The sequence below is a fragment of the Nitrosomonas sp. Nm58 genome (genome assembly GCF_900107335.1).
Lineage (GTDB): Bacteria > Pseudomonadota > Gammaproteobacteria > Burkholderiales > Nitrosomonadaceae > Nitrosomonas.
Window position 1 is genome coordinate 1 of the sequence record NZ_FNPQ01000008.1, and the last position, 86,709, is coordinate 86,709.

96 protein-coding genes, 1 tRNA gene, 1 other RNA gene and 3 pseudogenes are annotated in these 86,709 nt (G+C 46.9%); 70 read left to right on the forward strand and 31 right to left on the reverse strand.

Features of this window, described 5'->3' with window-relative positions:
* Positions 1-63 precede the first annotated feature (63 nt).
* Positions 64-228, reverse strand: a complete 165-nt coding sequence (locus BLW34_RS16045) for a hypothetical protein (RefSeq protein WP_177165956.1) — start codon at positions 226-228, stop codon at positions 64-66.
* A 205-nt stretch (positions 229-433) separates the two neighbouring features.
* Positions 434-1,621 (reverse strand): DNA polymerase IV, encoded by a 1,188-nt coding sequence (gene dinB, locus BLW34_RS04735; RefSeq protein ID WP_090576306.1) that lies wholly within the window; start codon positions 1,619-1,621, stop codon positions 434-436.
* A 290-nt stretch (positions 1,622-1,911) separates the two neighbouring features.
* On the opposite strand from dinB, the gene BLW34_RS04740 reads away from it, so the two are divergent.
* Positions 1,912-2,271 carry a YajD family HNH nuclease gene (locus BLW34_RS04740; protein WP_177165957.1) on the forward strand — a complete coding sequence of 120 codons (360 nt, stop codon included), beginning with the start codon at positions 1,912-1,914 and terminating at the stop codon, positions 2,269-2,271.
* Positions 2,272-2,356: 85 nt separating this feature from the next.
* Here BLW34_RS04740 and BLW34_RS16050 read toward each other — a convergent pair whose 3' ends face one another.
* The gene (locus tag BLW34_RS16050) at positions 2,357-2,704 is read right to left on the reverse strand and encodes a hypothetical protein (protein ID WP_090576309.1); all 348 of its coding nucleotides are present in this window, start codon (positions 2,702-2,704) and stop codon (positions 2,357-2,359) included.
* Between the two features lie 3 nt (positions 2,705-2,707).
* On the opposite strand from BLW34_RS16050, the gene BLW34_RS04750 reads away from it, so the two are divergent.
* Complete coding sequence (locus BLW34_RS04750; protein ID WP_090576311.1) at positions 2,708-2,968, forward strand: hypothetical protein; 261 nt, start codon at positions 2,708-2,710, stop codon at positions 2,966-2,968.
* A gap of 254 nt (positions 2,969-3,222) precedes the next feature.
* Here BLW34_RS04750 and BLW34_RS16775 read toward each other — a convergent pair.
* From BLW34_RS16775 to BLW34_RS04765, 3 genes and pseudogenes are all read right to left on the reverse strand, one after another.
* Positions 3,223-3,462 (reverse strand): annotated as a pseudogene (locus BLW34_RS16775) (IS3 family transposase); the annotation flags it as partial.
* A gap of 286 nt (positions 3,463-3,748) precedes the next feature.
* A non-coding RNA gene (ssrS, locus tag BLW34_RS04760) (6S RNA) lies at positions 3,749-3,927 on the reverse strand.
* A 290-nt stretch (positions 3,928-4,217) separates the two neighbouring features.
* Positions 4,218-4,646 (reverse strand): transposase, encoded by a 429-nt coding sequence (locus BLW34_RS04765; RefSeq protein ID WP_090576317.1) that lies wholly within the window; start codon positions 4,644-4,646, stop codon positions 4,218-4,220.
* Here BLW34_RS04765 and BLW34_RS16780 point away from each other — a divergent pair.
* Both BLW34_RS16780 and BLW34_RS04775 read left to right on the forward strand, forming a co-directional pair.
* Positions 4,631-4,780, forward strand: a pseudogene (locus BLW34_RS16780) (transposase); the annotation flags it as partial. The gene BLW34_RS04765 and the pseudogene BLW34_RS16780 overlap by 16 nt on opposite strands.
* 121 nt (positions 4,781-4,901) lie before the next feature.
* Positions 4,902-4,994: transfer RNA gene (locus BLW34_RS04775), tRNA-Ser, on the forward strand.
* A 101-nt stretch (positions 4,995-5,095) separates the two neighbouring features.
* Here BLW34_RS04775 and BLW34_RS04780 read toward each other — a convergent pair.
* From BLW34_RS04780 to BLW34_RS04850, 15 genes are all read right to left on the reverse strand, one after another.
* Positions 5,096-6,277: a site-specific integrase gene (locus BLW34_RS04780; RefSeq protein ID WP_090576319.1), complete on the reverse strand. Its 1,182-nt coding sequence runs from the start codon at positions 6,275-6,277 to the stop codon at positions 5,096-5,098.
* 204 nt (positions 6,278-6,481) lie between these two features.
* Positions 6,482-7,102 (reverse strand): ASCH domain-containing protein, encoded by a 621-nt coding sequence (locus BLW34_RS04785; protein ID WP_218138774.1) that lies wholly within the window; start codon positions 7,100-7,102, stop codon positions 6,482-6,484.
* Complete coding sequence (rdgC, locus tag BLW34_RS04790) at positions 7,099-8,004, reverse strand: recombination-associated protein RdgC (protein WP_090576324.1); 906 nt, start codon at positions 8,002-8,004, stop codon at positions 7,099-7,101. The genes BLW34_RS04785 and rdgC overlap by 4 nt, the downstream gene beginning before the upstream one ends.
* Positions 8,004-8,660, reverse strand: a complete 657-nt coding sequence (locus BLW34_RS04795) for a hypothetical protein (RefSeq protein ID WP_090576327.1) — start codon at positions 8,658-8,660, stop codon at positions 8,004-8,006. The genes rdgC and BLW34_RS04795 overlap by 1 nt, the downstream gene beginning before the upstream one ends.
* Positions 8,661-10,415 (reverse strand): AAA family ATPase, encoded by a 1,755-nt coding sequence (locus BLW34_RS04800; protein WP_090576330.1) that lies wholly within the window; start codon positions 10,413-10,415, stop codon positions 8,661-8,663. It abuts the gene before it with no gap.
* Entirely contained in the window at positions 10,412-10,744 is a 333-nt protein-coding gene (locus BLW34_RS04805; protein WP_090576333.1) for a hypothetical protein, read from the reverse strand. The genes BLW34_RS04800 and BLW34_RS04805 overlap by 4 nt, the downstream gene beginning before the upstream one ends.
* A gap of 187 nt (positions 10,745-10,931) precedes the next feature.
* Entirely contained in the window at positions 10,932-11,933 is a 1,002-nt protein-coding gene (locus tag BLW34_RS04815; protein ID WP_090576339.1) for a hypothetical protein, read from the reverse strand.
* Between the two features lie 68 nt (positions 11,934-12,001).
* Complete coding sequence (locus BLW34_RS04820) at positions 12,002-12,376, reverse strand: helix-turn-helix domain-containing protein (RefSeq protein ID WP_090576341.1); 375 nt, start codon at positions 12,374-12,376, stop codon at positions 12,002-12,004.
* Between the two features lie 2 nt (positions 12,377-12,378).
* Positions 12,379-13,212, reverse strand: coding sequence for a RecB family exonuclease (locus BLW34_RS04825; protein ID WP_090576344.1), 834 nt, complete (start codon positions 13,210-13,212; stop codon positions 12,379-12,381).
* 114 nt (positions 13,213-13,326) lie between these two features.
* Positions 13,327-13,560, reverse strand: coding sequence for a hypothetical protein (locus BLW34_RS04830; protein WP_090576347.1), 234 nt, complete (start codon positions 13,558-13,560; stop codon positions 13,327-13,329).
* 15 nt (positions 13,561-13,575) lie between these two features.
* A complete protein-coding gene (locus tag BLW34_RS04835) occupies positions 13,576-13,755 on the reverse strand; it encodes a hypothetical protein (RefSeq protein ID WP_090576350.1) in 180 nt (59 codons plus the stop codon).
* An 18-nt stretch (positions 13,756-13,773) separates the two neighbouring features.
* On the reverse strand, positions 13,774-14,208 hold the full coding sequence (locus tag BLW34_RS04840; protein ID WP_090576353.1) for a hypothetical protein: 435 nt from the start codon (positions 14,206-14,208) through the stop codon (positions 13,774-13,776).
* Between the two features lie 22 nt (positions 14,209-14,230).
* On the reverse strand, positions 14,231-14,404 hold the full coding sequence (locus tag BLW34_RS16055; RefSeq protein ID WP_177165959.1) for a hypothetical protein: 174 nt from the start codon (positions 14,402-14,404) through the stop codon (positions 14,231-14,233).
* Positions 14,401-14,667, reverse strand: coding sequence for a helix-turn-helix domain-containing protein (locus BLW34_RS04845; RefSeq protein ID WP_090576356.1), 267 nt, complete (start codon positions 14,665-14,667; stop codon positions 14,401-14,403). The genes BLW34_RS16055 and BLW34_RS04845 overlap by 4 nt, the downstream gene beginning before the upstream one ends.
* An 8-nt stretch (positions 14,668-14,675) precedes the next feature.
* Positions 14,676-14,942, reverse strand: a complete 267-nt coding sequence (locus BLW34_RS04850; protein WP_090576359.1) for a hypothetical protein — start codon at positions 14,940-14,942, stop codon at positions 14,676-14,678.
* Positions 14,943-15,158: 216 nt separating this feature from the next.
* On the opposite strand from BLW34_RS04850, the gene BLW34_RS04855 reads away from it, so the two are divergent.
* The 3 genes from BLW34_RS04855 to BLW34_RS04865 all read left to right on the forward strand — a co-directional run bounded on the left by BLW34_RS04855 (position 15,159) and on the right by BLW34_RS04865 (position 16,253).
* Positions 15,159-15,488 (forward strand): type II toxin-antitoxin system RelE/ParE family toxin, encoded by a 330-nt coding sequence (locus BLW34_RS04855; RefSeq protein WP_090576362.1) that lies wholly within the window; start codon positions 15,159-15,161, stop codon positions 15,486-15,488.
* A complete protein-coding gene (locus tag BLW34_RS04860) occupies positions 15,485-15,763 on the forward strand; it encodes a helix-turn-helix domain-containing protein (RefSeq protein WP_090576364.1) in 279 nt (92 codons plus the stop codon). The genes BLW34_RS04855 and BLW34_RS04860 overlap by 4 nt, the downstream gene beginning before the upstream one ends.
* Positions 15,764-15,953: 190 nt before the next feature.
* Complete coding sequence (locus BLW34_RS04865) at positions 15,954-16,253, forward strand: hypothetical protein (protein ID WP_090540871.1); 300 nt, start codon at positions 15,954-15,956, stop codon at positions 16,251-16,253.
* 859 nt (positions 16,254-17,112) lie between these two features.
* Here the strand turns inward: BLW34_RS04865 and BLW34_RS04870 are convergent.
* From BLW34_RS04870 to BLW34_RS04885, 4 genes are all read right to left on the reverse strand, one after another.
* Positions 17,113-18,063 carry a hypothetical protein gene (locus BLW34_RS04870; RefSeq protein WP_090576367.1) on the reverse strand — a complete coding sequence of 317 codons (951 nt, stop codon included), beginning with the start codon at positions 18,061-18,063 and terminating at the stop codon, positions 17,113-17,115.
* 92 nt (positions 18,064-18,155) lie between these two features.
* Positions 18,156-19,319 carry a hypothetical protein gene (locus tag BLW34_RS04875; RefSeq protein ID WP_090576370.1) on the reverse strand — a complete coding sequence of 388 codons (1,164 nt, stop codon included), beginning with the start codon at positions 19,317-19,319 and terminating at the stop codon, positions 18,156-18,158.
* Between the two features lie 288 nt (positions 19,320-19,607).
* Entirely contained in the window at positions 19,608-20,093 is a 486-nt protein-coding gene (locus BLW34_RS04880; RefSeq protein WP_177165960.1) for a thermonuclease family protein, read from the reverse strand.
* Positions 20,094-20,849: a LexA family transcriptional regulator gene (locus BLW34_RS04885; protein WP_090576373.1), complete on the reverse strand. Its 756-nt coding sequence runs from the start codon at positions 20,847-20,849 to the stop codon at positions 20,094-20,096.
* 106 nt (positions 20,850-20,955) lie between these two features.
* On the opposite strand from BLW34_RS04885, the gene BLW34_RS04890 reads away from it, so the two are divergent.
* The 18 genes from BLW34_RS04890 (at position 20,956) to terL (ending at position 30,912) form a co-directional block, all read left to right on the forward strand.
* A complete protein-coding gene (locus BLW34_RS04890) occupies positions 20,956-21,420 on the forward strand; it encodes a helix-turn-helix domain-containing protein (RefSeq protein WP_090576376.1) in 465 nt (154 codons plus the stop codon).
* 206 nt (positions 21,421-21,626) lie between these two features.
* Positions 21,627-22,736, forward strand: coding sequence for a DUF1376 domain-containing protein (locus BLW34_RS04895; RefSeq protein ID WP_090576379.1), 1,110 nt, complete (start codon positions 21,627-21,629; stop codon positions 22,734-22,736).
* Positions 22,723-23,361 (forward strand): hypothetical protein, encoded by a 639-nt coding sequence (locus BLW34_RS04900; RefSeq protein ID WP_090576382.1) that lies wholly within the window; start codon positions 22,723-22,725, stop codon positions 23,359-23,361. The genes BLW34_RS04895 and BLW34_RS04900 overlap by 14 nt, the downstream gene beginning before the upstream one ends.
* Before the next feature lie 46 nt (positions 23,362-23,407).
* A complete protein-coding gene (locus BLW34_RS04905) occupies positions 23,408-23,596 on the forward strand; it encodes a DUF1737 domain-containing protein (protein WP_143037865.1) in 189 nt (62 codons plus the stop codon).
* Complete coding sequence (locus BLW34_RS04910; RefSeq protein ID WP_090540896.1) at positions 23,593-23,781, forward strand: hypothetical protein; 189 nt, start codon at positions 23,593-23,595, stop codon at positions 23,779-23,781. Before BLW34_RS04905 ends, BLW34_RS04910 begins: the two co-directional genes overlap by 4 nt.
* A 6-nt stretch (positions 23,782-23,787) precedes the next feature.
* On the forward strand, positions 23,788-24,267 hold the full coding sequence (locus BLW34_RS04915; protein WP_090576388.1) for a hypothetical protein: 480 nt from the start codon (positions 23,788-23,790) through the stop codon (positions 24,265-24,267).
* Positions 24,264-25,262, forward strand: a complete 999-nt coding sequence (locus tag BLW34_RS04920; RefSeq protein WP_090576391.1) for a DNA cytosine methyltransferase — start codon at positions 24,264-24,266, stop codon at positions 25,260-25,262. The genes BLW34_RS04915 and BLW34_RS04920 overlap by 4 nt, the downstream gene beginning before the upstream one ends.
* A gap of 16 nt (positions 25,263-25,278) precedes the next feature.
* Complete coding sequence (locus BLW34_RS17335; RefSeq protein WP_371263912.1) at positions 25,279-25,545, forward strand: hypothetical protein; 267 nt, start codon at positions 25,279-25,281, stop codon at positions 25,543-25,545.
* The gene (locus tag BLW34_RS04930; protein ID WP_090576398.1) at positions 25,546-25,746 is read left to right on the forward strand and encodes a DUF7696 family protein; all 201 of its coding nucleotides are present in this window, start codon (positions 25,546-25,548) and stop codon (positions 25,744-25,746) included.
* Positions 25,747-25,835: 89 nt separating this feature from the next.
* Positions 25,836-26,273 carry a hypothetical protein gene (locus BLW34_RS04935; RefSeq protein ID WP_218138776.1) on the forward strand — a complete coding sequence of 146 codons (438 nt, stop codon included), beginning with the start codon at positions 25,836-25,838 and terminating at the stop codon, positions 26,271-26,273.
* On the forward strand, positions 26,270-26,473 hold the full coding sequence (locus BLW34_RS04940; protein ID WP_090576402.1) for a hypothetical protein: 204 nt from the start codon (positions 26,270-26,272) through the stop codon (positions 26,471-26,473). The genes BLW34_RS04935 and BLW34_RS04940 overlap by 4 nt, the downstream gene beginning before the upstream one ends.
* Before the next feature lie 39 nt (positions 26,474-26,512).
* Positions 26,513-27,046 (forward strand): hypothetical protein, encoded by a 534-nt coding sequence (locus tag BLW34_RS04945; RefSeq protein WP_090576405.1) that lies wholly within the window; start codon positions 26,513-26,515, stop codon positions 27,044-27,046.
* Between the two features lie 34 nt (positions 27,047-27,080).
* On the forward strand, positions 27,081-27,380 hold the full coding sequence (locus BLW34_RS04950) for a hypothetical protein (RefSeq protein WP_090576408.1): 300 nt from the start codon (positions 27,081-27,083) through the stop codon (positions 27,378-27,380).
* A 16-nt stretch (positions 27,381-27,396) separates the two neighbouring features.
* Positions 27,397-27,681, forward strand: a complete 285-nt coding sequence (locus BLW34_RS04955; protein WP_090540919.1) for a hypothetical protein — start codon at positions 27,397-27,399, stop codon at positions 27,679-27,681.
* Between the two features lie 77 nt (positions 27,682-27,758).
* Positions 27,759-27,968, forward strand: a complete 210-nt coding sequence (locus tag BLW34_RS15505) for a hypothetical protein (protein ID WP_143037866.1) — start codon at positions 27,759-27,761, stop codon at positions 27,966-27,968.
* The gene (locus BLW34_RS04960) at positions 27,949-28,467 is read left to right on the forward strand and encodes a hypothetical protein (protein WP_090576412.1); all 519 of its coding nucleotides are present in this window, start codon (positions 27,949-27,951) and stop codon (positions 28,465-28,467) included. Before BLW34_RS15505 ends, BLW34_RS04960 begins: the two co-directional genes overlap by 20 nt.
* 10 nt (positions 28,468-28,477) lie before the next feature.
* Positions 28,478-29,389 (forward strand): HNH endonuclease, encoded by a 912-nt coding sequence (locus BLW34_RS04965; protein WP_090576415.1) that lies wholly within the window; start codon positions 28,478-28,480, stop codon positions 29,387-29,389.
* Complete coding sequence (gene terL / locus BLW34_RS04970; RefSeq protein ID WP_090576418.1) at positions 29,389-30,912, forward strand: phage terminase large subunit; 1,524 nt, start codon at positions 29,389-29,391, stop codon at positions 30,910-30,912. Before BLW34_RS04965 ends, terL begins: the two co-directional genes overlap by 1 nt.
* An 89-nt stretch (positions 30,913-31,001) precedes the next feature.
* Here the strand turns inward: terL and BLW34_RS04975 are convergent, their stop codons facing one another.
* The gene (locus BLW34_RS04975) at positions 31,002-31,472 is read right to left on the reverse strand and encodes a YkvA family protein (RefSeq protein WP_177165961.1); all 471 of its coding nucleotides are present in this window, start codon (positions 31,470-31,472) and stop codon (positions 31,002-31,004) included.
* Positions 31,473-31,582: 110 nt separating this feature from the next.
* Complete coding sequence (locus BLW34_RS16375; protein WP_218138777.1) at positions 31,583-32,047, reverse strand: HNH endonuclease; 465 nt, start codon at positions 32,045-32,047, stop codon at positions 31,583-31,585.
* A 177-nt stretch (positions 32,048-32,224) separates the two neighbouring features.
* Between BLW34_RS16375 and BLW34_RS04985 the strand changes: the two genes are divergently transcribed.
* The 14 genes from BLW34_RS04985 to BLW34_RS05050 all read left to right on the forward strand — a co-directional run bounded on the left by BLW34_RS04985 (position 32,225) and on the right by BLW34_RS05050 (position 48,370).
* Positions 32,225-32,557: a hypothetical protein gene (locus tag BLW34_RS04985; protein WP_090576421.1), complete on the forward strand. Its 333-nt coding sequence runs from the start codon at positions 32,225-32,227 to the stop codon at positions 32,555-32,557.
* A 248-nt stretch (positions 32,558-32,805) separates the two neighbouring features.
* Positions 32,806-33,630 (forward strand): BRO family protein, encoded by an 825-nt coding sequence (locus tag BLW34_RS04990; RefSeq protein WP_090576424.1) that lies wholly within the window; start codon positions 32,806-32,808, stop codon positions 33,628-33,630.
* A 26-nt stretch (positions 33,631-33,656) separates the two neighbouring features.
* Entirely contained in the window at positions 33,657-34,775 is a 1,119-nt protein-coding gene (locus BLW34_RS04995; RefSeq protein WP_090576428.1) for a tetratricopeptide repeat protein, read from the forward strand.
* 95 nt (positions 34,776-34,870) lie between these two features.
* Complete coding sequence (locus BLW34_RS05000) at positions 34,871-35,182, forward strand: DUF4258 domain-containing protein (RefSeq protein WP_090576431.1); 312 nt, start codon at positions 34,871-34,873, stop codon at positions 35,180-35,182.
* A gap of 13 nt (positions 35,183-35,195) precedes the next feature.
* Positions 35,196-35,636, forward strand: a complete 441-nt coding sequence (locus BLW34_RS05005; RefSeq protein ID WP_090576435.1) for a helix-turn-helix domain-containing protein — start codon at positions 35,196-35,198, stop codon at positions 35,634-35,636.
* A 53-nt stretch (positions 35,637-35,689) separates the two neighbouring features.
* Positions 35,690-37,429 (forward strand): phage portal protein, encoded by a 1,740-nt coding sequence (locus tag BLW34_RS05010; RefSeq protein ID WP_090576438.1) that lies wholly within the window; start codon positions 35,690-35,692, stop codon positions 37,427-37,429.
* 11 nt (positions 37,430-37,440) lie between these two features.
* Complete coding sequence (locus BLW34_RS05015) at positions 37,441-37,734, forward strand: hypothetical protein (RefSeq protein ID WP_090576441.1); 294 nt, start codon at positions 37,441-37,443, stop codon at positions 37,732-37,734.
* Positions 37,731-39,221, forward strand: coding sequence for a hypothetical protein (locus BLW34_RS05020; protein ID WP_090576444.1), 1,491 nt, complete (start codon positions 37,731-37,733; stop codon positions 39,219-39,221). Before BLW34_RS05015 ends, BLW34_RS05020 begins: the two co-directional genes overlap by 4 nt.
* Positions 39,202-39,432 carry a hypothetical protein gene (locus BLW34_RS05025; protein WP_090576447.1) on the forward strand — a complete coding sequence of 77 codons (231 nt, stop codon included), beginning with the start codon at positions 39,202-39,204 and terminating at the stop codon, positions 39,430-39,432. The genes BLW34_RS05020 and BLW34_RS05025 overlap by 20 nt, the downstream gene beginning before the upstream one ends.
* On the forward strand, positions 39,395-39,976 hold the full coding sequence (locus BLW34_RS05030) for an HD domain-containing protein (protein WP_090576449.1): 582 nt from the start codon (positions 39,395-39,397) through the stop codon (positions 39,974-39,976). Before BLW34_RS05025 ends, BLW34_RS05030 begins: the two co-directional genes overlap by 38 nt.
* A gap of 288 nt (positions 39,977-40,264) precedes the next feature.
* A complete protein-coding gene (locus BLW34_RS05035; protein WP_090576453.1) occupies positions 40,265-41,425 on the forward strand; it encodes a hypothetical protein in 1,161 nt (386 codons plus the stop codon).
* Positions 41,422-42,000 (forward strand): hypothetical protein, encoded by a 579-nt coding sequence (locus BLW34_RS05040; RefSeq protein ID WP_090576456.1) that lies wholly within the window; start codon positions 41,422-41,424, stop codon positions 41,998-42,000. The genes BLW34_RS05035 and BLW34_RS05040 overlap by 4 nt, the downstream gene beginning before the upstream one ends.
* Positions 42,001-42,108: 108 nt before the next feature.
* On the forward strand, positions 42,109-48,051 hold the full coding sequence (locus tag BLW34_RS05045; protein WP_090576457.1) for an SNF2-related protein: 5,943 nt from the start codon (positions 42,109-42,111) through the stop codon (positions 48,049-48,051).
* Positions 48,044-48,370, forward strand: a complete 327-nt coding sequence (locus tag BLW34_RS05050; protein WP_090576459.1) for a hypothetical protein — start codon at positions 48,044-48,046, stop codon at positions 48,368-48,370. Before BLW34_RS05045 ends, BLW34_RS05050 begins: the two co-directional genes overlap by 8 nt.
* A 578-nt stretch (positions 48,371-48,948) precedes the next feature.
* Here the strand turns inward: BLW34_RS05050 and BLW34_RS05055 are convergent.
* A complete protein-coding gene (locus BLW34_RS05055; RefSeq protein WP_177165962.1) occupies positions 48,949-50,307 on the reverse strand; it encodes a lipase family protein in 1,359 nt (452 codons plus the stop codon).
* 303 nt (positions 50,308-50,610) lie between these two features.
* On the opposite strand from BLW34_RS05055, the gene BLW34_RS05060 reads away from it, so the two are divergent.
* The 10 genes from BLW34_RS05060 (at position 50,611) to BLW34_RS16060 (ending at position 62,495) form a co-directional block, all read left to right on the forward strand.
* Positions 50,611-55,884 carry a helicase-related protein gene (locus BLW34_RS05060; RefSeq protein ID WP_090576465.1) on the forward strand — a complete coding sequence of 1,758 codons (5,274 nt, stop codon included), beginning with the start codon at positions 50,611-50,613 and terminating at the stop codon, positions 55,882-55,884.
* Positions 55,885-55,960: 76 nt separating this feature from the next.
* Positions 55,961-56,209: a hypothetical protein gene (locus BLW34_RS05065; protein WP_090540962.1), complete on the forward strand. Its 249-nt coding sequence runs from the start codon at positions 55,961-55,963 to the stop codon at positions 56,207-56,209.
* 146 nt (positions 56,210-56,355) lie between these two features.
* Positions 56,356-57,276 (forward strand): hypothetical protein, encoded by a 921-nt coding sequence (locus BLW34_RS05070; protein WP_090576468.1) that lies wholly within the window; start codon positions 56,356-56,358, stop codon positions 57,274-57,276.
* A 23-nt stretch (positions 57,277-57,299) separates the two neighbouring features.
* Complete coding sequence (locus tag BLW34_RS05075) at positions 57,300-57,938, forward strand: hypothetical protein (RefSeq protein WP_090576471.1); 639 nt, start codon at positions 57,300-57,302, stop codon at positions 57,936-57,938.
* A 45-nt stretch (positions 57,939-57,983) separates the two neighbouring features.
* Positions 57,984-59,444, forward strand: coding sequence for a hypothetical protein (locus BLW34_RS05080; RefSeq protein ID WP_090576475.1), 1,461 nt, complete (start codon positions 57,984-57,986; stop codon positions 59,442-59,444).
* A 70-nt stretch (positions 59,445-59,514) separates the two neighbouring features.
* Positions 59,515-59,838 (forward strand): hypothetical protein, encoded by a 324-nt coding sequence (locus tag BLW34_RS05085; RefSeq protein WP_090576478.1) that lies wholly within the window; start codon positions 59,515-59,517, stop codon positions 59,836-59,838.
* Complete coding sequence (locus BLW34_RS05090; RefSeq protein WP_090576481.1) at positions 59,831-60,046, forward strand: hypothetical protein; 216 nt, start codon at positions 59,831-59,833, stop codon at positions 60,044-60,046. The genes BLW34_RS05085 and BLW34_RS05090 overlap by 8 nt, the downstream gene beginning before the upstream one ends.
* 269 nt (positions 60,047-60,315) lie before the next feature.
* On the forward strand, positions 60,316-61,098 hold the full coding sequence (locus BLW34_RS05100; RefSeq protein ID WP_090576486.1) for a hypothetical protein: 783 nt from the start codon (positions 60,316-60,318) through the stop codon (positions 61,096-61,098).
* Between the two features lie 2 nt (positions 61,099-61,100).
* Positions 61,101-61,730, forward strand: coding sequence for a hypothetical protein (locus BLW34_RS05105; RefSeq protein WP_090576489.1), 630 nt, complete (start codon positions 61,101-61,103; stop codon positions 61,728-61,730).
* 402 nt (positions 61,731-62,132) lie between these two features.
* Positions 62,133-62,495, forward strand: coding sequence for a hypothetical protein (locus tag BLW34_RS16060; RefSeq protein ID WP_090576491.1), 363 nt, complete (start codon positions 62,133-62,135; stop codon positions 62,493-62,495).
* Positions 62,496-63,136: 641 nt separating this feature from the next.
* Here the strand turns inward: BLW34_RS16060 and BLW34_RS05115 are convergent.
* Positions 63,137-63,913, reverse strand: coding sequence for a hypothetical protein (locus BLW34_RS05115; RefSeq protein ID WP_090576493.1), 777 nt, complete (start codon positions 63,911-63,913; stop codon positions 63,137-63,139).
* Between the two features lie 196 nt (positions 63,914-64,109).
* On the opposite strand from BLW34_RS05115, the gene BLW34_RS05120 reads away from it, so the two are divergent.
* The 9 genes from BLW34_RS05120 to BLW34_RS05160 all read left to right on the forward strand — a co-directional run bounded on the left by BLW34_RS05120 (position 64,110) and on the right by BLW34_RS05160 (position 72,926).
* On the forward strand, positions 64,110-64,943 hold the full coding sequence (locus tag BLW34_RS05120) for a hypothetical protein (protein WP_090576496.1): 834 nt from the start codon (positions 64,110-64,112) through the stop codon (positions 64,941-64,943).
* Between the two features lie 6 nt (positions 64,944-64,949).
* The gene (locus BLW34_RS05125) at positions 64,950-65,162 is read left to right on the forward strand and encodes a hypothetical protein (protein WP_090576499.1); all 213 of its coding nucleotides are present in this window, start codon (positions 64,950-64,952) and stop codon (positions 65,160-65,162) included.
* Positions 65,163-65,172: 10 nt separating this feature from the next.
* On the forward strand, positions 65,173-66,885 hold the full coding sequence (locus tag BLW34_RS05130) for a hypothetical protein (RefSeq protein WP_090576501.1): 1,713 nt from the start codon (positions 65,173-65,175) through the stop codon (positions 66,883-66,885).
* 16 nt (positions 66,886-66,901) lie between these two features.
* The gene (locus tag BLW34_RS05135; protein ID WP_090576504.1) at positions 66,902-67,324 is read left to right on the forward strand and encodes a hypothetical protein; all 423 of its coding nucleotides are present in this window, start codon (positions 66,902-66,904) and stop codon (positions 67,322-67,324) included.
* Positions 67,325-67,401: 77 nt separating this feature from the next.
* Entirely contained in the window at positions 67,402-67,830 is a 429-nt protein-coding gene (locus BLW34_RS05140; protein ID WP_090576507.1) for a hypothetical protein, read from the forward strand.
* Entirely contained in the window at positions 67,787-67,987 is a 201-nt protein-coding gene (locus BLW34_RS05145; RefSeq protein WP_090576509.1) for a hypothetical protein, read from the forward strand. Before BLW34_RS05140 ends, BLW34_RS05145 begins: the two co-directional genes overlap by 44 nt.
* Positions 67,988-70,693 (forward strand): lytic transglycosylase domain-containing protein, encoded by a 2,706-nt coding sequence (locus BLW34_RS15515; protein ID WP_143037868.1) that lies wholly within the window; start codon positions 67,988-67,990, stop codon positions 70,691-70,693.
* A complete protein-coding gene (locus BLW34_RS05155) occupies positions 70,690-72,153 on the forward strand; it encodes a hypothetical protein (RefSeq protein WP_090576512.1) in 1,464 nt (487 codons plus the stop codon). Before BLW34_RS15515 ends, BLW34_RS05155 begins: the two co-directional genes overlap by 4 nt.
* Positions 72,154-72,155: 2 nt before the next feature.
* Positions 72,156-72,926: a hypothetical protein gene (locus BLW34_RS05160; protein WP_143037869.1), complete on the forward strand. Its 771-nt coding sequence runs from the start codon at positions 72,156-72,158 to the stop codon at positions 72,924-72,926.
* A 40-nt stretch (positions 72,927-72,966) separates the two neighbouring features.
* On the opposite strand, the gene BLW34_RS05165 is transcribed toward BLW34_RS05160, so the two are convergent.
* Both BLW34_RS05165 and BLW34_RS05170 read right to left on the reverse strand, forming a co-directional pair.
* A complete protein-coding gene (locus BLW34_RS05165) occupies positions 72,967-73,245 on the reverse strand; it encodes a helix-turn-helix domain-containing protein (protein ID WP_090576517.1) in 279 nt (92 codons plus the stop codon).
* A complete protein-coding gene (locus BLW34_RS05170) occupies positions 73,242-73,565 on the reverse strand; it encodes a type II toxin-antitoxin system RelE/ParE family toxin (protein WP_090576520.1) in 324 nt (107 codons plus the stop codon). Before BLW34_RS05170 ends, BLW34_RS05165 begins: the two co-directional genes overlap by 4 nt.
* A 113-nt stretch (positions 73,566-73,678) precedes the next feature.
* Here BLW34_RS05170 and BLW34_RS05175 point away from each other — a divergent pair, with 113 nt between their 5' ends.
* The 12 genes and pseudogenes from BLW34_RS05175 (at position 73,679) to BLW34_RS05235 (ending at position 86,585) form a co-directional block, all read left to right on the forward strand.
* Positions 73,679-74,827, forward strand: a complete 1,149-nt coding sequence (locus BLW34_RS05175) for a hypothetical protein (protein ID WP_143037870.1) — start codon at positions 73,679-73,681, stop codon at positions 74,825-74,827.
* Positions 74,827-75,444 (forward strand): GPW/gp25 family protein, encoded by a 618-nt coding sequence (locus tag BLW34_RS05180; protein WP_090576529.1) that lies wholly within the window; start codon positions 74,827-74,829, stop codon positions 75,442-75,444. The genes BLW34_RS05175 and BLW34_RS05180 overlap by 1 nt, the downstream gene beginning before the upstream one ends.
* 1 nt (position 75,445) lies before the next feature.
* Positions 75,446-76,540, forward strand: coding sequence for a baseplate J/gp47 family protein (locus BLW34_RS05185; RefSeq protein WP_090576532.1), 1,095 nt, complete (start codon positions 75,446-75,448; stop codon positions 76,538-76,540).
* Complete coding sequence (locus BLW34_RS05190; RefSeq protein ID WP_143037871.1) at positions 76,524-79,142, forward strand: hypothetical protein; 2,619 nt, start codon at positions 76,524-76,526, stop codon at positions 79,140-79,142. The genes BLW34_RS05185 and BLW34_RS05190 overlap by 17 nt, the downstream gene beginning before the upstream one ends.
* Before the next feature lie 48 nt (positions 79,143-79,190).
* Complete coding sequence (locus BLW34_RS05195) at positions 79,191-79,673, forward strand: hypothetical protein (protein WP_090576537.1); 483 nt, start codon at positions 79,191-79,193, stop codon at positions 79,671-79,673.
* A 12-nt stretch (positions 79,674-79,685) separates the two neighbouring features.
* A pseudogene (locus tag BLW34_RS16785) lies at positions 79,686-81,623 on the forward strand (DUF4815 domain-containing protein).
* 9 nt (positions 81,624-81,632) lie between these two features.
* Positions 81,633-82,847: a hypothetical protein gene (locus BLW34_RS05210; protein WP_090576546.1), complete on the forward strand. Its 1,215-nt coding sequence runs from the start codon at positions 81,633-81,635 to the stop codon at positions 82,845-82,847.
* A 12-nt stretch (positions 82,848-82,859) separates the two neighbouring features.
* Positions 82,860-84,668 (forward strand): hypothetical protein, encoded by a 1,809-nt coding sequence (locus BLW34_RS05215; RefSeq protein WP_090576550.1) that lies wholly within the window; start codon positions 82,860-82,862, stop codon positions 84,666-84,668.
* Complete coding sequence (locus tag BLW34_RS05220) at positions 84,665-85,081, forward strand: hypothetical protein (RefSeq protein WP_090576553.1); 417 nt, start codon at positions 84,665-84,667, stop codon at positions 85,079-85,081. Before BLW34_RS05215 ends, BLW34_RS05220 begins: the two co-directional genes overlap by 4 nt.
* A gap of 108 nt (positions 85,082-85,189) precedes the next feature.
* Positions 85,190-85,675, forward strand: coding sequence for a D-Ala-D-Ala carboxypeptidase family metallohydrolase (locus tag BLW34_RS05225; protein WP_090576556.1), 486 nt, complete (start codon positions 85,190-85,192; stop codon positions 85,673-85,675).
* 11 nt (positions 85,676-85,686) lie between these two features.
* Positions 85,687-86,022, forward strand: coding sequence for a hypothetical protein (locus BLW34_RS05230; protein WP_090576559.1), 336 nt, complete (start codon positions 85,687-85,689; stop codon positions 86,020-86,022).
* On the forward strand, positions 86,022-86,585 hold the full coding sequence (locus tag BLW34_RS05235; RefSeq protein ID WP_177165963.1) for a sigma-70 family RNA polymerase sigma factor: 564 nt from the start codon (positions 86,022-86,024) through the stop codon (positions 86,583-86,585). The genes BLW34_RS05230 and BLW34_RS05235 overlap by 1 nt, the downstream gene beginning before the upstream one ends.
* Positions 86,586-86,709: the final 124 nt, after the last annotated feature.

Genomic DNA, 86,709 nt, shown 5'->3' on the forward strand with positions numbered 1-86,709 from the left:
AACACTTCCTTTGCCAGATCAATTCCAATTGTCGTAATTTTCATGTCGGACGCTCCTCTCTAGTTACAGGGTTTTAAACAACACTACTTTGGCACCTCGTTGCCATTTAGGGTAGTGGGCGTCCATTCCATTACGATTAACCTCCCGCGCCGAGTGCAATCCTTTCGCACGGTACGATTCAATCAATTGGCGATCCTCGTCGGTGAGATGCAATTCGGTTTGGCGCATGATCAACTCCTCGTGGCAGGGTGGATGTGCGTCAGTATAATGATGTTTTGTTGTTTATGTGTTGTGATACTAGTGTTCCGAGTATAGTGATTTGAAATAAAATAGGAACCATCATGGCCCCCCATATTCTTTCTGTCAGCTTTCTTGAAAATAATTACTGGCAAGTGAGTGTGTGATGAAAATAACTTCAATTGGCGTGGATGAATTATCCCATTGATTCTGCTGACTGTTGTTCCTGGAACACAAGTGGCAATTCTCCTTGAGATAAAATATTAGTCCCTTGCGGGGAATGTATGGTGGTTAACTTGGTGACGCGTATTCCGAGTAATCGCAGTTTCTTTTCCAGTGGCACACGCCGCAAACATTCTCTCGCAGCATGGCGTATGGATGAGTGATCAGCAGTGAATGTAGTCAAGGTGATATCTCGTGTGACAGTATGGAAATCCTCGAAGCGCAGCTTGATGCCAATGGTGCGCCCGAGGTAGCCTTTGCGCTGGAGATCCTCTGCGATGCGTATGCACAGGACAGTGAGTATTTCTGATAAAACGGCGCGATCATGACGTGGATGAAGATTGCGCTCAAAGGTGGTCTCCCGACTAATCGATTTGGGCTCGGAGCTAGTGATGACAGGGCGGTCATCAATTCCATGAGAAGCTTCGTATAACCAGGTTGAGTAGCTGCGACCAAAGTGAGTCTGAAGGAAGCCCAACTCGGCCTGTGCCAGCTCAGCAATCGTCGAAATACCAAGCGATGCAAGTTTCTTTTCTGTTTTAGGGCCAATTCCATTGATTTTACGCACTGGTAATGGCCAAATTCGATTTGGAATCTCGAACATGTCAAGAATGGTGATGCCATCGGGTTTCTCAAGACTTGAGCAAATCTTCGACAGCAGTTTGTTTGGTGTAATACCAATGGAGCAGGTGAGGCCAGTGGCGTCGAATACCGCTTGCTTGATCCGTTTTGCAAGCGTCAGGCTATCGTCGGGCAGGCCACTTAGATCAATATAAATTTCATCTATGCCAGAGTCTTCGATCTGTGAAGCAATGCTTGCCACGGCCGCCTTGAACAGCCGCGAATAATGACGGTACGCATCAAAATCAACCGGCAGCAGAATGGCATCGGGAGCAAGCTGCGCTGCCTTCATCATGCCCATAGCAGAGAAGATGCCAATCGCCCGCGCTTCATAGGTAGCTGTTGTAATCACACCACGACCGATATATTCACGCAGTCGTGAAAAGTGGAGACTTCCATCTGCCTGTATCGTCGGTTTATGATCAGATTTCCCACCAATCACGACTGGCAAACCACGTAATTGCGGGTAACGGAGAAGTTCGACCGATGCATAGAAAGCGTCCATATCAAGATGGGCGATACGACGTGATAAGATGTTCATTGCTTACAAGCTATTTAATTCTGAGTTATTGTCAATTTGACGATCAGTATTTGAAAATGAATTGCATCTTACGTCAACCCATGATTGAGTGTAAATTCTGAATCAACGTAGAGAGGTTGTTTGGGGAACTGTACTCGTCGCACTTCAAAATTCGGTTTTTATAATCCCTCATCCGGCCTTCTCCCAGCGGGAGAAGATATAGTTGCCGAATTTTGAAGTGCGATGAGTATAGAAATATATCTTGATACGATAGAATGCTTTTTTTCGGATCTTTTTTGAGTGAAATGCTAATGACGAAGGATACCAGCAAACTTGATAAAGTAGTACTGCAAGCACGCCTGAATGCGGAAAAACGTGCGAAAGGTTATCGAGAGCAGGCACTTAAGCTCTTTCCATGGATTTGTGGTCGTTGTGCACGCGCTTTCGACCATAAAACTGTTCAACTGCTAGAAGTGCATCATAAGAATCATAATCATGACGACAACCCCGCTGACGGTAGTAATTGGGAATTATTGTGCACTTATTGTCATGAGAATGAGCACGCCAAAGTGAGGGATTCGGCAGGGCGGACCGATCGTGATAATGCCATGGCGAGTGCTACCTTTAATCCTTTTGCTGATCTCAAAGAAAGATTTAAAAATAAAACCTGAATTGTGATTGTTGGGACACTCAGTTTAATATGCCTTGGTGAGCACCGGAGTTATTCCACCAAAATCCGCGATTAGTTTCTTAATCTCATCCTTTAGTACGCTGGGATACGCTCGCGGGGGGGAGAAACAAAGAAGAATCAGTAAATTTGATGGCAGTCACGCGCATGATACCGCTATTTTCGGTATTATTAGCACATTTTGGTTTTCCAAGAACATGTTTGTTCCTGCCGTGGGGGAGCAGAACCAAGAAAGGAAAGCGCTGGTCGGCTAGGGAGTGAGAGATTGTGCCAATTGGTAGCTTTTGGTACGGATGTTTCGGAACAACTCGGCGGCGGTTCGAGGCAAATGCCGCCTTTTTTGTATCGGCGTAATCGCTCATAACCTGTTCGTTCTGTTCAAGCGTTCTGCCTTGGATGGCAATTAGCAGCACCATCGGGTGGCAACAGTACGCTGGCGACTGTTTCATCTGCCAGGAAAAGTAGTGCGTCACGCCCGTACGGCTGGTGCTCAAGATCGCCCGCAAGGCATGCGTTCCATACCAAAGCCAATTTTCAATTCTTTTATACCATTCGCACTGCCTGGTCAATCCTTTGCTGGAACGGTGCGCCGTATTGCGCCATATGTCACAGAAATTTCAGAGACTTCGCCACGTTGGCGATACCAAACCAAGGTGGTCGAAAAACCACCTGGGCACTAGTTGCAACTGGCCGGTAGCAGATAAAAATAAGCGGAATGAACGATTGTGTTAGAGAAGACCGACACATCACTGGTGCTAATCCGCCCGCTTTTTTAGCGTGGTCATGGGTCACGTCGGCGACATTGGTGAATCCGTGGTAACGGACATCCCGTTTGAAAGAGTGAGTACAACGACAAACCCGAACCAGCGCGGCATTCCGATAGAGATGATGGAGGACGGTAGGTGTCAACGTACTTTTCACCTGAGTACATCATTTAAGCTACTTTTTTCATCGTAGTTTCTGGTTGCGCATTACCGGGATTAAGCCTGACTATTGACTCGTGCAACCAGTTTCTGGTTTTTCCCGGCCAACGTTCCGGATGTTTCTTTTTTGCATTCTCATAGAGGCGTTTTCGCTGTTCAAGAATAGTCACATCATCACCATGATGACGCTGTGCCGACGTCACATATTTTATGCCGCTATGGCGATGACAGTTGTTATACCAGTCAACAAAAGTTTGACCGTGTGATACGGTCACCCTGTTGGTATGTGATGCCACCTTTAGGTGGCGCCAATTCTTGCTCCTTTGAGGGGCTAACAGAAATAAGCCTCCGGCTTTGCCGGAGGTAATTTAACTCGACTCTTGAGAAAAAGAGAAGAAATATTGAAAATACAAAATTATCTAAATTACTTTAGATGCATACCAAAATTCTTTCTACATGAAGCATATCGCAGCATAAAACCCGGCTTTCTCAACAAACCAAACCGTTGAAACTAATGCAACTTCATACATACAAAATAGCTTCCCCGCAAATGCCGTCAGACTGTCATCTTGAACCTTAAGGTTCAAGGTGGTTGCTAACCGTATGCATCAGGTACTTCTTTTTTAAGAAGCGCACAACAGCATCACTTTGGTTTACAACCAGATACTAGGAATTGGTTCAAAGAATATGAGCCTTAACAAACACTGCAGGGAAAATTTTTACTCGCTTTTTTGAGTTATAACACTCAAAAAGCCAATTTACTTAATAATCAATTCTATTAATTTTTTCGCTCTAGCAATATCTCGTTCAACTTGCCTTCCAAGGTTTTAATTTTACGCTTAAACTCATTCATGTCAAAACTTTTAATTAGATACATTCGCAATTTGTTGAGCCTCAATTTTTAATTAGCGTTGGGGATCGTATGGTGACCATGATCCAGTTCTAATCCAGCGTCGTGCTCTTTTCAATTTTTGAGATATACTCATCGCACATGAAATTTCGGCACTCAGGTGCTACCGATGATTTGGAAATTATCAGTTAATAAAGTACGTAATTCTGCTTTGTAATGATCCAATGTTGTGAAAAAAGCTTCGCAAGTGCTTTTGAAAAATGAAAAAATTTCATAGTAGCGACCATAGAAAATTTTCTTCTTGAAAAACTTCCAATAACGCTCAATCAAGTTTAGGTTAGGTGCATATGGCAGCAAAAATATGAGTTTTATTTTTGAATCATTGAGATAATCATTGACCAGTTGGGATCGATAATAACGCGCATTGTCACAAATAATGTAAATATGTGCTGCTATTGGATGGTGTGCCTCGATCTGCTGAAACAATTGGATAGTCGATTGCGCGTTGATGTAGCTAATTTTGCTATAATTTGTTGTTTTCCCGGCTGCGAAAAAAATGTGGGCGCCACAAACACCCGACAGCAGGCTGTCTGGATAGTCAAAGCGTCAAATGTACTGCGGTTCCTGGGCAACATGGTTTTGATACTGGCAAGAAGGTTAATGGCCATAAACGTCACATTCTGGTGGACACACTGGGGTTATTGTTGACGGTTGTAGTGACTATGCTTCCAAACAGCTTCTTAGAAAGAATCAGCGCAAAAGTTGCTCCAAAGCATGAACTAGTTTATCCTTTCCACCCTATTATTTCTTGGCTGAAAAATCATTTAGCAGGAGCAAAAAGGAGAAGTGACCGAGTGGCTTAAGGTGCACGCCTGGAAAGCGTGTGTATGGTTTATCGCCGTACCGCGGGTTCGAATCCCGCCTTCTCCGCCATAGAACCATTAAAAATTAAATACTTACAGATAAACGGTTGACTGTTTTTGATCATATTTGGTCATGTTTTTGCATAGCGTGGTCAACATTTTGGTCAACATTTAAGGGTTACGATCAATTACTTTGTGATTCTGAGGATTGAATAAATACTCCCCAAACATATCAAGCGCCTTGCCGCCTTGCTGCGTATTTGAAGGTATCCAGCGAGCGTAAGTGCGTGCAGTAATTAACACGCTCGAGTGCCCCATCTGCTTAGATACCCAAGCCAAATTTTCTCCTGCTGATAGCATCATTGAAGCGAATGTGTGCCTAGTTTGGTAAGGGTTTCTATAGCGAACATTTGCTCGTTTCAATAATGGAATCCAAAGCGATTTCCTGATTTGCTGATCACCGGTCCATTGCACGCCTTTAATCGGGTTAAGAAATATTTTGCCGCCTTGCAATAAAGTGTGCTGCTTTTGATTAATCAACGCTTGCTCAACAGGTGGCAGCATATCTATTTCGCGCGTCCCTGTTTTTGTTTTGGTTGTCTCATCAGCGTCAGAGAATTGAGTTTTTGCCTTGCTGATATTGATCTTCTTTCTATTGAAATCGATGTCTGACCACTCCAACGCAATCAATTCTGATGTACGCATACCAGTCCAAAAGAACACAATGCATTGATTTTTGATTTGCCCGACTGCGGCCTTAATGATTGCTTGCTGCTCTTCCTGGGTAAACGGGTCCACATAATCTTTTGTGGCGGGCGCTTCATTGCGCTGATATGTCCAGCCAAGCAAAGGATTCAATTGAATCAGATCATCGTGAAGCGCGTCCTGTAGTGATGCACGTAGCGGACTTAGAATATTAGATATGCGCTTATTAGAGCAATTGAGATTGGCCGCCCACGTTCTCACATCATTTCGGCTCAAGCATGTTAATAATTTCGATCCAAATTGAGGTATTACCAGATTCTCAATTATCTTTCTGTAGTCGTTGTATGTACTGGCTTTGATGGTCGGCTTTTTATTAGCAAGCCATTCTATTAAATATGATTTGACAGTGTATTGAGATGGCGCGAACTTAAGCGCATTCTTTGAATTTGGAAACGTATATGAATAATCAAATGTGCCCGCATCAATCGCGCTTAGTATTGCCGCTCTATGCTGGGCCGCCTTCTTTAAGTTAGTGGGCGTGGGCTTGAGTCTGATACGCTCCTTGCAGCGCTTTCCTTTGTAGTAGAAGTCGATCTCAATCGACGAATCGCTTGACTCTCTGACTCCCGGATACTTGCCTCCACCCATGAATGATACCCCTCAACGTTGATTAGAATTCTTCCGTCAGGCGCTTTAGTGTACTCCCGCCCCCTGATCCAGTCACCACGCGAAATTTTTGATCTGATTGCGTCCGGTGTATAGCCTGTTACTTGGCAGAATTTATCAATTGTTACGTAGTTTGCAATCATAATTCACCTAGCCATACGCTTTCTTCAGATGTTTTCTGTTCCATCAAGCCCTCCTAAACTCAATCTTCCAAACGTATGGATCTTCATTCCACGATCCTTTCCCGTTTATTGATTCCCACAGGTATTGATAGCCAGCTCTATATTGTATATGCTCAAGATTTCTGCCAACTCCGGATGGATCAGCACCCTCAGAAATCGCATCCTCTTCACTGATGTCATTGAGCCTCTCTGCTCTGATATTTGTGATCTCCAGGGTGATTCTTGACGCTGATCGCGGCATAAAAATTGACGGCCTTAATTTTCCAGGGTTGATCATTTTTTTACCGGAGATTAGGTTGCTGCTTTCATCTGCTTCGTAATGTATTCCAGCGCCTAAAACCAGACATCTTGGCGGTACACCATCCAATGCTTCAGATGTGCGCCAAGTTTCCCTCACCCAAAGTACATCCCCAATTTTTCCGAACGGGCAATGAATCACAATGTCTTGCAGCTTTGGCAGTAGTAATCCATCAAGAGGCTTATTTAGCCACTCGCCAGATAGATTGCCGTGCTCATTAACTTCTGGCTGCGGCTTGATGATCCGCCTTGTTTGTGTCTTCCTTCCATCTAGCAAAGCTTTTACCATTGGCGCAGACATTAATATTGGGCGTTCTTTAACCATCACGCAGTCTCAGATTCTTCAAGCTTTACTGCGCCACCCAATACAGAATTTATGCCCGAGAAAGCATCGCGCACTGCGTTGGCATTAAGGATGATTTCAGCATCAATCCTTTCTTCCTTCAGCATATCCATGTGGTCTGGGTCACGTTCTTCTATACCTATGTGATTGATATTTTTTAATACCAGCTTTCCAGTCAGGACAAAAGAAAGCTTGTCGTTGTGTGTTAAAGCCAGTTCGATGCAATTTCTTGCGCGAAGAAGATCTCGAAACTCATCTTCACAGATATTTTCTTTAGTAATTCTTACTTTCCCGCCATCTGGATTGGTTAGAACTGCACGATCATCAATGGTAAAACCATGTGGGCAATCATCGTTACCCAGCCAGTTTGTAAAGTTTGCTGATGGGTTTTGGTTAGTTCTCCATTTAATGATTTCAACATCCCAATCCGCATGTTTTAACAATGCGCTAATCAACCAGTCAGCTTTAGACTGGTTGGATGTGTTAACGACTAACAGATTGGTATTAAAATCTACCCAAGCCCGAACATACTCGGTTTTAACAAATGCCTTGGCCAGTAATTCAATAATTACCGCATCTTTAATCTCTCTTTCTTGTTTGCGGCCAACAGGACAGCCCTGTATTTCTTCAAATTTTTTGGCACGTAATTTGGTTTCTTCTTTCACCAAGCTGGCAGGTATTATCTTTTGATCAACCCTGAGCATGATGGCCGCAATATTTCCAATATTGCGCTCCAGTTCATCTTTGCCCTCGATTGGTGGAACAAAGCCAACGCTAGAAAAATCAGCCTGAGTGCAAGGAATGAATGTCCGCATACTAATAGCAGCATTGAGTTTTTCTGGTGTTAATCCGCTAAATGTAAAAATGGTTGCGTTTTTTGCGAGCATTATGATGACTCCTTGTTTGTCGCTTTTGCTTCGTCATATTTGCTGATGCCATAAACAATTGCGTACAAGCACCAGGTGTAATCGAATGTGTAAGATTTACAATCAACACCATCAAAAAAATCTATGAACTCTATACCTTTATAGTTAAATGAATTGATAGCATCACAAGCGGCATGCTCACCATCCCGTGAACGGGATAGGACTTGATCTTCTATCTTCTCCCAGATTTCCGCCTCAAAGTCGTCATCGCCTTCCTCTAGTTCGTGAGCGATGTAGTTATCGAAATGATGTCGAACTGCGTTCTCGAATAGCTCTATGTTAAATTCTTTATAGCCTGCATTTGTTCCTATGCTCAGTAACTTTTCACCCCAGTATGATGGGTTTATAAATAAGCCTTTTTTACCTTCCGGTCTCTCAGGTCTTGTTCTTAAAAAATCGAACATATCTGAAACTCTACTAAAAACATACGTCCCGAAGTCACCGTCAATACACAGTCTTCCAGGCCATGTAATAAGATCAAGCCGATAAACAGAACTTCCATTTCTTGAGAATTTGATATGCCGATGAACCCCATCATCTCTAATTATTTCCATTGAATGATCTTTAACATCATTCAGGAATCTTTCCTCTGTGCATGCGTGATCTTTGTTTGACATTTAAGCTACCGCCTCCTCTTGTGCTTCAACACGCTCAAGTACCCCATCTTGCATCCAGTGCACCTGGGTATTGTTAAATGATTTCGCAACATTCTCAGCGTGTTGCTTTTGTAGAGTTCCATTGATAATGCAGGTATCAATTTCATTCCTGATCGCAAGCTCTTCGAGAAAAATGAATACGCTTCCTCGTGATGAACTTTCCAGAATATCCATTCCGTCGATGATGAACAGCTTCAGACCGGACACATGACTGACAGCCTCCGCCAGAAGAACATCTGCGCGCCACTGGAATGACTTTGAGCTCAGGCAATACGGCCTGCCTTCAACCATGACGTTCATATCACTATCAAGCGTTACTGGAGGCCATCCGGTGATATCTGCAGTAAATTCCAATCTCTTTAGGAATGGCGCAATTGCTTCTTTTAAAAATTCTCCTGGGATACCATCTGGCGCGAGAGCATCAGCCACTTTTAGCCACTTCATTACTTGAGTGTGATGCTCAAGTGCTTTTGCCGTTTTTTGGTCTGCCTCCATTAAAGCTTTCACTTGTTCAGACAGACTTTTTATTTCATCCTCAAGAGATTTTTTTTGAGACTTCAATTCATCGCGCTTGGCGGTGATCGCAAGAAACGCTGCATCGTCAATTTGTGATGTAGTTGAATTGATAGCATCAAGCTGTGCTTTTGCTTTTTCTGAATTAGCCAGATCTCGCTTATCGTTTTCAATCGAGTTGAGAATGATGTTTAGACTATTTTCAAATGTTGTCAGGTTGGCGGCTGCATCCTCATCACCACTCATATCGCCATGTTCTATTAGTTTTTTATCTCTGCCTAAGAATATAACCTCGGTCCCACATGATGGACAGTGACACACCGTATCATCGGAAGTTATGTTACTGGCCAGCCGCCTAGTGTTTTCAATTAACGCCTCTGTGTCTTTGGCTTGCTGCAAATCGAATTCTAATTTTTTCTGGATCCTTGGTATTTTTGCTGCTTCTTCTTGCAGAGTTGCAATCTCTGATGCTCTGGCATCAGACTTGCTTTTCTCAGCGTCCATAGCTCCATATTGTTGAGTAACCTGATCATATTCAACATTAATGGTTGCAAGTAATTGCTCTTTTTCCATCACTGCATTTTGCATTTGAGTGAGGTCTCCCTCTGCTTTGGCTTTCCATTCAGGGGCCTTTTTATCACCGTAAGCCTCTCCAGTGACGCCTTTCCACAAAACCTTTTCATCTCTGGCTTTTGTTTGAGCCTCAGCTTGCGCGTCTGGAAATCCTGCGCGTAGGAGCGGAATGACATGATCAGCCATTTGCCCATCAATACCCTTGGCAAGCATGCGCTCTTTGACCTTTTCGCTTGTTATCTTTGTGCCCGAGATGTTAAGAACAAGTTTGCGTATCTCATCCGATTTGGATGCTGCAAATCTGGATGCAGTGAGCACGTAGGGGAGGGCGGGCGCAGGATCAATGCCTTGCCCCTTGACCGTTCCGTTTTTCAGAATCCGATGGTAAAAATAGCTATCTCCGATCGTGACTTCTGCCATGCCATCCTCGTTGCCATTAATGAGCCAAGGAGCTTCTTGTTTGAGTTTGACGCGACAAAGACCGCCGGTTAACGCCATAGACACAGCATCTGCAATACAGGTTTTGCCCGATGCGTTATTGCCAGCAACAAAAATAATCGGCTTTTCTGTTTCAATCTCTGCGCTTTTAACTGCGAGGATATTTTTTATTGATATCTTGTTGAGTTTCATTTTTTATCCTGTCCTATCTTTTGCAGTAGCTCCACGCACTCTTCTTGAGCATCTTTTGCTGCATCGATCAAGTCTCGCCGCATTAATTCCCTTGCAGTCGCAATCACACTTTCAATATGATGCTGCGTTGCCTCACGTAAATATGCATTCAATTCTCTTACTGAACCGGAATATTTGCTTGCATGCTGTTGGTATGTGACCAGATCGGCTGATAGGGTACTTATTACTAATCTAGCCTTCCCAAATTCTTGATCTTGTCCGACGACGGATAAAAATTCTTCAATTTCATTTAATTCGGACTTCAATTTCTTGTATGCCTCAATTTTCATAGTCACCCCAAATCCATTTTACGTTGTTGCAACTGATGTTTAATTTCCTGTCGTTTAACCATGTGGTGCTGATAGTCTTCGTATGCGTGATGCTTGTTACCGACCCATCCGCATGAGCAAGATGGTTGAATCCACGACATTGGCCCACTACCTCCGTATGTTCGTTTTAGCTCGTGCTTCACACTCATCACCCCAAATCCACTTTTTTACGTTGTCTTGTCTGCTGCTGTGTTGGCTGCTCTAATACTGTTCCGCCAGACTCGCCTGGCGTTTCGTCTCTTAATCCATCAGAGACTGCTTGCTCGGTGTTTTGACTTGCCTGGGATATCTCGCCTGTTTCCGGATCAACAGATTCGCGTGTTGATGGAATATCCCCAACATCAGGTGTCGATTTCAGGTCTTGTAGATTGACATTGGCTGAATAAGAGCCGTCCGATTGAGGCGTTACGTCAATAATGTCACGCGCCTCTTCGCTGCTCCTGCCCATGCCCATAATTACATCCGGCGCATAAATGGAGGCAAAAAAGGAAGCTGCGCGATACTGAAGCATCTGTAAACGCATGTCTCCTTGCCATTTTGAGCCATCCTTGGCATACCAGCCTTCCTCCACCGCCATCTGCATCGTTACTGGGATGGACTGAACAATCTCTTTCGTTGGCCGCATGTTTTCATCAACTTCATATGCCCAGGCAATGCATTCCAAATTTTCAATTTCAACTTCATGCTCAACATAGTTGAACTTCCTTAGCTGATTATTCCAATCCGTTTTCTCTTTATACTTTGCCTTGATGTAGCCGAGGTTTCTACGCTTGAACTTGAGCGGGGTGAACCGTCTGGACGCATTAACTGCGGCAATCTGGTATTTTGCCGACCAGCGCAATTGACCTTGGATCACGTCAGCATTCTGCATGACGCTTATTACAGATAGTCCTACAGAATTAGCTACTTCCATTGCAACGAGGCAATTGCCGATTGCAGATGGATTCTCGACTAAAGTAATGTTTCCTTGTTTGTCTTTTTTCTCATTGAATTGTCGAAATGGTTCTGGTACCGCATTGGAAGTGGCAAATGCTCTTGATATTCTGCATGCCAGCTCAAAACCGCTTTTGGAGAAGAAATCAACCTTTACATCAGGCGTACTCACCAGTTGGTTATTTTTCAATGCTGTTAGTTGCGTTGTTTGTTGCATGATTTTTTCCTTTTAAAAATTTAAATACTGTGGTGAATGCATTAATCTAGGCTGGCTTTCTGCCGCATTTAAACCCTCTTATTTATATTCAACCCGCCTTTATATTTCGGGCTGTTTGCCCCCGCTGAGCCGAACATTGATTCCCTAAGTTTTATTCCATTTCTAATAAGAATTCCTCTAATGTGTGTTTTGGAGACACCAAACATATTCCCAATAAATCTTGTTGATTTACCTTCTAAATAAAGCTTACAGGCTTTGTCATAATCGAATTTTCTATACTCTTTTGCGCTCCTATCCCTGGTGACCATGGAATGCTTCTTCATCCTGTAATAAACAGTTGACTTTCCGCATCCAATTTCTTTTGCTATCTGTTCCTGTGTCATTCCTTTTTTATAAAGCTCTTCCATTTTTTCGTAGGAATAATTTGTGTTTAAAGCAGGCATAATTAAGCTCCCTCCCTAAATGAGCAGGTATTCCACCTGGGGCAATATTTCTCGTTACATAACAAAGATCTCGGATTCGGTGGGAAAAGACCTGCTTTGAATAATTTTGCTGCGTACTCTAAAAGACCCGGGTTATTTTCATCCCCAACAATTATTCTTTTCGCGTTTTTAATGGTTCCGGTAGCAATCCTTGCAGTGCTGCTAGTTGATAAACCAAGAATTTCAGCATCAGCGTTTATTTCTTGCCCTGTAGTATGAGAGTAGAGCAATTCGTACGTCCCAATTTGAGCTCCATGCCCAATGGTACTGGCCTTGTGAATGCCGGTTTTTTTATCTTCAATAACCGCTCTTGATCCTGTTTTCAGATCAGTAATACCAGTACTGTCATCACGTTTATAAATACGAGCTCTGTCCAGTGTTCCGGTCAAGCGGATTACTGTTCCATCGCCGCAGTCGATATCGAGCGGATTGACTGACATTTCCACCGCCACATAATCAAATTTAGGAGCCCACTCATGGCAGTATTTACTAATCAGTTTTAAGCCTATTAGCTCTGCCTCTCTGCCTGTTAAGTTGTCTTTGTTAGGATCGAACTCGTTATCCGGGTCGTACAGGGTATCTATTAATACTCCAGCCGCATCATCAGCTGATATCGTCGATCCATTCAGCTTGGCGCTATCAAAAGCTGCTGTTCCAGCGTGTATAGCGGTGCCAAGGACTGCTCTTCTGCCGACCACATTTCGCATGCCTAGAAGGTAAATACCCTCCGCTCTGTACGCACAATCGAACCACGATCCGAATGCACTTGCCCTAATCGTGAGTGACGGCTCACTCATAACCCACTCCTCCTGATAACCCATCTTGCATACATCAGCCGATACGTAAACTCAATAGCGATAATCAGAGATTTCCAAGTTGGCAGACCTGATTTGCGGATAAACACCACACGATTAATAAAATTGCGCATCTTTCACTTCCACAAAATCAGGGCTATCAAGCTCGCTTGCTCCACACTCATTAAGATCAATCGTCAGGATCATTGGCTCGTCATCAAAGCTGTGGCGATCTGCCATATTGCCCATCACCGCCAGAGCAAGCATTGCCAGCATCATCACCACTGATAGTCTGAAAGTACGTAGCTTCTCTTCGTGCTTACGAACCCTTGATTCTTCGTTATTTTCCATAGCTCTCTCTCCCTTTTAAGCCGCTTCCTTGTCACCCACATCTGCTACCCTGAACTCCCCGCACCAATCATCCTCATGGATGATGGGGAAAGTGTTTGTGTCGCCGCCTGGCGGAAACCGTCTGCACAGCGTGTGCCCCTTAACGGAAAATCTCGTTTTGTCAGAGAACATGCAGTTCTTGCATACCTTTTCCATATCAAATCTCCCCGATCACTATCCAAGCAAGGCGCTGATTACCCATTTAAAGAGCAGTGCGCCTGTTGTCTCTTTTTGATCCTTTTCCGGAAATATGTTGTGCAGCTTGCTTATAGGTATGACGCGATGTTCGCCAAACCAATCTTCCACGTGCATGTCGTTCCCGACTTGCCAATAGCAGTTATGGCGATAATCACCACTCTGGCGGTTGAATTCCTTGCCGCCACATGCATGTGGGATCTCCACAACAATGCTCTCTATTCCGCATGGCATGTTCTTATAAAGCTCAAGAAATGATGCTGGGAGACTCGTGCCCAAGCCTATCGGAGTGCTCAGATGAATTCTTTCCTGTTCTTGTTTTATCTGATGCTCGTCAATCCCTTTGCCAATAAAATACGAGATCGGGAGAATGCTTATCATCAGTGCGGTATATATTTTTAAATTAAGTGTCATCTCTTCTTTTCCTTTGGTAAATCTAGGCAGCCCTCGCGTCAACTTTCACTATTCCGTATTTCTCAAGAGCATCCATGACTGCCTCTGAAGTAGACTTGAACAATCCGTTATAGGTAAATGATCGTCCATCTTTCATGGTTACCTGTACCTTGCACTTAACTGGCTGCTTGTAATGTTTCATCCTCATTGTTTTCATGATGAGTGGGTTCCTGTTTTTTTGGGCACGACTCTTCCTCGGATGTAAGCCCAGTCGATGTTTGGGTGAAGTTCCTCACACACCACCTTGCCATCAGTCAGTCTCTCTATATTTGGGCAATGAGCAGCTGGGATGGGTCTGTGTCCAGTTGTCCATTGATTAATGGTCGCAATTGTCACCTTAAGCAAGAGAGCCATTTGTGCTTGACCGCCCACAATTTGGCACGCCTTTTTTATAGCTGTGATTTGTATATTTGTTCTCATCTTTCTCTCTAAATCTCCGGTCTTAAATAATCAAATTCGTCCATCGGCGGATCGAGACTTGCTTCGTACTGCTCAACCCATCCCTCAAATTCGTCCTCGGTCTCTTCTCTCATTTGCTGGAAAGTCACGGGGAAATATTCTTCCAATTGCGTAGCTACCAGATAAGCAGAGTCACAGTTGAATTCCCTTTCGATCAGGGCGTAAGTTTCTGGATACGCAAACTTGAACCGTTCTCCGATCAGCTCCAGCTCTCGTTTTTGTTTCTCGTCCCTCATGGCCGTCTCGCTGGTGTGTTGTCGATGATTAAATTTAGCGTAACGCTAAACACATGTCAATAGCGAAATGCTAATATATTTTGCTAAAATACCCCTGATGTTTTTATGGAGTTTCTCTGGGAGGGGAATTAAATGAGACTAGAGAGGGTGAAGGGAGGGGGAGGGGGGGTGAGAAGTGAGGATTGCTAGCTATACAAAAACTTGTATAATAATACTATGATTAAACAAATTGAATTCATTTCTGATTCTCTCAGTGAATTACGTATGTTTCCTATAAGTGCAAGGCGTGAAGCAGGTTTTCAGCTAGATAGAGTGCAAAAAGGATTTGATCCGGATGACTGGAAGCCAATGAAAACGATTGGTTCAGGAGTTAATGAGATTCGTGTGAGAGATGCAGATGGAGTTTATAGGGTAATTTACATTGCTAAATTTGATGAGACTGTATTTGTGCTCCATTGCTTCAAAAAGAAAACTGAAAAGACTGCCAAAACGAATATTGATCTAGCAAAATCGAGGTATAAGGAATTAATGAGGAGATTTAAATGAACGATAAATTTAATAGCGTGTGGGATGCTATTGAGGATACGCCGCATCAAGCAGCAAGCATGAAGATACGCTCTAAATTGCTAATAGCGCTGCAGGAGCGCTTGAGAAACAGTGGCTTGACACAAGTCAAAGCGGCAAAGCTGCTTGGTGTTACTCAACCGCGTGTTTCTGATTTGATGCGTGGAAGGATTGACTTGTTTTCGCTGGAATCACTGGTGGATATGATCACTAGCATTGGTTTGGAAGTGGAAATAAGCATTAAAGATGCTGCTTAGAATGTGCTAAAGAAAACGAATAGCCTGCCGATAACAATCTTTCACGGCTTTATCGTGAACACTAAGTAAGAAAAGTGAGAAACCCCATCAGATTTACACGAGTCTGGTGGGGTTTTAATTGTATGGACCTTAATCTATCCAAGCATTTCTTTAAAGAGAAATTGACTTTAATATTTAGGAGATATGAATTATGACCAATTTTGCGTCTGTTGCTTCCGAGTCTGCACCTTTACAAGGGCAAGATCATCGTTCTAGCTACAATTTTCAATTACTACCTAATAATGATCCCCAATCTGGATTTACTATAAGCAGCGCACAGGGCGTCGTTTTTGATATTAAGCAAGATGTTACTGGTTCAGATCCAACTCCGGTGAAATCAGTGACTAACGGTTCTACTATCCAGGCGGGTGTGTTAAAAAACGGAAATAACTATTACATTGCCAATCCACAACATGCTAATGGTAATTTCGTTGTCACATTAAATCAGTAAATTGTCGAAGAGATTTTCGTGATTTTCCCTCGTTGAAAAAGGGAAACCCCGCTAGATAATGCTGCGATCTGGTGGGGTTTTGCTGAACCTCCCATGCAAAATCGTCTTGAAAAGATTTTACCAACATGGAATAGCCTCGTTCCGTAATGACGGTAATTCCTCTCGGAGGTATATTAATTCCAGAACAACGGAATTCGTTGTTTTGAGAAAATCAATTAGATAGTAATGCCTTCCTTCTTCAAATCTGTTGTGAATCGTCAAGTTAATAGGTCTTGAGCCTAGTAAGCGAACGAGTAAGTAAAGAAGTAATGGAAACAAAACGGAAAAGCTCTACGCCGCATTCCAAATATGAACCCTCAAGTAAGAATCTAAAACTAAACTATGTTTTACGCATATTATAAAATCGGTTAATGAATTTAATTCAAATTTCGCGACTAGATTTTTGTTTTCTCTCTTGGGTATAGTGGAATGTGCTAGCAGAAATCGGTAGGTTGCGATGGATGATGATGGATGAGATATATTAGATGTTTAGTCCCATGCATTTATTCTAATTTGCGTGGCAAGTTTGATGCTCTTTAGGGGAGGGAGGCAGTCAACACAATCCTTTCCAGGGGTAGGTAGTTCAGCAAATGCGTTATAAAGATTGAGAGCAGACCAGATTAGAAAAGCTTATGAGTAGTGATTCAGTAATCAAAGGAATAAATAATTGTTCTAGTCCTTCATGGCTCACCACAACGGATAAAACTGGTAACTGGATTATTAAGATTTCAGTTTGATATCTATGCAATTAAAGCCCGCAGCACGGGCAAAATTGAAGCGCAGCGAAAATTTTGTCTCTGTGCCTGTGATTGTTAAGCTTCTATGGGTAAATCACTTTTAGCTTCTCCAAGTTACCATGCTCGAATTTTTTGTGTAGAGCCGGCCTATCTATAGCGAAGCTTCCAGATTTCGCTACTTCATCAATGGCCGAGTTGAGAAACTTAAATAGCTCAGAGCCCGTTGAATTACCCTGAACCAGGGCTTGTTCGTAAATATTCTGTGCTCTTGCCTCGAATTGATTCCTCATTCCGAGTACGGCGACTTGGTCTTCTGAAACTTCTTCACCTTCGGTAAACATCTCGATAATCCCATCTTCGTTCTGACGTTCTTTCATACGATATACGAAAATATGATGAGACCTCCTCCGAGGACAGTAGATGCCAGCTGCAAAATCTGTGCTCATTAGATCCAAATCTTCACGACTTAATCGATATTTCTTTGCAGACTTTAGCGCCACGTTGATTGAGTGCTCGATAATACTTGCTATGAATTCAAATGATAAAAGACCTTCAAAATGTCTTGGGAGAAACATATCCTCACCCCACAAAACCACTCTCGGAGAATCCCTGAGCTCGTTGTGTTCACAGTGACGCTGAACAATGTACTCACCAGGAGAGGAACTTTCACTGCATGATTTATAAGAGATTTGAAGTTTCGCCAGATGTTCGATGATCGTGTTTAATGCGTGGGTGGCGGTAAGAGTACTTCCTGAAAAGGCTATAAAGCAGCCAGTTTCTATATACACTTCAAAGTAATCACGAAAATATTCACCTACGAAGTATGGTTTCCATAGTTTTATTGGGACGTGGTGGACCTTCCTCAACCCACTAAGAATTGGCTTTTCTCCCTGAGTACCATTTGCAGTTATTACGCTATCTGATACTGCGAATAGTCCTTCGCTACGAAGAGAAATTTTCGACTCTTCTTTGTGCGCCCAAACCTGTGAAAAACCATCTTTTACCTTTTCGTGCCCAACAATAACTAGAGTCATCAGATCCTCATTAAGTCTAACGTTCAAGGTCAGGGGCGCGGCGCGGCTTTATCGCGCAGCGTCCCCCTGCACCCCAGGGTTGGCCGTCATTGCTATACCCCCGCGCCATCACTGTGCGAAACCGGAATTCTCTTGAAGTATTTTTTCAAGGCCCAGCCCGTCTGATGGCTCTGTAACAGCCAATGAAAATACTCAAATTGAATCCACTTTCCTCGCTCGGATATTGGCTTCACAACTTCGCGCGGGAATAGCTTCCCCTCTACGGGGGCTCCATGTTCTGGCCTACGCCTGACTGTAGCGATGCGATCCAAAACCACGAAGCGCTGTTCATCTCGCTTGGCTTCCTGGACGAGTGCCTTTTCCACGAGGCGTGACAATGACTCAAGTTGCTTGGCTTGGGTCTGAAGGAGCAACCTTTGGGCCTCCAGCCTCTCGTCAGTTTGCTTTTGCCACTCGCGAGACGACAGCTCTTGATAAATGGGTATCAAGAATGTGAGGATAAAACTCAGCAAGGTCATCAGCTCTAGCTTCCTTCGACTGAGGCCAATCCCCGCCTCTACTGGCGCTAACGCCTTCTCGCTCAAGGTGCCATCTGGGGCAATACCGAGGGCGGCAAGTTGAGCCTCCATGCCCTCTGGCCCAAGAAGCCTCGCGAGAGTACTCGCAGAGGTGAAGTCAACGACGGGCAGAGTCAACCGACCCAGCTGCTCTTGCATTGCTTTCAGCGCACCGATGGAGTCAACCAATTCGGCAGGCACAGACCAACTTCGTTCAGCCTCTTTATATGCGTTCATTGTCTGGGCAAGGGACCCGGCAATGGAAGTCGCTGAAAGCATCTCTTGCGCGTGAGAGAACGAAGACTGCATACTTTCCTGCATAGCTTCCGCGACGTGATTGAAGTGGCTAGCCTCTCTAGCGGCCCTCTCCACTTCGGCACTCAGGAACGATGATTGTTCGATCTCTTCCATCAGTTTCCGATAACTAGAGTCAAACATCAGACTCTTGCGAATGTCGGCAATGGGATCAAGCATCGTTCTAATGTGGTCGAGTTGTAGCCTGTTCGCATGCTGGAACTCTTCAGCCATCTTTGCCGCTACTGATGCGGGCTCAGCGAGTAATCGAAGTTGTTCTGAAAGTGTATTGATTGGTTGGAGGTTCTCAATCCAGCTGCGTCGTGCTTCTTCCATCCTCTTCATTTCTCGATAAACGCTGCTATCCGGAAATGCATTAATAGCGGATAGGCCAAGAATCTTCATGAATTACCTTCTATCGCATTGGCATAGGACACTGTGCGATCTGCCTGTGACGCCCAACAACGTATTGTATACGACAAAAAATGTCTCATAACTTAGTTAAGGATAGAAAAACACCGAATATAAAATATATGTTCTAGCAAAATAATGGTTATAAATTGCTTTGTGCATATCAACTAATATCAATATATAAGATACTCATTTCCAGAATCGATTTAAGATAAGGCAGTAGCTTGATCTGAATTATTTAAATGTTATCAGCGAGAAATATCTTCCTTTATGGCGGACTGTTTACTTTCTCCTGGATTTACGCCACTCCCAGGGTGGGATTTTCTCAGATTCAGGCAGACTCCATAGACCAACGCGATTTTTCCTTGCTTGATTTTCTAATGCATAAAGGCTCTTATCCTTAGCATATTGCCGATATACCCATGCGGAACCGCGTCTGACTAACTCCGCGTTTACATCAACATTACCCACATAGACACGACCGACAACGCGCTTGTATCGATCCGTGCTCTGAGATTTGACGATAGCGGTTTTGTTATAAGCGAGTGCTGATAGCTCTTGCTTTGCCTTGCTACCATATGGCTGTTTTGACTCCGGCGTGTCTATTTCAGCCAGTCGCACTTTGATTTGACGTTTATTCGAATCAAGAATCGTTAGGGTATCCCCATCAGATATGGCTACGACACGGCCTCTGTATTCTTGAGCAGCGTAGAGCGGAAGCGATAATACAAGCAGAATCAGATTAAAAAGGATTATTTTTGGTTGCATTCACACCGATCCAAATTTCTTGAACGTCATGGGAAGTGCCCGGATTACTCTTCCGATAATCCGTGTGCCCTCCATGCGGTCATCCCATGGCCAGCTCTGATAAAACTTATTATCCGAGCTGACCATGAGCGTCTTTCCAACAATTGAAAGTCTTTTGCATATTAGTTCGCCGCCGTGAAGCAATATGTAAATAGCCTCTCCGGCATAATCTTTGATCGACATGTCAACAAACAGCAAGTCATCAGGTTGGATGGTAGGAGCCATGCTATCTTTACTAGCAATGACAATCTGAATCTTATTATTACGATTCATGCTGCCAATCAGGTGTTGTGCTTCATTTGGTTCCATTTCTATCGATCGTACAATCTCGTGGTAATCATTATTAAAATGACCTTCTCCACAAGCAGCTTTTACGTCAAGAATGTGGAAAAAGGCGGAGGCGTTAGTATCTTCCTCGAAGGATATCCTCTTTGAGGATATGACTGGTTCCTGGTCATATATTGCGGAGGATTTATGTATATGTTCAATAGGTTGATCCATCCAACCGCGTGGTTTTCTACATATTTCCTCTATATCTCTTGCCGATCTGCTGCTCATAGCACGAGGTTTGCCGGTCGCTGAATCGGGTGATTCATTTACCCATTGTGATACTTGTGATTGGTGCTTGCCTATTTTCTCGGCAAACCTCGTTAATCCGCCAGCTTCCTCGATAAGGATATTAAGTCTGGCTATTCGAATTTTATTAATAGTTTCCATAACCTAAAAATAGCATTTTGCTAATAGAAAATAAATTAGCGTAACGCTTGACTAAGTTATTAGCGCTGCGCTAATATAATAAAAGGAATATATAAAAGACCCAAAAATGAATTCAGAAAGAAAACACATTGCATTTGAAAGAGCCTGCGACATAGTTGGTTGTCAGGCAAAAATGGCAAGGCTGCTTAATATGAAGCCTCCAACAATCAATCAATGGATACATCTTGTAAAACAAATCCCAGCAGAACGCTGCCCTGAAATTGAGAAATTAACCAACGGCGCCGTGAAATGCGAAGAACTTCGCCCCGACATCGATTGGGCATACCTGAGAAGCACGGTTACTACAACCAAACCGCAAGCATCAACATTCCCTATTCCAGAAACAGAGCTTTCTTCGATTCCTGTAGAGGATTCAGGGAAGCTTTTAATCATCGACAAGTCGGATCGCCGCAATGAAGAGCGGAGAAAAGGTGATCGCCGCGATGGTGACCGTCGTAATGACAATGGCGCTGGACGCCGTGTTGGTGAGCGACGTATCTGCGATAGACGCTCTTGTGATCGTCGCGAATAAAAATGACCGTAATTACGATTATGCGATGCCTCCTGATTATTGATTTCCTTGGGTCCTCTTACCTCGTGGCGCTACTCCCTTATCTGCGGTACCCCATCCAGCAGGTCGCCACGGGAGATTTTTTTAATCATGCAGGAGTTTATGTGGGTGGGGAATCGTACAGGAGTACACCTGTACTTTGGTACAGGTAGGGAAGGGCAGTAGAAATGCATTACTACCAATTCAATATAGCTGACTATAGAAAGGATACTTCCCACTTGTCCCCTATAGAGCACTACATATACCGAACGCTTATTGATTGGTATTACCTCGATGAATCACCAATACCCAAAGAAACCCAGATGGTATTGCGCCGGTTATGCTTGGGAACCGAACATGAACCTAATTTAAAGAATGTACTTTCCGACTTCTTTATAAACACCGAATTTGGTTGGAGACACAAACGAATAGAGCAGGAAATTATTGAGTATGCGGCCAAGTGTGAAAAAAACGCAAACAACGGAAAGAAAGGCGGCAGGCCGAAGAAAACCCAGTCGGTTAATTGCGCTAACCCAAATGAAAGCGAATTAAACCCTAACCAAAAACCAATAACCAATAACCAAGAACCATTAAAAACCTTTACACCACCCCCCAACCCCCCTGAGGGGGGCTCTGCCGTCCTGTCGGACTCCGGGTCTATCGACCCTCCGTTCTCCAGTCCGGTCGCAAGGGGTTCAGCAGAAAATCGCAAGAAATCGCAAAAGATCACCGAAAATCCGCTCGAAAACAGCGGTAAAAAACCTGAGACTGACGCCAGAAATCAGCCACAAAACATAGAAAAATCAAGTGTTAACACCCAGAATCTGCCAGCTGAAACCGGAAAACCACCTGGCGGATTAACGGTCGTTGCAAAGCAAAATCCTCAGCCCATGCTGATCGTGGGTAAAGAAGCTCCGAAAAAGCCGAAAAACCACGGTACTCCTGAAACACTCACAAGCGAAACCTGGGATGCGTACGCCGTAGCCTACGAACAACGCTACGGCGCAACACCGGTGCGAAATGCTACGGTCAGCGGTCAGCTAGCGCATTTTGTGAAACGCATCGGAAGGGACGAATCGCCGCATGTAGCAAGGTTCTTTGTCTTTCATAACTCGCAGTATTACGTCAAAAAAATGCATGCTGTCGGGGTAATGCTGGCTGATGCTGAGAAGCTCAGAACCGAATGGGCAACCAATCGCAGCGTAACCGAAACGCAAGCAAAGCAGATAGACCGTAAACAGACTACCAGCAACGTTTTTAATCAACTAATTGAGGAAGTAAGGAATGGGAAAATCTGAGATGGAAGAATTGGTCAAAGCCATCGCTGTAACGGCTGAATTGACCGGAACAGAGTTATCGATTGATGCAGCCAGGGTCATGGCTATGGACTTGTCTGAATACCCGATTAATCAGGTACTGGCTGCTTTGACGAAATGCAGACGTAGCCTGAGCGGAAGGCTTACGGTTCAAGCCGTTATCAGCAGAATTGATGATGGAAGACCTGGGCCGGAAGAGGCTTGGGCTATGGTCCCAAGAGACGAAAGCGCATCTATTGTTTGGACTGATGAAATGGCGCAGGCGTTTGGCATAGCCAATTCGTTGATTTGTGACGGGAGTACGATTCAAGCCCGTATGGCTTTTATTGAGTCATACAAAAGGTTATGTGATGAGTCGCGTGAGCAAAAGATACCTGTTAGATGGACTCCATCGCTAGGGCATGACAAAAGAGGCCGCGAGTCAGTTCTGATGGATGCTGTGATGAAAGGACGCTTAGCTGCTAATCATGCTCTTGGCCTACTGCCTCATATCGATGGATCGGATGCTAAAGAAAATCTTCTTGCGATTATTAGATCAACTGATCGTCTCATTAAGATTAAAGCAATTGATCAATCTCCCAAATTAACCGAGAAAGAGTTTGCTTGATAAGCGACAGAAAAAGCAAATAAACGAAGGGAAGAGGAAAAAGAAAATGATTGGCCCTGTTAGCGATTACACGATTTTAAAAGAATCCGAGATGCCCGATCTGATTGATCGCGTTTGCCAATGCATCACGCTAGGCTGGGAGCCGCTTGGGTCGCCATTTGCAGATGGTGGTAATCATATTTCTGGCAGGCAATGGTGCCAGGCAATGGTCAAGAGGGAGGGAAGTAGGAAATGAGCGGGGAGCATTTTTACAGTTGCGCAATCGTCGATAGAAATAACCATCCGCTACATGACACATCAATGTCTGGATTGAATGAGAAAGACCTGCAGAAAGTCGCGGATATCTACAATGATGCAGCGCCTATGAATGCGGATACTAACGCGCCATACCGTGTGGTTAAGCTGTTTTTCAAGGATTAGAGAGAGATGCAGCAAGTTCGCAAGAAACCGTCCAAAGAAAAATTGATGTTCAAGGTGACTAAGGGTGCGCTTGTGCCGGCAGATTCTTACACGTCTGAAAGGCTAAGAGTGCGCAGGTATCGGATTGGTGACTTAGTGGCGGTGATCATCTCCAAAATCCGTTCGCCTGGTTTTAATCGGCTAGCTCATCGTATCGGGCAGTTGGTTGTAGCTAATATCGATGATTTTCATGGGATGGACGCTCATGACGCGCTTAAAAAAATCCAGCTGGAAGGGAACATTGCCTGCGATGAAATGATGGTGGATTTTGGTGAGGGTGAAGTGAAATATCGCATACCGAGAAGCTTGTCTTTTGAGTCGATGGAGGAAGGGGAATTCAGGCAGGTTGCGGTGAAATTTTGCGAGTACATCGCAAATCGGTATTGGCCTGATCTTGATCCAGAGCAGATTGAGCACATGGCTCAGAGTTTTGTGGAGGCGGCGTGAAAGCTTACTACAACGAATTTGATCGCGATGCTGCTGCTTGGCTGCGGCAGCTAATTAATGGTGGATTGATTGCTGACGGGGAAGTGGATGAGCGAAGCATTACTGAAGTTGAAGCAAATGACCTTGTGGGATTCGACAGATGCCATTTTTTCGCTGGGGTTGGAACTTGGGACTATTGCCTTAACGAAGCTGGATGGGGAAATAGACCGGTCTGGACAGCAAGCCTTCCCTGCCAGCCTTTCAGTGTCGCCGGAAAAGGATTCGGTAAGTCTGATGAACGGCACTTGCTCCCACACTTCGTTGAATTGGTCAGACAGTGCAAGCCTGACACTTTGTTTGGAGAGCAGGTTGCGTCAGCAATTCGCCACGGTTGGCTCGATGATTTACATGCAGAAATGGGTAAAGAAGGTTACGCCGTCGGGCATTGCGTATTCGGAGCACACAGCATCGGCACCGCGCACATCAGACAAAGGCTTTACTGGGTTGCCAACTCCATTCGCACCGGATCACAAGGGAAGGTATCAGGGCGGGAGGACGAGAAACGGCAAGCTCTCGAAAGACTCACTGGATGTCGTGGCGCAGATAGCTGGATGGGCATCACCAACAGCAACAGACTCAAGCAGAGGAGTGAAGCCGCCGAGGCCGCACGATACAGGAATACCGTTGACGCAACAGGTGGGGTTGATAGCCGGGTGGAGCACTCCAAGAGCAAACAAATGGGGATTCCCGGACAGTCACGGAAGCGACGAGAGGCCGATGTTGTCGAATGGCTCTACTGCCGAGACAACAAATACCGGCCAGTTAAATCCGGCCTTAAGCCGCTGGTTGATAGGACTTCCACCGGAGTGGTGTACAGCGGCAATCAAAACCAAGAGATCAATGCCGACTACTCGCTTGAAGCAAAAACAATGAGGTTAAGAGGGTATGGCAACGCCATTGTGGCAGGGTGTGGGATTGAGTTTATTTCAGCATTTATGGATGTGATGCATGACTAAAGCAGAAAAAGACCATATGTCTGCAGTTGCCTCAACCTGCTGCGTAATCTGCCGCGAGTTCGATGGAGTGAGAACGCCCGGCCAGGTTCATCACGTTGCAGATGGTAGTAACCCTAGAAGCAGTTTCATGACGATTTGTCTTTGTGAATCTCACCACGTTGGACATGTGGGGCTGCACGGCATGGGCCCAAAGAAGTTCTGCAAATTATTCAGATTGCCGAATGAGTTTTATCTGCTTGGGCTGCAGAACAAATATCTGGCGATAGATAGAGGATCGAGATGAATGGATACAAGCTCAGAAGAGTATAGAGCCGCATGTGAGGCCGAAGAGGTTTTCAGACTATTCAAAACCAAAGAAGAGCGCAGGGCTTACATAGATGGTGTTGAGAAAAAAAGAGGAATCGCTGCGGCAAACAAGCTTAGATCAGATGTTTATGACGAGTGGTATAGGAGAAAAAATGGAAGCGGAGCAGGCAATAAATAAAAACTGGATGATTTCGTTTTTGAGTAAGTACGAGCTGTCACGATCCTTCCGTCATTTATACAAGAAGAAGAGGGAGGAGGGTTAAATGCATGGCGATTTATTCGAATGAATTTAGAAAAGAGATGGAAAAGCGATTTGCAGAAAATGCGGGCTTGTCATCTGCTAAAAAGAAAAATAATACCCTGCAAGAATTACAGGCGCTAGGAAGGTTAAAGGAGCGCCAGATGAATAAGCTGGAACTGGCGTACTCTCAGCATCTTGAAGCGCTGAAAGCATGCGGATATGTGCTTTGGCACGAATTCGAGGCGGTAAAGCTTAGGCTTGCGGACAACACGCACTACACGGTTGATTTCATGGTGATGAGAGCCAACGGCGAGCTGGAAGCTCATGAAGTAAAGGGCGGGTATGCGTTTGACGATTCGTTGGTTAAGCTGAAATGCGCGGCAGAGAAATTTCCCTGGCCATTCTACCTGGTGAAAAAGGGCAAGGACGGTACCTGGGATATCAGCAAGGTGGAAAATAAATGAGAGAAGAGCATCTAACCCGATTGTCATTTAGAGACCCGCTCAAGGTTTTGATGGTGAAGGAATCCAGAACGTGCAAGGGGTGTGTGCATGAGCATCGTGAGCGTGCGTTTGGTCAGGACGTAGTGGTGTGCACCAGAATGGATGCTGATGGCAGACAACGCAAGCACGGCAGAAGATGTAAGGACTACAAAGAAAATTGATGGTTGTTACTGGTGCTTAACTGACAAGGAATGTTGGAGATGGAGCCTATCAAATACTTTTTAAGAGGGGATTGTCCTGGGGAATATTTCGAGTGCAGCAGATTATCTGCAACACTGACTAAATCATCGTGCGCCGATATGTGGCGTCAAGCACGCAAGGAAAAAGATAACTTCCGTCTTCATCACTGCAGGAACTGCAAGATAGGCGCAATGCATGCCGGAGAGCATGAAATATCTACATCGCGTCTATCAGGTAAAAGAATCTGCGCCAGGTGTCACAGGCCATCCAATCGATTTATCAGCGACAATATTTGTGTGAGCTGCTACAACAGGCAACAAGAGTGGTTGAAGGGGAAGAATGCTAAAGGCACTAAGCCGATTAAACAAAGGCCATTGAAACCAATGAGTGTGCCGTATGTAACTGGTGACGAATTGCATATTGCAAGGGCTGTACTTGCAGAATCGACGAATGAAATGATTATTAGAATGCTGAGAGACAGTCAGAAAAACGTACGGTTTGGTTTTTATAGAAAGGCGCTTGCGATTGAAGCCAGAGAGTTGGTATCTGACTGATCATATCTGCCGGAACTGCTTTGGACGCATTCTGGTGAGATACAAAAGCCGGGCAATTCAGCGCGTAGAGAATGCGCAACTTGATTTGTTTGCTGATGCTTCTGGTCAGAAAACGATTAAGGAGGCTGCGGGTGAACGTGTCTGGAGGGAGGTAGGCAAGGTATTCAGATGTGCTGATTGCGGACAGATAGCAGTTTCTGATGATCACAGGGATATCTGTTGCTGTGGTCTCAAGCTGAAAGACGGTACTGATTTAGGGATTAGATGTGTGTATTCGGATAATCCAAACGAGCCATATCAAACTGAAATTATAGCCAAGCAGATAGATGATTAATTAAAAGGAGAAAGAGGTGGAAGAACAAAACAATGCAAGTGGAGTGCCAGAGCTTGAAGTCAGCAAGCTCGATATCAAGGATGGTGACATTCTGCTTATTCGTATTCCCGCCGGGAAGGTGCCCGATAAAGAAGCACAAATGTACTTCTCGGCATTGAGGGATAGATTAACTACTCTGGGCTTTAAAGACGTGACCGTTCTCGTTTTGGACGCAGAGATTGATATAGAAACGCTTGATGAAAGAATCATGAGTAAGTACGGGTGGGTTAAGGCTCCTAAAGCGGAAAGTATGCTGCATTGATTATCGATCGTGATGTTAGGTTAATGTGTATTCCGGCAAGAGTACAAATCACAATAAACTGGATAGCAATTAAACACATGACATTACCTTACGATGTAGAGAGATGTAAAGGAAAGAACGCGCTTTTGTGTCAACGATGCATGCGGCGCGAACCGGGCGACCAGGTTGCGCAGTGGTTTATCACTCCGGCTTTGACGCTGGATGGCTGCCAGAATTTTATTGGTTATTCATTCCTGAACGCCAAAACGATAGAGGGAGGGCTGGTAAGTGGCTCGACTAACTCCTGAGCAATGGAATGATATTCGTGCCAAATTTGAAGTAGGTGCTTCTGCCAGAGAGTTATCCGCGATATTCGGTATTTCTCATACGGCAATTAATAAAAAGGCCGAGAAAGAAGGATGGACGCGGAGTATTGAACCGGCGATCAGGCGGAAAGTTTCCGAGAAAGTTTCCGGCTATGTTTCCAGTGACAACCTTTCAAAACGGGCTGAGGCGATTGATGCTGAAGCGGAGCGCCGTGCCGCCGTTATTGAACGGCATCGTGAAGAATGGCCGACGGTTCGCGAGATGGTGGAGGCAGGCTGCAAAACTCATAGTGAGGCATCAAGTCTTGAGGAAAAGCGTATCGCGTTCGAAGACTTGAAAGCAGCCAAGATTGCGAGTGAAACGTTGAAGATCATTCAGGATGGGGAGAGGAAAGCCTGGAATTTAGATCAAATTGTGGACGTGACGACGCTTACGGATGAGCAATTGGCGGCGATAGCTAAAGGGAGAATGCCAGTTTAATTACAAGAACATGGTGACTGCTAAAGATATGACCGGAATGGTGTTTGGTCGCTTCACGGTAATTCGTCGTGATTCCGAAAGAAAAAGCCATTCTGGTTCAAGGTGGATATGCCGTTGTGAATGCGGCAACGAGAAATCCATAATTCGAGGCAATCTAATCAGTGGACAAATCAAGTCATGTGGTTGCCTCCTTCTTGGCGATCCAGCTAAGGTTTGCGGGCGAACACTTGGCGTATCCATTAATTATTTGCCAGGAGAGAGGTTTGGTCGTTTGGTCGTAATTTCTACATGCGAATCTAAAAAAGGAATGTCTCAATTCAATACGCGCTGTGATTGTGGAAAGGATGTTACGGTTACAGGTCTGTATTTAAGAAAAAGCAAGAATCCTTCGTGTGGTTGCTACGAGTATGAAAACGCTAGAAATAGGCGATTGATAAATTTATCTGGCGAGCGATTTGGCAAACTTACTGCTGTTGAGCGATCTGGAAAAAATTCTTCAGGCCACACATTGTGGTTGTGCAAATGTGACTGTGGATGTGAAAAGAAAGTTTCTCTTTCTTCATTGCGAAGTGGGCGCACTATTTCATGCGGGTGCGCTAAATCAGATAGTGTCGTTTGGATGCCAAATAATGCACTCAGATATTCTCGCCATCGAGGTTCTATTCGTCGTGCGCTGAGGCATGGTGCTAATGGAAAATTCACAGAGAAAGAGATTGAAGAATTAAATAAAAAACAAAAAGGTCGCTGTGCTTATTGTGGTGCAAAGTTTGGTAACTCATATGATCGCGATCACATTCAGCCTCTGAGCAAAGGTGGAAGTAACGCGATTGACAATATTCAATTGTTATGTCGATCTTGCAATGGTCGTAAAAATGCCAAAGATCCGTTTACATGGGCTAATGAGATTGGGATGCTGTTGTAATGGTTATTCCGTTATCTATTCGGGCAGCGGCTGAGCTGGAAATTCGCCGCCGCCGCACAGAAGAACTTAAGCGGATTAATGGTGATTCGGAAACTATACGTGAGCGTTTGGGAATGCCGCAGCTTCACCCTGCTCAAATAAGAATGCTCGCAGAAAGTCGACGTTACAATGTCGCTTCGTGTGGCAGAAGGTTCGGGAAAACTTTCCTCTCTGCTGATGTGCTCCTTGATGGCCCTCGAAAAAAGGGAGCGCTTCATGGGTACCCGGTGGCGTTGTATGCCCCCACCTATCAAACCATGCTTGAATCGTGGCGGAATCTAGTTTATCTGCTGAAACCCATTACTTCCCAGAAATCAGAGCAGAATAAGCGTATTGACCTAAATACTGGTGGGTGTATTGAGTTCTGGTCATTGGACAATCCTGATGCTGGCCGGGGCAGGAAGTATGCCACGGTAGTTATCGATGAGGCCGCCATGATAAAACGACTGGAAGAATCATGGAGTCAGAACATACAGCCGCTTTTGCTTGATTACCAAGGAGAGGCATGGATTGTTAGCACTCCGAAGGGTGATAATTTCTTCAAGACTCTGTTTGATTATGGTCATGCCGCAAATCCGGCGCGAGATGACCAATGGCAATCCTGGCAGATACCGACTTGGGAAAATCCTCATATCAATCGGGAAGATATTGAAAGAATGCGCTCTAGCATGCCTCGTTTGGCGTTCATGCAGGAGATCGAGGCGCAATTCGTAACTTTCGCTGGCACGTTCATTAAGGCAGAGCATCTCCATAGCGGTCAGCCACCGGAGGGTATGACGCTGTATCAGGGAGTTGATCTTGCAATTTCAATGAAGGAAAACGCTGACTATACTGCAATTGTTACTGTTGGTGTGGATAAGAACACAGGCCGCGTGTGGATAGTAGATGCAGAACGAAGGCGAGTTGGTTTCCGGGATGCGTTGGATTTTATCCAAAGTAAAGCGGAAAGATGGCGCCCAGAATCGATTGCTATTGAAGTGGTGCAATATCAGGCTGCTGTAGTAGAGGAATTATTGCGCTCTACCGATCTTCCTGTGCGACAGGTAAGACCAGATAAAGATAAATTGACGCGTGCACAAGGCTTGATTACACGATACGAGAACGGGCTTGTCTGGCATGCAGAGACACTTCCACAAGAGTTTATCAACGAACTATTATCGTTTGGCCCGGACTGTGAGCATGATGATATGGTCGATGCCGCTGTTTATGGATACATGATGACTGGAGACTATGGGAAAACATTATTTATTCTGCCAAAAAATCCTGAGACAGAAGTGATGCAGAAACGTCAAGCAATGGTCGAAAGGGGTATGCCTGGCTTACCTGATGGCGTGATGGGAATACTCGAAAAGCAGCCTACGGAAAGCGAGGTGTGCGGCAATTGCACGGCGTTCAACTCTGAAACCAAGCTGTGTGAAGAGCGGCACGTGAAGGTGCGTGCACACGATCCTGGATGTTCATTATTTGTGGAGGCGGAGGGTTGAAATAAATAAAAATCTAATTGGCTATTATTCTACTTTTGAAATAACCGGCGCGCTTTAACACGTTCAGTTGATTGAGTCGTTGGGCGTGCTCACGGTTGCGCCATGAGCGCTTCATAGCCCCACACGATGCAGAGCGCAGCCAACAGTAGCCAAATTGCGATGATTACTGCGCCAGCAACCCGGCTTACTGTTTTTCCATTTTTAATGGTTTCCTGTGCTCGTGTTCGGCATTCAGCCAGAACAGAATGGGGAACCAGCTTGATTGCCAATGCAATACCCAGAGGTATCAGGATGAGATCATCCAGGTAGCCAAGAACAGGCACAAAGTCCGGAATAAGATCAATAGGACTGAAGGCATAAGCAACGATACCGGCAACGAGAAGCTTGGCATACCAAGGTGTCCGTGGGTCGCGGGCAGCAAGATAAAGCGCAAAGGTTTCCGCCTTGAGATGGCGCGCGCGTTGTTTCAATTTTTCGAGCACTACCACTGCCTCGCTAAATAGACGCCCAACGCCTTGGTTAACCGGCGCCGGAGCACGAAGTGCGGAGGGTACCGACATAGGCCATGAAAATGCCGAAGGCATGGCCTATGTTGGCGTCCGCGTTGAACCCCCAGTTAGGCTGGGGAGCGTAGGCACGGTGTTGCATGTCAGTTTTAATGATGGAAGTGTCAAACATCGCTTTGTGAGCCACCCTTTGCACCATTCGGATAACTGATAACGGCCGCAACGTTACCAACTGGTGCCGTTACTTGAACGCCTATCACTGCTCCGTTCGCGTAGCCATCCTGTCTTCCATCGCGATGCTTGACCTGATACGAGCCTCCAGGAAGTACCTTAATGCGCCCAGCATTAGCACCTCCTCGAGTTGATGTGTTTTGCGAATCGCAGTTCGGGCAAAGTAAACGGAGGTTTTCAGTTCTGTTGTCTCTCGAATTTCCTGACTCGTGATCCAGTATGAGCGGCAACGGCTTACCGTTCCATTGCAGTGGCACGGAAAAAAACTGGCAAGAAGAGTTATCGCATCGTTCAGGTAGGCCTTGGCGTTTTCGCCATGCTAAGTAGTGTCTGCGGACAGTTTGTCGCGACTTGGGGTGGTCGGACATACAAAGCACGGAAGTTTGGTCTGGTTGCATGAGAACTTCCTATTGGTGACGAAAGCCTAACTAGAATTAGACCTCCGAAATGACGCAATATATTACGTCAAAAATGAAATATAACTCGGAAAGTTGCATGCTATTTTCTTATGATTAATAGAATTGCGTCGGTTTAGCTTTCATCATAATAACAATCTTCGCTAGATCCACAAATATATGAAATTTATATCCGCATTAGTAACCATTCTTATTTCCCATCTGGCATTTGCTTCTGGAGATCACATCCAACCAGATAAGTTGGGCGGCTACTTCACTAAAGAGGACCATTACCAATCAGACAGGATGGGCGGTTACTATGCCCCTAACGGAGAGCACCTGCAATCAGATGGTAGGGGCGGCTACTTTACGCAAAAAGGTCATGTTCAGACTGATAACCAAGGTGGTTATTATGCTCCACAAGGGCATTATCAATCGGACGGCAGGGGTGGATACTTCACCCCTGATGGCAAGCATATTCAGTCTGACGGAATGGGTGGGTGGTATAAGTAAGTTATTTGACACGACAATGCAAGGGGGATATATTGCAGATAAGTGCTCAAAACACTTCGCATAGCGGACTAACCTGCGCCCGATAGTCGTGGTTTTTTTACGTCCATAGTTTTCCTATGGCCGGGTGTTAGGCTAATAAAAGACCTGTCTTGACAGGGAATATGCCAGCCGTCTATGCGCGGTTTTGAGCACCCGGCCACCCTCTCAAAAAGGGTGAATACTCAAAATAAATCGCATAGGAGGTCATCATGACTGCTCTTTCTTTAGCTTTTCAATCCACTCAATTCGACGTTGTAGACCGTAACAACCAGCCTTGGCTAAGGAGCCTCCAGATCGGAGGTGCCTTGGGATATGCCAAGCCAGACCACTCGATTTGGAAATTGTACGAATCTAACAAAGACGAATTCACCGACGCCATGACTGCCTTGGTTGAATTAGAAACTAATGGCGGAAAACAGAAAGTAAGAATTTTCTCCCTTCGTGGTGCTCATCTTCTCGCCATGTTCGCCCGCACAAAAATCGCTAAAGAATTCAGGAAATGGGTTCTGGATATCCTGGATCGGGAAACTCAACTACCGAGCAATCCTCAGCAGTTCATTACACCCGAGCAAACCAACGAAATTTACACTCTGGTTTGCGAGCGCTTCCCAGATGGCCGTGACCGTGTGTACGCATGGAGCCGCTTCAACAATCATTTTCGTATCAATAGCTACAAAAATTTACTGTTTACAAAATACGAGGAGGCTTGCCGGTATATCCCTTCCATTCCAGGCAAGAAAGAAGTTAGGACGTTACCCGCTCCTATGCCTGCGATCAAACCACCCGTTTGGACAAAGCCCGATCCTGCGGGCTCAGCAGACGCAATACGCAGCATCCAAACAATGAGAAGCATCATTACGGAATTGCAGACCTGGTGTCATGAGCTTCCCATTGAAGCAGGGATGCCGCTATGGGAAGCACTGGATGATGTTAAGAGGCTCCTAATAACTGGCTCAACAGAAGTAAGCGAAGCATTGATGCATATCGGCATCGCCACTCGCTACCTGAATCGCTGGATGGGTAGGAGCCAATAGAAAGCACAGCACAGGAAAGGGCCTAGATGCTCTTTCCTTTCTCAAGCAAAATAAAAAGGAAGAATAAGATGAAAAAATGGTTGTTTGTGATGATGCTGTTTCTTAGTGCTTGTGCAGTTCCTCAGGAATCCCAAAGAACATCGTATTGGGATAGTATGAATAATTCCGAGAAGAGCGCTTTCTTGACACAGCAATTTGCGAAATCTGGAGACTCAAATGAGCAGCTAAAACTTGGTGATGCTTATATGGATGGCTTAGGAATGCCACAGGATTCTGAGAAAGCATTTTACTGGACTGAAAAAGCAGCTAATGGTTGGGCTCGTGGAGCAAATTATAAAGTAGGAATCATGTACCAAAAAGGAATCGGCGTTGAACAAAACTCTGTTAAAGCCGCAGAACATTTCTTAAAAGCAATAGAGAGAGATGTTGATAAAAAAGCAATGATACATTTAGGCGAAATGTATTTGAATGGGGATGGCGTTGAGAAAAATATAGAAAAAGGTATTTCTCTCTATGAGAGGGCTGCTGAGGGAGGCGATGCTGATGCTCAATTCGCATTGGGAAAAATTTATTTCAATGATTACCGTGTGCCTAAGAATATAAAGCAAGCTCACTACTGGTTGACTACATCTGCTAAAAATGGATATTCAGATCAGGTAAACAGTCTTTTGAATGATTTGGATAAAGAATTAGCTCAGGCTGAGGCTGATGAGCAAGAGAAGGCTAGAAAAGCGAAAACCGAGCTTAATGAAGCTATAAGAAGCCAGTCCTATGTTAAACAGTTAAGGCAAAAATACGGAAAACGCTTGAGGTATGAAACCGCTCACGCGCAAACAAGGATTCAATCCTTCAATATTGATTGCCGTGCAAACGATGGGCGCTATCTTCCACTTGAGAATGTCTTGCTTGCCAAGATGGCTTCTCTTGATAGTAAACAAGCATATCTGACTATCCGTGCAACTAACCGTGGTGACGATGTAAGAATCTACGATGAGCTGATAAGTGCAGACGGCAGACGCATGGGCTCAATACCTATGTTTGAGATTAATAAATGGGGGGAATTGCGTACATTAGCAGATGTCAGGATTGAGGCTATCCTAAATAGTTGTTTTGGCAGTTTCGGTCCAATATGGGCAAGCAGGTAAGCAAGCGCCGCTAAAATACGGATCGTCTCAATCATCTTGTTTTTGCGCAAATAAACCGTTAGAATTTAACGGTCAATAAATAAAATAATACCCGCATGAGCAATATTGTTGCTTTGGATTTGACATGCGCTAACGCAAAACAATTAATAGCTGAAATAGCGAAAGACAGCGCCAGAGTATTCTATACAACTCATGCGGAAAAGCGCATGAAGGAGCGCAAAATCACAAGATCGCAGGTTCAGCGTTGCTTGCTACATGGGAAAATAACTGAAGGTCCGTACCGTGATATTCACGGCAAATGGTGTTTAACTTTGGAAACATTTTCGGCTGGAGAGCCAGTGGCGGTAGTTGCCGCCCTTGATAAAGACTCTGATGGAAGCATGATTATTATAATAACGTCTTATTGAGGAGGGGATCAGCATGTTGCATTATACAAGCTGCGGGCTACAAAATATTTGGCTTAGGAACGGATATACAACTGTTAAAACTGCTTATGGAGAAGCCACTTCCATTCATGATCTGGATGGCTTGCATAAAGCTATTGGGCTGTATTTGGTTAATAACAAACCAAGATTAACAGGCGCGGAACTGCGGTTTCTACGGAAAGAACTTGATTTGTCACAATCTCATTTAGCTACCATGCTTGGTGTTAGCGAGCCATCAATCAGGGGGTGGGAGAATAATCGTTCTAAAGTATCTGCTCCAGCAGAAAAAATACTAAGAGCGATGTATGCGGCAAAAGTGAATGGGCATAGAGATATAAATTCTCTATTGGAGAGGATAAGCCAATTAAACCGTGACATTCATTCAGTCAAGATAGAGCTTGAAGAAACCAAATCGGGGTGGAAACAAGCTGCTTAAGCTGAAATATGTAGGCCAATAACAAAAGGGTGTCGTGATGCTACTTTCATGGCATGAACGACACTCCCTCACAAGTAGCTTTCAACGAAGTAGCGCCACAAGATGAGCGCTATGACGCCCATGCAGAGTTACAAAAAAGTGCATTATCAGAATTAATTCCGCGCCCTGAGATACAGCCGGTCATTGACTATATTCTTGATGACTTGGCTGAACAGGAAATGAGAAAGGCTTTAGCGAAGCCGAATATCATTCCTTTCCCTTCTAAAGCAGTCAAGAATAAGCAACCTGGCATGCAATCCGTGTATCTGGACGATATGCAGGTATCGGTCATGGGGCACTACTACGATAAGCCTGGCGTGTTCAGCTTCGACTCCATGCGTGCCATGGTCGAACAGACGCCGATACTCAATTCCGTGATCATGACACGTATCCGCCAGGTTCAGCGGTTCTGCAGGATACAGGAATCCGGTCGCGGGCCTGGCTTCGAGATCAAGCTCAAAGACCGTGAGGCAGAGGTAACGGATACCAACCGTCAATCCATCCAATTGATGCAGGATTTCATGCTTAACTGCGGGTGGGAAGCAAAACCACGCCAGAGAATGCGGCTTAAGCGCGACGATTTCACGTCATTCGTGGCCAAGCTGACTCGGGATAGTCTTACCATGGATTCAATGGCTATCGAGACAGAATACAAGCGTGACAGAAAGCTTGGGATGGATGGATTGTATGCCGTGGATGGTTCCACGATCAGGCTTTGCACGGAAGATGGTTATGAGGGCGATGACGAGATATTCGCGCTGCAGGTGGTGCAGGGGCGCATCCGTACTGCCTATACCTATGACGATCTGATCTATGTGCCGCGCAATCCGCGTACGGATGTATTAACTGGTGGTTATGGTCTGGCTGAGACCGAGTTATTGATTCGCGTGGTCACGGGATTTTTAAACGCCATGACCTACAATCAGAAGTATTTCGATAGTAACGCGATTCCCAAAGGGCTGTTGCACTTATCCGGAAATTATTCCGAGAAAGACCTGTCGGCATTCAAGCGCTACTGGAATGCAATGGTGAAGGGTGTCAACAATGCCTGGACGTTGCCGGTCATGGTATCCAAGGATCAGGAATCCCGCGCGGCCTTCGAGCGCTTTGGTGTCGATGTCGATGAGATGATGTTCTCGAAATGGATGACATTCCTGGCATCGATCATCTGTGCCATTTACGGCATTTCTCCTGATGAGATTAATTTTGAGTCATTCAGCGCAAGCAAATCATCTCTTTCTGGCTCAGACACGTCTGAGAAGCTGGCAAATTCAAAAGACAGCGGCTTACGTCCACTTCTGACTTATCTGGAAAATATTTTCTCGGATTTCATTATTCAGGATTTCAGCGAGCAATATGTGTTTCGCTGGACAGGGCTCGATGAGGAAGACGAAGAAAAGCGCCATGAAATTCGCAAGCTGGTACTCAAGGTCAATGAAATACGCGCCCAAGAAGGTTACGACAAACTAAATGACAAATGGGGTGAGGCCCCTGTCAATCCTGCCTTGCTTGGCGCTTGGCAGTCCGAACAGCAACAGAATGATCAAGATTTTGGTAACCCGGACGAGCAAGGCAGTAATTCTGACCAGGAAGATCAATCTGATTTTGGCGATGCAGGAGAGAATCAAGGCGATCAGCAAGAAGCGGATTATGGCGATGCGGGTGATAACGATGATGAGACTGCAATCGAGTCCGATGATGAAGAAAATTTAGGAAAGTCTTTCGGTCTGCCTGTTTACACATTTGAAGTTTAGCGGAGAAGTTAATGGAGTCTCAAGAGCAGAGAGAGTTGCCGCGTTACAAAGGTCACAAAGAGGTTTGTGCTTTAAAAATTAAGAAAGTTATCAGAAACCAACAATCTTTTGCAATTACGTTAAGTTTTGAAGAGGAAGGCTATTCTGATCTAGCTGTCAGTGAGGAATGGTTGATCAGACATCGACCGCAAGCAGGAGGTTATTACGTTGTTTGCCAAGATGGATATGTGTCGTATTCGTCAGCCAAGGCATTTGAGGATGGCTATACGCTTATACGACCAGTGGGACCATTGGGGGTTGTTTGAAAAATCAGAAATTGCCTAGTAGAGCTATTGCTGGCGATGAAATCTTCTTCCATCACAAAGATGCGCCGTGCTGCGGAAAGGTATTGTCTGTCGGCAAGCATGGCGTGACGGTCGATCAGGAAGGGAAGCAGCATCGCGTCACGTGGGAGCGGGTGCTAGGACACAAGAAACGTATATCACCAAAACTAAAAATACTGCATGAAGGCGAGGACGGCATGATCGTAGAAGATGCTATGGGCAAGAAGCGCTTCGTGCATATTCCGTCAGATGCTAAAGAGGATCAATACATGGTTAAAGCATTGTCTGATAAACGGCTATTGTTGTTTACAAAGTCAGAGAAGATCGCTAATCGTGCAGGCCTTCACCTGGAAAACAGGACGGACCGTACAGGACGAAATCAAAAAAAATGGGTACGAAGTGGCCAGGATGAAACGAAAGGCGATAAACAAACCAAAACAAGTGAGTCTGAGCAAAATAGCAGCCATGGGCAGACAGAATTTGGCGCACACAATATTAAAGCTGGGCAAAAAGTGCAATTCAAGCTGGGCGAGCTTGCTGGTGAAGGCAAAGTTGTTGGCAATCCGGGTGCTGATGGTGCGCATGTTAAGGATTCAAGCGGCCATATTCATCAGGTGCGCTGGGATCAGGTAACAGGGAATAGTTCGCATAATTCTGAGAGTGATAACAAAGGAGCTGGCGATGATCAGCAAGGCCAAAGCAAGCTATTTGATGACGAATTCGTTGCATCACTGCCTAGCATAGCAAAACAGCCACATGATAACTGGGAAGACCTGGTTAAACATGGCAAGGAAGGTCTGGAGCAATTCAATGAGATGTTAGGCAAGGTCCAGCAGGTTATGGGATTGAAATCTGGACACAATCCAGATGATATTACTGATGAGCAATGGGGGAATGACGACGGCTATCTATTCATTGCGCCTCTGAAAGGTGAGAAACGGGCAAGAGAAAAAGTAGAGGGAGATTATGATGGTGATTGGTCGCAATTGCGCGATGTGGTTAGGGCGACAATTAGTGTGCCTACTATGGCGCAAGTCAAGCAGGCCGTGGGACATTTGCATGATGTGGGTATTGATCTGGCGCAAAAACCGAAGAACAGGTTTGAGAAGTCTACGCATGAAGGTTATCGCGATTTAATGGCTATTGTTAAGCTGCCTAATGGTATGGTTGCAGAACTGCAAATTCATGTCAAAGCAATGACACAGGCAAAAAATCACGGGCATCACCATTATGGAATCACCCGCTCCTTGCAGACTAAATATAATGAAATCGAGCCTTCTGATAAATGGAGTGATGAGGATCATTCTGAATACTATAAAGCGATCAAGGCTCAACGTAACATATATTCCGAAGCTTGGAGAAAGGCTAATGGAGAGACTAAGAATCAATTGACAAAGGCATTCCTAGGTAGCACAATAATATTGCTGTTTAGGAAGAAGGAGGTGCCAAATGAACATGATTTACATTGAGAATGAAGGCGCTTTGTATCGCGGACCAGCTAGGGGAGTTCCTAGGGAAATCTGGAACGCAAAAGAAAAGAAATTCGTGCCTTACAAGGGCGCTGTCCCTAAGCCAATTGAGTGGGGGTACGAAATTGATGAGGCAGAAGCGCGGGAAATGATGGGTATCGAGGAAGAAGGGAATGGGAAAAATGATCCTGTTCTTCAAGTCGCACATTAGCGGCTACACCCGAGGTAATACCTACGTTCATGACCATTACCGTCGAGCTGCAAAATTTGCGGCTGCCAAGCATAAAGGCCAAACCCGCAAGGATGGCAAAACACCCTACATAACACACCCAGTCCAGGTGGCATCTATTCTGAGTAGAGAGGCCAAAGTAACCGATCCGGTTATCCTGTTAAGCGCATTACTACATGACACACTGGAAGATACCGACACCAGCTACGAGGAATTGGAAGCAGAGTTCGGCAACGAGGTTGCCAATCTGGTGCTGGAAGTGACCAATAATCCAAACCTATCCAAGCTGGATAGCAAAACAGAGCAAATTGCCAAGCCGTGGTCTCCAAAAGCTATCAGACTCAAGATGGCCGACAAGACAGCTAACCTGCGAGATCTGGTTAATGCTCCGCCAGTTGGAATGTCAAAAGACAAAAAGATTGAATACGCCAATCATGCCAGAAAGGTGATTGAAGGCATGAGAGAGCATCCAGAAGCGTTAAAACGATTATTCGATCTAGCCTACCAAATAGTTCTCAGTCACTAAACTGCTTCATTCCATAGCGGTATGGTGTCGTAACGTACCATAATTATCTTCGACAACCTGGGCAAAACTTTTTGCTGCTAAGTATTGTCTTATTAATTACTCCGAGCGTGTGTGTGGGGTGCTTCAAAAAACATCACGCAGCTGGTGAGCAGATCTCCTTTTGCAGAGTTACCCATCCTCTGTTTCTTGCGTGAGCCAGTCGATTCCGTGCGTTAGTCGGCGATTCTATTTTTGCAAGCTGAGAAACCGGCTGCAACTATTGTATGTCGTGACCTGACAATATGTGTCATGACAACGCTTCTAATCGATATAGGCCCATTGAGCGAACATCAATCAGATGAAGCGCTAGAGGCAATCTACAAATCAGTCCACGATCATGGCGGTGATGATTCTATCTGGAATACGCATGAATCCCCATATATCAGACGATTAATCGAGTTATTTACCGAACGAGGATTAACTCGTCTCGAAAAGGTAAGGACAGAGTTAACTGCGTGGGCTAAAGGTGAAAAACACCGTAAAGATAGTCCTGTTCCAAGGCCGGAGGGCATGATACGCCGGTGGGACAAAGGCGAGCTTGCATTGGTCAAGCTCTATCTTGAAGCCTTGCCACCGGAGCAATTCACCCTGGATGATTGGGGAATGGTCGTTGATTTTTTGGTGCAGCGTTATCTGCCGGAAGATGAATTGCGTACCGAAGCAGAATGGCTGGCAACGCGATCAGGATTAATGGGCAAGGTGCAAGCAAACATGCAAAAGTCACCAAACTTGAAGCAGGCAGACAGGTTGCTGGCAGCTATGCCCAATACCGTCAAGGGTGCGTCCAAGCAATTCAAACTATCATCCGTGCAACATGCGGTACTGGACTTTGGGCGTGCGCGTGCAGCCGAAGCAGTGACAAGGCTATCTGACAACGTGCGTCACAAAATGCGTGATGTGATCATGCAGCATGAAGAACAGAAGATGCTCAATGGTGGAGCAGCTACGCCGGGGTCAGCCCTAAAAACGCGATTGTTAGATGAATTTGCCGTATTGAACAGAGATTGGCGGCGTATTGCGTTGACAGAAGCAGGGGAAACCGCCAATCAAGGTTTTATTTCCAGTATGAAGCCTGGCAGCAAATTGAGGCGCGTTGAACAATACGCGAATGCCTGTTCTTTCTGCAGGAAGATTGATGGCGCCATTGTAGAGGTTGTGGAGCCTTCGAAGCCATTAAAGAATCCCGATACGATGGTTTGGCTTGGAAAAACCAATGTGGGGCGTTCATTGTCACCACACAAGCGCGTGGGAGGTGAATTAATCGAGCGCTTGCCGGAAGAACGCTGGTGGATTGCGGCAGGTGTACAGCATCCGCACTGCCGTGGACAGTGGATAAAATTACCTGAATCAAGACCAGAAGACGATCCTGATTTTGCTGAATGGCTAAGAAGAACGTTGGAGCAGATATGATACTTTTCTTGAAAGCTCACCCTATTAATCAGGCCATTTCACGTAGCACGTCAGCAAGCAAATTGAATGATAATGGAATCCGTCGCAATCCTGGCGAACCATCACCAGAGGCTGCTAAGGAAGGAAACTATAAAAAGCCGGTGATGAAGTGGCGTGGTCTGACCATTCGTATCGAGAATCCTGCCGGTTCCGTGCGTCGAGGGAATGGGTGGGAAACCAGAATGAAATATGACTATGGTTATATATCCGGTTCAAACGGGGTCGATGGCGACGAAGTAGATGTGTATATTGGCCCAAATCTCGATGTCACTGAAATGGTTTACGTTGTGCATCAGCGTAAATATGGGGACTGGAACAAGTACGACGAAGATAAATGCTTGATCGGATTTATGAGTGAGGATGAAGCCAAGGCAGCTTACCTTGCGCATTACGATGATCCACGCTTTCTAGGGCCGATAACAGCATTGCCGGTTGAGGAATTTATCGAAAAGGTCAAAGCGACAAGAGAACAGTCTGGAATGATCAAATCGATGATTCTATTCTTCAAAGCCAACGTCAATCGGTGCTCGATTTAATGCTGCGATGATGAATATCTAAGCATTACATTCTTAAAACAAGATTCATAAAAAAAGCATCGTGACACGACAATAGGCTCAATAACCTTTTGTCGAAGTCGCGAGCCTATGTTGATTCTTTTCCTGAAAGCAGAACAGCAATCACTGCTGTTTGACGCTCCTGTATTAGTGCAGGGGTCAGTCCGTAAAGACGGAAGTGTAGTAAAACCGCACGTGCGGATTCAAAAAAAGAAACTGCCTGATTCTGGCGGTACACAGGGGAATTTATTTGGTGATAATTCCACTGAACAATCGAAAAAACCCTCAAAGTTAGACGCATTCATTGCCAAGCAAGGCGGAATGCAGTCTCTTGCGTCCAAGCTATCAATGCTGACTGAAGGTCAGCAGCAGACCATCTTTGAAAAGATGGCGGCGCTGGATGGAAAGAACGTCAAAGAAGTAGCTGCGATGTTTGACGGCTTTTCTGTCAGTGAGATCGAACAGAAGCAGCCGGATTTGTTCACATTGCAACATGAAGCGGTAAAGGAAGCAAACAAAGAAGAGTTTGCGGAAGAGGACAAAGCTCCACAGATTATCAATCATCTTGACCCACTTGAATTTGGCGTTAAAGCCGGTATCACCAAGTCAGAACGGCGCAAACTCAATGCACAGGCCGTAGCTATCGTCACAGACAAAACTTCATCGGATATCACTGAAGACGACCGTGCGATCCTGCGTCAGTATTCCGGCAATGGTGGCTGTGGTGATTCGCTCAATGAATTCTATACCGATCCGGCAGTTGCGCTTGCCATGTGGAAAGTCGCGGAAAAGCTGGGTATTACTCACGGTACAGCCTTGGAGCCTTCATGTGGATCGGGCGTATTCCTGCACACTGCGCCTGCTGGATTCAAGGTTACTGGCGTTGAATTGGAAAGCATCTCTGCCAAGATGGCCGAAGCATTACATGGTGAACGGCATGAAATCGTGAATGCTTCGCTGGAGCGATTTGCTACTCAGGATACGCGACGATTTGATATCGTAATCGGCAATCCCCCCTATGGGCCGCGCGGCATGCTTGCCAGGGATGACAAGAAAGAGCTGTCCAAAGCGGAAGAGTATTTCATTGATACCAGTCTGGACAAGACCCGTGCAGATGGACTATGCATGCTGGTAGTGCCAAGCGGCATTATGGGTAGCAAGAATGGCCGCAAATTCAGGGAGCGCATGCTGAGAAAAGCGGAGTTCCTGGGCGCTCAGCGATTGCCTAACAGTGCATTCGAGGCAAGTCATACCGATGTGACGACCGACATTATTTACCTTCGCAAAAGGCCGGATGATATAGCAGGCGCATTATGCGTTGTGGATAAGAAAGCTCTGCAAGCGCTTGGTGTGTGGGATGATGAATTTCTGGCAGGAAAATACTTCGAAGGACGAGGGAAAGCCAGCGTGTTTGGCGAGGTGGGCACTGCCAAGCGTGCGTTCGGTGAAATTTATACCGTAAATGGGACAATGCGCGGCGTGCCATTTTTGATCGAGGAATTCAATCCTCATTCACAAACGGTTACGCCGTCGATTAATGACATTCTGTCGGTATTACCGGATCAAGCGGCCAAGGATAAAGCGCTCAATGCAGCTGAAAAGCAACCATATCAGAATGGCGCCAAGGTAGGTGATATCAAGGTTGAGGATGGCGTGACCTATGTGCTGCAGGGTAATCCACCACGTTGGCATCGGGTGGATGATGCGATGCAATCCGAAGCTGTTACCCAAGCGCAAGCATTGGCATCTGAAATTGATCGTCTTATGGACGGCGAGGTGGCAGACCGGGCTGCGCTCGAGCAATCCCTCCGTGACTGGGTGGCGCGGCACGGCATACCGGCCAAGCATCCAGAGCTGTTAATCGCAGCAGCCCAGGATAAAACGCTTTATCGGTTAATCGGTGCGGTAGGCAAGGACGGCAGATTGTCCGATGCGGTGATGGGCAGAGCCGCGCGCAGAATAGAGGGTGGATTCGATGCAGTAGCACAATCATTGGCGTTGACGCATGAGTCTGGTGATTTCTCGGTTGCTGAATTAGCCGAAGCGCTAGACAGAGATCAGGACGATATCCTGGATCAGCTGACTGCGGATCATCGTTATGCATATGTCGATGGCGATAGATGGTCTACTATGGATACTTACCTGACAGGTCATCTATGGTCTAAACTTGATCAAGTCAAGAGCCAGCTTGCCAGCAATGAATTAGTCATGGTTATGCGTTCAAAGCTGGAAAATCAGCAAAAGAGACTTGAAGAAACCATCGATCCAAAATCACTGGAAGATGTGGAAATTCAGTTAAACAGCGCATTCATTCCCCTAAGCATTCTGGAAGCATGGATTGACGATAAGGCTGACAGATTACGCGAGTCCAACCCCGGTTCAGGCTGGTATCAAAACCTTAAGCAAGCTTCCATCACTTTTGAGAATGGCATTTACACCATAGGCAAAGGTACGGCGATCAATGAATCCTTGCTCGATAAATACTTGAATCGAACGGGCGTCAGAAAGGACGATTTGCCGACAATTGATGAATGGAACGAAGCATTCAAAAATTGGCTATGCGCATCAGAGTATCGAGACGCAGTAGAGGATTTATATAACCGTAAATTCCGTGGCTTCGTGCATCGAGAATTCACCGATGAACCGATTGATGTGCCTGGATTGGCCAATCAAGACCAACTAAAACGTTACCAATGGCCGGGGCTGAAATGGGCGTTATCGGTCGGTAAAGGGATTATTGCGGATGATGTTGGATTAGGGAAGACCGTAAAGGGCCTGTTGCTCGCACGATTGGCCAAGCTTACCGGCAAGGCGCATAAGCCGATGATCATGGTTCCTAAGTCAGTATTAGCTAACTGGTACGTGGAGTCTCAAAAATGGTTCCCCGGTTCCAAGGTGCTTACCATAGGCGGTGATTTCTCCTATAACGACAAAGGTGAATTAGTCGGGCGTGACGATAATAAGAACGAGCGTGAACGCAAATATCATGATCTGACGCAAAACGATTATGATTTCGTAATCATATCTGAGCCGGTCTTTCAGGAAATAGACCTTGATCCGGTGACGAAGAAAGAAATGTATGACACTGATTTCTGGGTGCAGCGTGGTGATTCGCTTGGCAATGCAGGGGATAAGCGCGTCAAGAAAATTCGAGAAGCCTACGAGCAGTCTATTGCAAAACGTGAATTCGAAGACAGAACGGGCGTGATCTACTTTAATGATCTTGGTGTGGACATGATCATTGCAGATGAAGCGCATCACACAAAAAACCTCTATGCCGCAAAATCGCGTTTTGGCGACAATCCCAAGTTCCTGGGTGGACAAGGACTATCAAACCGTGCGTTGGATTTCAATCTGAAAGCACGTTGGTTATTGGGACAAAACGGCGGTAAAGGCGTATATGGATTGACGGCCACACCGACCAAAAATAGCCCCCTGGAAATCTATTCGATGTTGTCGCATATCGCACCAGAAGCGTTTGAAAGCATCGGTATCCGTAACAGCGAGGAATTTCTTGATCGATTCTGCAAGTTCGAGCGTGATAACGTGCTGGGAACCAACGGCGAGATTGATGAAGCGCTGGTGGTGGCGGGTTTCAAAAACATGGAAGAACTGCGCACGCTCATGAGCCAATATGTCAGGAGGACAACCGCAGAGGATGTCGGATTGATATTGCCGAAACGCGACGACCGCATGCATCTGATCGACATGACGCCTGAACAACAGGCGGTTTATGTGGAATTGCGCGACATGGCTGCCGAAGCTGCTAAAAAGGATGCTACCGGTGATGCGCATATCTTCAGTGTCATGGACAAAATGAACAAAGCGGCGCTTGACCTGGAAATATACGATCCGGTTACCTATCAAGGTACCAGCAGTCCAAAATACGAGGCATTGTCCAAGCACGTGGCGGAGGGCGTCAAGGATGGCGGGCAGGTGATTTTTGCCGATTACGTGGATGCGCACGACAAGATTGTGAAAGCGCTCGTAAAGGCAGGCATACCCAAAAACCAGATTGGCATTATCAATGCACAGGTGGCATCCAGCGCGGTGAAACGGCAAAACATCGCCGATCAGTTCAATGCAGGCAAATTGAAGGTGGTAATCGGCAATACTGCAACCATGGGTGAGGGAATCAATTTGCAGAAAGGCACTACTGATATTCATCACATGGATCTGCCGTGGGAACCGGCCAGCATTCAACAGCGCAACGGTCGCGGATTGCGGCAAGGCAATATTAAAGAAGCGGTGAGGATACACACCTATCTGTCGAAAGGATCATTCGATGGTTATCGTTATCAGTCAATCGGCGCAAAAAAAGACTGGCAAGACCTGTTGTGGAAAGGCGGGGATACTATTGAAAATCTGTCCCGGGAGGGCAACATCAGCCGTGATGAAATGCTGATCATGCTGTCCGCCGATCCGGACGCGGCGCGCGCTAGATTCGATTCTGACAAGAAAGCGGCTCTAGAGCGGCATGAAGCAGGAGAGCGCGCAAAAGCTTCTGAAGAATTCGTGCGCTTCCAGTCACTGAGAGCAAGCTACCAGTCGCTCAAGGACAAGAACACCACAAGCGCGGCTTTGTTGCAATCCAAGCTGGAGAAAGCTAAAACCGCTCTGAGAGGCAATCGCTTCTTTACGGGTAAGTCATTGATCGATTCCGCTACCGATGCGCTCATGGAGCCCAAGACCGGCCTGGTATTGCATGCCAATGTGGCGTTTCATGCAGTAGATGAAAAAGGTGAGAACGAGGGTAAATTTGTGGTGACCGGCGTCAATCTGAAGGAAAAAACGGTGACGGTGAGACCGTATGCGGATATCAATGGTCGCAAGAAGGCTGTCAAATTGTCAGATCTGAATCATGGTATTAAGCCTTTTGCATTCAATGAGGATAGCGAAGCTAAAGAGCTGGCTGCGAAGATGGAATCCGATGCAGCGAATAAAGCCAACAATATTACGGATTACAAACAGTTATCGGAGTTGCCATCAAGGGTTCTGCGTGAATCGCATGACGCCATACAGCAACAGCTTAAGGAAGGGGCAAGATCATACAAGATTTCGTTCCACGCTGGTAAAGTGCCGATGGTTCATCGTGAGAGTGGAGGGATTGATTTGGTTAATAACTACTCAATCCGTGACAAGCTGGATAGTCATGATTTCCTGCTGCCGACCGATGACGCCAGGAAGAAACTGGCAGACGCCTGGCTGGATGAAGAGCGCAATGTCAGGTTTGGAACTACTTTTGTTAAAACAGGGAGAAGAGGTTCATCATCCTCTCAGACGCATGCTGTCAGGGAGTATCAGAATGCGGATTACAGCAGCAAACAACATAACCCTTGGTCTGAGCATGTAGCATCCGCGAATGGCGAGAAACATTCGTATTACGAGGATGAATATGGCGCCAGTACGCCATCCATCAAGGCATTACGCGAGAGGCTGAAAAAAGAACAGATTGATCGCGCTAAGAAAGCCACTACATTAACGGATACAATCAATATCCTTGCGCCATTGGGCGCAGTGCAAGACAAGGTGAAGGGATATGGCGCAAAAGTTAAGCTGCCCAGAAAAGCATTAGCGATCCTGTGGGCCAAGGCGAGGCATTTGGGCGTGCTGGGCGAGAAATTGGACGATCATCTGCCAGGGGAAGAAAAGAATTACGGGAAGTATGAAAAACATTCCAGTTATTTCCATGGATCAAGAAAAGATAAAACGGTGCATGCTGCATTGATTGGCATGGCGAAAGATGCCGGATATGACGACCTCGCTGCGGCAATGATTGAGTCTGGTCTGCGTCACCATAAGAAATCTGATCACAAAGAGGTGTTGAGCGAGTTGCACCAAGACTACGGTCACAGCGATCAAGTGCTTAAAATGATGCTTAAATTAGCGGAAGCATCGGGCATTGCTGACATGAAAGCGGTTAATGCGGAAACAGGCATTCAGAATGCTGGCATACTGCGGCCTAGACAATGGGGTGGCGATGAGCATAAAACGATACGAGAAATAATACAGGAGCGTATGAAGAATGGTTGATCCTAAGACCTTTGCGGAATCAACTCTACAATTATTGCAGCAAGACCCGAGGCGATACCATAATTTCGGGGTGTACTGGTATTTCGTCAAGGCGCTCATGAAGCGGTATTACACCAAAGATAATCTGCATCTCCTTGGCGAGTATATGGATGCTGACACCATGGCGAGAATGCCTGAGCACGCTACTTTGCAGGAAGCAATAGAAGCGGCTATCGAGGAATACCGGCATAATGCCAGCTTCAACCTTGGTCGCTCGACCGTCGAGGATTTAACAGGTGGCGGTGTGCTTGACCTGCATGATGAGGATGCTGGCGTCTAACTTTCGATAGCGAGAGATCCCTCGTCGTGTGAGCGTTCTGTCGTGACCGTACCATAGCGCGTATGAGCCAGATTGTATTCATCAAAGCTTTCAGCAGCGAATGGAAGGAGGAGGATCATTCCCGTGATGGTAACGGAAAATTTGCTGAAAAATCATCCGCCAGTACCGGGTCGAGCCTGCTCCACAACCGTGGGTAAATAGCGTTATCCATGAACTCTACAGGGAAACTCTGTTTTTGGCTGTCTGATTTTTCTGGAAGCTGAGGCGCATGGTTTCTACATTTGCATCAATTCCATTTTTTACAGCAATTTCACGAGCTTCCTGCTGAAGCAGGACTGCCATTAATGGGATGCGTTAGATGATCTGGCCAAGCTCTTGATCACCGGCTCAACAGAAGTAAGCGAGGCATTGACGCATATCGGCATCGCCACTCGCTACCTGAATCGCTGGATGGGAAGGAGCCGCTAACTCATCATTAGCTGGTAATAGGGAAGGAGTGAAATTTCGCTCTTTCCCTTCAGCTCATCAAGGACAAAGACGCTTGATTTGTCGCGGCTATACGATTGATTGAGTTTTTATCAAAGTGAAACTTTTGCTCTTTCCATAGCCTTCTCATCAAGGGAAAACAGATTTACGCGTATCGCGCGACTGAGCGCAGCCTGATGCAATTGCTCTTCAGTTTGGCCAGATGGATTATTCGCTGTCTTCACGTTTTGATATTCAATACTGAAATCCAGGATATTGAGTAAGGAGTTTTGATTCGTCGAAGAACCGGAATATGCAATCGTGTGCTGAAACCCGAGCTGGGCAAGGAATCTGGCAAAATTCGTGAAGTATGTGGAATAAGTGCTCAGTGCCGATGGCAATACCCAGGAGATGTGTTTTAGCTTGCTTGTGACCATATCATCGGTAGTAGTGTCGAATGTGCCTGCCAGCGATTTCCAAGGTTGCACCTGGGTATAGGTATTCTGGGGGATACCGAATAACCCCTTGGCATTCAGCGCATTGAGAGCCGCTCCAACGGCGATTGATCCTGTGATGGTTTCCGAGGGACTTGCAGAAGTAGGTTGAGCGATATTTTTTTCATAGATGAACGGTATTTGTTCAAGAGTAGAGCTCTGCCATGCATGAGGGACGACATCCAGGGTATTGTATTCACTCGTGTAGGTGAGGCTTGCGTTATTACCTTGCGGAATCGATCCGATGACGTACTCGTAGTAGGAAGCGAAATTGGTTTCTCCCGGGGTAGGGCCCGCCGTAGCCCATACGTCGATTTCTGTTACCTTGCCATTTGAGTTCCAATTCTGAAGATTTTGCATGTAGAGAGCCAGCACAGGAGAGAGCGCTCCGCCCAAGCTATGTCCTGCTACGGCAACGTTAGCTCCTGACGGGATGTTGACCGTGGTGCTCGCTAATTGACTCTGAAGGACTGTGAGCATGGTGTTGCTGTTCGCATCCACCATACTGAGCAAGGCCGAGAGACCGTCCGCCGCGCCTTGGGAGATGGCTGCATCAGCATACTGACTTGGTAAAGTCAATTCATTGCCGAGTATGCTTTGCCACGTTACGTTGGTGTGTACGCCGAAATCTTCCGTTAACCACCCATACACCGAATCGATGTTGGTGCCAGCTATCGCCACGACGAATTGATTTTGAGAAGGACTGTAGAAAAGTACCATTGTGTTATCTGCGATGGCTGGGACAGCTAATGGATTGTGTGACCAGATAACTGGTCCCCAAATGACTTGCCAGTCGTTACCGATAAATCCTTGAATTGTTGTATCGTTAAGCGACGCCGTGATGACCTTTGCTACAAATCCCTGAAGATCGGTGATTGTATTGAAGGAGGTTACTCCGAATGCTGCATTGGAGAGCAGGGAAAGACTATGGATTTGCTGCTCTATGGAATATGTTCCGGGTTGCGCTGTCTGTTCCATTTTTTGTATCCTTTTCTGGAAGGGAGTGGTGTGTAGGAGAAACAAAAGCCCTTTTACGTAAATAGCGCTTATCGCAATACAATCCGAATTTACTGGATAGGCCGTCAGACAGGGCATGAAAACAATATAGGGGAGGCAAAACAGGAGCAATAAATGAAAAAGAACCGTTTTCCCCCTGTTATTTAAGTGTTCTGATATGCCAAAAGCATGGTAAGCCAATTATTGTCGAATTGATCATGGCTAACGCAATTTTTGATTGCTCTTGTCTGGAAACACATATGTCGTGACCTCAAAATAGAGGCCATGAGGCCAATCTTATTTATCAAATCAGCTCCCCTCAAATGGAATGAATCCGATCACTCGCGCAATGAAAAGGGTGAGTTTGCGCATAAACCATCCATGCATGTTGAGTCAAGCGCCGGAATCGAATCATTTGAACAGGCAAGAGCGTGGTGGCGTAAAAATCTCGGTGGAAAGGTGGCCGACCTGACGGTTCATCTTTCGCGTTCCGGCGACGGATGGAAAAAAACAATAAAGATCAAGGTTGATTTCCCGTCCAATGAAACCCACGCTTTTACTGAAAAATCAGATCCTGGCGTAAACCCAGATTGTTACGATAATCCAAAAAAACGTTTGCATCCGAGATCATTTATTCGTGAACGCGCGATATTAATGGATCGCATTGCTAGGACAATCGAGTTTCCACAAACGAAAGCCATTCATTATGGCGCTGACCTGTTATTCGAGCGCGTTTATGGAGGCAAGCACCTTGTGGTTGCTTTGACGTGGAGTCAAGCACGCGGTTTATATGTGTTTGATTCCGCGTATGCGATGTCGGCAGACAAAGTAAAGAAAATCTTGAGCAGTCAAGACCGCACAAAAAACAACGGCCCACTTCAAAAAAGTGAGCCATTTGGATCGGCGCCTTCGGTCTTTCGGGACTCTACTGAATCCGGGAGTTACCCCACCGGCAGTAAACCTGTGGTATCAGAACCCATCGGCTTCCGTCGCTGCTGCACAGATACTATAGTTGACTTTCTAACGACGGTCAACGCCGATTTGGTGAAGTCGATTCCGGCGGGTGCGCGCTGGATCACGGTTCACCCTAATGGCAAGGACGCAAAAGGCCAGCCATTGCTTGTTCAGGAGGAATCAGACGGTTCGATGCGCGTCATTGGTGGCGCTGGCGGCAAGCTTAATTACCTGAAATTGCGCCATGTCCGCTCTGAGTCCGATTACAAGAAAGAGGCTGGTGAGCGCAGAAAGGCGCAAGCTGAGAAAAGAAAAGAACAGCGAAAAAAGGATAAAGAGCTTGGTATAAGCGAATCCAAGGGCCGAGCGCGAGAAGCTATTGTTGCTCAACGCAGGGGCGCGGAAAGAGAGTACATCCAGTCTGTCTCTCAAGCAATGGGCTGGGAGCAATCATCAATCGAATTCCCGGAGCATAAATACGGCCATTTGTCGGATGCCGCCGTCAACAAGCTACGCGGCAAGCACCATAGAAACTTACTGGAAAAAGCCAAGCAAGCAGTCGAGCTGCAGCGTCAAAAGTTGCTGTCGAGTGAAGAGGCGAGATTGTCTGCCGGGATAGGCGAAGTGCCTCTTGATACGCAGGATGATGATAGTCTGTCGGTTGATGATCTTAAACCCATCCCAAGTCAGAATGGAGGTCTTGGATATAGCTCTGATTATAAAGGTCGCGCTGAACGTGCCGGGCTGACTGAGGAAGACTTGAAAGCTGAGTCAAGCGCCATCCGCTCAGAAAAGCTTGCGCAAATGACTGACGCGCAACGGCAGGCGGCAATCAGGCTAGGTGAAACATCCAGGCTGCTGAAGCAGGAACTGGAAAATATCCGGGAGCCGGTTGTATCGAACGCGGTGAGTGTAATGGAAGATGCCAAAGCTGCGGTCGAATTACTCAAGGCAGAAAAGAAGCTGAAGGCCATTAACCAGCAAGCAAAAATGAAGCTGGCTGAAGTGGATGAGGCCAGTGCAAAGGTAGAGCCAAAGGCGTTTGTGCTTGAGTATGCGGCTGACCCTGATATAGAAAAGAAAATCGCGGAAGATATCGAAAACGATCTGCGCACTGCGCAAACACGCACATTTTTGACGGAATTTCAGCGGTTAGCCGGTGATAAGCCGGAGGAAACCGTTGGAAAATATATGGGTATCGGTGCTTATAACAGCATTAATTCCCTGGCGCTTGCTGTGGGTGGTGATGCTTTGGTAGATCGCTCAGTGGTAGATGTGCTGGGTATAGCCGGTGCAGCGCAGGTGCTGGCGAGGCGAGTCCATGCCGATCTGAAGGAGGATGTAGATCGGATTGCTGAGGGCATGCAGGAGTTTCACCTTCACCACTACATGACAACCAGCGATCAGGCACTTAATCAAGCACGTGAATTGATGGATGTGGCGCGTGAAATTGAGATAGGTGAGGGTGCAACAGGGGCTGATCTTAATACCGCACAAGAGCTCAATGCCAAGCGCCGGGCTGCGGTGACTGATGCGCAAAAGATCATCGGGCAAGCATTAGGAGAAATGGAGGCCAATGCTGCTCTGGTGATGGCGCTGAAGCAAGGCGCAAAAGATTTGGTGCAGGTACCATTAGGCAATCTATCTGTCGAAAGTGCAATTGTGCGCGCTAGGGCAATCGGATTGCAGCGTGGGGATTATCAAATTGACGATTCTGCAGGGCAAACCTTCCTGACCGTCAATGCAAGCGGTATGGATAGATTAGCCAAGCCGGTTAATCGCGAAGATGTAGAGCAGATTAAACATAATCTCTCGATCATGCGTGGCGATCACGATGAAGATGATTGGCTGCCGTTGGGTGTTGCCAACAGACCAGATTTGGCGATAAATGTTAATCCGGGCATTGCGCCAAGGTTAGCTGACCCATTTCAACCAAGCGAAGACCCGGAACAATCACTGCGAGATTATATCGGTGGACGCACGGCTGATGGCGATACGCCTGCCGATATCCTGGCTGACATTCAATCGCTGGATTTCTTCCGGAAAGCAGGTAGTGATGAAGCGTACAGAGCTGCGCTAGATGCTGTTGCACCATTAAAGGATCAAGATGGAAAAATACAACGAGCTGAATCACTCTCTGACCATTTCGAGCAATATGCAGACCAATTTGTACAATCCAGATACGGTGGATCAAGATCCCCGATCAACCGTCAAAAGTTTGAAATTAACCAAAAATCAGTTGATGCACTCCATCGCGCATTGTCAGAGGCACCGGAGGGTGTGGCGGCATATAAGCAGATAGGCGAGTTGACCCATACTGATCAAAGGACGCTTAGAGAGTATTTCTATCGTCATGTGGCGAAGGAAACCCCGGAATCCAGCATGTTGCGTCAAGACCTGGAGCAATTGGACAAAAACGAGCCGGAAAAAGAGTTTGTCGATATGTTTGGCGACACGGCTACTAACCCGGAATGGTCGGCTTGGCGCAATCAGCGTGATGAGCTTGCGGCGAAGGTTAATGCTGCATCTCTAACCTGGGATAAGTATATTGACACGATGCGTGGGCATGAAAAAGCCTACGAGTCCATTCAGGACATGATTCGTTCGCGCGTGTCCAAAAAGTTTGTTGATGAGCACAATAAACTGAATCCCGATAATCCTTTGAAGATAGGCCGGTCTGTTATCCGTAATAACCTGAATCATCTGGATGCAACAGACCAGGAAACGCGGGAAGCAAGAATGGCAGAACAAAGGCAGTTGATAGACAGTCTGCGTGAGCGCTCTCAAGGCAGATATGCTGCAGGTTCTGTCTCTGACAAACTGGATGCGGTGAGAGAACGTCAGGAAGCGTTTGAACAGTCGCAAATGGATTTCTTTTCTACTGAGGAAATGCCTGCTGAGGAAGCCATTAAAGAATTAAGAAGCGATGAGCGGCATACAGTAGGGCATGAAGCAGAGCGGCAGATTGCCGGGATGATGGGTATTGTCGGCAAAAACTTTAAGCCGGGGCAACCCGTAAAACTCTGGAATCCATCGATGAGCGGGGGCGATAATTACGCGCGTCAGCGGGCTATCAAGCTGATTCAGGCAAACAAGCGCATCGGCTTGCACCTAGGCGCGGGATCCGGAAAAACGCTTGTCGGTCTCGGCGGATTTACCCATCTTCATCAGCAAGGGCTTGTAAAAAGAGGGATTGCGGTAGTTCCAAGCATAGTCCAAGGGCAGTTTTCGGGAGAGGCCATCAGGTATCTTGAGCCGAACAAGTTTAACTGGCACATCGAGCCTGGCGCAAACCGTGCGGAGCGAATCGCGGCATATAAAAATCCTGATAATCATCTTTGTGTTGTAACTCATCAATCGCTTCGTGACGATCTGTTATATCTGGGTTCGCAACGCGCGGGTATTCCGCCAAAAGAAATGTCTGAGCGTGTATCAGTGATGACTCACGCAGAACGCAAAGAGTGGGCGCGTGATCTGATGGAGAAAGAAGGAATCGATTTTCAGTACATGATGATCGATGAAGGTCATAACCTTCTCGACCGTCAAGGGAAGGAAGATTCCGCCATGTCCAACGTGATCGGCTCTTTTTCTGCAAATACTCCTTACTATGTGAGCATGACCGCCGACCCGGTTCGCAATGACGCGTCGGAAATATTCTCCGCGTTGCAGAAGGTCGCACCGGAAAGATATACCGACAGAGCGGAGTTCATGCGCCGCTACGGAACAGATACATTGGCATCAAAGGATGCATTGCGTCGAGAAATGGCAAGATACTTCTATCCTCACAAGATAGAACCAAAAGTCAATATCAAAAGCGATGTGGTGAACGTGCCGCTCAGTGAAGGCCAGAAACACGCTCTGTCTTCATTGGATAAGGATTTGGCGTCTATGCGCATTGCCAGAATGCAAGGCAAGGTGGATATTGAAGCTGCAAAACGGGTGAATCCCGCTATGTTCGATGGCGTTCCCGAAGATCGGCATGAATCGATTGCGAAGTCGTTGCAAAACGCAATTGGGATTGTCCGTGAGTCCGCTACGCAACGAATAATCAATGCTCACCCAGAATCTGCGAAACTGGACGAAGTGGCGAAACAGGTCAAAGCGAGAAGCGGGAAACCAGGAATTATTTTTTCACACAGCCTGGAAGCCGTTGAATCCATCAAGTCGCGGCTGGAAAAGGAAGGGATGCGCGTCGTTACGATATCAGGAGCAGATTCGTCTGCTGAGAAGGATCGTAAGCGCAAGATGTTCAGCCCCGATGGGGGTGAAGAACCGAAAGCCGATATTCTTGTGGCGTCAGATGCTGCAAGCACGGGGCTAAACGCGCAGCGCGGTCAGTACCTGATTCAGTACGACGTGGTGAATACTGCGATGACGCACGCTCAACGCAGAGCGCGTATACACCGGATTGGGCAGAAAAATGATATTGAATTGATTGATTTGGTTGGAGACCATCCTTCTGAGCGCAGAGCAAGAGACCGATTGGCAAAAAAGTATCAGTTGAGGGATTTGACTACGAGCCCGCTGGAAGGACTTGATGATACCGGCCTGGCTTATTTCCTGCGCCAGCGAGAACTAACACAAAATCAAGGAGGGTTGTTTTGAGAGCAATTATTTCTGCCATGCTGCTTGTCAGTTGCGGGGTTTCCCCGGCGTCTGACAGTTTTCTGGAGACACGCTGTTGATTGATGATCTCAAGGATCGCTCAAGGAGACAGCTAGGCGAGTTGGCCGTCATGCAGCATCGCATCAATGAAAGCGAGAAGCTGATACTCAAGCGGGCTGAAACGAGGCTGGATGAAGTCAATGCGCGCATTCAGCAAATACGGTCTTCATCATTGGACCAGTCGCAGGAATATATGAATTTAATCAAAGAGCGTGGTCTACTGCACATGATCATCGCGCAAGCAAAAGCATCTATTCGGATTTAGTTTCACTTGGAATTCTCCAAGTGAGAGAGAACGATTTCTCACTGGCGATTTCGCCAGTGAGCTTTGGTAGCGCACTTTGACCGCCTTCTGGCGGTTTTTTTGTGATCAATCCCTTATCTATCAAGTCGTGATGCAAACATTGCTGCATGAACGACGCGGAGATACTTGCAGCGACACCAGATTACATAAGCATCGGGAGCATGCTCAAGGCAACTCCTGCGATGGAGTCTGGGCAGCGTCTGATTTATCTGGAAGCTAGCAACGAGGCGCTTGACCAGCAGAATGAAGTGGTTCTGCAGAAAGCGCTCAAGGATAGCGCGGACTGGTTTCTGCGCTACGGAAATCTGGATATCGACCATTTCAGTTTGATCGGCAAGCCCAATCCGGCCAAAGGGTATGCAGGCATACCGGATTATCAGAACTACGAGATTGGTAGACCGCTTGATGTCCGCTTTGATGGTGCCAAGACATTTGTTAAAGGCGAGATTTATTCTGGTCAAGGTGCTGCTGCTGAACAGGCCAATCAATTCTGGGAAAGCTTGACTGAAATACAGCCTCCAGCCAGATGGTATCCATCCGTAGGTGGAAGCATCATGGAAAAAGCTGTTGAGCTGGATGCCAATACACAAGCGCGCAAAACTGTTATCAGAAAAGTGCGCTGGTCTAATATCGGTTTTAGCAAAACGCCAGTCAATCCAGCGGTTCCCACAGTGGCCACCGTTCCCATAGGTGTGCTCGTCAAGAGCTGGGGGGCATCCGGTCTTGATATCGCCAAGGCATTGGAAGCAGGTTACGGCACGGATTCCGCTCAATTGTCGGGCGGCGCGGCATTGCGCAAGCAATCCCTGCATGGCAATCCCATTGGATATTTTGAATTACGCAATCGCTTATCGGAGGCTTTGCATAAAGGCAGTCTCGGTAAGAACCCAGGCATACGTGACCTGATTGCGCATTGCACGCAGAAGTTCGGGTTGTCTCGGGACGAGGCCGCCGAATGTGTTGAGCGCTTCATGCGCGATTTAAAACGTGGGTTGAAAAATCGCCAGGCAATCAGGTCGGGCGGGTAATAAACGGAGATATGGAGAAAATTATGAGCTTTGAAAAACTGTTAGACGAACTCGAAACCATGAGCAAGGCCATGCCATCCGACGACACTGGCGAGGATGATAAAAAGATCCAAGCTGCGGCGGCTGAAGGTGGTGAAGGCGATGTGAGTGATGAGAATGAAAATGTCGATGGAAATGAAGAAGAAAGCGACGACGATCCAAGTGACGATGAAGTGGAAGTTGGAGATGAAAACATGACCAAATCATTTCAATTCACCCTTGATAGCGGAGAAATCATTGAAGCGCAAGACGGAACCAAGCTGGTTAAGTCGTTGATGAATCGTATCGAGAAGAATGAAGGAACGTTGACTAAAGCGCTTGGCACTGCGGTCACGCTCATCAAATCACAGGGAGACATGATTAAGTCTCTACAGGAAAAGATCGGCCAATTGTCCGGTCAGGGGCGCGGACGCAAGGCGGTTGTTAGCGTCGTGGAGAAGCAGCCTACTGCTCTGGTCAAGTCTGCTCAGGAAGAAGGCATGTCTTCAAATGAATTCATGACAAAGGCGTTGAGTGCGCAAGCTTCCGGAAAAATAACCGGCAATGACGTGGCTCGCGCGGAAGCGTATCTGAACAAGGGCATGCCGATTCCGTCGGACATCGTTAGCAGAGTAATCAGCTAAGTTCCCGTATCGTTATCATTAGTCACTAAGTTAAGGAAAATTATAATGAATCCACAAGTAATCCAATCTTTGACCGGCAATGCATCAGGTACTGGTCAGATGTCGTTGGGGGATGTTCAAGATTTGCAGAAGGCGCTTGAAGCGGGTTACGGTACTGATGTTGCGCAGCTGACTGGTGGCGGTGCGCTGCGTATTCAGTCGCTCGAAAAAACCATGCTGTCCACTATCCAGGAGAATAAGCATTTTGCTTTATTCAACGAGCTGCAAAAAACCAATGCAACGGCTACGGTAGATGAATGGACTGAGCAATCAGGCGTTGGCGGTAGATTAGGCGGATCGACTAATACTGAGACGGGCAATATCCGTGCGGCGCAAGGTCAGTACAATCGTCGTACTGGCATGGTCAAGTACCTGATGACTCGCAGGGAAGTATCGTTCGTACAAACGTTGCAAAATGCGATTGCGGATGCCGAGGCAGTTGAAGCTCAGAATGGCGCATTGCAGTTGCTGACGGATGCCGAATACCTGTGCTTTGAGGGCGATTCCACGGTTGTTCCTACCGAGTATGACGGATTGCGCGCATTGCTGTTGGATGGTGTTGATGCTGGCCAGGTGTCTGCGGATAACATCTTGGACGCAGAGGGTCAGTCCCTGGCATCTATTGATCTGATCAGCAAAGGCGCTGCGCAAATCGCCGGATATGGCAACTTTGGCACGCCAACACATCTTTTCATGAGCCAGCTTACTCAATCCGATTTTGATATTGGACTTGATCCGGCATGGCGCGTACCGTTAAACGATGTGCCTGGAGGCGGTATCAGCCTGGGCTCTCCCGTGGTCGGTATTCGCACCAGTTGGGGTAACATCAAAACAGTTAATGACGTATTCATCCGCGATGAGCGCCAACAAATGCCGCATGAAGCATCCAATGCCGCTGACGCTTCCGCAATGAATGCGATCAAACCGGCTTCTGTCGCAGGAGTCGCCACAAGTGATGCTAGCTCAAAGTTTGGCGCTGCGCATGATGGCAATTATTACTACTTTGTTACCGGCGTTAATGCTGCAGGTGAATCAACCGGCAAGGCATCTGCTCAGGTCGCTGTTGCGGTTGGCGATAAAGTCACGCTGACTATTACCGCGTCAGTTGGCGGAGAGGAGACCGGATATGTGATCTACCGCAGTCGCCTGAATGGAACAGCCAACGCAAATGATGTGCGTCAGATGGCGCGAGTAGCAAAATCAGGTGCTACCACAACCTACGTCGATCTGAACCGTGAAATCCCCGGATCGACCAATGCCTATATTCTCAATATGGCTCCAGGCGCGATGGCAATCACCTGGAGACAGTTACTTCCTATGCTGAAATTCCCGCTCTATCCTACTGTTAGCGCAGTAGTTCCTTGGGCGCAGTTGTTGTTCGGCTATCTTCGTATCGGGAAACGCCGTCATCATGTTCTGATCAAGAATATCGTGAGCAACGGCGCGCTGTGGAAGCCATTCGCATAAAGCTTTAACCAGATAGCGCGGCAGGAGGCTTTATGGCTTCCTGTTGTGCTGCTGTATAGGAGACAGAGAAATGGTTAAACGATTACTTTGCACCTTGCCTAATGCGTCAAACGATATTAACGGGATCGAATTCGAGCCTTATGAGTTAGGCGGTATGGTGTCGGTCAAGCAAGCGGATGATCTGGGTGAGGTAGTAATCCGTAAATTTCTTAAGATCGGCGGATATAAGCTGATTGATGTAGATGCTAAATCAACTGGCAATGAGTCTGTTAATCAGCCTATTGTAGAAGATGGCGGTGTCAAGGGGGCAGGGCTTTCATTAAGTCAATCCGGCCTGGCTGGCAAGCACAAGAAGATAATCCGGTCAAAAGATAAGGAAAATACAAATGAATGAATCTCAAGAGAAAAGAATTCTGAACAATGTGTCACCAGGAACTAAAAAAGTTGGTTTGGGTGAACGCCTGATTGCGCTTGAAAAGACGGTTGCCGTATTGCCAAGACAGGCTGTTGCTGTTGATGATGCTGCGGGAGCAAATCCAACAAAAGCTGAATTCGATGCATTGCTGGACGCGCTCAGAGCATCGGGCGTTATAGCTGAATAGCCATGAGATCATTGGATAGAGACACAGGGGCCTCGGAATCTCAGCGCGGAACCGATGGTGCGCAGCACGTATATCCGGTGGCGCGTGTCCTGTCATCGCAATCTGTTGCGGCTGGCGCGTCGTCAGCGCAGTCTGCCGCTATTAGTGAGCGGACGGTGCGGCTGTGTTCCACGGGCCGTATTCTCTGGTCATTGACGACGGCGATTTTTACCAATTCATCCAGACGCAAGGTCTTCAGTTGATTTTGTGATTTGTCGTAGGAGGTTAAATTGAGTTCTCTATTTCCAGATTTAACTGCGACAACAGCATTATTGAGGCAAGATCAATTAATGCTGGCTTCAAAATATGCTTTGCCCAATTCATCCAGCCTGTCGGATGACTACCTGAATTCAAAGTTGATAGCTGCTGAAGCTGATGCATCTAGGCAATTGAGAATCTATTTTGAACCAACAGTCATGATTCCTGACGATGTGCTTCAAGATGAGATTGATGCATTGGAGGCAGCCAACACGAAATATGCTCAGGAAGCAGCGTATGACTACGATTCACATTTTTTCACGGGAGAACGATGGGGATATATTGTCACGAAAGAGAAACCGATCATCTCAGTGCAATCTATCAAGTTTGCCTATCCTGCTCCAACCAATCAGGTGTTTGAAATTCCGCAATCGTGGATCAGGCTGGATAAAAAGTTTGGTCATATCCGGCTGGTTCCTGCTGCTCAATCCTTCTCTGCGCCATTGTCCGCGTTCATCATGCAGGCATTAGGTGGTGGCAGAACGGTGCCCTTCATGATTCATGTGCGCTACACAGCAGGGTTGAGTAACCCTAACCAGGATTACCCGGATTTAGTTGATTTGGTCAAGAAAATGGCTATCTTGAGGATAATGCAGGATGCTTTCCTGCCGCAATCAGGATCGATCTCTTCAGATGGTCTCAGTCAGTCTATGAGCGTAGATTTGCAGAAATGGCATGATGGGATCGAGGATAAGCTGGATGCGCTAAGAGATGCTATTCACGGCCCACGCATTGCATTTCTGGGGCATGTTTAATCATGGAGTTCAGCGTTGACTGGTTCAATGATCACTTGGCTGGGATGGGGCAAGATTTCTTGTGGCGCAAAGCATCCATGTGTCCGTGCGTCAATCCGCATAGTGGCGCAGCCAAGCCCAATTGCCCGATATGCGGCGGGAAGGGTAGAAGCTGGACTAATCCGGTTTCTGTTAAGGCTGGCATGGCAAGTGAGCGTGTTCTGCGTCAATGGGCGCAGTTTGGAAGGTATGAGGCAGGCGATGCAGTATTGAGCGTACCTGAAAGCTCATTACTCTATGAAGCAGGGCAATTTGACCGAGTGACCATGCTGAATGCGACCGACCAATTCTCTTTAGTGTTAGTGCGTGGACAAAACGACAGAATAAGCTTCCCTGTGCAGAATATCGACCAGATATATTGGATCGTCTCAGGCAATACCATTGTTGAAGGTGGCATTCCTTCGGTAGCGAGCAATGGGCAGTTATCCTGGACTTCTGGTGCGCCTCCTGCCGGCACTCATTACAGCATATCTGGTACCAGGTACTCAGAATATTTTGCCTGGGATGAGGTGCCCGGTGACAGAAATCATCACTATGGCTCAAGACTTCCCAGAAAGCTGGTAGTGAGGCGATTTGATTTGTTTGGGCGGTAATTGTGAATCCTATTATATTGACTAAGGATGCCTGTTTTGCCCAAGTGTGCGGTAAAAAAGCATACCTCAATGTCTAAAGCGGGTTTAAGCCTAAGTTTGTCACGCATTTGGCCCAACCGAGGTTTATTCATCAGATTTTTGTGGATCTAACGATGTTTGTTATGATGAAAACTAAATTGACGCATTCCCATAAAACATGGGTAGATAACATGCGGTTTGCTGTGTTATTCCATTTCCAAATCAAAAGTTAATTATTAATGTGTCAAGTAATTGAAGTTGCAACAATAAAAAATTAAATAAATACACTTTAGATTTAAAAATGGAATTAAATTTCATTTTTGACGTCATACCCAGAAGGAGCGGTGTCTTGACGCAGGTGTATCAATAGATAGGAGGATTGCAATGAGTGAGGACAACTCCAAAAAGGATGCGGTGAAGAATGAGAACGGTTCTGGTAAGGACACCATTAAGAAGGTCGGCGCCGAGAAAGGCGCAGCTGTAGGCGGAGCGGTCGCCGGGGCCGTTACTGGGGCTGCTGCAAGTGCAGTGGCTGCCGCTGCCGCGGGTACAACCACTTCGCTCACAGTGGGAGCTGGATTCGCGCCGTTTGTTTCAGCTCTTGGGGCGGCAAAATTGGCTTCCTTGCCTGGCATTGTTTTATTTCTTGCGAACCCCGTTGGGGGGGCGATCGCCACAGGAGCGCTCGCTGTTGGCGGGGCCGTTGTTGGTTACAAGATCGCGAAGGCCATTGCGAAGAAGCTCTAACATTGCAGGGTGCGCGTCACGCTGGTGATCTAGCGGCCACGAGTTGTGGCCTAACTTCCGCTTCAACGCGTACCCACGGCAAGCGGCGCTTCGCTTACTTGTTGCGGGTCGGTTAAGCGGAGCGTTATAAAGTTTCCGTATATCTTCCATACTCTTGGCATTAATGACAACAAAATTGCTACCTTTATTAGGTTTATCCACTGTATATCATCACAAATGGATCGATATACAGTTCTGGAGATCATGACAGCGCTAACTGTCTCATATTATTTAGCCAAATTAACGGAAATTTATTGAAAGAAATTGACTGGCTGGTTTTGGTCGAGGCTGTGTAAAAACGCTAGAACTGAAAAAACCAGTGGTTTGATCATGCTAAATATTGAATAAAATACTGAGCAATGTGGAGTCAATCATTGAGTATTGACTCATTTCTGACCGCTCAGTGGGACAATTCTAATATTTGTTAGGTTTGGTAATGCATTTTGACGCAGCCTCGGTCGAATTTAGTCAATCAATGCCAGATTAAATGAAAACTAATTTTTGAAGCTGTTAACTCAAGTCTGAGCTACTACATATACATATAAAGTGCCTTTGCTTTTATTTCTTAGGTAGACAAGATAAAGAAATGTCCATTAATTTTTTTACTTAGCCATTCTAATAGCTTCCTGAAAAGCTTTTTCCGCTCTTGGCTGCATGGCTTCTGCTACGGCCTTGGCAAGAAATAAACCGGGTTTGGCAGGCACTATCCAGCCATTACTTTTCTCCGACATAACGCGGAATGTCAAATAAGTGCTGCGTTTTGCTCCGCCTGCGCTGGTGTCGAAGCGACGCATGCCAGCGAATCGATTTGGAATAGAGTCTCCCGATAAACTCCCTCCCCATTTGTAAATATTCTGGTTGACCGTCAATCGTTTCCTTGACTGAATATCGTATGCGCCGGTGCCTGATAGACGTTGCGTTTGCCCAGTCACCATGGACGAGGACAGCGTTTTAGCCATATCATAGATTTCATCCGGCATAGCCTGTCCGGTAGCATTCGCGCCTGGCGTGTTGTGCTGGAAGGGGATGATCAGAAATCGGCTCCCTTTTTGCGATGTGCGCACCTTCAGGCTGGTATTGAGCATTCGCTTAAGGTCCTTGGGTTGGCGGCCTTGCTCGATCTCTTCCGCGTATTTGTAATCAGCCCACACTAAAGCTTCAAATTCATTGATCATCTGCCACTGGATCGTTGCCTTATAAGCATCCTTCTCGCCCCGCCAGAGTCGCGCTCGTTCCACCGATTCAAGCCAGTCAATCCTTGTTTGCTGTGCGACGGCTCGCACGGCCTGATTGAGTAATGGGAATATCTCTGCAGTAATAATGCTTCTGCTAGCAGCTATCACATCTGACAAATCCACACTGATTCTGAACTCGGCCATGGCTGGGACTCCTTGATGCCGAAATTTTATATTCACGACAGTAAAAAATCATTTATCCACAATTTCCGTGGATAAGGTTGTGGGTAAGTGCACTATGTTGAGTGACAGTAATGTTTATTTGGTAAGCATCAATTTAAAGCGCTTGCGTGTTAATACCTCATTCGTTTTCGTGTCGTGATGCAATGATTGCGACATCATGATCAGATTCATTCAGCCTATCGCATCCGGAAACGCAATCCGACTTCTGCTTAACCCTCCTTCTGGAGCTGCCAAGTGGCGTGTGTTGCGCAAAGAATCGGATAATTTTTCAGGAGCCAATGATCCTAACGCCTTCCTAGTTTATGAAGGAGATGAAGGCACAGTCGTAGATCATCAGCTTCTGGTAAACGATCAGCTCTATTACTACAAGGTTTACTACTGGGTTGATGGCGCTTGGCTGGAGAGTGTTACTGCGTCAGGCATGCCGCATGCTTTTTATGAAGATGCGAGCACGGATGTGCTGGGCTTGCTTCGTGACCGACTGGATTACGGCTTTCGTGTAGAAGTCGAGCGGGGAGGCATTGTGCATGACTATAACGCAGTTCCTATTTTGACTGCTCCTCCTGTATTCGAGGATACGCGCTGGCCGTGCGTGACCGTTCACCTTGAGTCTGAATCCCCTGTTGAACGCGGTCTTGGCGAGATACTGCTGCCGGATTTCTACGATGAGGATGAAGGTGTCTGGGTGGCTCACGAAGGCTGGTTGGCAAGCGTTCAACTCCAGATTGTTACCTGGTCGCTGAATCCAGATGAGCGTATCGAAATGCGCAAGGCAGTCCGGCGGATTATTCAAGCCAATCTGTCACTGTTTGATCATGAGGGCATGATCAAAATAGAAACCAACCAGCGTGATGTGGAGGACTTCACTTCATATCAGGCGCCTGTCTATCAAAGCATGTGCAGTTTCTCTTGCATCGCTCCTGCACAAATCAAAATGGATGATCCCAGCATTATTCGTCAGGTTAATTCAACCATTGTATTCACGGAGTAAAACATTATGGCAAAGGAAAAAACAACCGCCGAAACGGTTCAAGAAAAGCCAGCTGATGCAGTCACGCTGGACGAGTTCTGCACTCGTTTATCCGGTACAGATAAGCGTGTGGAGATGATTGGCGCTTTTAATCATGTCGAGAAGAAAGCGGGTCGCGTCAAAGATACCGAAGAGAGCTTTCGCTCACGGTTCGATGCTTTTATTAACCAACCAGCGTAAGAGGTAAAACATGGCTGTATTTTTTAATGGCAGATTATGGGTGTCACCCGCCACCATGTCGGTGGTGGACGATACCGCGATGGCCAACAAGAACTTAAGCGTAGGCAATGTGGTTGCGCTCATTGGTCGCGCTGGCGGCGGCGAACCGAACAAAGCTTTGCGCTTCGGCAATCCATCGCAAGCAATCAAAACGTTGCGCAATGGCGATCTGTTGACGGCTGTCTTAAAAGCGTTCGACCCATCCTCGCAAACAGGCGGTCCTGCTGAAGTGGTGGTGGTGCGCGTCAATCCTGCGCTGCAATCATCGCTCGTGCTAAAGGACGGTTCTGCCAATAATGTAATCACGCTGAAGTCAACCGACTATGGCATTCACGCGAATCAAATCAAGGTCAAGGTTGAGGCAGGCTCCGTGTCCGGCAAAAAGGTTACAACAGCTTACGGTCTTGCGTATTACACAAAAGATAACGTGGCGCGTAACGCATTCAGCATTGCTTACGGCGGTGCAGGCGCAGCTACCATCAGCGTTACCAATTCAACCGTTACCCTGAAAGTGGACGCGGCTGCTGTCGCTACTATCGCTCTTGCCGATTATCCGACCGTGCAACAACTGGTTGACCGCATTAATGTCGTTTCAGGATTCACGGCTGATGTGCTTGATGGTAATGGCAATCAGGAGGCATTAAACGGACTGGATAGCCTGACCGATCAAGGGATTAGTGCCACACCTTACACGGTGACAGCCAATCTGCAGGCAGTAGTTGACTGGATCAATTCTACTTCTGAGGGATTCGTCACGGCTACACGTGAGGCTAATGCAGGGGTGGTACCAGCCAACATCGGCTATACCTATCTGACAGGTGGTTCCGATGGCGTAGTCACCAATACTGAATGGCAGAACGCGTTCACAACACTGCAAACGGTCGATGTGCAATGGGTGGTGCCTATTTCCGGCGATTCCAGCATCCATGCCATGGCGGATACGCATGTTGCTTTCATGAGCAATGTCGGCAGGATGGAGCGTCGGGCAATTGTGGGCACGGTATCAGGCACTACGGATGCAGCGGCGATTGATGCAGCCAAAGCGATTAATTCTGACCGTACATCTTTGGTTCATCTTGGTTTCTACGATTACGATGCCGCAGGCAAGCTCGTGTTGGTGGAACCGTATATCTTGGCGGCATTGTTGGCTGGTGCCTTCTCGGGCGTTAATCCTGGCACGGCATTGACCAACAAGACCATCAAGATACGCGGCTTGGAGCGCGATCTGCGTAATCCTACCGATACCGATCAGCTCATCAATGGTGGCGTGTTGTGCGTGGAAAACACTAATAGCGGCTTCAAGGTGGTCAAATCCATCTCTACCTGGTTGGTGAATGATAACTATAACCGCGTCGAGGTATCAACGGGCGTAGCAGCTGATTTTGTGGCTCGTAACGTGCGGCAGGCGCTGGATGTGTTGCGCGGAGAGCGGGGTAACCCAATTACGCTGTCACGTGCTATCTCCATTGCCGAGTCGACCTTGCGTGAATTGGCCAGGCCGGAACCGCAGGGCGTTGGCGTTATCGTGGGTGATGCAGCTAATCCGGCCTATAAAAATATTGTAGCTTCACTGGAAGGAGACGTGTTGAGGGTCGAATTTCAGGTAAGTCCAGTGATTCCAGTGAACTACATTCCGGTGACAATCTTTGCTGTGCCGTATTCCGGTACGGCGACTGCGGCTTAACGGGAGCTATTGAAACATGAGAACAAATCTTAAAACACGTTCAGGCAACCGGATCGTGGCGATGTTTGACGGAAAACAGATTGGCGCGGTGCAGTCCGTGCGCATGAATGACGATTATTCGCCTGAGCCGATGAGCGGTATTGGTGATATTCACGTCCACGAGTACGTGCCAACTATGGCTCGTCATAACCTGCAAGTACAAACCATGGTGCTGAACAAAGGATCGATGCGGGAAGCAGGAATCACCATGGAAAACGGGGACGGCGTGCTGCAAGGTCTGGTGTTCGATATCGAGGTTTACAGCAAGGATGACGGCACGTTGCTGCGTAAGTACATCGGATGTTCCTATGCGAGCGGCGATCTGGAAATATCGAAGCACGCTATCGTCATGGCGTCAGGGCAGTTTATGGCGTTGGATGTGGTTGGCACGATAGTTTAAGTTTGGATTCTCACTTGGTAAGCCCCGGGTGAGAGTTTCCCCCGCACCTGCGGGGATAGACCCAAAAAGGACACGAAATGCAATCAGCAACAGAGCAAAATACCGGCAGAAAATTGCTTGCAACCGATTTTTATGTGGATGTGAAAGACATTGGGCGATTCCGTCTTGCGAAACGCACCATGCGCGATGAATTCCAGATTGGCGCGGAGTATTCGAGGTTGACGGAAGGAGTAGATACGCCTACGCCATGGCTCGCGCAAATGGCGACTATGGTAGCGAATCTGAAAGTGCTCGCAGTAACCGTGCCGGAAGATTGGAACATCGATGAGATGGACCCGCTGGACGACGAATCGTACAGTCGTATTTTCCGCGTTTATGAAGCGCTGCGCGCTAGGGAGGATTCCTTTCGTAGCGGAGTCGGCAAATCAAGCAAAAAAACGGGGCAAGGAGCTGGCGAAGACCTTGCAGTTCTGGTTCAGGAGGAAATACCAACTTACACCGAATGATCCGAAATTCCTTGATCTAACGATTGAGGATATCGAGACGGATTATTGGGCGCATTACTACTACGAAAATGCCACGGCGGATGAAGTCGAAGATGAAGATTTCGACCTGGATGACATTCTTCAGAAAATGGAAAACGACGATTGGGAAGAGTTGTAGATGGCTGATGTAAGAATACCAATTAGCGCTGATTTCAATAGCGGTGATCTGGATAAGGTGGTTCAGCAGTTCTCTAGCCAGATGAACCGGTTGGCCAAGTCAATTGCTGAAGCCAATAATACTAAATTCAATCCTATTGACGATGCGACGGCCGATGATATCAAGAAAGTCATTCATCAGTTTGATGCTCTAAAACGGCTATCTGAAAGCTTCAATAAGCGTCTAAAAGATACCGGACAATCCAATGCCGGTCTGTTCGATATCGATTTTCATAGGCTGTATGAGAACCAGCGTGCGGGTGCCAGGAAGGCGCTTGACGTTCTTCAGTATGTTACGGCTGGTACGACGTTCGCGTCACGCATGCCGGGGACCACTACCGGCAATCAAGGCGGCTCGCAATTGCCTGTGCCAACAAATGGAACTCCCGCGACAGCAGACTGGAAGCACTGGGGAGGTAACGTATTCAATTCCGCTATAGGCGCTGCCGGGCCTGGCGGGCAAGTGATCAGCAATGCTGTCAGCGCTGGCATGTCCGGCGGTTTAAAAGCTGGATTGTTCGGTTTGGCGGGCGGATTTGCTGCGCTGGGTGTCGGCAAGCTGATCTCGTCGGCAAGAGAGAAAATAGGTGACGCGCAACAAGAAGCCATTGGTTATGATCGCCTGAAACGCTCTCTGGGTGATATCAATGTCGGATTCGATGAGCTCAAAAGCTCGTTAAGATTCTCTGCTGGTGAAATTTGGGAAACATTCGGCAAAACTCAGGAGCTGGCCATAGAGTTTGCGAAGATTTCAGGATTGAGCCGCGATCAGTCCAAGAACCTGGCGAAAGAAGTGGCCTTCGGCGGCGGCTTCTCATGGTCGCTCGGCCTGGATACCAAGCAGGGAAATCAGTTCTTCGCGCAGATGCGCCAATTCAAGGTCACCAACAACGAATCGGACACCAGGCGGCTTGGGCTCATGATCGGGGAGGGGATCGCCAGAAGTGGCGCGTTCTCGAAAGCCGATGAGTTGATGCAGGCAATAGCCGGTTATACCGCGAACCAGGCGCGCATGAGTTTGACCGTGCCTAACGTGGCAGGTTATGCGGGAATGTTGTCCAGTATGGTTGGTTCAGGCATACCTGGACTCGATCCACAGGGAGCAGCAGCGATACTTGGCCGTGCCAATTCGGCCATCATGCAGGGGGGGGGAGCGGGAGAGGCCGGGCAGAATTTCTTGCACTCAATTCTGGGGCGCCTCGGGCTCAATCCAATTGAGTCAACTTTATTCCAGGAGGGAGGGCTGCTTTCCACGGGGGCGAGCACGTTCGGCGGGAAGCTTTTCACGGACTGGGCGAAGATGCGAGGCGTGGCAGCTCATGGAATAGCGGGAAATTCCAGCGATACCCTGTTTTCCCATGTAATGGGTGGGCTTGGCAACAATTATAGCAATCCATGGCTGCGGCTGAACGCTATGTCGCGTATGTTTGGCGTGAATCATTCCCAGGCCATGGCGCTGGATGTACTGCATCAGCAAGACCCTAAGATGCTGGGAGGAATGGAAAAACATCTGGCCGGTCTGGACGTGGACTTATCCAGTCTCTCCAGTACTGGAATCATGTCTACGGCGAGCATATTCACCGGCGACAGAAAAACACTGGATAGCGCGGCAAGAAGCCTGCTGAACAGAACGGACAAAGGCAAGCTCAACGAGCAGGAAAGGGAAGGTCTGATTAAGGCGCAAACGGGAAATGATGAGGGTGCTTTTAGAAACGTATTAATGAAGCTCACTGCCACGCGCGAAATGCAACAGACGGAAGGCAGTAAGACGCAAGAACTGCTGTCTGAAACAAATCGCGTGCTGCAAGATATGGCGTCGAGGCTTATTCCTGCAATCGACACAATGAAAGATGGGATTCTCCATCTGGCAAGATTGGCTGGATTTAAGCCTGGGGATCCTTATAAACCTAAGAAAGATTATGGCAGCGATGTTTACGAAAAGTTAGGTGAAGCAGGAAAGGCGTTGGATGAGATTAACGGCATTGGTTCCACATCCACGCCTGCTACAGCCGGTCGTCTGCCTGATGCAGTAACTCCAGCCCCCAGTCCGGCAACGAGTGGTAGTGAAGTCAATATGGGCCATGATGTAAAGCAAAGGATGGAGGAGGTGCTTGCTTCATTGCCACCGGGTCTTGCGCAAAGAATTCGCAACAATCCGGCTTTTCAAAAGCAGGTGGCTATGGAATCTGGATGGCGGCATTTAGGTAAAGACGGAAAGTTGCTTAGGTCAAAAGCTGGCGCCCTTGGAATAACACAAGTTATGCCGAAAACTGGAAGAGATCCAGGTGGTAACATTATTCCTTTACGAGATGATTCTATTGAAGAGTATCTCAGGTTCGGCCTTGATTATGATGATTGGCTGCACAAAGAATTTGGCGGGGATACTGAAAAAGCACTTGCAGCATATAACTGGGGCATTGGGAATGTAAAGAAATTTGGAGATGGATATAAAAATATTCCAGAAACAAATGGCTATGTCAATTCCATTATGAAGGGACTGCCAGAAGGCACCCAGAAATGGGCCGGTGGTCAGAATGAGCAGAGGATAGCGGTTGACGGTAAATTCACGCTTGATAATTCAAATGGAACTCCGGCAGCACCCCCGGTCAACATAACTAAAATTGTGCGTCAACCAAGCCCCCATGGAATGCAGGGGGGATTCAGGTGAGCAGAACTATTGACACGTATAATCCGCAGCTCAAAGTCGTTCTACATAAAACAGTCGGGCGCGGGACTGTGGATGGCAATGAAGCGGTATCCACAAGATTCTCGAATTCGGATACCCAGATTGATCTGTCACCTGTTCTTGGGGACGGCTCATCCGTACTGACTTCAAAATCAGTCAGGGATCCTGCTGGCGGTTTTACTGTTACGTTAATAGATCGTCAATACGAAAAAATGGGATCGTTTGAATCCCTGTATGGCCTGATCGAGCCAATGGATGTGATTGAAATCAGGATGAAGCATGAGCACGACGACACGACCAAGATACCAATCGTCATGCGGGGGTTCATCAGCGAGATACGGCGCACGGAATCCATGGGAGCGGATGGTAAGCCACAGCGGAATGTTGTATTGGTAGGGCAGGATTACGGCAAAATCTGGCAAATGCTGCAAATTCTATTTCTGCCTGGCTATGTAATCGGGCAGAATTTGATCACGAATTTCAAGCTATTCGAACGATACAAGATGGGGTTTGAAACCAATTACCCATCCGATAAATTCATTCGGGACGTATTTGAAAAAATAATCAATCCGTATCTAAAGGGATTGATGCCTGAAGGCTCTTCAAACCCCGCGGAATTCAAACTTGACAGGATTGTAGATGATGGCAGCCGTACCAGTATATCGGGAACGCAGAATCAGGAGGGAACGCTTTATAACTTGATGCGTATGTATACCGATGTGGGAATCTGGAACGAGCTGTTTATTCAAGATGAAGAAGACGGTGTGCATGTCGTGTTTCGTCCGACACCCGCATTGAAGGTGGATGGAAAAACGAAAATTCAAGAAAGAGCACCCGATCCTGAAATTATTGATGTGCCGATTGATCGCATCATCAATATGACCGTCTCCCGCTCGGACGCAGATATAGCCAATTTTTATTGGGTAAGAAGTCCACGGTTTGATTTGAACAGCGATCTGTACCGGCAATTGTTCGCCGTCCACGCATCATCCGACAAAGATACGGTATTGCTAACCAATCATCCGAACACGAATGAAGGGCTGTACGGTCTTCGTGCTATGTACGGAGAGACGCAGACCGGGCCGAATGACGCCTATACATCAGGTTTGAAGGAAGCGGAGGAAGATAAAAGACGCGACAAGGTAGTTGACTGGGTTAAACACAGAAGAGTTGCCATGGTTGAACAAAACAAGGATAACGTGGTGCTGGAGCGTGGCAGCCTTCGCATGTTTGGTAATGAGCGCATCCGAGCCGGAATGTATATCAACTTGAAAAGAGGTGCGTTCAACGCGCTGTATTACGTCACGCAAGTCGATCATTCCTTTGTCCCCTACAACGGTTTCGTGTCCACACTTACGCTTGAGCGAGGTCTTGGTTTTGTCGAGCGGGTAAAAATGGAGTCGGGCAAACAATCCCCCTGGATAGCTGAGAGAACGCGATAATGTTGAGATTGGGACGTGTGGTAGCGATTCACCCGGAAGACAATTCGGTAGATATCGTCATGACCGACGACGGTGCTCGCCTAGCTGGAGTGCAGGTGCTTGCTTCTTCCGCCAGCACGCGCAGCGGACTTGTTGACTTGCCCGTGCCTGCACAACCGGATGAGGGCGACGCAAAATGGGATATCACGAAGGTCACGGAGAGCGACGTGATTGCAGCTGTGGCCTATTTTGATGCAATGAGAATGCCTGTGGTCGTAGGCTTTCTCTATCCACAAATCAATCAGATGCTGTTTGCGGAAGAGGGCAGAAAGTTAGATCGTCACCATTCTGATGTGTATAGCGCGATAGATAAGGATGGCAATGTTGAATGGTTCCACCCGAGCGGAACTTATGTTCGCATGGCCGTTTCACCCGAGCATGAAGACCTGGACGGCAAGGACTTCGATAAAAAATGGAAGACTGATCGCAATACTGATAAGCGGGTTTCATTCAGGCTAGCGATTAAAAACAGCGGCGGCACGAAGGCAACAATCACCATTGATCCCGATGGAAATGTCTCGCTGGTACACGCTGGCAATCTCAATATTGAAACAAGTGGAAATGCTGCTCACACAGCGCAAACTATCGTCATGAACGCTGATACATTGATGATAAATGCAAATGTAGCAATTAACGGCGACAGCATGACTCACAACGGGGTGGATATAGGTAGATCGCACCGTCATTCCGGTGTCGAGGCTGGACCAGACAATACCGGGGCACCGATCTCCTAGAAATCCAGGTTCTGCCACTTTAATTTTGTCTTTTATAACCCTACCGGATTTCCTTTACGTTCAATTCCAGTTCAAAACCACAAGCATGGGCATAATTCTGGATCGTATTCCAACTTGGGTTGGTATTACCTCGCTCTAACCGACTTACATTGCTTTTCTGCGTTCCCATTCTCATGGCAATTTCTTCCTGGGTAAGCTTAGCTCTATTTCTCATGGAGATTAAAGCGTCTGCCAACTGGAATTCTGCATCAAGTTTATCGTATTCTGATTTCACGGCAGGATTCGATAATGCTTTTTGTTTTAATTGATGAAGATTCATTTTCTTTCGACCTCTCTTTGACGATTTCTTGCTAGATCAATCTCTTTCTTCGGGGTTTTCTGACTCTTCTTTACGAATGCGTGGAGAACAATGACCCGTTTTCCTTTGAGATAACAGAATAAACCTCGACCAATACCTTCCTCTGCTTTTGCACGAATTTCAAAAAGACCGTCACCCATAGGTTCTGTATGTGGCGATCCCAGGTTAGCTCCATGCTTTTCTATAAGTTCCAGAAGACGGATCATTCTGGCCTGAATCTTGGGTGGCATACCTATAATCTGGTCAGTTACTCCAGCATAGAATTCAACCTTCCAATTCATTTTGCGTCCTTATGAATGTTATCATAAATGATAACAATGGTTCTCATGCCTGTCTACTCCCCAAGCTTCTTCGTTTAGCATAGTCCACCATGTCGTGATGCTAATTTACCTTCATGCTCACGATCCAAACACAGCCTCCAAAATCACAGAAAGCAGGGGACAGGCCGATCTCGTTTGTTTTAATGACCGGTGGCCCTGATCCTGTAATCAATGAATACAAATTCATTATCCGTCCTGAAGAGCTAACACGGGTTGATCCTTCGCGCGTAACGGTTCATCAGACACTTGGCGGAGAATCGCTGGGCTGGGCGGATAGCTTTGGCAAGGGATTGCCTACCATCAACATATCCGGCAATACCGGATGGCGTATTAAGTACGATTCTGGTGACGGACTGGATCGGATGATTAGGTTGAAAGAGCATATTGATGCTTGGCATGGAATCAGACAGATACGGATCAATGAGGGCAGGAATCCTGACGATACGAGGTTGTTATTCGTTGACACCCTAGATCAGTTTGCGGTTCATGTCGTACCGATTCAATTTGTATTGCGGCGCAGCAAATCAAGACCACTGCTCGCACAGTTCAATATCTCGATGGCGGTAATCAGTCCGGATATCGATTCGTCGCCTTTTCTGCCCGCACCTGCTCAGCCCAACATGCCTTCCGTCATAGCCGGTCTGCTCGGGGCGATTGGGCGCATTACTAAACTCCTGAATGATGCAGCGAAGTGGATAGATAAGAATATTCTCGGCCCGGTTAAAGAGTTTGCGGAAATGACGCGCAAGATTATGAATGCAGTCATTGGCATGATCCGCACGGGTGTCAATGTGGTGGCGAGAGTGATTTTGATGGCTAGAGAGATCGCGCAGGCTGGCATGAACATCGCACGTTCCATATCAGCAATACTAGATTTACCATCGCTTGTAAAACAGCAAATATCCAAGGTGGCAACCGAATACTCATCTATTTTCTGCCTGATACGCAACGCTCTAGGGATTACGCCTTACTATGACGATTACTCATCTGTATACGGCGCGTCAAATTGCTCGTCTACGGCAGGCGGACGACCGCCCAGCATCTACACTAACACTAATACCTTCGCAGCTATTACACCTGAAACCGATTCGACAGTGACGGTATCCAGCGCTGCCCAATCGAGCCTTGCTGCCCTGACAAGAACCGATCCGGTCTTATCGCCCATGTCGCAAAGTGAATTGCTTGCGCACACTAACAATGTTGTTGCTGGGGTGGCGATCTGATGGCGCCGCCAAGAATACAGATACCTGCGTACAGAATCGCCGAGACATTCCATGGCGATACGATCCAGGCCATTGCTTTTCGTGAACTGGGTGATGCTAATCGCTGGCCCGATCTGGTTGCGCTGAATGAATTAAGACCGCCATTCATCACCAGCGATCCTGATCTGGTTGTTCCGGGAGTGTTACTGGCTGGCAATCCAATCAAGGTGCTTGCTCCCAGTCCGTTTGTGCCTGCAACACGGTCTCCCGATGATGCATTTCTCAGGGACGTGGCTCTCAATAATAAATTGCTCGAAGCAACAGAAGGGGGCGATTTCGCCATGGCGTCTGGCGTTCCCAATCTGAGGCAGGCATTGAATCACGCCATGATTACTGAAAAAGGTAATCTCCCATTTCACCCCAGATATGGCTCGATGATTCCGAGGATCATCGGTGAGGTCAGCTCGCCTGTATCTGCAATCATGGCGGCTGAGTACGCAAAATCCGTGGTTGCGGCTGATGAGCGAATATCGCGCGTCATTCAATCCAAGGCGGAAGCGGTAGGGGACAAAATAAGGGTTGAGGTGAATGCTGAGACAATCCATGGCAGACCAGTCAATTTGGAGGTGGTGATTTAATATGTTCCAGATCAAGGATTTTATTAGTGTGACTGCATCCATGCTGAATTGGATGAAGGCAACACAATCAAAGATCACCGATTTCAACGTGGGATCGGTAGCGAGAACTTTGGTTGAAGCGCCTGCTGTCGAGATTGAGGAACTCTATCAACAATTTTTCATTGGTTTACGGGAAGCGATACCAGTTGCGATTTTCCGGGCATTTAATTTTGAGAGACTTTCTGCCGCACTTGCAGTTGGTACTGTAACCGTTACGCAGGGCGCGGCCAGAACCAGCGATCTTCCGATCCCCGAGGGAACCGTTTTTCTAACAGCCGATGGGCGGGAATACAAAAGCGTTCAGGATGTTACCTGGCTGACCGGCACGACATTCGTGCAAATACAGGTTGAAGCATCTTTGCCCGGTATGCTGGGCAATACCTCCGCAGGAACCATTGTCCAGTCGTCATTTTTCGATAGCAATGCGGTTATCAGCAACCTGCCAATTAATAACGGCAGGGATGCCGAGACCGAGGAAGAGCGCAAAATCCGTTTTGCCGATTTCATCCTGTCGCTATCTCGCGGCACTTTGGCGGCTATCAAATTTGCGGTTGCTTCTGCTGCAGTCAAATCCGAGTTGGGCGAAACAATAGAATATGTTGCCCGAATTGGTGTTGAGGAGGAAATCGGGCACGTTGACATTCACATTTATGGATCAGGTGGAATTGCCAGTGATGCGTTGGTCACTCAAGCGCAAATGCTGGTGGACGGTTATGAACTGGACGATGGAACGAAAATACCTGGTTACCGTTCAGCAGGCATTCGCGTGACGGTCAATAAAATGACCGAGCAGACCATCAATGTGACAATGAATGCCAGCCTGTTTCCTGGTTACTCTCTCACAACCGCTCTTATCAATGAAATTAAGGCAAGGATAGAAACAGAATTCGATGGCGTCGAGTCCGGTAGCGTGCTCTACATGAAAAGCCTGACTGATGCGGCCTTAAGTGTGGTTGGCATCAAAGATATCTTTGTCTCAAATGAGTCAAATATCATTTGCGGCAATGATGAGGTGCTGCGTTTAGGTGATTTTACTGTCATTGAAGTCAATGCTTGACCGCCTGCTTAAATCGCTTCATTCGCCGTTCGATAAATCGCCTCATGCGAAAATTGCGCTGCGTGTCCAGCATCCCGATGTTTTCAGATGGACTGTTAATAATCGAGTGTTATCGGTTGGTACGGAGGCATCGGAAAACACAACTGATTTCAATCTTGCCTCCTTAACGCTTGATGAATTAGCTGATGCGCTGACAAATACTGGCTTCCAGGTTGTTTATCAGGATGCCGAGCTCTCAAGTCACTCGTCCGCAATCCTGTTGTCTGGCTCCGGCAGTCAATCTCAATCCAATGGCGATGCGCTGAGAGTCTATGAGAGCCTGCTTTGGTCTTTGATGGATTCTTACGCGATCGAGCTTGAAATTGCTGCTGGCAGCATTGATCAAGCCTTGCTCCAGATGTACCTTGATACCGCGCAAAGTGAATGGCTGGATTACTGGGGTGAATATTTCGGCTTTCCACGCGAAGGACGAACCGATGCGGAATATAGCGCATACATCATCGACGAGGCGCTCAGGCCGAGAAACAATGCGCTTGCTATCGAAGACACCATCAAGCGATTGACGCAAGAAGATGTGCATATCTACGAGCCATGGAAGGACATCTTTGTTCTGAGTGAATCGAAGCTGAGTGAACGTTATCATCTACATGGAGCGCACTATTACACGTTTGCAACCATACAGCCGGTTGGTAATGCAGGCACAAATTGGGGCAAGGTTATTCCGTTGATAAGGCGCAATAAGGCTGGTGGCATTATGCTCGCGGAAGCCAGACCGCTTGTTCCCCCCGCTTATATTGACGCAGGTGTTATAGATAGCATCGTGAGTGCATCCGAAACACGCGTCCGTGTTGCCAGAATTAAACTTGAGATGGACTCGCCCTTGAGTGCGTATCGCCTCGATTTTGATACATATATCAAGAACTATCCCTTCATGGCCTACGGGCTGATGACGTTGGCAAGTGAAAAGTTGGCTTATGTGGCCGATATTCCCAACCCTAGAACTATCGCCAAGGCATCAATATGCCTATCGGATTCCTGGTCTCTCGGTAATACTAATTCGGTATTTGGTCGTGGCAGGATAATCCGGATCATGCCTGGAATGACGTTATCTGGCGGCGCAACTGAAGACGATGATTTGAGGCTTTCCGATGGTGTCGTAACGATTATTTATGAACAAGTAGAAGAGATCATTGATGACCGGAGGGTAAGGTGGATTGAGTTGTTGGCCGAGGCTTTTGCGCTCTCTACTGAAATGACGCAAACCGGTTATGCTTTTTTACCAATTACTAATAACCCTGCATCTATAGACATTCTTTATACGGGGTTGGTTGAGCTTCCTGAGACCATGTTTATGTTCTCTGCCGAAATGATCCAAACCGGTTATGCTTTTTTACCAATTACTAATAATCCTGCATCTATAGATATTCTTTACGCAGTATTGATAGATTCTGGTCATGATGCCGATAGAAGGTGGGTTGGAAAGTGGGACAGTTCCACATGGGTGGAGGGTGTGGATGAGCTCTTGATTACGACGCAGCTGACGGTTATTGGTGATATGGGCCTGTTTGTTAACAATGAGCAAGGTTTTTGGTACGACCCGTCTGATTTTTCCACGATGTTCCAAGATTCTGCTGGAACGATTCCTGTAACGTCAGTGGGGCAGTCGGTTGGAAAAATACTCGATAAATCCGGTAATGAAAATCACGCAACTCAAGCCACAACGTCTAAAAAACCGATTCTGAAAAGGCAGCCGACCAGTGGGATTAGGAATTTATTGCGGGCATCCGGTGATTTATTATTAACAATAGCGTCTGGAGGTGCTTGGAATACATCATCTGACTGGAGCCAAATATCTGTTAATCCATTATATCCAGGCGACAAAGCGTACCAAGTAACCAACGCAGGGGTAGTATCTAGCAGGAATATATCCAATAATATTGGAATGTCATCAGGTGAAAGGGATACGCTTTCCGTAATTATCGAAGAAGCCCCATCTAATAAAGCTGCATTAACTACAATTGGCCTTTATGACAGTACCACATTGACATTTTCAGGAAGAATCAATTTAAAATGGTCTACTGGAACAATAGAGTTGTTACTTGGTAATGGATCTCAGTTAGGGTACTGTGAAAAATTATCGGATGTGGGGCCTAACGGCGGTAGAGTATTTAGGTTGGTTATATCCGCAATAACCCCTGTTGGAGAAAATAGAATGAGATTTCTATACCCAACAGGGACGAACACTAATAATCAGTCTGTCATCATACACTCAGCTCAATATGAGACTGTTACAGAGACCGCGACTGCATACCAGCAAACATTCGGTAATTATGATGTTTATGAGCCAGGATTCAACCAAGTCTACTGGCTCGATTATGACGGCGTTGATGATGCGCTGGTTTCTACCAATCCAGACTTAGGTACGAATGCCACCCGAGCTAGGGCGACGATTGGCGGCGCAGTAATCGAGCAGGGGTTGACGCTCGGTGTAAATCTCACACTTAGTACAGACAATCTAGGATTGATAGTAATAAATCGACCTCTGACCCAGGACGAACTGTCCGCTTTAACATCATACTTAAACAGCATCGTAGGTTCTTGATCAAGTCGTGATTGTACGCTTAACGAAACATTAATGGAGTTTCGTTGAATGGCAATTCTGACACTTTCTGGTCGAGCCGCTATGGCGATAGCGATCAAGGCGCAGCCAATACATCTGGCGTGGGGTTCCGGCGATGCGGCATGGGATACGGTTCCGGTTGTTGAAACCGTGGATCAGACGGGGCTTGTAGCTGAAGTAGGCCGTCGTGCTGCAACTTCCGTGAAATTCTGTGTTCCTGATGAAGCAGGGGAAATCATCGTTCCGACCGGGCGCTTTACTGAAGTGCCGGGGCCATCGAATCATCTCTACATGAAGTTCAACTTTGATTTCCTCGACTCTCCCAGCGCGGAAGTCCGCGAAGCGGGTGTTTTTACCGGCACTCAGGTTGTGTCAGGGCTTCCGGTGGGGCAAACGTATTTTATACCGTCTGAGATACAAGACACTGGAATCCTTCTGGCACTGGAGAGATTCCCAAAATTTTCCCGATCATCCGCTGTTCGTCAGTCATTTGAATTTGTAATTACTATTTGAGGCTAATCAACCATGATAGATGGCTACTACAATCGATTTGATCCGGCGAAAAAATACGAAAAACACCTTTTCCGCGCGGGTTATGTCCTGCAATCATCGGAGTTAAATGAGGTTCAGTCATACGCGGAGGATCGTGTTCGCGGTGTTGCCGATGCTCTGTTCAAGGATGGCGATGTTGTTCGTGATGCGCAGATTATCGTGAACAGCGCTACTGGTGAGGTGCAGTGTCAGTCCGGTGCAATTTATCTGGTCGGCGCAGTGCGTGGGATTCCATCCAAAACCATGACCATCCCGACTACCGGCGTGGTATCGGTCGGAATACGTCTGGTTGAAACTGTCATCACCGAGTTGGATGATCCGGCATTGCGCGATCCAGCCATTGATGTCCGCAATTACCAGGAGTCTGGTGCTGCCAGATTGAAGGTTGAAGCTATCTGGAGTTTCCAGGGTGATGGTGCGACGGGGGAGTTTTACCCGGTTTATACCGTTGAAGATGGCCAGCTGCGCGCCAAGGAAACGCCTCCTAATCTGGATTCCGTTACGCAGTCTCTTGCTCGCTATGATCGCGATTCCGCCGGTGGTACCTATGTGGTTTCTGGTTTGACTGTTAAGGCGCTGGATGATCTTGGAACCGGAGAGCAGGTTTATTCGGTCGGTGAAGGTCGTGCTCGTGTCTATGGATATGGTGTAGAGCTAAAAACCTCCCGGCGTGAAGTGTATCCAGTCATCCCGGATTTGCGTAATATCATTTCCGAGCCTCACACCAGCACGACGGTGAGTGCTCAGCGCGTCGATATCGACCGAACTCCAATTGAGAACATCGCTAGCGTACAAATTACGGCGGAAAAGACCGTCACTCTGACCCATGGCGGTTTTGTTGGCGCACAAGACCCGCTGCCTGACACATCGGTTCTGTCGCTTCTGGAAGTGAAGCAAGGTGGGACTACGTATCTCGCTAATACTGACTACAAGTTAACCAGCGGAAAGGTTGACTGGTCTCTTGCGGGTAATGAGCCTGCTCCTGGCTCAACCTATACAGTTACGTATCAATATATTTCCGAAGTTACCCCGACCGCAATAGACGATACCGGTTTCACGGTAGAAGGCGCGGTAGTTGGTAGTCTCATTCTGGTGACCTACAACCAGAAACTGCCGCGTTATGACCGAATCGCACTAAATGCCTAGGGTGATATTGTATGGTTCAGCGGCGTATCGGCAGAATGGAATCCGCAGGTTCCGGCTGTCCCCGATAATGTCCTCCCATTAGCCACGATCTACCAGGACTGGGGCGCCACGCGACGCATAGAGAATGATGGTGTGCGCGTCGTGCCCATGTCTGACTTGTCTGCGATCAATAGTCGTATCGATTACATGCTGGGCTTGATTGCCCAGCAACGCCTGGAGGGGAGCGCAAGCTTGACCGAAGCAGGGCAGAAGAAAGGTCTCTTTGTCGATCCATTTCTGGATGACTCCCTGCGAGACGCGGGTGTCGCCCAAACAGGTGCAATCTTCTCGGGCGAACTGACCCTACCCGTGACAATCGATCAAGTCAGTTTGATGTCGTCCGATGTGTCTTCCCCGGCATCAATGGCGAGCGATCTGTCTCTTGTTCTTGAGCAATCAGCTCGTACCGGTACGATGAAGGTCAACCCATACATGGCATTCGAGCCGCTGCCTGCCAGTGTCCGCCTTACTCCGGCTATCGACAACTGGACAGTTACAAACACTTCCTGGGCGTCATCCATCACCCAACAAATTGTGGTTGGGAGAGGCCGCTTGCTAATAGGTTTCGGTACGGCCACTGGCGTGCAGGTGCTGTCCAGATCAAGCAGGCCAGCTGAATTTCTACGTCAAATAGATATTAATTTCACGATTTCAGGGTTTGGCCCGAACGAAGCGCTTTCCAGCGTTACATTCGATGGTGTCGCCGTTACCCCTGTTGCGCCATAAGGATAAGAAATGACTATTCAAGCTAATGCTCAAGGTGTGGTTACTGGCAAGTTCACCATTCCCGCTGGCTTGCCAGCAGGAACCAAGCGCGTTCGATTCAATGGTGCTGGCGGTTCCCATGGAGATGCCGTTTTCGTTGGCAATGGCACTATCACCAGCCAGGTTCTCAGGAGTGTCTCAATAACGACGCTAGTATTTTCAGGATTACTAGTTGACCCTCTCGCCCAGACGTTTTCTTTAGAGCAGTCTGCCCAGATCGCGGCGATAGACCTGTGGTTCTCTGCGAAGGGTTCTTCCGATGTGGTAGTGCAGATTCGTGAAACCAGCAACGGCGTGCCCAACCAATCCGTGATTGGAGAAGCAAGATTAGCTCCGTCCGCGATCAGTACCACGGTACACACCAGAATAACACTTACAGCACCCATTCAGCTTCTGGCTGGAGTCGAATACGCTTTGGTTGTCATGTGTGACGATGCCGTGACTGAAATGCGCATTGCCGAGCTGGGCAAGTGGGATGCAGCAAACGGTCGCTGGGTAACCAGCCAGCCTTATCAGGTAGGTGTATTGTTATCCTCCTCGAATGCATCCACATGGACGGCTCACCAAGACCGTGATTTAGCATTCCGGCTACACAAGGCTGTATTCACCCAGACAAATAAAACCGTCTCTCTGGGGAGCATCGCCGTTACTGATGCAACAGATTTGATGCTTATAGCTGCCGAAGAGTTGCCCAGTAGCGTAACGCGAATTGAGTATGAATTATCCCTTCCTGGGGGTGAAACTGTCAGTGTTTCTACTGGTCAGCCTGTACGGTTGACTGCAGCAGTGACTGGTAACATCAGCATATCAGCCAAGATGTATGGTTCTGCAAATGTATCCCCTATCTTATTTCCTGGCACACAGCTCGTAGTGGGATCAGTATCTGCAAACGGCGATTATGTTTCCCGCGCAATCAAAGGCGGAACCAGCATAAGTGTGAAGGTGTTGTTTGATGCGATCATCCCTGGCGGATCATCTGTGACGGTGAAATACAAGGGTGTGGATGCGGGGGACACTTGGGCAACGGTTCCTTATGTATCCTCCTCCCCAATTGACGATGGTTTCTACGAAATGAAGCATGAGATTGCTGGCATCAGCGAAGACATGATTCAGATCAAGCTCGAACTGACCGGCGCTACATCAGCTCGTCCTCGCGTGAAAAATCTTCGTTTCATGACGATATGAGGCGTGTGATCTATGCCTATTGACGACAGAACAGTAAATTTTAATTTACCGTTACCTAGTTCAGATAATTTCTTGTTTGACGATGTTGAGCGAATTAGAGGAGCGTTTGCGCAAATAGACCATGAACTGCATGGTCTATCGTCTTCTTTATTAGGTGTTGGTGGGAATTCTGCTAGCGGTTCCATCACCCTAACATCTTCTTCCGAAACGATTCAGAGCATTACTCCAACAGAAAGCGGTAATTATGTAACGTTGCCTGACGCTACGACGATGAATGCAGGCATTCCATCATTCGCTATTCAGAATGCTGGCTCCCATGATCTGGGTATCATGGATTCTGCCGGGAAGAAGTTGGGTTGGATTCGCTCTGGGCAGACAGGGATTGTTGGTCTTGTGGACAACACAGCTGTTAATGGTGTTTGGGTAACTGTTGGTATTGAAAAGCTTGGTGTAACAGCATCGAAGGGATTTTATTCACTTACGGGCATGTCCAGCTCTTTTAGTATGAAAGCTATAGCGGTTGATCAAAATCGCACACTGATTTTGTTTGGCACCACAGTATTGAATGCCATTGTGTACGATGCTAACACCCGCTCTTTCGGTCAACCAACAGTTGTGATTGCAACCATCAACAATAGTTTAATTGAGGGAATTCTCGCTTCTGCAGACAAAGTTCTGGTGCTCGGAGCAACAGCTAGTGATTTGTGCGGCGTGATTCTCTCCTTGTCCGGAACCACCATTTTTCCTGGCCCGGTCGGCACTCGCTCAACAAACATACCGGATAAGATGGGTATGCTGGTGGAACTTGGAAATTCCGGCACGACATTCGCCTTCACTCAGGGGCGCAGTAGCGGTCCATATGCAGAGATCTGTGCAATTAGTATTTCTAATGATACGGTTGCCATCGGTGATACGCTGGCGCTAGATCGCCCGACAGACAAAAAAAGCGGATTGGTTCTGATTCCGATTTCCGAATCTACTGTGCTGTCGCTCAATAGTGATGGCATCAACATTTCTGCAAAGCCTCACAGTATTTCTGGCATAACAGTGACTCCTGGCAGCGCGGCCTTGCTAACTACAACTATGCCAGAATTTCGTTGGTTAGTTCTGCCTTCAGGACGTGTGGCCGTAATTTACGCCAATTTGGATAAAGCGCATGGAGCTATCATATCCGTTACTGGAATGACAGCGTCCGCTTCTGATGTTGTTCTTGGAGATTATTTTGGTAGCTCTGGTTTTCTATCATCAGGCATAGCTACTGTCGTTGAGTCCGGCAAGGTCGTTGTTGTGAATTATAGTGCTGCCGGTTCTTTATCATCTAATATTTTGACAGCAGACTCATCTGGTGTTGCAGGTGCAGGAACAGCTTCCATTATTCAACTCAATGCTTCACCTGCAAGTTTCAATATTGTTTCCGTAAGTGGAGACGTCATTTCTTTGTCTATTGGAGATGATACTTCTTCCGTGTTGATTAATGTTGACGCATCTGGTGTCAGCCCAGTCATAGATATAGTTGATTCATTCTCCAGCACTCTTTCACGACAGGATTTTGTTGCTCACGCATTCGATAAAGACCAGTTCAATTACCGCATAAATTCTCTTGGGAATGGATCTGCAAAATACGCCCCAAATTTAACGGGATCTGCTGTGGTCCTGGGCTATACCAGCAAACGGATTTTCAAGGTTGACTCACCGGTTATCCGTGCTATGGGGTGGAAAACCAATTTATTTGGCGTATCTCCTAGTGGTAATGACCTGTGGGTCGTAAGCTGTGGTGGGCCGGCTAGTGCAATGATTGCTTGCTTGGAGGCGGCAGAATGAAAAAACTTGTGACTCAGGTAGGTATATTCGGCCCGTATCGTAAGATCGAAGTGCTGAGTGATCGCTATCGCTGTGATGGAGTCGATTTTCCATTCACCGTAGTCGGCGAGAGCGTCATTGAAGATGCACAGCCGGGTGATTTTCCACTACCAGAAGCGCCACAACCTGAAGTACCCCAATCAGTCACCATGCGCCAAGCACGTTTGGCCTTGCTAAATATCGGTAAGCTGAACGATGTGGACGCTGCACTTGCATCCATTCCAGACGAGACTCAGCGCAAGGCTGCGCAGATCGAGTGGGAATACGCACTCGAAGTCCAGCGTAACTACGGCCTGGTACAGCAGATCGCGTCTTCGCTGGGCCTAGATAATAAGACGCTCGATAATTTATTTATTGAAGCTGAGAAGCTTTGACATCCTCCTTCGCCTAGTGCGGATTTTTTAATTTCCTGTCTGAGATTAAGTTGTGGTCGTGACACGACAATGAGTTGGTATTTCTACACTCGTTAAGGGGAACGACTAATGGGGGCAGGCTCAAATGAATATCTAAGCAGAAAATTATCGCTACACTTTACGCTCGAGGAACTAATACATTCAGACAAAGCCATTGAGCTGGGAATCGATAACATACCGCCAAAAGACATAATCAACGGCTTGGTACTGCTTTGTGAGGATGTTCTAGAACCAGTGAGAGCGCACTACGGCAAGCCATTCCGTCCGAATAGTGGATATAGATCGCCATCGCTAAATAAAGCAATCCCCGGAAGCAGCAAAACATCGCAGCACATGCTTGGGCAGGCAGTAGATTTTGAGGTGCCCGGAGTATCAAACTATGATCTTGCTTGCTGGGTAAGGGATAACCTGACCTTCGATCAACTCATTCTTGAAAACTACACATCTGGAATTCCTAGTTCCGGTTGGGTGCATGTATCCCTGAAGCCAGATCAAAACAGGATGCAATGTCTGACGATCAAGGGTAAAAACAAACAACAAGGTTTGATCAAATAAGAGGACATGAAATGTCAGATCCACAATGTCCTCACGCCATGCAGATAGGACAAAACTCAGCGAAGATCGCATCCCTTGAAAAGGAGATTGCCAGTCTAACTAAATCACAACAAACCAGCATTGCAGAGTTAGAAAAAAAATTAAGCAAACTGACTGCGATGGCTCAGAGCAGTGCTATGCAGGTTGTTGAGGATAAGGCCAAGAAATCCGGTTTTATACGCGGTATGCACATGACTGCAACTTTGATTGGTTATGGAATCATCATCGTGGCGCTGATATTGGCCGGAAAAGTGACGGGCGGACTTGATATGTTTGTCAGATTTTTGGGATCTCTTGATCTGAAATAGTGGATAAAACATCAGATCAACTAATCATTGAGTGCGCCCCGTTAGTTAAGCGTATTGCGCGCCATATGATGGTCAAGCTGCCAGCAAGCGTGGAAGTGGATGACTTAATTCAGGCAGGCATGATTGGCTTACTGGATGCAATCAGGTTGCACGGTGAGTTACCAGGACAGAGCTTCCAGAATTATGCATTTACGCGCATTCGTGGAGCAATGCTTGATGCTTTGCGTAGGGCCGATTGTATTGGGAGGCCGCACCGGGAGAAGATCAAAAGGGGTGAATCTGAGGAGGTGATTATCTCGTCTTTTGAAGATGCTCTCGAAGAGGGGTTCGATCTTATCAGTCAGGAAGATACCCCGCTCGAATATCTAATCAAGAAAGACCTTGTAATGAAAGCTGTCGGGTTTTTTGATGGACTCAGTGAAAAACACAAAAAGCTGATGACGATGCGCTATGTCGACGGCGTGAGCTTGCGGGGTATAGGACGAATCATGGGTAAAAGCGAGGCATGGGCGTGTATTCAGCACAAGGAAATTTTAAACCAACTGGAAGGAGTATTAAATTGATAAAAAGGCTGATTTTAATTTCGTTTGTCACGGTGTAAATAGCGGTGTAAAAATGTACCACTGAAGTGCACTAATTTCGCTGCGATCGCGGAATAAAAGTGTACCAGTCCAATGCCTATAAACT

What these genes read in the sequence shown, in the direction of transcription:
- BLW34_RS16045 (WP_177165956.1), bottom strand. Translation starts at nt 228, where the DNA reads ATGCGCCAAACCGAATTGCATCTCACCGACGAGGATCGCCAATTGATT.
- dinB (WP_090576306.1), bottom strand. Translation starts at nt 1,621, where the DNA reads ATGAACATCTTATCACGTCGTATCGCCCATCTTGATATGGACGCTTTC.
- BLW34_RS04740 (WP_177165957.1), top strand. Translation starts at nt 1,912, where the DNA reads ATGACGAAGGATACCAGCAAACTTGATAAAGTAGTACTGCAAGCACGC.
- BLW34_RS16050 (WP_090576309.1), bottom strand. Translation starts at nt 2,704, where the DNA reads ATGGTGCTGCTAATTGCCATCCAAGGCAGAACGCTTGAACAGAACGAA.
- BLW34_RS04780 (WP_090576319.1), bottom strand. Translation starts at nt 6,277, where the DNA reads ATGGGTGGAGGCAAGTATCCGGGAGTCAGAGAGTCAAGCGATTCGTCG.
- rdgC (WP_090576324.1), bottom strand. Translation starts at nt 8,004, where the DNA reads ATGCTCGCAAAAAACGCAACCATTTTTACATTTAGCGGATTAACACCA.
- BLW34_RS04795 (WP_090576327.1), bottom strand. Translation starts at nt 8,660, where the DNA reads ATGTCAAACAAAGATCACGCATGCACAGAGGAAAGATTCCTGAATGAT.
- BLW34_RS04800 (WP_090576330.1), bottom strand. Translation starts at nt 10,415, where the DNA reads ATGAAACTCAACAAGATATCAATAAAAAATATCCTCGCAGTTAAAAGC.
- BLW34_RS04805 (WP_090576333.1), bottom strand. Translation starts at nt 10,744, where the DNA reads ATGAAAATTGAGGCATACAAGAAATTGAAGTCCGAATTAAATGAAATT.
- BLW34_RS04815 (WP_090576339.1), bottom strand. Translation starts at nt 11,933, where the DNA reads ATGCAACAAACAACGCAACTAACAGCATTGAAAAATAACCAACTGGTG.
- BLW34_RS04820 (WP_090576341.1), bottom strand. Translation starts at nt 12,376, where the DNA reads ATGCCTGCTTTAAACACAAATTATTCCTACGAAAAAATGGAAGAGCTT.
- BLW34_RS04825 (WP_090576344.1), bottom strand. Translation starts at nt 13,212, where the DNA reads ATGAGTGAGCCGTCACTCACGATTAGGGCAAGTGCATTCGGATCGTGG.
- BLW34_RS04830 (WP_090576347.1), bottom strand. Translation starts at nt 13,560, where the DNA reads ATGGAAAATAACGAAGAATCAAGGGTTCGTAAGCACGAAGAGAAGCTA.
- BLW34_RS04835 (WP_090576350.1), bottom strand. Translation starts at nt 13,755, where the DNA reads ATGGAAAAGGTATGCAAGAACTGCATGTTCTCTGACAAAACGAGATTT.
- BLW34_RS04840 (WP_090576353.1), bottom strand. Translation starts at nt 14,208, where the DNA reads ATGACACTTAATTTAAAAATATATACCGCACTGATGATAAGCATTCTC.
- BLW34_RS16055 (WP_177165959.1), bottom strand. Translation starts at nt 14,404, where the DNA reads ATGAAAACAATGAGGATGAAACATTACAAGCAGCCAGTTAAGTGCAAG.
- BLW34_RS04845 (WP_090576356.1), bottom strand. Translation starts at nt 14,667, where the DNA reads ATGAGAACAAATATACAAATCACAGCTATAAAAAAGGCGTGCCAAATT.
- BLW34_RS04850 (WP_090576359.1), bottom strand. Translation starts at nt 14,942, where the DNA reads ATGAGGGACGAGAAACAAAAACGAGAGCTGGAGCTGATCGGAGAACGG.
- BLW34_RS04855 (WP_090576362.1), top strand. Translation starts at nt 15,159, where the DNA reads ATGATTAAACAAATTGAATTCATTTCTGATTCTCTCAGTGAATTACGT.
- BLW34_RS04860 (WP_090576364.1), top strand. Translation starts at nt 15,485, where the DNA reads ATGAACGATAAATTTAATAGCGTGTGGGATGCTATTGAGGATACGCCG.
- BLW34_RS04865 (WP_090540871.1), top strand. Translation starts at nt 15,954, where the DNA reads ATGACCAATTTTGCGTCTGTTGCTTCCGAGTCTGCACCTTTACAAGGG.
- BLW34_RS04870 (WP_090576367.1), bottom strand. Translation starts at nt 18,063, where the DNA reads ATGACTCTAGTTATTGTTGGGCACGAAAAGGTAAAAGATGGTTTTTCA.
- BLW34_RS04875 (WP_090576370.1), bottom strand. Translation starts at nt 19,319, where the DNA reads ATGAAGATTCTTGGCCTATCCGCTATTAATGCATTTCCGGATAGCAGC.
- BLW34_RS04880 (WP_177165960.1), bottom strand. Translation starts at nt 20,093, where the DNA reads ATGCAACCAAAAATAATCCTTTTTAATCTGATTCTGCTTGTATTATCG.
- BLW34_RS04885 (WP_090576373.1), bottom strand. Translation starts at nt 20,849, where the DNA reads ATGGAAACTATTAATAAAATTCGAATAGCCAGACTTAATATCCTTATC.
- BLW34_RS04890 (WP_090576376.1), top strand. Translation starts at nt 20,956, where the DNA reads ATGAATTCAGAAAGAAAACACATTGCATTTGAAAGAGCCTGCGACATA.
- BLW34_RS04895 (WP_090576379.1), top strand. Translation starts at nt 21,627, where the DNA reads ATGCATTACTACCAATTCAATATAGCTGACTATAGAAAGGATACTTCC.
- BLW34_RS04900 (WP_090576382.1), top strand. Translation starts at nt 22,723, where the DNA reads ATGGGAAAATCTGAGATGGAAGAATTGGTCAAAGCCATCGCTGTAACG.
- BLW34_RS04905 (WP_143037865.1), top strand. Translation starts at nt 23,408, where the DNA reads ATGATTGGCCCTGTTAGCGATTACACGATTTTAAAAGAATCCGAGATG.
- BLW34_RS04910 (WP_090540896.1), top strand. Translation starts at nt 23,593, where the DNA reads ATGAGCGGGGAGCATTTTTACAGTTGCGCAATCGTCGATAGAAATAAC.
- BLW34_RS04915 (WP_090576388.1), top strand. Translation starts at nt 23,788, where the DNA reads ATGCAGCAAGTTCGCAAGAAACCGTCCAAAGAAAAATTGATGTTCAAG.
- BLW34_RS17335 (WP_371263912.1), top strand. Translation starts at nt 25,279, where the DNA reads ATGTCTGCAGTTGCCTCAACCTGCTGCGTAATCTGCCGCGAGTTCGAT.
- BLW34_RS04930 (WP_090576398.1), top strand. Translation starts at nt 25,546, where the DNA reads ATGGATACAAGCTCAGAAGAGTATAGAGCCGCATGTGAGGCCGAAGAG.
- BLW34_RS04935 (WP_218138776.1), top strand. Translation starts at nt 25,836, where the DNA reads ATGGCGATTTATTCGAATGAATTTAGAAAAGAGATGGAAAAGCGATTT.
- BLW34_RS04940 (WP_090576402.1), top strand. Translation starts at nt 26,270, where the DNA reads ATGAGAGAAGAGCATCTAACCCGATTGTCATTTAGAGACCCGCTCAAG.
- BLW34_RS04945 (WP_090576405.1), top strand. Translation starts at nt 26,513, where the DNA reads ATGGAGCCTATCAAATACTTTTTAAGAGGGGATTGTCCTGGGGAATAT.
- BLW34_RS15505 (WP_143037866.1), top strand. Translation starts at nt 27,759, where the DNA reads ATGACATTACCTTACGATGTAGAGAGATGTAAAGGAAAGAACGCGCTT.
- BLW34_RS04965 (WP_090576415.1), top strand. Translation starts at nt 28,478, where the DNA reads ATGGTGACTGCTAAAGATATGACCGGAATGGTGTTTGGTCGCTTCACG.
- terL (WP_090576418.1), top strand. Translation starts at nt 29,389, where the DNA reads ATGGTTATTCCGTTATCTATTCGGGCAGCGGCTGAGCTGGAAATTCGC.
- BLW34_RS04975 (WP_177165961.1), bottom strand. Translation starts at nt 31,472, where the DNA reads ATGTCGGTACCCTCCGCACTTCGTGCTCCGGCGCCGGTTAACCAAGGC.
- BLW34_RS16375 (WP_218138777.1), bottom strand. Translation starts at nt 32,047, where the DNA reads ATGCAACCAGACCAAACTTCCGTGCTTTGTATGTCCGACCACCCCAAG.
- BLW34_RS04985 (WP_090576421.1), top strand. Translation starts at nt 32,225, where the DNA reads ATGAAATTTATATCCGCATTAGTAACCATTCTTATTTCCCATCTGGCA.
- BLW34_RS04990 (WP_090576424.1), top strand. Translation starts at nt 32,806, where the DNA reads ATGACTGCTCTTTCTTTAGCTTTTCAATCCACTCAATTCGACGTTGTA.
- BLW34_RS04995 (WP_090576428.1), top strand. Translation starts at nt 33,657, where the DNA reads ATGCTCTTTCCTTTCTCAAGCAAAATAAAAAGGAAGAATAAGATGAAA.
- BLW34_RS05000 (WP_090576431.1), top strand. Translation starts at nt 34,871, where the DNA reads ATGAGCAATATTGTTGCTTTGGATTTGACATGCGCTAACGCAAAACAA.
- BLW34_RS05005 (WP_090576435.1), top strand. Translation starts at nt 35,196, where the DNA reads ATGTTGCATTATACAAGCTGCGGGCTACAAAATATTTGGCTTAGGAAC.
- BLW34_RS05010 (WP_090576438.1), top strand. Translation starts at nt 35,690, where the DNA reads ATGAACGACACTCCCTCACAAGTAGCTTTCAACGAAGTAGCGCCACAA.
- BLW34_RS05015 (WP_090576441.1), top strand. Translation starts at nt 37,441, where the DNA reads ATGGAGTCTCAAGAGCAGAGAGAGTTGCCGCGTTACAAAGGTCACAAA.
- BLW34_RS05025 (WP_090576447.1), top strand. Translation starts at nt 39,202, where the DNA reads ATGAACATGATTTACATTGAGAATGAAGGCGCTTTGTATCGCGGACCA.
- BLW34_RS05030 (WP_090576449.1), top strand. Translation starts at nt 39,395, where the DNA reads ATGGGAAAAATGATCCTGTTCTTCAAGTCGCACATTAGCGGCTACACC.
- BLW34_RS05035 (WP_090576453.1), top strand. Translation starts at nt 40,265, where the DNA reads ATGACAACGCTTCTAATCGATATAGGCCCATTGAGCGAACATCAATCA.
- BLW34_RS05040 (WP_090576456.1), top strand. Translation starts at nt 41,422, where the DNA reads ATGATACTTTTCTTGAAAGCTCACCCTATTAATCAGGCCATTTCACGT.
- BLW34_RS05045 (WP_090576457.1), top strand. Translation starts at nt 42,109, where the DNA reads ATGTTGATTCTTTTCCTGAAAGCAGAACAGCAATCACTGCTGTTTGAC.
- BLW34_RS05050 (WP_090576459.1), top strand. Translation starts at nt 48,044, where the DNA reads ATGGTTGATCCTAAGACCTTTGCGGAATCAACTCTACAATTATTGCAG.
- BLW34_RS05055 (WP_177165962.1), bottom strand. Translation starts at nt 50,307, where the DNA reads ATGGAACAGACAGCGCAACCCGGAACATATTCCATAGAGCAGCAAATC.
- BLW34_RS05060 (WP_090576465.1), top strand. Translation starts at nt 50,611, where the DNA reads ATGAGGCCAATCTTATTTATCAAATCAGCTCCCCTCAAATGGAATGAA.
- BLW34_RS05070 (WP_090576468.1), top strand. Translation starts at nt 56,356, where the DNA reads ATGAACGACGCGGAGATACTTGCAGCGACACCAGATTACATAAGCATC.
- BLW34_RS05075 (WP_090576471.1), top strand. Translation starts at nt 57,300, where the DNA reads ATGAGCTTTGAAAAACTGTTAGACGAACTCGAAACCATGAGCAAGGCC.
- BLW34_RS05080 (WP_090576475.1), top strand. Translation starts at nt 57,984, where the DNA reads ATGAATCCACAAGTAATCCAATCTTTGACCGGCAATGCATCAGGTACT.
- BLW34_RS05085 (WP_090576478.1), top strand. Translation starts at nt 59,515, where the DNA reads ATGGTTAAACGATTACTTTGCACCTTGCCTAATGCGTCAAACGATATT.
- BLW34_RS05090 (WP_090576481.1), top strand. Translation starts at nt 59,831, where the DNA reads ATGAATGAATCTCAAGAGAAAAGAATTCTGAACAATGTGTCACCAGGA.
- BLW34_RS05105 (WP_090576489.1), top strand. Translation starts at nt 61,101, where the DNA reads ATGGAGTTCAGCGTTGACTGGTTCAATGATCACTTGGCTGGGATGGGG.
- BLW34_RS16060 (WP_090576491.1), top strand. Translation starts at nt 62,133, where the DNA reads ATGAGTGAGGACAACTCCAAAAAGGATGCGGTGAAGAATGAGAACGGT.
- BLW34_RS05115 (WP_090576493.1), bottom strand. Translation starts at nt 63,913, where the DNA reads ATGGCCGAGTTCAGAATCAGTGTGGATTTGTCAGATGTGATAGCTGCT.
- BLW34_RS05120 (WP_090576496.1), top strand. Translation starts at nt 64,110, where the DNA reads ATGATCAGATTCATTCAGCCTATCGCATCCGGAAACGCAATCCGACTT.
- BLW34_RS05125 (WP_090576499.1), top strand. Translation starts at nt 64,950, where the DNA reads ATGGCAAAGGAAAAAACAACCGCCGAAACGGTTCAAGAAAAGCCAGCT.
- BLW34_RS05130 (WP_090576501.1), top strand. Translation starts at nt 65,173, where the DNA reads ATGGCTGTATTTTTTAATGGCAGATTATGGGTGTCACCCGCCACCATG.
- BLW34_RS05135 (WP_090576504.1), top strand. Translation starts at nt 66,902, where the DNA reads ATGAGAACAAATCTTAAAACACGTTCAGGCAACCGGATCGTGGCGATG.
- BLW34_RS05140 (WP_090576507.1), top strand. Translation starts at nt 67,402, where the DNA reads ATGCAATCAGCAACAGAGCAAAATACCGGCAGAAAATTGCTTGCAACC.
- BLW34_RS15515 (WP_143037868.1), top strand. Translation starts at nt 67,988, where the DNA reads ATGGCTGATGTAAGAATACCAATTAGCGCTGATTTCAATAGCGGTGAT.
- BLW34_RS05165 (WP_090576517.1), bottom strand. Translation starts at nt 73,245, where the DNA reads ATGAATCTTCATCAATTAAAACAAAAAGCATTATCGAATCCTGCCGTG.
- BLW34_RS05170 (WP_090576520.1), bottom strand. Translation starts at nt 73,565, where the DNA reads ATGAATTGGAAGGTTGAATTCTATGCTGGAGTAACTGACCAGATTATA.
- BLW34_RS05175 (WP_143037870.1), top strand. Translation starts at nt 73,679, where the DNA reads ATGCTCACGATCCAAACACAGCCTCCAAAATCACAGAAAGCAGGGGAC.
- BLW34_RS05180 (WP_090576529.1), top strand. Translation starts at nt 74,827, where the DNA reads ATGGCGCCGCCAAGAATACAGATACCTGCGTACAGAATCGCCGAGACA.
- BLW34_RS05185 (WP_090576532.1), top strand. Translation starts at nt 75,446, where the DNA reads ATGTTCCAGATCAAGGATTTTATTAGTGTGACTGCATCCATGCTGAAT.
- BLW34_RS05195 (WP_090576537.1), top strand. Translation starts at nt 79,191, where the DNA reads ATGGCAATTCTGACACTTTCTGGTCGAGCCGCTATGGCGATAGCGATC.
- BLW34_RS05210 (WP_090576546.1), top strand. Translation starts at nt 81,633, where the DNA reads ATGACTATTCAAGCTAATGCTCAAGGTGTGGTTACTGGCAAGTTCACC.
- BLW34_RS05215 (WP_090576550.1), top strand. Translation starts at nt 82,860, where the DNA reads ATGCCTATTGACGACAGAACAGTAAATTTTAATTTACCGTTACCTAGT.
- BLW34_RS05220 (WP_090576553.1), top strand. Translation starts at nt 84,665, where the DNA reads ATGAAAAAACTTGTGACTCAGGTAGGTATATTCGGCCCGTATCGTAAG.
- BLW34_RS05225 (WP_090576556.1), top strand. Translation starts at nt 85,190, where the DNA reads ATGGGGGCAGGCTCAAATGAATATCTAAGCAGAAAATTATCGCTACAC.
- BLW34_RS05230 (WP_090576559.1), top strand. Translation starts at nt 85,687, where the DNA reads ATGTCAGATCCACAATGTCCTCACGCCATGCAGATAGGACAAAACTCA.